The sequence below is a fragment of the Maribacter sp. C-4077 genome, assembly GCF_055378385.1.
On sequence record NZ_AP038807.1, the window covers coordinates 57,672 to 173,014 of the forward strand.

The 115,343-nt window shown below is 42.6% G+C and carries 96 protein-coding genes (2 of these 96 cut by a window edge); 60 read left to right on the forward strand and 36 right to left on the reverse strand.

From position 1 onward, the window contains the following. From ACZ41C_RS00295 to ACZ41C_RS00315, 5 genes are all read left to right on the forward strand, one after another. Window positions 1-497, forward strand: partial view of a FecCD family ABC transporter permease gene (locus ACZ41C_RS00295; protein ID WP_138258953.1) — the end only. Its footprint begins 535 nt before the window's first position; the window shows 497 of its 1,032 coding nt (coding positions 536-1,032); the start codon falls outside the window, past its left edge; its stop codon occupies window positions 495-497. A gap of 81 nt (window positions 498-578) precedes the next feature. After that, complete coding sequence (locus ACZ41C_RS00300; RefSeq protein WP_246160885.1) at window positions 579-1,295, forward strand: ABC transporter ATP-binding protein; 717 nt, start codon at window positions 579-581, stop codon at window positions 1,293-1,295. A gap of 30 nt (window positions 1,296-1,325) precedes the next feature. After that, window positions 1,326-2,678, forward strand: a complete 1,353-nt coding sequence (locus tag ACZ41C_RS00305; protein WP_138258955.1) for a DNA recombination protein RmuC — start codon at window positions 1,326-1,328, stop codon at window positions 2,676-2,678. Window positions 2,679-2,682: 4 nt separating this feature from the next. Continuing rightward, window positions 2,683-3,048, forward strand: a complete 366-nt coding sequence (locus tag ACZ41C_RS00310; protein ID WP_138258956.1) for a 6-phosphogluconate dehydrogenase — start codon at window positions 2,683-2,685, stop codon at window positions 3,046-3,048. Further along, entirely contained in the window at window positions 3,048-3,596 is a 549-nt protein-coding gene (locus ACZ41C_RS00315; protein ID WP_464563469.1) for an acyl-CoA thioesterase, read from the forward strand. Before ACZ41C_RS00310 ends, ACZ41C_RS00315 begins: the two co-directional genes overlap by 1 nt. Here ACZ41C_RS00315 and pgl read toward each other — a convergent pair. Continuing rightward, window positions 3,593-4,306: a 6-phosphogluconolactonase gene (pgl, locus tag ACZ41C_RS00320; RefSeq protein WP_464563471.1), complete on the reverse strand. Its 714-nt coding sequence runs from the start codon at window positions 4,304-4,306 to the stop codon at window positions 3,593-3,595. The two genes, ACZ41C_RS00315 and pgl, sit on opposite strands and share 4 nt — an antisense overlap. Before the next feature lie 11 nt (window positions 4,307-4,317). Continuing rightward, window positions 4,318-5,853: a glucose-6-phosphate dehydrogenase gene (zwf, locus tag ACZ41C_RS00325; RefSeq protein ID WP_464563473.1), complete on the reverse strand. Its 1,536-nt coding sequence runs from the start codon at window positions 5,851-5,853 to the stop codon at window positions 4,318-4,320. 249 nt (window positions 5,854-6,102) lie between these two features. Here zwf and gndA point away from each other — a divergent pair, with 249 nt between their 5' ends. The 4 genes from gndA to ACZ41C_RS00345 all read left to right on the forward strand — a co-directional run bounded on the left by gndA (window position 6,103) and on the right by ACZ41C_RS00345 (window position 11,276). Beyond that, the gene (gene gndA / locus ACZ41C_RS00330) at window positions 6,103-7,509 is read left to right on the forward strand and encodes an NADP-dependent phosphogluconate dehydrogenase (RefSeq protein WP_464563475.1); all 1,407 of its coding nucleotides are present in this window, start codon (window positions 6,103-6,105) and stop codon (window positions 7,507-7,509) included. Between the two features lie 15 nt (window positions 7,510-7,524). After that, window positions 7,525-7,866: a ribose-5-phosphate isomerase gene (locus tag ACZ41C_RS00335; protein ID WP_138258961.1), complete on the forward strand. Its 342-nt coding sequence runs from the start codon at window positions 7,525-7,527 to the stop codon at window positions 7,864-7,866. A 174-nt stretch (window positions 7,867-8,040) separates the two neighbouring features. Beyond that, window positions 8,041-9,570, forward strand: a complete 1,530-nt coding sequence (locus ACZ41C_RS00340; RefSeq protein ID WP_464563477.1) for a M20/M25/M40 family metallo-hydrolase — start codon at window positions 8,041-8,043, stop codon at window positions 9,568-9,570. Between the two features lie 191 nt (window positions 9,571-9,761). After that, a complete protein-coding gene (locus ACZ41C_RS00345; RefSeq protein ID WP_138258963.1) occupies window positions 9,762-11,276 on the forward strand; it encodes an NADP-dependent isocitrate dehydrogenase in 1,515 nt (504 codons plus the stop codon). A gap of 69 nt (window positions 11,277-11,345) precedes the next feature. Here ACZ41C_RS00345 and carB read toward each other — a convergent pair whose 3' ends face one another. Together carB and rpmH are read right to left on the reverse strand one after the other, a co-directional pair. Beyond that, entirely contained in the window at window positions 11,346-14,198 is a 2,853-nt protein-coding gene (gene carB / locus ACZ41C_RS00350; protein WP_138258964.1) for a carbamoyl-phosphate synthase large subunit, read from the reverse strand. Window positions 14,199-14,301: 103 nt separating this feature from the next. Beyond that, window positions 14,302-14,463, reverse strand: a complete 162-nt coding sequence (gene rpmH / locus ACZ41C_RS00355; RefSeq protein ID WP_084696363.1) for a 50S ribosomal protein L34 — start codon at window positions 14,461-14,463, stop codon at window positions 14,302-14,304. A 245-nt stretch (window positions 14,464-14,708) separates the two neighbouring features. Here rpmH and ACZ41C_RS00360 point away from each other — a divergent pair, with 245 nt between their 5' ends. Continuing rightward, window positions 14,709-15,224, forward strand: coding sequence for a DUF2892 domain-containing protein (locus tag ACZ41C_RS00360; protein ID WP_138258965.1), 516 nt, complete (start codon window positions 14,709-14,711; stop codon window positions 15,222-15,224). A 13-nt stretch (window positions 15,225-15,237) separates the two neighbouring features. On the opposite strand, the gene ACZ41C_RS00365 is transcribed toward ACZ41C_RS00360, so the two are convergent. Next, a complete protein-coding gene (locus ACZ41C_RS00365; protein ID WP_138258966.1) occupies window positions 15,238-16,197 on the reverse strand; it encodes a lytic transglycosylase domain-containing protein in 960 nt (319 codons plus the stop codon). A gap of 46 nt (window positions 16,198-16,243) precedes the next feature. Beyond that, a complete protein-coding gene (locus ACZ41C_RS00370) occupies window positions 16,244-16,906 on the reverse strand; it encodes an alpha/beta hydrolase (protein ID WP_464563481.1) in 663 nt (220 codons plus the stop codon). Window positions 16,907-17,070: 164 nt separating this feature from the next. On the opposite strand from ACZ41C_RS00370, the gene ACZ41C_RS00375 reads away from it, so the two are divergent. Next, a complete protein-coding gene (locus ACZ41C_RS00375; RefSeq protein ID WP_138258968.1) occupies window positions 17,071-17,364 on the forward strand; it encodes a GNAT family N-acetyltransferase in 294 nt (97 codons plus the stop codon). A gap of 27 nt (window positions 17,365-17,391) precedes the next feature. Here the strand turns inward: ACZ41C_RS00375 and mtaB are convergent, their stop codons facing one another. The 3 genes from mtaB to ACZ41C_RS00390 form a co-directional block, all read right to left on the reverse strand. Further along, window positions 17,392-18,720, reverse strand: a complete 1,329-nt coding sequence (gene mtaB / locus ACZ41C_RS00380) for a tRNA (N(6)-L-threonylcarbamoyladenosine(37)-C(2))-methylthiotransferase MtaB (protein ID WP_464563483.1) — start codon at window positions 18,718-18,720, stop codon at window positions 17,392-17,394. 16 nt (window positions 18,721-18,736) lie between these two features. After that, on the reverse strand, window positions 18,737-19,912 hold the full coding sequence (locus ACZ41C_RS00385) for a GlmU family protein (protein ID WP_464563485.1): 1,176 nt from the start codon (window positions 19,910-19,912) through the stop codon (window positions 18,737-18,739). A gap of 140 nt (window positions 19,913-20,052) precedes the next feature. Then, the gene (locus ACZ41C_RS00390; protein ID WP_154918921.1) at window positions 20,053-20,325 is read right to left on the reverse strand and encodes a type B 50S ribosomal protein L31; all 273 of its coding nucleotides are present in this window, start codon (window positions 20,323-20,325) and stop codon (window positions 20,053-20,055) included. Between the two features lie 180 nt (window positions 20,326-20,505). Between ACZ41C_RS00390 and ACZ41C_RS00395 the strand changes: the two genes are divergently transcribed. The 7 genes from ACZ41C_RS00395 to ACZ41C_RS00425 all read left to right on the forward strand — a co-directional run bounded on the left by ACZ41C_RS00395 (window position 20,506) and on the right by ACZ41C_RS00425 (window position 27,474). Next, on the forward strand, window positions 20,506-21,024 hold the full coding sequence (locus ACZ41C_RS00395) for a DUF4199 domain-containing protein (protein WP_138258972.1): 519 nt from the start codon (window positions 20,506-20,508) through the stop codon (window positions 21,022-21,024). Window positions 21,025-21,064: 40 nt separating this feature from the next. After that, window positions 21,065-22,039 carry a glycosyltransferase family 2 protein gene (locus tag ACZ41C_RS00400; RefSeq protein ID WP_138258973.1) on the forward strand — a complete coding sequence of 325 codons (975 nt, stop codon included), beginning with the start codon at window positions 21,065-21,067 and terminating at the stop codon, window positions 22,037-22,039. Between the two features lie 30 nt (window positions 22,040-22,069). After that, complete coding sequence (locus ACZ41C_RS00405; RefSeq protein WP_464563488.1) at window positions 22,070-23,779, forward strand: phospho-sugar mutase; 1,710 nt, start codon at window positions 22,070-22,072, stop codon at window positions 23,777-23,779. Beyond that, window positions 23,779-25,602, forward strand: coding sequence for an ABC transporter ATP-binding protein (locus ACZ41C_RS00410; RefSeq protein ID WP_464563490.1), 1,824 nt, complete (start codon window positions 23,779-23,781; stop codon window positions 25,600-25,602). The genes ACZ41C_RS00405 and ACZ41C_RS00410 overlap by 1 nt, the downstream gene beginning before the upstream one ends. Window positions 25,603-25,949: 347 nt before the next feature. Beyond that, on the forward strand, window positions 25,950-26,492 hold the full coding sequence (locus ACZ41C_RS00415; RefSeq protein WP_464563492.1) for an RNA polymerase sigma factor: 543 nt from the start codon (window positions 25,950-25,952) through the stop codon (window positions 26,490-26,492). Between the two features lie 33 nt (window positions 26,493-26,525). Continuing rightward, window positions 26,526-27,047, forward strand: coding sequence for a hypothetical protein (locus tag ACZ41C_RS00420; RefSeq protein ID WP_464563494.1), 522 nt, complete (start codon window positions 26,526-26,528; stop codon window positions 27,045-27,047). Further along, entirely contained in the window at window positions 27,040-27,474 is a 435-nt protein-coding gene (locus tag ACZ41C_RS00425; RefSeq protein WP_464563496.1) for a hypothetical protein, read from the forward strand. The genes ACZ41C_RS00420 and ACZ41C_RS00425 overlap by 8 nt, the downstream gene beginning before the upstream one ends. Window positions 27,475-27,576: 102 nt before the next feature. Here ACZ41C_RS00425 and ACZ41C_RS00430 read toward each other — a convergent pair whose 3' ends face one another. After that, window positions 27,577-28,611 carry a WD40/YVTN/BNR-like repeat-containing protein gene (locus tag ACZ41C_RS00430; RefSeq protein WP_464563498.1) on the reverse strand — a complete coding sequence of 345 codons (1,035 nt, stop codon included), beginning with the start codon at window positions 28,609-28,611 and terminating at the stop codon, window positions 27,577-27,579. A gap of 71 nt (window positions 28,612-28,682) precedes the next feature. Between ACZ41C_RS00430 and ACZ41C_RS00435 the strand changes: the two genes are divergently transcribed. Further along, the gene (locus ACZ41C_RS00435) at window positions 28,683-29,903 is read left to right on the forward strand and encodes an RsmB/NOP family class I SAM-dependent RNA methyltransferase (RefSeq protein ID WP_138258980.1); all 1,221 of its coding nucleotides are present in this window, start codon (window positions 28,683-28,685) and stop codon (window positions 29,901-29,903) included. On the opposite strand, the gene ACZ41C_RS00440 is transcribed toward ACZ41C_RS00435, so the two are convergent. Together ACZ41C_RS00440 and ACZ41C_RS00445 are read right to left on the reverse strand one after the other, a co-directional pair. Then, window positions 29,900-30,268, reverse strand: coding sequence for a winged helix-turn-helix transcriptional regulator (locus tag ACZ41C_RS00440; protein WP_205123421.1), 369 nt, complete (start codon window positions 30,266-30,268; stop codon window positions 29,900-29,902). The two genes, ACZ41C_RS00435 and ACZ41C_RS00440, sit on opposite strands and share 4 nt — an antisense overlap. Window positions 30,269-30,371: 103 nt before the next feature. Then, window positions 30,372-31,958, reverse strand: a complete 1,587-nt coding sequence (locus ACZ41C_RS00445; RefSeq protein ID WP_464563501.1) for an amidohydrolase — start codon at window positions 31,956-31,958, stop codon at window positions 30,372-30,374. 167 nt (window positions 31,959-32,125) lie between these two features. Here ACZ41C_RS00445 and ACZ41C_RS00450 point away from each other — a divergent pair, with 167 nt between their 5' ends. The 9 genes from ACZ41C_RS00450 (at window position 32,126) to ACZ41C_RS00490 (ending at window position 46,472) form a co-directional block, all read left to right on the forward strand. Then, window positions 32,126-32,494 carry a hypothetical protein gene (locus ACZ41C_RS00450; protein ID WP_464563503.1) on the forward strand — a complete coding sequence of 123 codons (369 nt, stop codon included), beginning with the start codon at window positions 32,126-32,128 and terminating at the stop codon, window positions 32,492-32,494. A 113-nt stretch (window positions 32,495-32,607) separates the two neighbouring features. Further along, on the forward strand, window positions 32,608-36,300 hold the full coding sequence (gene purL / locus ACZ41C_RS00455) for a phosphoribosylformylglycinamidine synthase (RefSeq protein WP_464563505.1): 3,693 nt from the start codon (window positions 32,608-32,610) through the stop codon (window positions 36,298-36,300). Window positions 36,301-36,562: 262 nt separating this feature from the next. Continuing rightward, window positions 36,563-38,335 carry an AMP-dependent synthetase/ligase gene (locus ACZ41C_RS00460; RefSeq protein WP_464563507.1) on the forward strand — a complete coding sequence of 591 codons (1,773 nt, stop codon included), beginning with the start codon at window positions 36,563-36,565 and terminating at the stop codon, window positions 38,333-38,335. 145 nt (window positions 38,336-38,480) lie between these two features. Beyond that, window positions 38,481-38,933: a MarR family winged helix-turn-helix transcriptional regulator gene (locus ACZ41C_RS00465; protein ID WP_464563509.1), complete on the forward strand. Its 453-nt coding sequence runs from the start codon at window positions 38,481-38,483 to the stop codon at window positions 38,931-38,933. Between the two features lie 15 nt (window positions 38,934-38,948). Continuing rightward, a complete protein-coding gene (locus tag ACZ41C_RS00470) occupies window positions 38,949-41,354 on the forward strand; it encodes a 3-hydroxyacyl-CoA dehydrogenase/enoyl-CoA hydratase family protein (RefSeq protein ID WP_464563511.1) in 2,406 nt (801 codons plus the stop codon). Between the two features lie 122 nt (window positions 41,355-41,476). After that, the gene (locus ACZ41C_RS00475) at window positions 41,477-42,667 is read left to right on the forward strand and encodes an acetyl-CoA C-acyltransferase (RefSeq protein ID WP_464565682.1); all 1,191 of its coding nucleotides are present in this window, start codon (window positions 41,477-41,479) and stop codon (window positions 42,665-42,667) included. A gap of 63 nt (window positions 42,668-42,730) precedes the next feature. Beyond that, a complete protein-coding gene (locus ACZ41C_RS00480; protein ID WP_464565684.1) occupies window positions 42,731-43,060 on the forward strand; it encodes a four helix bundle protein in 330 nt (109 codons plus the stop codon). Window positions 43,061-43,109: 49 nt separating this feature from the next. Beyond that, the gene (locus tag ACZ41C_RS00485) at window positions 43,110-44,918 is read left to right on the forward strand and encodes an acyl-CoA dehydrogenase family protein (protein WP_464563513.1); all 1,809 of its coding nucleotides are present in this window, start codon (window positions 43,110-43,112) and stop codon (window positions 44,916-44,918) included. Window positions 44,919-45,020: 102 nt separating this feature from the next. Then, window positions 45,021-46,472: a pyridoxal phosphate-dependent decarboxylase family protein gene (locus ACZ41C_RS00490; RefSeq protein ID WP_464563515.1), complete on the forward strand. Its 1,452-nt coding sequence runs from the start codon at window positions 45,021-45,023 to the stop codon at window positions 46,470-46,472. Here the strand turns inward: ACZ41C_RS00490 and ACZ41C_RS00495 are convergent. Beyond that, window positions 46,459-48,264 carry a glycoside hydrolase family 15 protein gene (locus tag ACZ41C_RS00495; protein WP_464563517.1) on the reverse strand — a complete coding sequence of 602 codons (1,806 nt, stop codon included), beginning with the start codon at window positions 48,262-48,264 and terminating at the stop codon, window positions 46,459-46,461. The genes ACZ41C_RS00490 and ACZ41C_RS00495 overlap by 14 nt on opposite strands. Window positions 48,265-48,366: 102 nt before the next feature. On the opposite strand from ACZ41C_RS00495, the gene ACZ41C_RS00500 reads away from it, so the two are divergent. The 6 genes from ACZ41C_RS00500 to ACZ41C_RS00525 all read left to right on the forward strand — a co-directional run bounded on the left by ACZ41C_RS00500 (window position 48,367) and on the right by ACZ41C_RS00525 (window position 57,016). After that, window positions 48,367-50,580: a bifunctional alpha,alpha-trehalose-phosphate synthase (UDP-forming)/trehalose-phosphatase gene (locus tag ACZ41C_RS00500; RefSeq protein WP_138258991.1), complete on the forward strand. Its 2,214-nt coding sequence runs from the start codon at window positions 48,367-48,369 to the stop codon at window positions 50,578-50,580. Between the two features lie 22 nt (window positions 50,581-50,602). Further along, window positions 50,603-52,126: a nuclear transport factor 2 family protein gene (locus ACZ41C_RS00505; protein ID WP_464563519.1), complete on the forward strand. Its 1,524-nt coding sequence runs from the start codon at window positions 50,603-50,605 to the stop codon at window positions 52,124-52,126. Between the two features lie 8 nt (window positions 52,127-52,134). Beyond that, a complete protein-coding gene (locus ACZ41C_RS00510; RefSeq protein ID WP_464563521.1) occupies window positions 52,135-53,301 on the forward strand; it encodes an MFS transporter in 1,167 nt (388 codons plus the stop codon). Between the two features lie 39 nt (window positions 53,302-53,340). Further along, window positions 53,341-54,672, forward strand: a complete 1,332-nt coding sequence (locus tag ACZ41C_RS00515) for a M28 family peptidase (protein WP_464563523.1) — start codon at window positions 53,341-53,343, stop codon at window positions 54,670-54,672. Window positions 54,673-54,822: 150 nt separating this feature from the next. Then, entirely contained in the window at window positions 54,823-56,427 is a 1,605-nt protein-coding gene (locus tag ACZ41C_RS00520; protein ID WP_464563525.1) for a M1 family metallopeptidase, read from the forward strand. Window positions 56,428-56,554: 127 nt separating this feature from the next. Next, window positions 56,555-57,016, forward strand: coding sequence for a GAF domain-containing protein (locus tag ACZ41C_RS00525; protein ID WP_464563527.1), 462 nt, complete (start codon window positions 56,555-56,557; stop codon window positions 57,014-57,016). 82 nt (window positions 57,017-57,098) lie between these two features. On the opposite strand, the gene ACZ41C_RS00530 is transcribed toward ACZ41C_RS00525, so the two are convergent. Beyond that, a complete protein-coding gene (locus ACZ41C_RS00530; RefSeq protein WP_464563529.1) occupies window positions 57,099-60,491 on the reverse strand; it encodes a ThuA domain-containing protein in 3,393 nt (1,130 codons plus the stop codon). Window positions 60,492-60,614: 123 nt separating this feature from the next. Between ACZ41C_RS00530 and ACZ41C_RS00535 the strand changes: the two genes are divergently transcribed. The 5 genes from ACZ41C_RS00535 (at window position 60,615) to ACZ41C_RS00555 (ending at window position 65,938) form a co-directional block, all read left to right on the forward strand. Then, window positions 60,615-61,208, forward strand: coding sequence for a YdeI/OmpD-associated family protein (locus ACZ41C_RS00535; protein ID WP_464563531.1), 594 nt, complete (start codon window positions 60,615-60,617; stop codon window positions 61,206-61,208). A gap of 79 nt (window positions 61,209-61,287) precedes the next feature. Further along, window positions 61,288-62,691, forward strand: coding sequence for an amidohydrolase family protein (locus tag ACZ41C_RS00540; protein ID WP_464563533.1), 1,404 nt, complete (start codon window positions 61,288-61,290; stop codon window positions 62,689-62,691). After that, window positions 62,688-63,974, forward strand: coding sequence for a metal-dependent hydrolase family protein (locus tag ACZ41C_RS00545; protein ID WP_464563535.1), 1,287 nt, complete (start codon window positions 62,688-62,690; stop codon window positions 63,972-63,974). Before ACZ41C_RS00540 ends, ACZ41C_RS00545 begins: the two co-directional genes overlap by 4 nt. Window positions 63,975-64,235: 261 nt before the next feature. After that, complete coding sequence (locus ACZ41C_RS00550) at window positions 64,236-64,898, forward strand: methyltransferase domain-containing protein (RefSeq protein WP_464563537.1); 663 nt, start codon at window positions 64,236-64,238, stop codon at window positions 64,896-64,898. 107 nt (window positions 64,899-65,005) lie between these two features. Further along, window positions 65,006-65,938 (forward strand): hypothetical protein, encoded by a 933-nt coding sequence (locus tag ACZ41C_RS00555; RefSeq protein ID WP_464563539.1) that lies wholly within the window; start codon window positions 65,006-65,008, stop codon window positions 65,936-65,938. A gap of 178 nt (window positions 65,939-66,116) precedes the next feature. On the opposite strand, the gene ACZ41C_RS00560 is transcribed toward ACZ41C_RS00555, so the two are convergent. The 5 genes from ACZ41C_RS00560 to ACZ41C_RS00580 all read right to left on the reverse strand — a co-directional run bounded on the left by ACZ41C_RS00560 (window position 66,117) and on the right by ACZ41C_RS00580 (window position 72,817). Continuing rightward, window positions 66,117-67,385: an AbiH family protein gene (locus ACZ41C_RS00560; RefSeq protein ID WP_464563541.1), complete on the reverse strand. Its 1,269-nt coding sequence runs from the start codon at window positions 67,383-67,385 to the stop codon at window positions 66,117-66,119. 97 nt (window positions 67,386-67,482) lie between these two features. Continuing rightward, window positions 67,483-68,247 (reverse strand): hypothetical protein, encoded by a 765-nt coding sequence (locus ACZ41C_RS00565; protein WP_464563543.1) that lies wholly within the window; start codon window positions 68,245-68,247, stop codon window positions 67,483-67,485. A gap of 58 nt (window positions 68,248-68,305) precedes the next feature. Continuing rightward, the gene (locus tag ACZ41C_RS00570; protein ID WP_464563545.1) at window positions 68,306-68,596 is read right to left on the reverse strand and encodes a hypothetical protein; all 291 of its coding nucleotides are present in this window, start codon (window positions 68,594-68,596) and stop codon (window positions 68,306-68,308) included. Between the two features lie 192 nt (window positions 68,597-68,788). Further along, the gene (gene arsN2, locus ACZ41C_RS00575; RefSeq protein WP_464563547.1) at window positions 68,789-69,205 is read right to left on the reverse strand and encodes an arsenic resistance N-acetyltransferase ArsN2; all 417 of its coding nucleotides are present in this window, start codon (window positions 69,203-69,205) and stop codon (window positions 68,789-68,791) included. A 375-nt stretch (window positions 69,206-69,580) separates the two neighbouring features. Next, on the reverse strand, window positions 69,581-72,817 hold the full coding sequence (locus ACZ41C_RS00580; protein WP_464563549.1) for a S41 family peptidase: 3,237 nt from the start codon (window positions 72,815-72,817) through the stop codon (window positions 69,581-69,583). Between the two features lie 135 nt (window positions 72,818-72,952). Here ACZ41C_RS00580 and ACZ41C_RS00585 point away from each other — a divergent pair, with 135 nt between their 5' ends. The 7 genes from ACZ41C_RS00585 to ACZ41C_RS00615 all read left to right on the forward strand — a co-directional run bounded on the left by ACZ41C_RS00585 (window position 72,953) and on the right by ACZ41C_RS00615 (window position 78,862). After that, window positions 72,953-73,543 carry a methyltransferase domain-containing protein gene (locus tag ACZ41C_RS00585; protein WP_138259726.1) on the forward strand — a complete coding sequence of 197 codons (591 nt, stop codon included), beginning with the start codon at window positions 72,953-72,955 and terminating at the stop codon, window positions 73,541-73,543. Between the two features lie 128 nt (window positions 73,544-73,671). Further along, complete coding sequence (locus ACZ41C_RS00590) at window positions 73,672-75,648, forward strand: S9 family peptidase (RefSeq protein WP_464563551.1); 1,977 nt, start codon at window positions 73,672-73,674, stop codon at window positions 75,646-75,648. Between the two features lie 53 nt (window positions 75,649-75,701). Then, a complete protein-coding gene (locus ACZ41C_RS00595; protein WP_138259728.1) occupies window positions 75,702-76,406 on the forward strand; it encodes a DUF2490 domain-containing protein in 705 nt (234 codons plus the stop codon). 220 nt (window positions 76,407-76,626) lie between these two features. Then, window positions 76,627-77,220 (forward strand): superoxide dismutase family protein, encoded by a 594-nt coding sequence (locus ACZ41C_RS00600; protein ID WP_138259729.1) that lies wholly within the window; start codon window positions 76,627-76,629, stop codon window positions 77,218-77,220. Window positions 77,221-77,293: 73 nt separating this feature from the next. Continuing rightward, window positions 77,294-77,830, forward strand: coding sequence for an RNA polymerase sigma factor (locus ACZ41C_RS00605; RefSeq protein WP_464563554.1), 537 nt, complete (start codon window positions 77,294-77,296; stop codon window positions 77,828-77,830). Beyond that, complete coding sequence (locus ACZ41C_RS00610) at window positions 77,831-78,628, forward strand: anti-sigma factor (RefSeq protein WP_464563556.1); 798 nt, start codon at window positions 77,831-77,833, stop codon at window positions 78,626-78,628. Window positions 78,629-78,682: 54 nt separating this feature from the next. Next, a complete protein-coding gene (locus tag ACZ41C_RS00615) occupies window positions 78,683-78,862 on the forward strand; it encodes a hypothetical protein (protein ID WP_138259732.1) in 180 nt (59 codons plus the stop codon). Window positions 78,863-78,876: 14 nt separating this feature from the next. On the opposite strand, the gene ACZ41C_RS00620 is transcribed toward ACZ41C_RS00615, so the two are convergent. Together ACZ41C_RS00620 and ACZ41C_RS00625 are read right to left on the reverse strand one after the other, a co-directional pair. Next, complete coding sequence (locus ACZ41C_RS00620) at window positions 78,877-79,968, reverse strand: VOC family protein (RefSeq protein ID WP_464563558.1); 1,092 nt, start codon at window positions 79,966-79,968, stop codon at window positions 78,877-78,879. Then, window positions 79,934-80,635, reverse strand: a complete 702-nt coding sequence (locus ACZ41C_RS00625; protein ID WP_464563560.1) for a glycosyltransferase — start codon at window positions 80,633-80,635, stop codon at window positions 79,934-79,936. The genes ACZ41C_RS00620 and ACZ41C_RS00625 overlap by 35 nt, the downstream gene beginning before the upstream one ends. Window positions 80,636-80,895: 260 nt before the next feature. Between ACZ41C_RS00625 and ACZ41C_RS00630 the strand changes: the two genes are divergently transcribed. Together ACZ41C_RS00630 and ACZ41C_RS00635 are read left to right on the forward strand one after the other, a co-directional pair. After that, on the forward strand, window positions 80,896-81,780 hold the full coding sequence (locus ACZ41C_RS00630) for a DUF547 domain-containing protein (RefSeq protein ID WP_464563562.1): 885 nt from the start codon (window positions 80,896-80,898) through the stop codon (window positions 81,778-81,780). Window positions 81,781-81,795: 15 nt separating this feature from the next. Then, a complete protein-coding gene (locus tag ACZ41C_RS00635; RefSeq protein WP_464563564.1) occupies window positions 81,796-84,045 on the forward strand; it encodes an efflux RND transporter permease subunit in 2,250 nt (749 codons plus the stop codon). 352 nt (window positions 84,046-84,397) lie between these two features. Here ACZ41C_RS00635 and ACZ41C_RS00640 read toward each other — a convergent pair whose 3' ends face one another. The 3 genes from ACZ41C_RS00640 to ACZ41C_RS00650 form a co-directional block, all read right to left on the reverse strand. After that, window positions 84,398-85,678, reverse strand: a complete 1,281-nt coding sequence (locus ACZ41C_RS00640) for a tetratricopeptide repeat protein (protein WP_464563566.1) — start codon at window positions 85,676-85,678, stop codon at window positions 84,398-84,400. Window positions 85,679-85,762: 84 nt separating this feature from the next. Further along, window positions 85,763-86,533, reverse strand: coding sequence for a DUF4331 family protein (locus tag ACZ41C_RS00645; RefSeq protein ID WP_464563568.1), 771 nt, complete (start codon window positions 86,531-86,533; stop codon window positions 85,763-85,765). 25 nt (window positions 86,534-86,558) lie between these two features. Continuing rightward, window positions 86,559-87,269 carry a DUF4331 family protein gene (locus ACZ41C_RS00650; protein ID WP_464563570.1) on the reverse strand — a complete coding sequence of 237 codons (711 nt, stop codon included), beginning with the start codon at window positions 87,267-87,269 and terminating at the stop codon, window positions 86,559-86,561. A 231-nt stretch (window positions 87,270-87,500) separates the two neighbouring features. On the opposite strand from ACZ41C_RS00650, the gene ACZ41C_RS00655 reads away from it, so the two are divergent. After that, complete coding sequence (locus tag ACZ41C_RS00655; protein ID WP_138259739.1) at window positions 87,501-88,694, forward strand: LETM1-related biofilm-associated protein; 1,194 nt, start codon at window positions 87,501-87,503, stop codon at window positions 88,692-88,694. Window positions 88,695-88,906: 212 nt separating this feature from the next. Here ACZ41C_RS00655 and ACZ41C_RS00660 read toward each other — a convergent pair whose 3' ends face one another. From ACZ41C_RS00660 to ACZ41C_RS00715, 12 genes are all read right to left on the reverse strand, one after another. Further along, window positions 88,907-89,662 (reverse strand): LytR/AlgR family response regulator transcription factor, encoded by a 756-nt coding sequence (locus ACZ41C_RS00660; protein ID WP_138259740.1) that lies wholly within the window; start codon window positions 89,660-89,662, stop codon window positions 88,907-88,909. 42 nt (window positions 89,663-89,704) lie between these two features. After that, window positions 89,705-90,085 (reverse strand): 2TM domain-containing protein, encoded by a 381-nt coding sequence (locus tag ACZ41C_RS00665; protein WP_138259741.1) that lies wholly within the window; start codon window positions 90,083-90,085, stop codon window positions 89,705-89,707. Next, the gene (locus ACZ41C_RS00670) at window positions 90,075-90,410 is read right to left on the reverse strand and encodes a 2TM domain-containing protein (protein ID WP_240042786.1); all 336 of its coding nucleotides are present in this window, start codon (window positions 90,408-90,410) and stop codon (window positions 90,075-90,077) included. The genes ACZ41C_RS00665 and ACZ41C_RS00670 overlap by 11 nt, the downstream gene beginning before the upstream one ends. Next, a complete protein-coding gene (locus ACZ41C_RS00675) occupies window positions 90,410-90,712 on the reverse strand; it encodes a 2TM domain-containing protein (RefSeq protein WP_138259743.1) in 303 nt (100 codons plus the stop codon). Before ACZ41C_RS00675 ends, ACZ41C_RS00670 begins: the two co-directional genes overlap by 1 nt. 48 nt (window positions 90,713-90,760) lie before the next feature. Then, window positions 90,761-91,039: a 2TM domain-containing protein gene (locus ACZ41C_RS00680; RefSeq protein WP_138259744.1), complete on the reverse strand. Its 279-nt coding sequence runs from the start codon at window positions 91,037-91,039 to the stop codon at window positions 90,761-90,763. 206 nt (window positions 91,040-91,245) lie between these two features. Further along, window positions 91,246-92,610, reverse strand: a complete 1,365-nt coding sequence (locus tag ACZ41C_RS00685; protein ID WP_464563575.1) for a 2TM domain-containing protein — start codon at window positions 92,608-92,610, stop codon at window positions 91,246-91,248. A 9-nt stretch (window positions 92,611-92,619) separates the two neighbouring features. Continuing rightward, complete coding sequence (locus ACZ41C_RS00690) at window positions 92,620-93,243, reverse strand: tetratricopeptide repeat protein (RefSeq protein ID WP_138259746.1); 624 nt, start codon at window positions 93,241-93,243, stop codon at window positions 92,620-92,622. A 12-nt stretch (window positions 93,244-93,255) separates the two neighbouring features. Beyond that, on the reverse strand, window positions 93,256-93,675 hold the full coding sequence (locus ACZ41C_RS00695; protein WP_138259747.1) for a DUF2141 domain-containing protein: 420 nt from the start codon (window positions 93,673-93,675) through the stop codon (window positions 93,256-93,258). Window positions 93,676-93,887: 212 nt separating this feature from the next. Further along, the gene (locus tag ACZ41C_RS00700) at window positions 93,888-96,437 is read right to left on the reverse strand and encodes a C-type lectin domain-containing protein (protein WP_464563578.1); all 2,550 of its coding nucleotides are present in this window, start codon (window positions 96,435-96,437) and stop codon (window positions 93,888-93,890) included. Between the two features lie 191 nt (window positions 96,438-96,628). After that, window positions 96,629-97,756 carry a Gfo/Idh/MocA family oxidoreductase gene (locus ACZ41C_RS00705; RefSeq protein ID WP_138259749.1) on the reverse strand — a complete coding sequence of 376 codons (1,128 nt, stop codon included), beginning with the start codon at window positions 97,754-97,756 and terminating at the stop codon, window positions 96,629-96,631. Between the two features lie 11 nt (window positions 97,757-97,767). Beyond that, window positions 97,768-98,625 (reverse strand): sugar phosphate isomerase/epimerase family protein, encoded by an 858-nt coding sequence (locus ACZ41C_RS00710; protein WP_464563580.1) that lies wholly within the window; start codon window positions 98,623-98,625, stop codon window positions 97,768-97,770. Between the two features lie 24 nt (window positions 98,626-98,649). Then, complete coding sequence (locus tag ACZ41C_RS00715) at window positions 98,650-102,156, reverse strand: PVC-type heme-binding CxxCH protein (RefSeq protein ID WP_464563582.1); 3,507 nt, start codon at window positions 102,154-102,156, stop codon at window positions 98,650-98,652. A gap of 174 nt (window positions 102,157-102,330) precedes the next feature. Here ACZ41C_RS00715 and ACZ41C_RS00720 point away from each other — a divergent pair, with 174 nt between their 5' ends. The 11 genes from ACZ41C_RS00720 to ACZ41C_RS00770 all read left to right on the forward strand — a co-directional run. Continuing rightward, window positions 102,331-103,200, forward strand: a complete 870-nt coding sequence (locus tag ACZ41C_RS00720; protein WP_464563584.1) for an AraC family transcriptional regulator — start codon at window positions 102,331-102,333, stop codon at window positions 103,198-103,200. A 31-nt stretch (window positions 103,201-103,231) separates the two neighbouring features. Next, on the forward strand, window positions 103,232-104,785 hold the full coding sequence (locus tag ACZ41C_RS00725) for an NAD(P)/FAD-dependent oxidoreductase (protein ID WP_464563586.1): 1,554 nt from the start codon (window positions 103,232-103,234) through the stop codon (window positions 104,783-104,785). Between the two features lie 195 nt (window positions 104,786-104,980). Beyond that, the gene (locus ACZ41C_RS00730; protein ID WP_464563588.1) at window positions 104,981-106,297 is read left to right on the forward strand and encodes a DEAD/DEAH box helicase; all 1,317 of its coding nucleotides are present in this window, start codon (window positions 104,981-104,983) and stop codon (window positions 106,295-106,297) included. 156 nt (window positions 106,298-106,453) lie between these two features. Continuing rightward, the gene (locus tag ACZ41C_RS00735) at window positions 106,454-107,146 is read left to right on the forward strand and encodes a Type 1 glutamine amidotransferase-like domain-containing protein (RefSeq protein WP_138259754.1); all 693 of its coding nucleotides are present in this window, start codon (window positions 106,454-106,456) and stop codon (window positions 107,144-107,146) included. A 145-nt stretch (window positions 107,147-107,291) separates the two neighbouring features. Then, entirely contained in the window at window positions 107,292-108,980 is a 1,689-nt protein-coding gene (locus ACZ41C_RS00740; protein ID WP_240042787.1) for an N-acyl-D-amino-acid deacylase family protein, read from the forward strand. A gap of 17 nt (window positions 108,981-108,997) precedes the next feature. Next, complete coding sequence (locus ACZ41C_RS00745) at window positions 108,998-110,497, forward strand: serine hydrolase (RefSeq protein WP_464563591.1); 1,500 nt, start codon at window positions 108,998-109,000, stop codon at window positions 110,495-110,497. 34 nt (window positions 110,498-110,531) lie between these two features. Beyond that, complete coding sequence (locus tag ACZ41C_RS00750) at window positions 110,532-112,028, forward strand: M28 family peptidase (RefSeq protein WP_464563593.1); 1,497 nt, start codon at window positions 110,532-110,534, stop codon at window positions 112,026-112,028. Window positions 112,029-112,051: 23 nt separating this feature from the next. Next, window positions 112,052-113,050 (forward strand): metallophosphoesterase family protein, encoded by a 999-nt coding sequence (locus ACZ41C_RS00755; RefSeq protein ID WP_138259757.1) that lies wholly within the window; start codon window positions 112,052-112,054, stop codon window positions 113,048-113,050. Between the two features lie 7 nt (window positions 113,051-113,057). Next, window positions 113,058-113,807, forward strand: coding sequence for a DUF6090 family protein (locus tag ACZ41C_RS00760; RefSeq protein ID WP_138259758.1), 750 nt, complete (start codon window positions 113,058-113,060; stop codon window positions 113,805-113,807). Next, a complete protein-coding gene (locus ACZ41C_RS00765) occupies window positions 113,804-114,544 on the forward strand; it encodes a DUF6090 family protein (RefSeq protein WP_464563596.1) in 741 nt (246 codons plus the stop codon). Before ACZ41C_RS00760 ends, ACZ41C_RS00765 begins: the two co-directional genes overlap by 4 nt. Next, window positions 114,541-115,343, forward strand: the 5' portion of a protein-coding gene (locus ACZ41C_RS00770; protein ID WP_464563598.1) for a DUF6090 family protein. 1 nt of this gene lie beyond the right edge of the window; 803 of the gene's 804 nt are visible here — the first part of the coding sequence; it begins with the start codon at window positions 114,541-114,543; only part of the stop codon is in view: it crosses the right edge, with 2 bases visible at window positions 115,342-115,343. Before ACZ41C_RS00765 ends, ACZ41C_RS00770 begins: the two co-directional genes overlap by 4 nt.

Consider the following 115,343-nt stretch of genomic DNA (forward strand, 5'->3'; position numbering starts at 1 on the left):
CGGATTCGGAAAAACTACAACAGTATGTTTTTTGGACTTTTGGGAGTGTGGGTGGCCTTTCATGGCCGCAATTGGGTATTTTAAGTGCGATGATCCTTGTGGGAATCCTATTGAGCATAGGAAGCATTAAATCCTTGAACGGATATTTATTGGGGGAAAATTATGCCCAAAGTCTAGGTGTGAACCTTAGAACATCCCGCTATTTGATTATCATAGCAACCGGAATATTGGCAGGAAGTATTACGGCATTCGCAGGTCCCATTGCCTTCATCGGTCTGGCCGTGCCCCATTTGACCCGGCAAATTTTTGACACTACGGACCATAAAATATTGGTTCCAGCGGTACTGATCTACGGTAGTTGCATTTTATTACTTTGTGACATAATCGCGCAGTTGCCCGGTCAGGCAGCCGTGTTGCCCATAAATGCCATAACCAGCATCATAGGTGCGCCGGTAGTCATTTGGCTTTTAGTACGAAAAAGAAAGATGATTTTTTAAGTAAGGAAGGATATCAAAAAGACAAAGGAAACAAACAGCGTTTTAGAAGTCAGGGATGTATCGGTGGGGTATCCCAATAAATTGGTATGCAAAAATATTAGCTTTTCGGTCGGTATTGGTAAATGCACGGCCATTGTTGGGGTAAATGGTATTGGGAAGTCGACCTTATTGAGAACCCTAGGAAAATTGCAACCACTCTTGGGAGGGAGCATTTGTATCGATGGCACTTCCATTGGGGAGATGAAGCCCCATCAATTCGCAAAAAGAACCAGTGTCGTCCTAACGGAACCGGTGGCCTCCAAAAACCTGACCGTACAGGAATTGGTCGCCTTGGGTAGGCAACCCTACACAAATTGGCTCGGTAATTTGACCCCTTACGATAGGAAAAAAGTGGGTGAGGCCTTGGATGTTTTGGAACTGAACGATCTGGGGGATAAAAAATGCTTTGAATTGAGCGACGGACAATTACAGCGTGTCCTTATAGCCAGGGCCTTGGCCCAGGACACCGATATTATCTTGCTGGACGAACCCACCACGCATTTGGACCTATTTCATAAGGTCAAAATTCTAAAACTGCTGAAATCTATTGCACATCATACCAATAAAACGCTTGTGTTTACGACACATGAAATTGAGATGGCCATACAGCTTTGTGATACGATGTTGATTTTGGACGGAAACGAAAATCGGTTTGACCAACCTTGCAAACTAATTGAAAATAAGGCGTTTGAACGATTGTTTCCTACAGAAACCGTTCAATTTGATGCAGCTACGGGCACTTTTCGAATTCAGAAGTAACCTGTATCTTTACTCGAGTATTCAATAACGATGAACGAGACATTACTTTATATCATCATAGCAATCCTTTCCTTGGGAATTGGCTTTTTTTTGGGGCACTATATCCAAAATTTAAAGACCAAGTCCAGCCATAGTAAACTGGAAGAAGAAAACAGGCAATTGGAGCTTGCAAGGACCCAAATCGAAAATAAGAACCTGACCCTAGAGAACGAGCGTGAGGAACTCCGGTCAGAAAAAGAGCGGTTGGGCAATCAGATTGTGCGCTACCAGGCAGATTTGGAAAACCTCCAATTGAAGAATCAGGAGCAGAAAGAGGAAGTCGAAAAACTTCAGGAGAAATTCACCAAGGAGTTCGAGAATTTGGCCAATAAAATCTTGGAGGAGAAAAGCCTAAAGTTCACGGAGCGCAACGAAAAGAATATCCGGAACATTCTTCTTCCGCTAAACGAAAAAATACAACTGTTCGAAAAAAAGGTGGAGGAAAGTCAGAAGGAAAATATCAGTATCCATTCGGCTTTAAAAGAGCAATTACTGAACCTGCAGACCCAAAACCTGAAAATCACCCAAGAAGCGGAAAACCTTACCAAAGCCCTTAAAGGGGACAGTAAAATGCAGGGGAACTGGGGCGAATTGGTATTGGAGCGCGTACTGGAGAAATCCGGTTTGGAAAAGGACCGGGAATACAGTGTACAGCAGAGTTTTACACGCGAAGACGGATCCAGGGTAATGCCCGATGTTATCATCAACCTCCCGGATGGTAAAAAAATGATCGTGGATTCCAAGGTATCCCTGACCGATTATGAGCGTTATATCAATGCCGAGGAGGAATTTCAGGAAAAATTTCTGAAGGATCATATCAATTCGCTCCGTAGGCATGTGGACCAGTTGTCCGCCAAGAAATATGAGGATCTCTATGAAATGGAGAGTCCGGATTTCGTCCTTATGTTCGTGCCCATTGAACCGGCCTTCGCCATTGCCATAAACAACGACAACACTTTGTACAACAAGGCTTTTGAACAAAATATCGTCATTGTGACACCATCGACCCTGTTGGCAACCCTACGCACCATAGACAGCATGTGGAACAACGAAAAGCAACAAAGAAATGCGATAGAGATTGCCAAACAGGCAGGCGCCTTATATGATAAATTCGAGGGATTTGTGTCCGATCTTACGAAAGTGGGCAAAAAGATGGACGAGGCAAAAACGGAATACAAGGGCGCCATGAACAAATTGTTCGAGGGTCGCGGTAATATCATTACGAGTATTGAGAAATTGAAAAAAATGGGCGCCAAGGCCAAAAAATCGCTTCCTGAACCCATTCTCAAAAGGGCCAAAGAAGATGATTTTGAGGAAGAACAGGAACCTAGGTTAAATCTATAATTATATGAAGCGAATATTATTCCTCTTTCTTGGCGGTTGTGCGGTGCTGCTTGCCTTGATCTATGCCTTTATCTACTTCGTTCCCTACAGTGAGGGCGTGCGCTCTGGGGAACTTATAAAAATCAGTAATAAGGGTGTTTTGGTAAAAACTTGGGAGGGTGAAATAAGCCAAGGGATTTCCGGGGCGCAGATTTTTGCTTTTTCCGTATTGGATAAGGACAAGGAGGTCATTGAAAAACTGAAGGAATACCAAGGTCAGTACGTAAAAGTCAACTACACGGAGCGCTATGCTACCTTCTTTTGGTTGGGCGATACCAAATACTTTATAACCCAGGTCGAACAGGAGCAATCCCCACATTTTAGAAACTAATGCAAGAATTTAAAACTGTAAAGAATTCCCAAGTTTCGATTACGGAGCTCATGCTGCCATCCCACTCCAATTTTGGCGGAAAAGTACATGGTGGCCACATACTGAACTTAATGGATCAAATTGCCTTTGCCTGCGCGTCCAAACATTCACAACGCTATTGCGTGACGGCTTCGGTAAATCGGGTGGATTTTTTGAATCCTATAGAGGTTGGGGAATTGGTTACTCTTAGGGCATCTATCAATTATACGGGGAGAACCTCAATGGTGGTGGGCGTTCGGGTAGATTCCGAAAATATCACCACGGGAAAGAAACGGCATTGCAATTCCTCCTATTTTACCATGGTGGCCAAGGATGAAAATGGGAATAGTGTTCCCGTACCTGGTTTGATCGTGACGGACAAGCAAGGTGTCCGACGATTCGCCCGAAGCAAATACCGCAAACTGGAGGCCAAGGAACGGGATACCAAGTTTGAATCCTATAATTTTAAGGCCGACCCATATTTAGCGGAACTACAAAACGAAAACTGCAAATTGGAACTAGGTTCCTAAGAAATTTCCGAAGCTGCATCTTCGTCTAAAAACCATACCAATTCATTAGAACTTGGGTTTACCAAGGATGCTGGATATGCTTCGTATCCCGATTCCCGTTGGGTAATTATCCTCACTTTTTCAGATTTTCCAGCCCCGGTTACCAAAAAAGCCACTGTTTTTGCGTGGTTGATGATTTTTCCGGTAATGGTTACCCTACGCTGCCCGGAATCCGGATGAATCGCGACTTCACAATTCATATCGGAATCCCATAATTGGATTTCATGGGGAAAAATGGAGGCCGTATGTCCGTCATCACCCATACCCAAAATGACCAAATCAAATTGAGGTATGCCGTCAACATGAGGAAGTTTCGCATCGAGTAATTTCGAATAGCGTAGTGCTTCTTCCTTAGGATCATCCTCGCCCTTGATGCGGTGGATATTTGCTTCCGGTAGTTCTATTTTGGACAATAAATACTCAAACGTCATCTTATAATTACTTTCAGCATCCGTTGGAGGTACACAACGCTCATCGCCCCAATAGAAGTGAACCTTTGCCCAATCGATTTTATCCTTAAAGGAAGAAACCAAGACATCGAACACTATTTTGGGCGTACTTCCTCCGGATAAGGCGATATGGACTACATCCCGTCCTTCCATAAAATTGGCCAAGAATTTCGAGAATTCAAGGGCTACTTTCGTTTTATCGGTATATATTTTTATATCCATAGTCTACAATATTAGCAAAGAACGCAATAGTTCTCATCATCCGTAAGATGTGCCCCTGGGTTTCTCCAATAACCATTCCCCTCTATCAAATCATCCGAATTTCTTGGACCCCAAGTACCGGATGGATAGCCATACATCCGCACGTCCTTTCCATTTTGCCAATAGTCCAAAATGGGATCAACGAATTCCCATGCGGCCTCCACCTCGTCCGCTCTGGCATACAGGGTAGCATCACCTTGCATGGCATCCAAAAGCAGACGCTCATACGCTTCCATAACATGTGTCTCCTTTAAACTGGAATAATAAAAATCCAAGTTGGCACGCTCTACCTTAAAGCCCTGTCCCGGTACCTTGACACCAAATTTTATTAGGATACCCTCATCAGGTTGTATTCTGATTATCAGCTTATTGTCCTTGTTATGGATACCTGATTCTTTGAATATCTGATGGTGCGGCGTCTTAAAATGTATGACCACTTCGGTTACTTTTGTGGGCATACGTTTGGCCGTCCGCACGTAAAATGGAACGTCCTTCCAGCGCCAATTGTCCACATAAAATTTAATGGCGGCAAAAGTCTCCGTCGTGGAATCCGGGTCAACGTCCTCTTCCTCCCTGTAGCCCTTTACCATTTTTCCTTGAATATCTGATGCCATATATTGGGCACGGATGGTATTATCATGCAAAGTCTTTTCATCGCGCATAGTCCTTAGGGATTTCAATGCCTTTACCTTTTCGTCCCTAATTTCCTCGGGCTTATCCCCTATGGGCGGCTCCATGACAATTAGGGATACGATTTGAAGTAAATGGTTTTGGAACATATCCCTAAGTGCCCCCGATTTATCGTAATATCCGCCGCGCTTTTCAACGCCAACACTTTCAGCGTTCGTTATCTCTACATGTTTTATATAGTTCCTGTTCCATAAAGGTTCAAAAATACTATTGGCGAAACGGGTCACTAATAGGTTTTGCACCGTTTCCTTTCCCAAATAATGGTCAATACGATAGATCTGGGATTCCTTAAAATGTTCCTGAAGCCCTTCGTTCAAAGCTTTGGCGGTCTCCAGACTATAGCCAAAAGGCTTCTCAACGATCAAACGTTTCCATCCATTGTTTTGAGTGCTGAGGCCGGCACTTGCAAGATTTTTCGCAATGGTCTCATAGAGTCTGGGAGGTGTGGAAAGGTAATACATAATGTTTCCCTTGGTGCCCTTTTCATCCTTTAGTGCTACCACTCGTTTCTTCAAAGGCTCATAATCCACATCATAGGACGCACCAAGGTCATGATAAAAAAACATTTCCGCGAACCTCTTGATTTTGGCTTCGTCAGAATTTTTCAGGGTTCCCTTTAAATAGTTACTTTCCAGTACGACTTGGTTTCGAAAATCCGTATCAGTCATATCACTTCTGCTCGTTCCCAACACAACAAAATGCTCGGGCAATTGGCCTTCAACGTACAGGCTGTACAATGCAGGCACCAACTTTCTTGCGGTCAGGTCCCCCGAAGCACCAAAAATGACCAACATTTGATTTTCCGTTTTCCTCTTCATCAATTTTATATTTGAAGCTTAAAAGTATCGAAAACCATTGCCAATACCAATGGGATGATGATTATTAGGGAAGAATTATAGATTATTTGGCTTACTTTTGAAATAAACGAGATGCCAGGAAATAGCATTTAAGGATATGAATTGAGCCATAACAAGTCTTGATACCAACAAAGAGGCTTATTGGCAAATCTCAACCCTGTGCTGAGCGTAGCCGAGGTATGACTTATGAAAAACAATAAAAAAAAAGAGATGAAATATGATTTTGGCATGGTGGGGCTTGGTGTAATGGGCCGTAATTTTATTTTGAACGTATCGGACAACGGATTTACGGCTTATGGCAATGATTTGGACCCGGAGAAGGTAAATGCCCTTATTAAGGAAGGTGGGGATACAAGCAAGGTAAATGCGTCAACCGATAGCAAAACCTTCTTGGAAGCACTTTCTACCCCTAGAAAAATTATGCTGCTGGTGCCTGCAGGTAAAATCGTAGATATGGTCATTGAATCCCTTCTACCCAATTTGGATGAGGGCGATTTGATCATTGATGGAGGAAACTCCTTTTACACCGATACAGATCGACGGGAAGCTTACCTAGCCAAAAAAGGCATCAATTTCTTTGGTGCCGGCGTTTCTGGTGGCGCCAAGGGAGCCCGTAAAGGTCCAAGCATCATGCCAGGTGGAAACAGGGAAGCCTATCAGCATGTAAAACCGATTTTTGAGGCAGTTGCGGCAAAATATCAAGGGGAACCTTGCGTAGCGTATTTGGGACCCAAATCGGCCGGGAACTATGTGAAAATGGTGCATAATGGTATAGAATATGGCCTGATGCAGTTAACTTCGGAAATCTATGATATACTAAAAAAGGGAGCTGATTACAACAATGATGAACTTCACAAAACCTTTGATGCTTGGAACAAAGGTCGATTGCAGTCCTTTTTAGTGGAGATTACCTCAGAAATCTTTGAGCAGGAGGACGATTTGGCCGAAGGACGTTTGGTCGATCAAATCCTGGACAAGGCGAAGCAAAAAGGAACGGGCAAATGGACCAGCCAGAACGCAATGGATTTGGGTATACCCGTTCCATCCATAGATATTGCTGTAAGTATGCGCGAAATTTCGGCTCTAAAGGACGAGCGTATCGAAGCCGATAGGCTGTACGACCGACCCAAGCTGAAAAAAATGGATAAGGCCACCATGGAAAAATTGGCGGAAGAATCCCTGTACTTTTCCTTTATTATCACCTATGCCCAGGGATTACATCAATTGGCAGATGCGTCCAAAGAGTACGGTTACGATTTGAATATTGCAGAAATTGCCAAAATATGGCGTGCCGGATGTATCATAAGGGCCGGACTTTTGGCGGATATTTCGGAAGCTTTTGAAGCGAACCCCTCGTTGCCAAATCTGCTAATGTCTCCAACTTTCGTCGAAAAGGTACAGGTCACGGTAGATTCTGCTAGGGAACTGGTCGCTTACGGAGCCAAAAATGGGATTCCATTACCCGGACTTTCCAATTCCCTAACTTATTTTGATGCCTACACATCTAGTAGACTGCCCTTGAACCTGATACAGGCACAGCGGGATTATTTTGGTTCACATACCTATGAGCGATTGGACAGGGAGGGTATTTATCATACGGAATGGGAAAAGGAGTAATGCGCATTGTTGTATATGCCCTATAGTATCTATGTAGTAGAACTTCATAAAAAGGTTTTTACGGAACATAGAAAGTTTCGGGAAGCAAACCCTCAGTTCAATGGGGTCCTGGAATGTCTGTATGTAGGAATGACCAGTAAAACACCCAAGGAGCGCTTTGAACAACATAAAAATGGTGTTTTAAGTAAAAAGGGCGTAAATATTTCTTCCAATATCGTAAAAAAATATGGCCTATATCTACGTGGGAGCCTTTATAACCACATAAAACCTATAGCGACAAAGGAAGAGGCACTAAAAATGGAACGTATGCTGGCCTTGCAATTGCGACGGAAAAGGTATGCGGTTTGGTTCAATTGAATTGGCCAACTTTCAATGACATGTTTGGCTGATTTTCACATTCATTGGTAAGCCGTTTTCCCGTCCTATTCGAAAAAGCTTTTTTAATTTGGCTTCTATTTGTTGATATATAGACTCCAAGCCAATCCGTACATAAGAACTACATTTTACGTATTTTTCGTAAAAAATCACCAAATGTTCAAGTCAGCTCGTATCACCGCACTTTTTATTCTAGTTTTTTTCCTAATCCCAAAGAAGCAATTCGGTCAAAAACTGCAAAAGGACCAAATTAAGGAACTGGCCCATCAATATACTATAGCTTCCTTTCCAATGTTAAAAGAGCTTTTGAGTATTCCCAACGATGCATTTTTCAAGGAAGACATAGAAAAAAACGTACAATGGTGTGAGAAAGCTTTCGGTAATAGAGGTTTTTCAACACAAAGATTGGAGACCACAACTGTTCCCTTATTACTTGCCGAAAGGAAATATAAAAATGCCAAAAAAACCGTTCTTATCTACTTACAGGTTGACGGACAACCTGTGGATTCCACAAAATGGTTTCAGCAGAGTCCATATATTCCAACACTAAAAAAATTGAACAATTCAGGAGATTGGGTTCCCATTTCTTGGGAATCTGTCAAGGATTATCATGATGATTGGCGCGTGTTCGCGCGTTCTGCGAGTGATGCAAAAGGTCCGGTTTCCATGTTCTTAACGGCAATGGATGCTACCAGTGAAAATGAAATTACCCCCAACTACAATATTAAGGTCATTATGGATTTTGAGGAAGAGCTGGGTTCCCCGCAGCTTCCAGATGCTGTAATCCGGAACAAAGACCTACTTTCTGCGGATATGCTAATTATTTTCGATGGCCCAAGACATATCACCAATAGACCTACCTTGACATTTGGGGCCAGGGGAATTGCCACCCTGCAACTAACCACATACGGTCCGGTTGTCCCCCAGCATAGTGGGCATTTTGGAAATTATGCGCCGAATCCGGCACTACGACTTTCCAGATTGCTGGCATCCATGAAAGATGAGGAAGGGCGAGTAACAATCGATGGGTTTTATGAGGGTATCCATATCGATGATGCAACGGAAAAGATATTAAGGGCCGTACCCGATAACGAAGAACAAATTATGGAAAGGCTTCAAATAGCGGAGACGGATAAAGTGGGAACCTATTATCAGAAGGCTATTCAGTATCCATCATTGAATATTAGAGGGATGCAATCTGGATGGGTCTATGAGAAAGTTAGAACAATTGTTCCGGATCGCGCGGTAGCGGAATTGGATGTAAGACTGGTATTGGAGTCGGACCCAGAACGATTGATTACATTGATCAAAGATCATATTAAATCCCAAGGATATGTGGTCATTGATCGGGAACCGACCAAGGAAGAACGGTTGGAACATCCAAAAATCGCTACCCTAACCCATGAAATTTCATACCAATCCTTTCGAACCGATTTTGATTCCGAAGTAGGCCTATGGCTTACGCGTGCACTTGAAAATGCCTTTGGAGAAACACCCATACGAATACGTATGAGCGGGGGATCCATTCCTATCTCGCCCTTCGTCAACACTTTGGGCATTCCTGCAGTTACAGTCCCTACCGTAAACAGGGACAACAATCAGCACAGCCCTAATGAAAACCTAAGATTGGGAAATTACCGGGAGGGAATACAAACGATGATAGCCATCCTAAATGAAAGGTTATAAATGGACTTCAGATAGTATCAGGCATACTTCCTATTAAAAACAAACCTTTGGGTAGTCAGAATTCTAAATACCAAGGAGGCTATAAAGTATCATTTTTTATTTATAAAATATTTTAATGTTTATTATATTAAATATAAATAAAAATTTATGATTTAGTTTTAAGATCTTTGTTGGAAACAAAATCGACAAAGATGAGAAACAGTCCAGCAGTAGCGCCCGAGAAAAAAATACAACAAAGCCAAACGACCAAAATAGTCATCGCAGAAGGTGATGGAATTGGCCCGGAAATCATGAAGGCCGTTTTGAGAATTTTAAAGGCTGCGAAAGCAAACATAGAAACGGAATCCATCGAAATTGGCGAACAAGTCTATCTGTCCGGCAACAGTGCTGGAATAGACGAAAAGGCATGGGAAGCCATTTCCAAAAATAGTGTCATACTCAAAGCGCCCATTACCACGCCTCAGGGCAAAGGCTATAAAAGTTTGAACGTTACGTTGCGAAAGTCATTAGGACTTTTTGCCAATGTTAGGCCCGTGAGTGCACTACATCCCTATGTAAAGACCCATTTTCCAAATATGGACATTGTGGTTATTCGAGAAAACGAAGAGGACCTTTATGCAGGCATAGAACACAAACAAACGGATGATGTTGTGCAGTGCCTAAAACTGATTACTAGGCCAGGCTGTGAGAAAATCGTACGGTATGCCTTTGAATATGCGAAAGCATACAACAGAAAAAAGGTGACCTGTATGGTCAAGGACAATATCATGAAACTCACCGACGGACTGTTTCATACCGTTTTTAAGGAAATTGCCGCGGAATATCCTGAAATTGAAAGCAATTCCCAAATTATCGATATAGGATCTGCAAAATTAGCTACCGTACCAGAGGAATACGATGTCATTGTTACCTCTAACCTTTACGGGGATATCATTTCGGATATTGTGGCCGAAACTGCTGGCTCCGTTGGGATGGCGGGTTCTGCAAATATTGGAGGAAAAGTAGCGATGTTCGAAGCGATTCATGGATCTGCCCCCGATATTGCCGGTCTAAAGATTGCCAATCCATCCGGATTATTGAATGCCGCGATTCTGATGTTGGCCCATATCGGGCAGACCGAAGTGGCCGATACAATCAAAAATGCTTGGTTGACCACCTTAGAGGACGGGATTCATACGGCCGACATATTCCAGGGCAACATCAGCAAAAAGAAGGTGGGTACCGAAGCCTTCGCGGATGCCGTCATAGAACGCCTTGGAAAAACTCCCAAAAACCTGCCCGTTAGCACGTTGGCCAAAGGTACGGGCAAAATAGAGATCCCCAATTTCAAAAGAAAAGAAACAACAAAACAACTTGTGGGTGTTGATGTTTTTATCGATTGGAAAGGAGAAGACCCAGAAATGATTGGAGGGGGACTTATGAGGGTCAAATCACACAATCTAAAGCTAAAAATGATTACCAATAGAGGCGTCAAAGTGTTCCCCGAGGGATTGAAAGAAACGTATTGCACGGATCACTGGAGGTGTCGCTTCGTCTCAAATTCCTCTACTATTGAAACCAAGGAACCTCAATATATTGCCGTGGAATATGAACAGGTTATTGCCCTCTTGTCCAAATTGTATCAAAATGGATATGACGTAATAAAAACGGAAAACCTGTATGAATTTGATGGACAACGCGGTTTCTCCTTGGGACAAGGTGAGTAAATGGTTGTACTAAAGAAAAACCCATACCTTTTCGGATATGGGTTTTTGTATTTTGGCTTTTAACGTATTTTATTTGCTCAAATACATCTTCCTTCTCGCATACAAGTTATAGAACTCGTCATCTTTTAAGCTATCAATGAACAGGATGCTTTCGCCGGTACTCTTCATTTCGGGCCCTAAGTTTTTATTCACATTCGGGAACTTGTTGAATGAGAACACAGGTTGCTTGATGGCATACCCTTCCAGATGCGGTTTAAAATCAAAATCCTTTATTTTCTTTTCGCCCAACATCACCTTGGTCGCATAGTTCACATACGGTTCCTTGTAAGCTTTTGCGATAAACGGCACCGTTCTGGAAGCCCGTGGATTCGCCTCAATGATATACACGATATCGTCCTTGATCGCAAATTGTATATTAATAAGACCGACCGTATTTAAGGCCAAAGCAATCTTTTTGGTATGGTCCTTAATCTGTTGCATTACAAACTCCCCAAGGTTAAACGGTGGCAAGGTCGCATTGGAATCGCCCGAGTGAATCCCACAAGGTTCAATATGTTCCATAATACCGATGATGTAAACATCCTTGCCATCACAAATGGCATCTGCCTCCGCTTCAATGGCTCCATCCAGATAATGGTCCAGTAACAGTTTGTTGTTCGGGATTTTCCGAAGCAGGTCCACCACATGGGCTTCCAATTCTTCCTTATTAATGACGATTTTCATGCCTTGTCCACCCAACACGTAGGAAGGGCGTACCAACAAGGGAAAATCCAGTTCATCTGCAAGTGTCAACGCTTCCTCGGCCGTTTCCGCTACCCCAAACCTAGGATATGGAATATCGTTCTTTTTTAAAAGATCTGAAAAGCTTCCCCTGTCCTCGGCCAAATCCAGGGATTCAAAACTCGTGCCTATAATTTTTATACCGTACTTGGAAAGCTTTTCGGCCAGTTTCAATGCTGTCTGGCCACCCAACTGCACAATTACCCCTTCCGGATTTTCATGGCGGATGATATCATAGATATGTTCCCAGAAAACAGGTTCAAAATAGAGTTTATCGGCCGTATCGAAATCGGTGGAAACGGTTTCCGGATTACAATTGATCATAATGGTCTCGTAACCACATTCCGCCGCCGCTAAAACCCCGTGCACACAGCAATAATCGAACTCTATCCCCTGCCCTATCCGGTTGGGACCCGAGCCGAGAACCACAATTTTCTTTCTATCGGTCACTACGCTATCGTTCTCCACGTACCGTGTACCATCCGGCTTTTCGATCTCCTCCTCAAAGGTGGAATAGTAATACGGCGTCATCGCCTTGAACTCGGCCGCACAGGTATCCACCAATTTGTAAACCCTCTTTACGTTCAGTTCGGTACGTTTGTTGTAGACCTCACTTTCGTAGCAATCCAGCATATGGGCAATCTGCCTGTCGGCAAAACCTTTTTGCTTGGCTTCCAATAAAAGTTCTTTGGATAGGGTCGCAATGGTGTATTTTGATATTTCCTTTTCCAGTTGATATAACTCCTCATACTGCTTCAGGAACCACATATCTATTTTGGTTATATCATGGATCCTACTCAGCGGAATCCCCATCTGAATCGCATCATAGATGACGAATACCCGGTCCCAACTAGGGATGGTGAGCTTGCTAATTATCTGGTCATAATCCTTATATCCTTTTCCATCGGCACCTAGGCCATTTCGCTTAATTTCAAGGGATTGCGTGGCTTTATGTAAAGCCTCTTGGAAAGAACGCCCAATTCCCATTACCTCTCCTACGGATTTCATTTGAAGTCCCAAGGTACGGTCAGACCCCTCGAATTTATCAAAATTCCAACGGGGTATCTTTACGATCACATAATCCAAGGTAGGTTCGAACAAGGCCGATGTGGATTTGGTAATCTGATTCTCCAATTCGTCCAAGCTATAGCCAATGGCCAGTTTTGTGGCGACCTTTGCAATGGGATACCCGGTTGCTTTTGAAGCCAAGGCCGATGATCTCGAAACCCTAGGGTTAATTTCAATGGCTATGATATCTTCCTTTTCATCCGGACTCACGGCAAACTGAACATTACAACCGCCCTCGAAATCGCCGATACTGCGCATCATTTTAATCGCCATATCCCGCATTCTTTGGAAGGTCCTATCGGATAAGGTCATAGCGGGTGCTACGGTGATGGAATCACCTGTATGGATTCCCATGGGATCCATATTTTCAATGGTACAGATGATGACCACATTATCGTTCTTGTCCCGCAACAGCTCCAATTCATATTCCTTCCAGCCCATTAAGGCCTTGTCTATCATTACCTCATGTATAGGGGAAATTTCCAATCCGTGGCTCAACAAAGCGTCAAAATCCTCCGGCCTGTAAACGATGGAAGCTCCAGCCCCGCCCAAGGTATAGGAAGCCCTTATAACCAAGGGAAAACCGAATTCCTGAGCGATTTCCTTTCCCTTTAAGAAAGAAGTGGCGGTAGCCTGAGGCGCCATCCCAACACCGATTTTCAACATAAGTTCGCGGAACTTTTCGCGATCCTCCGTAATGTTAATGGCATCGATATCCACCCCAATGAGCTCTACGCCAAAATCTTCCCAGATACCTTTTTTATCGGCCTCTATACAAAGGTTTAGTGCAGTCTGACCTCCCATGGTGGGCAGTACGGCATCGATTTGTGGATGTGCCTTTAAGATTTCAACAATCGATTTTGTGGTCAAGGGTTTCAAGTAGACATGATCCGCCATGGAAGGGTCGGTCATAATAGTGGCCGGGTTACTATTGATCAAAATTGTCTCTATACCGTCCTCCCTTAGGGAACGAAGGGACTGACTTCCCGCATAATCGAACTCACAAGCCTGACCAATAATAATTGGCCCGGAACCAATAATCAAAATTGAATTTAAATCTTTTCTTTTAGGCATTCCAATACTAGTTTCTCGTTATCTAAATTTTCAAAATTAGGTCAAAAAAAAGGTGCTGAACTTAAAGAAGCAGCACCTTTTTTTAAAAGTTATCTACAAAACATTACTTTTTGTGTCGTGGCTCAGAGGATACGGTTAGTTTTTTTCTACCTTTTGCCCTTCTTCTGGCAAGAACCTTTCTTCCATTGACCGACGCCATACGCTCACGGAATCCGTGCTTATTTTTTCTCTTTCTCTTAGATGGTTGAAATGTTCTCTTACTCATCGCCTATACTTTTAATCGCTGAATGTTATCGTTTGAAGTCCTACCAATGGATAGGTAAAACCGGGTGCAAATATACAAAGAGTTTTGTCTTTGGCAAGAGGTATCGAAAAAAATATTTTAATAAATCCATTCTTTCAAAAAGCTAGGTTTTCCCTAATTTTGCCCGAATCAAATTCCATGGGTTTATCGTTCTTTATCAATTCTATTTTAAAGGCAAACCCAACGTATTTTAATCATAACTAACGATGTTCAATAAAAACATAAAACTTGTCATTGCCGGGCTTATCATTGCGTATGCCATATACCAATTTATAGAAGGAAATATAGGTAACGGAATTTTCTTGATACTTCTGTCGCTCATTTTCATCTTCCTGTATTTTAGGAACGAAATCATCCTATTGGCCTTTTTAAGGATGCGGAAACAAGATCTTGCGGGAACCGAAAAATGGCTTTCCAAAATAAAAAATCCAGAAAGTGCCTTAATAACAAAACAGCAGGGCTACTATAACTATCTTCATGGGATTATCCACTCCCAAACCAACTTGACCCAGGCCGAAAAATATTTTAGAAGAGCTCTAAAACTAGGTCTCACAATGGATTATGACGTGGCAATGGCAAAACTGAGCCTTGCCGGAATCTCCATGCAAAAACGCAGAAAAAGGGAAGCTACCACCTTGTTGAACGAGGCAAAAAAATTGGACAAGAACAATATGCTCACCGAACAGATCCGAATGATGCAGCAACAAATGAAGAAAATCTAAAAGCGTTCCTTAATTACTTTGTTTCCTTATAATATCCCTTATTTGGGATTTCAATAGCGTACTTTTTACGTGAACTATTATTAAGATGTGGTTCCCGTAGCCAAGGATTATGTCTTTTTAAAATTTTGTAGTTGATTTCATATTGCTGGGCAAAATCGGCAAAGCTGGCAACGGGTTCGTCGATTTCCACGGTAAAAGTGGGTACTGCGGTATAATAGTCGTCTTTTTCCAAATGAAATCCATATTTTTCGGGATTGGAAAGTATTTCCTTAATGGCAAGGATTCTAAATACGTACCTTCCTGTTTCATCGCCCAATAATAAATCCCAGTAGTTATCAACTTGCTGGATTCCCATATACTTATTGATAGAACCTGGACCTGCATTGTAGGCCGCCGCTGTCAAGGACCAACTGCCATATTTATCCTTCCATCTGTTTAAATATTTGCAGGCTACTTCGGTGGATTTTTCTAAATGGTACCTTTCGTCTACGTTGGAATTGATTTCCAGCCCATATTCCCTTCCTGTCTCCCGCATGATCTGCCAAAAACCGGTAGCTCCGGCAGGCGAAACGACATTGGTGAGTCCGCTTTCGGCAACGGCCAAATACTTAAAATCGTCAGGGATGCCATTTTTGGCCAGAATGGGTTCGATAACAGGAAAATATTTATGGGCACGCTTCATCAATAATAGCGCGTTCGATTGCCAATAAGTATTCACCAAAAATTCACGATCTATACGCTCCATAATCTCCGGATCTTCCTGGGGAACAATTTCGCCCGCGAAATTTAAATCTTGGGGGATATCAATAGATGAAATGCGGTACTCAGACGCAACGTTCTTTTCAATAGAATCATTGGCAACCACTTTTTTCGGGTCGTTATTTGAAAACTCGGTGGATTTCGTTGCAAAGACCAAGGTGCCAACAATAAAAAACACACCGCAAAACATGAGAATATTTTTTAAAACTTTCATAGCCATAGAGGGTTTAGAGATACTCAAAGGTATTAATAGAACTATCTTAATCCAAAATAATTGTGGGCAGGTGCTCATTAAACCATTTTGCTCTGTGAATGATCATGGTATGGGTGGCGTTTTTGACTACCGTACAATTGTCAATGTTCGAGATTGGAAAAACGGCATCCTTATCACCGTGTATATGGACAAGGTTCTTTGGGTATTCCATTTGGCTCCAGTTTACGGTTTGATGAATGCACCAGTCTATGTAGCGCTTATCCCGTATGGAAAGATATTTTTCATACAGTTCCAATCGCTTTACCACGGTTTCACCAAAGGCGTATTTTGCCAAAAGTTCCACATTGTTCACCAATCCCGTGGGCAGTAATTTATGGACCTGTGTGTAACGCGCAAATAACATCCGTTTGGGCAATTCGCTTTTCAGCTTTACACTTGAAACGATGATGATTTTTTTAACCGATATATGTTTTGCCATTTCCTGAACCAAGATACCCCCCAAAGAAACGCCTAATAGTATAGGGTTTGGGTGTACAATACGCTTGGTCATCTCTTTGGCGTATGCCCCTAGGGACTGACCTTTTTCAGGGACAAACCAGTCCAAAAAATGCATTTGAAAATTTTCTTCAGGAAGCTTTATATATTCGAAAATGGTATGGCTTGCTGCCATTCCTGGCATAAAATAGACATGTTTTTTTTTATCCACCATAGAGGCAAATGTCATAAAAACTAGGAATGTAGGGAAATTTTTGCTAGTTTTGAACATAATTATGTTGATAACTTTTATAAATCAGCAGGTTTCTGTTAAAAGAATTGAATTGCGATTTGGGAACATCGTATTTTTTGTCTAAACCAAACACTTAAATCAACTATATGAATAATGTAATTATTAAGGACAACGCTTTCTTGCGCCAATTTGAAACGACAATTAACGGCCATCTCGCTAAAATTGAGTACTCCTCCCAAGAAAGAAAAGTCTTTTTAACAAAGCTGGTAGTTCCTGAGGAGGTAGATCAAGAAGGCTTCAAAGAAGATTTTATTAAATCCGTTCTCAATCACATCCAAGAACAAAATTTAAGAGTGGTTCCCACGAGTCCTCAAATAGCGGGATTCCTTAGAAAGAATAGACAATATAAGGAGATGTTGCCGGTGGGCATTAGAATCTAATTTAAAAGCTCCAAAATGGAGCTTTTTTTATGCGATAACTTCTGCATTTACAAAATCAATAGTTACGATTCCGTCCTCCGCGATTTCCTTCAATCGTATGTTGTGGAGTGTATTTACCAGTTCAGGATTCCAAGGGGTTTTTACCTTTACATAGTTTTCCGTGAATCCATGAATATAGCCTTCCTTGTTCTCCCCTTCGAAAAGCACCTCCAACTCCGCACCCAACTGACTTTCGTAAAAGGCCCTTCTTTTTTTAACCGATAAGGCCCTCAGCATTTTGCTGCGTTTATTCCTGATTTTTTTGGGCACCACGCCCTCCATGGTCGCTGCCTCCGTATTGTCCCTTTCCGAATACGTAAAAACGTGCAGATAGGAAATATCCAGATCCTTTAAAAAATTATAGGTCTCCAGAAAATGTGCATCGGTCTCGCCCGGAAAACCAACGATAACATCCACGCCAATGCAACAATTTGGTATCACCTCCTTAATTTTCTTCACACGATCAACGTATAAATCTGTTAAATACCGACGCTTCATAAGCTTCAAGAGCGCATCACTGCCACTTTGTAAGGGTATATGGAAATGGGGCACAAACCGATCGCTTTGGGCTACAAAATCGATTGTTTCATTTTTTAAAAGGTTGGGTTCTATGGACGATATCCGTAACCTTTGGATACCATCTACATATTCCAAGGCCCTAACCAAATCCAGAAAAGTATGTTCGTGTCTTTTATTTCCGAATTCACCCTTGCCGTAATCCCCGATATTCACGCCCGTCAACACAATTTCCTTAATACCTTGTTCGGCAATTTCCTGAGCGTTCTTGAGTACATTTTCCAAGGAATCGCTCCTGGAAATTCCCCGCGCCAGCGGAATGGTACAGTACGTACATTTATAGTCGCACCCATCTTGGACCTTTAAGAAAGCCCGGGTTCGATCACCAATGGCGTAGCTTCCCACATAAAAATCGGCTTCCTGGATTTCGCAGGAATGCACTTCTCCCATATCGTTTTTGGAAAGATCGTTGACATAATCCGCAATGTTGAATTTCTCAGTGGCTCCGAGAACCAAATCCACACCATCGACTGCGATAAGTTCCTCAGGCTTTAACTGGGCATAGCAACCAATGGCCGCAATAAAGGCCTGTGGATTTGATTTTTGGGCCTGTTTTACAATGGTCTTGAACTTTTTGTCCGCATTTTCAGTCACGGAACAGGTATTTATGACATACATGTCCGCCTTTTCGTCAAAACCCACCCTGTCAAAGCCCTCTTTTACCAAACTTCGGGCAATGGTAGAAGTTTCGGAAAAATTTAGCTTGCAGCCTAAGGTGTAAAATGCGACTTTTTTGTTCATAACATTCGTGTTCGATTTAGTAATTACGCCATTTTTTGGTGATTTCAAAAACATGGTTCAAAATATCGGCATCGGCATCTGTAAATTCCACACCTCTTCTGGCCATCATAACCTTTGCGGCCTCAAAGGCCTTGTTGGGCATGTAGGTACTAAACCCAGAGGCCCCGCCCCAGCTAAAACTCGGCACAAAATTCCTAGGAAACCCGGGGACGTAAATATTTGAATTTACGCCGATTACCGTTCCCGTATTGAACATGGTGTTGATGGCAGTTTTGCTGTGGTCGCCCATCATCAATCCACAAAATTGTAGTCCGGTCTGTTCGAATTTTTCGGTTGCATAATTCCATAACCGCACCTTGGCATAGTTGTTCTTAAGGTTGGAGTTGTTGGAATCCGCCCCAATATTACACCATTCGCCCAATACGGCATTTCCCAAGTAGCCTTCATGGCCTTTACTCGAGTATCCAAAAATAACCGAATTGCTGACCTCGCCACAAACCTTGGAATACGGCCCAATGGTAGTAGCGCCATATAATTTCCCTCCCATTTTTACAATGGCATGGTCGCAGAGCGCCAGTCCACCGCGGATAAGGCTTCCCTCCCAAATTTCAGCGTTCTTGCCAACGTATATAGGTCCATCGGTAGCATTCAAAATACTATATTCTACCTTAGCCCCTTCTTCCAAAAAAATTCGTTCCGGACAGATGAGACTATTGGTTTTTGATATGGGCCGACTTTCCCTGCCCTTGGTTAAAAAATCAAAATCCTCCTGTAGGGCTCTTTCATTGAGCGAAAAAATGTCCCAGGTATTTTTGACCTGGAACAAATCAAAATCATAAACAATTTCTTTGTACCCGCTCCAATCACCCTCGCTATGGACATTAGCAGACCTATATGCGATTATGATGTCGTCTTTTTTTAACACTTCCCGTTCCTTCAAACCTTTGACATTCTGAAGTAAGTCGGCACTGGGCAGTATAGTTCCGTTAAGAAAAATATTATCCGATTGTAAAACCATCGGGAATTTAGCCTGTAGATACGCTTCCGTTTGGTAGCTACATGAGGTACTTAAATATGCCTCCCATTTTTCCTTGATGGTCATGATTCCAATACGAACATCGGCCACCGGCCTTGTAAAAGTAAAGGGTAAAAGATGTTCCCGCTCCGGACCATCAAAAAGAATATAGTTCATGGATATTTTTTTTCAAAATTAATCATTAGACCAGGACTACCTATCCCATTCCAGTCTAAATGCCTAAAAATTAGATGCCATCCAATAAAAAACGCCTCCAAAATGTGGAGGCGTTGATTATCTTAAGAATAAAATAAGTCCTATTCCTCTTCTTTCGTTTCGGGTTTAGAAAATTTCTTGTATTTATTTTTAAACTTGTCAATCCTACCTGCGGTATCCAAAAACTTGGCCTTACCAGTATAGAACGGATGTGAAGTTCTTGAAATTTCTAATTTAACCAACGGATATTCAACACCGTCAACTTCTAAAGTCTCTTTTGTATCCGCTGTAGATTTGGTGATAAAAACGTCTTCATTAGACATGTCCTTGAAGGCTACCAATCTATAATTTTCTGGGTGTATTCCTTTTTTCATGTTAAAATCATTAACGCACCCATTCCAACGGGCACTTATTTTAAGGCTGCAAATTTAGTCAAATAATTAGAATTGCCAATTTATTAAAAGGAAAAAACATAAAATAAAATGATGCTATTTTGTAACTTTTTTACTTAGGCCTATACAAATTAGATAATCAACTTATAAAACTTAAAAACAATGGAAGAAAATAAACCAAAAACAGGTAAGTATGCTTTGAACTATGGCCTTTTACTGGGAGGCGTAGGAATAATTTTCGCGTTCATGTTGTATACGGCCGATATGCATTACCAAGGAGGAATCGCGGTGATGTTGATAAGTCTTGCGCTTACTATAGCGGGTATCGTTTTGGCGATGATACAATTTAGAAAGGCCAACGGTGGCTTCATGTCATTTTCCCAAGCCCTTAAGGTGGGCGTTGGGGTGAGCTTGATTGCTGGAATCATTGGAATTATTTTTAATCAAATTATGGCCAATGTCATTGATCCCGATATGATGGCCAAAGCCATGGAAATGCAGAGAAATCAACTTATGGAGACTACCTCAATGACTCCAGAACAAATCGATGCGCAAATGGAAATGGGTAAAAAATTCTCCACTCCAACGATGCAGGTAGTTTTTGGACTTGTATTTAGCCTATTCATTGGATTCGTTATTTCACTAATCTCTGGACTGATTCTAAAAAAACAGGAAGAATAGAACTAATTTGTATTTTTGAAGGGAATTCCTAAAGTAAACAATGCAGTTATCCATAGTCATTCCCTTACTGAACGAGGAAGAATCGCTCAAAGAACTTCATGATTGGATTGTATCCGTGATGCAATCCAATCATTTTTCTTATGAAATACTGTTCGTGGACGATGGTAGTACTGACGGTTCCTGGAGTATCATTTCTCAGTTATCCGAGCTAAATCCCTATGTAAAAGGAATTCGGTTTCTAAAGAATTTTGGGAAATCCCAGGCATTGCACGCTGGATTCAATTTGGCCAAAGGCGACGTTATTATCACGATGGATGCGGACCTACAGGACAATCCCGAAGAAATTCCAGAATTATATAATCTTATCCAATCCAAGGAATATGATTTAATTTCCGGTTGGAAAAAGAAGCGATACGACTCCCTTATATTCAAAAACCTACCCTCCAAACTTTTTAATTGGGCGGCCAAAAAAACATCAGGTGTAAAATTGCACGATTTCAATTGTGGTCTAAAGGCCTATAACAAGTCGGTCGTAAAAAGCATAGAAGTATCCGGAGAAATGCACCGATACATTCCGGTACTGGCGAAGAATGCCGGTTTCAACAAAATAGGTGAAAAGGTCGTAAAACATCAGGCCAGGAAATATGGGCATACCAAATTTGGAATGGAACGCTTTATCAACGGTTTTTTGGATTTGATAACCATTTGGTTCGTTTCCAGATTTGGAAAAAGACCTATGCATTTATTTGGCGCTTTGGGCGTTTTGATGTTCATTATAGGTTTCGGTTTCGCACTATATTTAGGAATAGATAAACTTTTCTTAAACCCATTTGGTCGTTTGATTACGGATAGACCTGAATTTTATATCTCCTTGATTTCCATGGTAATCGGTACGCAGTTATTTCTAGCCGGATTCATCGGTGAAATAATAACCAGATCGAAGCGAAACGAACCCCGTTATCATATTTCCGAAGAATTAAATTTGAACTCGGAACAAACACAATATTCTTTGTAAATTTAAATATCACTTAAAACCGAAAATTACATGGATACCATTCTGGAAACCGCCAAAAGCTGGCTTACCGATTTTTTTGACCCAAAAGTAAAGGAAGAAATACAGCACCTTATTGATAACGACACCGAAGAACTTAAGGACCGCTTCTATAAAAATATGGAATTTGGTACCGGTGGTATGCGTGGTGTTATGGGGGTTGGAACCAACAGAATCAACAAATACACATTGGGTAAAAGTACCCAAGGACTCAGCAACTACCTCCAAAAAGTTTATGCCGGCGAAGATATTAAAGTGGTCATAGCATTTGACTGCCGCCACAACAGCGACACCTTGGCAAGAACGGTCGCAGAGGTATTTTCGGCCAATGGCATCCAAGTGTATTTATTTTCAGAATTACGAACTACGCCAGAATTGTCCTTTGCCGTAAGACACTTGAACTGCCATGCCGGAATCGTGCTTACCGCATCGCATAACCCACCGGAATACAATGGTTACAAGGTTTATTGGACGGACGGAGGACAAATTGTACCTCCCCAGGACGGTGAAATAATAGCCGAAATAAACAGTCTAGGTTTTGAGGATATCAATTTCAAGGCCGATGAAAGCTTGATTACCGTAATCGATACCGATGTGGACGAAGCATTTATTGAGGCATCGGTCAAGAACGGTAACTTCAATGCAGCCGGAAAGGACGATTTTAAGATCGTGTTCACTTCCTTGCACGGAACTTCGATTACCGCCATCCCCGAAGTATTAAAAAGAGCAGGGTATGAAAACGTGACCATAATTGAGGAACAAGCAAAACCCGATGGTTCCTTCCCCACGGTAAAATCCCCCAATCCAGAGGAATCCGAAGCCTTGTCCATGGCGGTTAAAAAGGCAGAGGAAATTGGAGCCGATATGGTTGTGGGTACCGACCCCGATAGTGATAGACTGGGAATCGCGGTCCGTAATTTGGAAGGCAAGATGCAAATTGTCAACGGAAACCAGGCCATGGTACTGATGACCAAATTTTTATTGGAAAAAAGAAAAGAAAAAGGATTCAAAGGCAATGAATTTATAGCCACGACCATCGTTTCCACACCCATGATGGAGGTGATGGCCAAGGCGTATGGCGTGGAATTCAAAACCGCATTGACCGGATTTAAATGGATCGGAAAGATGATAAAAGATTTCCCCCAATCGGATTTTATTGGAGGCGGTGAGGAAAGTTTTGGTTATATGGTTGGCGACTTTGTGCGTGATAAGGACGCTGTCACTTCTACCCTATTGGCCTGTGAAATCGCCGCCCAGGCAAAGGCGAATGGCAGTTCCTTTTACAAAGATCTTATTGATTGTTATGTTGATTATGGATTCTATAAGGAACATTTGATTTCCCTTACCAAGAAAGGGATGAGCGGTGCAGAGGAAATCAAACAAATGCTAAAAGATTTTAAGGAAAACCCTGTTGAATCCGTAGCAGGTTCCAAAGTAAAATGGATCGAGGACTACAATACGTCCACGGCCAAAAACGTGCTGACAGGGGAAGAAAAACCCATCGATATCCCAAAATCCAACGTGTTGATATACGAAACCGAAGATGGCACACGAATCGCTGCAAGACCCAGTGGCACGGAGCCCAAGGTGAAATTTTATATCAGCACCAACACAAAATTGGACAAGGCAGCGGACTTTACTAAAGTATCCGCACAGTTGGATGCAAAAATCAAAAGCATCGTTAGCGAGCTCAATCTAGGTTAATGGATTATTTTAAGAAGATTCTGCTTTTTGCGAAACCCTATCGCAAATATGGATATCTGAACATCTTTTTCAACATTTTATATGCGCTTTTCAGCGCGTTATCCTTCGCGGCCCTTATACCCATGTTGGATGTTCTGTTCGATAAAACAAAACAGGTATATCGGGCACCCCAATATCAGGATTTGGGACATTTGAAGGATTACCTACAAGAATACATAAATTACAGGGTCACTGCGTATTCCGGAAACGATGAGATGAAGGGCTTGATTCTAGTAATTGGGTTGGTTCTAGTATTATTCCTTCTTAAGAACTTGTTCAACTACTTGGCCATGTTCTTTATTACCTTTTTACGAAATGGCGTCTTAAAGGATATCCGAAATAGGATGTACGAAAAGGTGGTGGAGCTACCAATTTCCTATTATTCCGAAAAAAGAAAAGGGGATGTAATCGCAAGGATAACCTCGGATGTATTAGAGATTCAACATTCCTTTCTTTCAATTCTGGAACTTATTGTACGTGAACCTCTTACAATTTTGTTTACAATATTGATAATGTTCGGGATAAGCTTTAAACTGACCCTCTTTGTATTCATTTTTATTCCCATTGCAGGTATGATTATATCAAAGATTGGAAAATCCCTTAAAAAGCAATCGGATAACGTACAACGGGAACAAGGCGAATTTTTATCGATTATAGAAGAAACTCTGGGTGGACTGAGAGTCATCAAGGCGTTCAATTCAGAATCCAAATTTTACAAAACTTTTTCAAGTTCTACGGAACGGTTCTTCAATTTTAGCAATACGCTATTGAATCGTCAAAATTTGGCCTCTCCTACAGGTGAGTTTTTGGGCATCCTGGTCATTGGTGTATTACTGTGGTTCGGTGGAAAAATGGTATTGATCGACAAAACTTTAGATGCATCCTCCTTCATTGCCTATATGGGTTTGGCCTACAATATCCTAACCCCCGCCAAAGCCATCAGTAAAGCTTCCTATGGCGTTAAAAAAGGGAATGCCGCGGCCGAACGTGTTCTGGAAATTTTGGAAACCGAAAACCCAATCTCTGAAATTGAGAACCCGGTTGTTAAATCCGACTTCCTCCAACAAATTGTGCTTAAAAATATCTCCTTTAAGTATGAAGATGAATACGTGCTGAAAAACTTCAATTTAACGGTTCCAAAAGGGGCCACAGTTGCTTTGGTAGGTCAATCCGGTAGCGGAAAAAGTACCATTGCCAATTTGGTGACCAGATTCTATGATGTGAATGAAGGGGAAGTTACCATTGATGGCACCAACATTAAGCATTTTTCAAAAAAGTCCTTGCGAAGTCTGCTCGGCTTGGTGACACAAGACTCCATTTTGTTCAATGATTCCGTGAAAAACAACATCCGATTAGGCAAGGAAAATGCCACCGACGCGGATATTATAGAAGCGGCCAAAATAGCGAATGCCCACGATTTTATAATGGAACTTTCAAACGGGTATGATACCAATATTGGGGACGGCGGCAATAAATTGAGCGGCGGACAAAAACAGCGTCTTTCCATAGCACGGGCCGTTCTGAAAAATCCCCCGATCATGATTTTGGACGAGGCCACTTCCGCCTTGGATACGGAAAGTGAACGCTTGGTACAGGACGCCCTCGAAAAAATGATGCGAAATAGGACTTCTATAGTCATTGCGCATCGCTTGTCAACCATCCAAAATGCAGATACCATTGTAGTTCTGAACAAAGGCGAAATAGTGGAACAAGGAAGCCATAACGAGCTTTTAAGCCAAAACGGTACCTACAGGAAATTGGTGGAAATGCAGTCTTTGGGATAATGGTTGTTGGTTGTTGGCTGTTTAAAATGCATGGCACTATTCGCATTACACTAGGCGCTTTGCATACTATTGTTCATTGTTAATTGATTAATCCGTAATAGAAATTGTTCAATACTGACTGTAAACCGAATTCTGCTAAGGACTACTGGACTACTGCCATTAACTTATGACTTTTAACTTTTCGCGGTCGGCGTTTGGCTGTTAGCTGTTAGCAAGATAACTTTTAACTTTTCATTCTTCACTTTTCATTTTTCACTTTTCATTAAATCACTATCTCACTATTTCACTTAACCACTAAAAACTAAACCTTTTCGTACTTTAGTAGTCATAGTACAAAAAGCTTTCGGTTGATTGCAGAGGAAACCTTAGTCCAGGAATTAAAATCAAAGGAGACACAGTCCAAGGCCTTTGAGCAACTGGTTGCGAATTATAAGGAACGTTTATACTGGCATATCCGCAGAATTGTACTGAATCATGATGATGCTGATGATGTGCTTCAGAATACCTTTATTAAGGTGTATCGGAATATTGACGGCTTTAAAGGAGAAAGTAAACTGTTCTCATGGATGTACAGAATCGCGACCAACGAATCGTTGAGCTTTTTAAAACAACAACGAACTAAACTTGGAGTGACCGATGATGAATACCAAGACAAAATGATAAAAAACTTAGAGGCCGATGTTTATTTTGAAGGCGATGAGATTCAATTGAAACTGCAAAAGGCAATCGCTACCCTGCCTGAAAAACAGAAATTGATTTTCAACATGAAGTATTATGAGGATTTAAAATATGAAGAGATCTCCGAGATTTTGGATACCACCGTTGGGGGACTAAAAGCCTCTTATCATTTAGCCGTAAAAAAAATAGAGGGTTTCATCAAAGGCGATTAAACCTTTTAATGAATTGAGAGTCATAGTAATAAGATGAACGAGAAGAACACAAATAAAAATCCTTTCAGCACACCAAAAGGCTATTTCGATAGCTTTGAGGAAAGTCTTAGGGATAGGTTGGCAAAGGAAAGCTCATCTATTCCCCAGCAAGAGGGTTTTAGGGTCCCTTCATCTTATTTTGAGGATTTTCAGTCCAAGCTTACCGCCAGACTAGAAGAGGAGAAGACCGTTCCAAAAGTCATACAGTTTACACCATTCAGGAAATTTATGACCATTGCGGCGTCCATTGCGGCAGTAACCTTCTTGGCCATTGGAATAAATTGGGGTAATAGCGAAGAGCTTAGTTTTACCGATTTGGCAAATTCCGAAATCGAAGCCTATTTTGACGATAATGGGCTGGATCTTTCCTCCGATGAAATCGCGGAGGTACTTCCTGTCGATACCTATGAAATTAACGATTTCGTACAACCACAATTAAACGAGGACAATCTGTTGGATTATCTCAATGAAAATGTGGAGTATTTTGAAGAATTAAATTTAGAAAACAATGATTAGACTATTTATAGCCATATTGATGTTGTTTACGACCCTGTCTTTTGCCCAAGATAAGTCCAGGGAAAAGATTAAGGCTCTCAAGGTGGCCTACTTGACCGAGCATCTGGAACTTTCTAGCAAAGAGGCACAGGAATTTTGGCCAGTTTACAACGAATATGAAGAAAAAAGACATGAGTTGAGACACAAGCAATGGGTGGAGATAAAAAGCAAACTTAAAGACGTAGGGAGCTTGAACGAGGAGGAGGCTCAATCCCTCTTGTCCGCTTATCTTAAAATTGAGGAAGAGGAGGAAGAATTGGAAAAAGATTTCCTTAACAAGGTAAGTAGGGTAATTTCGGCGAAGAAAACCTTGGTCCTAATGCGTTCTGAAGAAGATTTTAAACGGCAGTTGATAAAGCAGTACCGCCATAATAAAGGCGGACGCTAGCATGTTCAAAAAAGAGATTTTAGACCTGACAGGTTTTGGAAACCTGTCAGGTCTTTTTTTAGTATCATTTTTCAGGGAAAGTTGCCTGAAGGCAAACTTTGGTCATCTAAAAATCAGCTTGGAAATCCGATGCTTTCCAGCGGCATAGGCCACGGAATCCGATAAAAATCGGATGGTATAAAAACCTTCCTTGCTAAGCTGTGTCCATGCATCTCCCCCATCCGAAGAATAGGAAATGCCATGAAAACCGACTGCCACGATCGCTTTTCCATCGCGATTCGGCACAAATTGAATACAGCTCCTATAACCGGGATACTGACCATCGGCAATAAGCTTCCATGTTTTACCTCCGTCTTCCGTTTTCATCTTGTTTTGGGTAGTTACCTCCGGCTGGGTGTAATCCCCTCCTATGGCAATTCCTAAATTTTGATCGTAAAAGTCGATGGAATAGATACCTTGTGTGGCAACTTCATTTTCCATAGGGGTCCCAATTCTATTCCAAGTAGCTCCCGTATCCATCGTATGATAGATGCTACCGGTGGTCGTGGCTATCCAAGCCTGATTTCCCATAACTTCAATATTGGTGTTGCTCGCTGCAAAGGCTCCTTCGCCTTCCGTTCCCTCAGGAAGTTCATCACAAGGGATCTTTCTCCAAGTCGCTCCGCCATCCCTGGTTATTATAACACTCAAACATCCGTCCACGGTATCCCCAACGGCCAGGCCTTCCAAATCGTTCCAAAACACCATGGAATCATAAAAAACGGTTTCGCCAACTTCGGTATATACCAATTCCATTTGCCCGTTGTCACCTGTTTTATAAAGCAATGCCGGACTCCCAACGGAAAGCATGAAAAAATCGGAATTCGTATGAGCAACGGCCCTAAAGGAGGGTACAATGCTATCGTATTTTATAGTATTGGACCGGATGTTTCCAGTAGCAACATCTACAGTACCGTACACGCCGTCACTACCTGCAAAGGCCAAGGTATTTTGATCTAAAAATTCGATGGCCCGTATGCTGACGGAATCCACAAAAACATCCTCCACTTCCACGGTTGTAAAAATCTTGATATTTTCTTTTTTGGAACACGAGATAAAAACAAGAAGGAAAAATCCGAAGAAGGCTAAGGGGCGCATGTGTACAAAGTTTCTCAAAAATAAATGGAATCCACTCTAAAACAATACCTTTGCACCCTTAATTTTTTCTCATGAAGTTGCATAGAAACTTGGTATTCGCGGTAATAGATGCTTTGAACCTGATTTTTAACGAAGGCGAGTATGCGGATAAGGTTGTCCAAAAAGTGTTGAAGTTCGATAAACGCTGGGGAGCACGGGACCGAGGGTTCATTGCGGAAACCACCTATGAAATGGTACGTTATAAAAGACTTTATGCCGAAATTGCCGAAGTAAAAGCCCCTTTCAGTAGGCCTGACCTTTTTAGAATGTGGGCGGTATGGGCCGTATTAAGTGGGATTAAGTTGCCAGATTGGAAACAAATTGAACCTACCCCAGAAAGAAGGATCAAGGGTCGGTTTGACGAACTTTCCAAAATTCGAAAATACAGAGAGGCAATCCCTGATTGGATCGATGAATTGTGTGCCAAAGCCTTGGGGGAGGAACTTTGGACGGCCGAAATCGCAAAATTAAACGAGCCTGCCGAAGTCATCCTTAGAACGAATACCCTTAAAACCACTAAAGAAAAACTTCGAAAAAAACTTTTGGACGAAGGCATCGTTACCGAACCCATTAAAGGATATCCCCTCGCCCTTAAGCTTCCGGAACGGGCCAACGTATTCGTAACCCAAAGTTTTAAGGATGGACTTTTTGAGGTACAGGATGCCTCTAGTCAATTGGTAGCGGAACTTTTGGACGTAAAACCAGGGCAACGCGTTGTGGATACCTGTGCCGGTGCGGGAGGAAAATCCCTGCATTTGGCCGCACTGATGGAAAACAAAGGACAGCTAATTTCCATGGATATTTACGGCAGCAAGCTCAAGGAACTTAAAAGACGTGCCAGAAGAAATGGAGCGCATAATATAGAACCTAGGGAGATTACGTCTACCAAGGTCTTCAAAAAGTTGTACGATAGCGCGGACAGGGTCTTGATCGATGCTCCCTGTACTGGTCTTGGGGTACTTCGTAGAAACCCCGATACCAAATGGAAACTACAACCCGAGTTTCTGGAAGAGATTACCAAGACCCAACAGGAAATCTTGAGGAGTTACAGCAAGATCGTAAAAGCGGGTGGTAAGATGGTCTATGCTACGTGTTCCATATTGCCACAAGAAAACTCGGAGCAGGTGAAGATCTTTTTGACATCTGAGGAAGGGAGCAAATTTACACTGGTGACCGAAAAGAAAATATTCGCCTCCAAAAGCGGCTTTGACGGCTTTTACATGGCCTTATTACAAAAAGAAACAGCCAATTAACCGAACAATGGCAATTGTTGGTCCCCTTGGGTAGCGGTTTTTTTGCCGGATGGTTTCTCCGCAGGTTTTTGTCCCCACTTTTTCATGGCTTGAACTAACGGCATGAGGGTTTTGCCTTTGGCCGTGATGGTATACTCGACACGCGGTGGAATTTCCGCATACATCTTGCGTTCCAGGATTTGTGATTTTTCCAATTCCTTTAATTGCTTGCTCAACATTTGCTTGTTGATACCTTCTATGTTCTTTAGAAGCGTTGAGAACCGGTTGATACCCATGGAAACCCTATAAAGAATAATCGGCTTCCATTTGCTACCTATTTCCTCCATACAGGCGGTTACGGGACAATATTCGGATGGTTTGTTCAAAACTGTAGAATTTAAAATGTAGGTAATACTTTGATACACCCCAAATATAAAACATCGGTCTAAATTATAGACCGATGTTCGTTACTATTTTTTACTTAAAAAGTTATTCTTTGACAGTGGGATATTCCACGCCTAATTGTTCCAAATAACTGTCGTATTTGGTTTCGTCATAGTAATATTTTTGAAGCTCCTCCCTAAACTGGCCCTGCTTATCCGTATTCAAATAAATCGGTGGCATATCGGTTTCGGCGATCATTGGTTTATAGGTAGTTTCCTTTTGTTGTACGTTTTTAAAATAGTCCCAGGCCCCTTCTAGAAGTTCCGGCTTCGTTAAAAAATCCAGAATGGTCATGGCTTCCGCCTTGGCCCCGGCAACTACGCCTTTATGGGCAATGGGCGTGGCCATGGCGATTGCATTACTCCAATGGTGTCCCTGCAAGCCGGGAATATTGGACGGAAACCGCATGGTCACGGTGGGTACTTTCCATGAAATATCGCCAATATCGTCAGAACCGCCACTTACCGGCTCTTCCACCGGAAGTCCAAGGGGATCCAATTCCATTGGCAAACCTTCAATTTTTTCGGAACCGACCTCTGTCTGTACGGCCTTGGCCAAGGTTTGGTCGGCCTCTGACCATTGCGGAAGTCCCACCTGCTTGATATTGTCATACATGGTTTCCGCAATGACCTTGTTATAATGTCTTGGCCACGCAGTTCCAAGTACTTTGGAGCTCATGGTGGTACCTGTCATCAAGGCAGCTCCCTTGGCCATATCATTGGCAAGGGCATACATTTCCATAATTCCTTCATACTTTATGTCCCTAAAATAAAACCAGATAGCGGCCTTGGATGGCACTACATTGGGCTGATCTCCGGCATCGGTAAAAATGGAGTGTGATCTTTTTAAGGGATGTAAATGCTCCCTTTTGTAGTTCCAGGCTATGTTCATCAGTTCGGCAGCATCCAAAGCACTTCTTCCGCGCCAGGGCGAACCGGCGGAATGTGCCGCCTCTCCTTCAAAGGAATACTCCACGGATATCAATCCGGTACCCCTGGTGGGTCCGTAGGAGACTCCTAAATTGTTCCCCACATGGGTAAAAATACACATATCGATATCATCGAAAAGACCATCGCGCACATACCAAGCTTTGGCGGCTACCAGTTCCTCGGCGATACCCGGCCAAAGTATCAAGGTTCCCCCAATGTTCTCCTTTTCCATAATTTCCTTTACGGCGAGGGCCGACATGATATTCAGGGGAATACCGGCATTGTGTCCTTCACCATGCCCGGGGGCGCCATCCACAATAGGTTTGTGATACGCAACCCCAGGATACTGCGACGCCTTGGGAATACAATCCACATCACTTCCCAAAGCGATAACAGGGCCTTCCCCGTTGCTCCATTTCGCGAACCAGGAGGTTGGAATCCCCGAGAGCGAATTTTCGATTTCAAAACCATTTTCCTTCAAAATCCCCGTAAGGTATTTGGAGGATTCCACTTCCTGAAAGCCAAGCTCGGCAAAACTAAAGATCTTGTCCACCATCACCTGGGCCATCTTTTTATCGCTTTCGATCAAGGCATTGGCTTCCGTTTTAAATTTCTCGATCTGTTTCTTGGAATACTTTTTTTGGGCGAAGGTCAGCATGGCACAGGAAAGGCACATGATGAACGTGCATAGTCTTTTAGTCATTTTGGTCGATTATTGAATTAGTTTGTAAAAGGTACTAAAATATTGGATTGCAGGTATTCCCAAATTAAATAATTACCATATTTCAATTTAGGGGCTTCCTAATTTTAATTTTAAAGGTTTTGAACTAAAAAAAATCAAATAACTTTAATGCTAATGGAAACGATACAATGAAAAATGTTCCAATAGCCTTACTATTCATTTCGTTGAGTTCTTGCTATTTATTTCGTGGGAACGGCATCGACATAAATATTATCAATACTACTGAACAAAACATTTCCAATATCGTTGTAAAAACTTCGGAGAATAAGGATAGTCTGGTTATCGAACTATTGGGCCCAAAGGAATCCAAATCCGGATTTCTAAAAATGGTGAATGCCAAGACCGATGGAAGCTATGTAGTGTTATATAACAAAGCGGATGGAGAAACAATTGAAACCGTGGGAGGATATTATAGTAACGGTATTTCCTTTTTGGAATTGATGCGTATTGAAATACAACAGGATACAGCCTTGATTCACTTTACAGAAAAACCTTAGGAATGGTTTTTATATCAACAAAATTGGTTGAAAACTGTCTACCGCACACTAGGAAAAATAAGGGTTAAAATCGTAATTTTGCATTTTCCAATTTGCAAAAGAAACGTACCGATATGATTCACTTCTTTGGAAACCCGGCAGCCAAAATTTTTGCCGTCCAAACCACCCAGGAAATCACGCTGGAAAATGAACAGAAATTGACATGGTTGTTCGGCAACCAACCTAAAATACATGTGGCGTCGCTGGACGCCTTTTTTGTTGGGCCACGTGCCGCCATGATAACCCCATGGAGTACGAATGCCGTTGAAATCACCCAAAATATGGGGATTACGGGCATTCTAAGGATTGAGGAATTCAACGCCGTATCTGAGGATTTTTCCGATTTTGACCCCATGCTTTCACAAAAGTATAAGGGCATCGGTCAGACTATCTATGATATCAACATACTTCCGGAACCCATTTTGGAAATAGCCGATATTGCCGGTTATAACCAAAAGGAAGGTTTGGCCTTGAGCGATGAGGAAGTCGCCTATTTGGAAGGTCTTTCCAAGAAAATGGGAAGGAAATTGACGGATTCAGAGGTATTCGGTTTCAGTCAGGTAAACTCGGAACATTGTCGGCATAAAATTTTCAATGGCACATTTATAATCGATGGCAAGGAAATGCCATCGAGTCTTTTCAAGCTCATAAAAAAGACGAGTCAGGAAAACCCCAACGATATCGTATCGGCCTACAAGGACAACGTGGCCTTTTTAAAAGGGCCCAAAGCCATACAATTCGCCCCAAAATCGGCCGACAAACCCGACTTTTACGAAGAGAAGGAGTTTGATTCCGTGTTGTCATTAAAAGCCGAAACCCACAATTTCCCTACCACGGTTGAGCCCTTCAACGGGGCCGCAACAGGTTCCGGCGGGGAAATTAGGGACCGCTTGGCAGGTGGCAAGGGATCATTGCCCTTGGCAGGTACGGCGGTGTACATGACTTCATTTTCAAGGCTTGAAAAAGATAGGGAATGGGAACAGGCCATGCCAGAACGAAAATGGCTCTACCAGACCCCTATGGATATCTTGATTAAAGCCTCCAATGGGGCATCGGACTTTGGGAACAAGTTCGGGCAGCCGTTAATTGCAGGTTCCGTCCTTACATTCGAGCACGATGAAAAAGACTCGGTTCTTGGAGCGGAAGCCAGAAGATTGGGCTATGACAAGGTAATCATGCAAGCGGGTGGAATCGGTTATGGAAAAGCGGAACAGGCTTTGAAGGACACTCCGAAAAAAGGGGATAAAATTGTCATTCTTGGTGGCGACAATTACAGGATAGGCATGGGCGGTGCCGCTGTTTCCAGCGCGGATACGGGTGAATTTAGTTCCGCCATCGAATTGAATGCCGTACAACGTTCCAATCCAGAAATGCAAAAACGTGCCGCCAACGCAATCAGAGGTATGGTCGAAAGTGAAAACAATAGTATTGTTTCCATTCACGATCACGGCGCCGGAGGCCATTTGAATTGCCTATCGGAATTGGTGGAAGAAACCGGGGGCAAGATAGATTTGGACAAATTGCCCGTGGGCGACCCTACACTCTCTGCCAAGGAACTCATTGGAAACGAATCCCAGGAACGCATGGGACTCGTCATCGGACAAGAAAATGCGGCACTTTTAAAAAGGATTGCCGATCGTGAACGTTCGCCTATGTACGAGGTGGGCGATGTAACCGGGGACGACCGATTTACCTTTGAATCCAAAACGACGGGTGCAAAACCTATGGACGTGCAATTGGGGGATATTTTTGGAAGTTCCCCAAAAACGACAATGAGCGATGTTTCCGTCAAAAGGTCCTACAAGGAACCTGAATATGGATTGGAACACTTTCACGAATATTTGGACCAAGTCCTGCAATTGGAAGCCGTAGCCTGCAAGGATTGGTTAACAAATAAGGTGGACCGTTGCGTTGGGGGGCGTGTGGCAAAACAACAATGCGCCGGGCCCTTGCAACTTCCGTTGAACAATGTTGCGGTCATGGCCTTGGACTTTAAGGGAACCGAGGGCATAGCTACGAGTATTGGCCACTCCCCTATTTCCGGGTTGATCGACCCAGCCGCAGGTAGTAAAAACAGTATTGCCGAAGCTTTGACCAACATCATTTGGGCCCCGTTGAAAGACGGATTGAAGTCGGTTTCCCTATCCGCCAACTGGATGTGGCCCTGTAAAAACGAAGGCGAGGATGCACGGTTGTATCAGGCTGTCCAAGCGGTCTCGGATTTTTCCATCGCCCTTGGCATCAACGTTCCAACGGGAAAAGATTCCCTTTCCATGAAGCAGAAGTACCCGGATGGGGATGTAATCGCACCGGGCACCGTAGTGATATCGGCAGCGGCAAGTTGCAACGATATCAAAAAGGTAGTGGAGCCTGTATTGCAAAAAAATGGGGGTTCCATTTACTACATCAACCTTTCCAGGGACGCTTTTAAACTAGGTGGTTCTTCGTTTGCCCAAGTACGCAATTCCATTGGTTCTGAAGCTCCTACCATTCAGAACGACGATTATTTTAAATCGGTTTTCGACTTGATCCAGACCTTGATTCAAAACGAGCAAATCCTCGCAGGCCATGATGTTGCGTCTGGCGGACTTATAACTACCTTGTTGGAAATGTGTTTTGCCGATACCCATTTGGGAGCTGAATTGGACCTAACCGATTTGGGAGAATCAGATACTATTAAATTGTTATTTTCCGAGAATGCGGGTATCGTATTCCAGCTTCGGGATAACCTGGTCGAAAAATTATTGGTCGATGCCAATATCGACGTAAAGAAAATAGGAACGGTGACCGATACTCCAGAACTGACCATTAAAAATGGCGGTATGGAAATGGGATTGAACATTGCGTCGTTACGTGATACTTGGTTCAAGACTTCCTATTTATTGGACAACAAACAAACGGCCAACGGACTTGCCAAGGACCGGTATGAAAATTATAAGCACCAATCCTTAAACTATACATTTCCGAATTCAGGGCCCATCAAACTTCCTAGCCGAAACCTTGCCGAAGGACAGACCAGGCCCAAAGCGGCGATTCTTCGTGAAAAAGGAAGCAACTCCGAGCGGGAAATGGCCAATGCCATGTATCTGGCCGGATTCGATGTGAAGGACGTTCATATGACCGATTTAATTTCGGGCAGGGAAACCTTGGAGGACATCCAATTTTTAGGTGCTGTAGGAGGCTTTTCAAATTCCGACGTTCTAGGAAGTGCCAAAGGCTGGGCGGGAGCGATCAAATACAATGAAAAGGCCAATAAGGTCATCAAGGACTTTTTTGCCAGGCCCGATACCTTATCCATTGGAATCTGCAATGGATGCCAATTGTTCATGGAATTGGATTTGATAAATCCGGAGCACGATATACATGGAAAAATGACCTACAACGACTCCCACAAACATGAAAGCAACTTCACTTCGGTGAAGATACTGGAGAACAACTCGGTCATGCTCTCCACATTGGCGGGCAGTACTTTGGGCGTTTGGATTTCACATGGTGAAGGCAAGTTCAAATTACCCAAAAACGAAAGCGAGTATGGCATTGTAGCAAAATATGGGTATGAAGGCTATCCAGCAAACCCAAATGGCAGCGATTTCAATACAGCCATGCTTTGTGATAAATCGGGCAGGCACTTGGTGACCATGCCGCATATTGAGCGATCCACATTTCCCTGGAATTGGACCTATTATCCATCGGACAGAAACGATGAAGCTTCTCCATGGTTGGAGGCCTTTGTGAATGCCAGGGAGTGGGTTATATCAAACAAATAAAGGAATTATTTATAACGGTTAATTTGATGCTATTAAGACCTGTCAGGTTTTAAAAACCAGACAGGTCTTGTCCCCAAAAACAGCTACTAAACATTGGTATTGCCATATAAGGGAACGGCCACGGGAATACGTTAAGAAAAACAACCAATTGCATTTCATTTTCATTTACCATATTCATAATTATTAACAGGTAATTTTAATAGTACCTATTTAGAATCCCAAGTTCTTTCATTATTTTGCAAAAAAGTTTTACAAACCGACTATGCAAAAAGTTACCCGCCTCTTCGATTTTCCTTATTATCAATTGGAAAACCACCCATTGCAGAAAGCACTGGTCACCAAATACGATGCAAAATGGATTTCCACATCCACCCAAGAATATATTGATAAAGCAAATGCGATTAGCCGTGGACTATTGCGACTTGGGGTAAAACCCAACGATAAAATCGCCATCATCTCCATGACCAACCGTACGGAATGGAACATTATGGATATTGGGGTTTTACAGTTGGGTGCACAAACGGTACCCATTTACCCTACCATTTCGGAAGAGGATTATGAATACGTTTTAAACCACTCAGAGGCTACGTATTGCTTTGTTTCCTGTGCCGAAGTGCTTGCGAAAGTCAATGCCATCAAATCGCAATTAAAACATGTTAAGGGAGTTTACAGTTTTGAAACCTTGAACGATTGTGATAATTGGCAGGCCGTACTTGACTTGGGCAAGGACGATTCCAATCAGGCCGAAGTGGATAAACTAAAAGAACAGGTCAAGGCAAATGATCTGGCCACGTTGATTTATACCTCTGGTACCACCGGAAGGCCCAAGGGGGTTATGCTTTCCCATAATAACATTGTATCCAATGTCATTGCAAGCGAACAACGGGTACCTTTTAACGCCGGTGCGAGTGCCCTGAGCTTTTTACCGGTGTGCCACATTTTTGAACGAATGATTTTATATCTGTATCAATACTGCAGTATTGAAATCCACTTTGCGGAAGGCCTGGACAAAATCAGTGATAACATCAAGGAGGTAAAACCCAATGTAATGACGGTCGTACCCCGACTTTTGGAGAAGGTTTATGACGCCATCATCGCCAAAGGAAGTGCTCTGACGGGTATCAAGAAAAAGCTCTTTTTCTGGGCAGTATCCGTAGGACTTAAATTTGAACCTTATGGTGCCAATGGATGGTGGTACGAGCAGCAATTGAAACTGGCCCGTAAATTAATTTTTAGCAAATGGCAAGAAGGTCTTGGGGGCAACCTAACAACGATGGTTTCAGGAAGTGCCGCCCTTCAACCAAGGTTGAGCCGAGTGTTTGGAGCGGCAGGAATTCCTGTAATGGAAGGCTACGGACTTACGGAAACCTCGCCGGTAATTTCGGTCAACCAGGAAAAAGGAGGTGGATGGAAAATTGGTTCCGTAGGTAAAATCATCGATAAGGTAGAAGTGAAAATCGCGGACGACGGCGAAATCCTTTGCAAAGGTCCCAATGTAATGTTGGGCTATTATAAGGAACCTGAAAAAACCGCTGAAGTATTGAAAGATGGCTACTTCCATACTGGTGACATTGGTGAAATAGATGCCGACGGATTTCTACGGATTACGGACCGAAAAAAGGAAATGTTCAAAACCTCTGGGGGCAAGTATGTAGCACCACAATTATTGGAAAACCGATTCAAACAATCCCGCTTCATTGAACAGATCATGGTCGTAGGCGAAGGTGAGAAAATGCCCGCCGCCTTGATACAACCAGATTTCGCTTTCCTGCATGATTGGGCGACCAAAAAAGGGCTAACAATCCCAGAGAATTCTGATATTATACTAAATCCCGTGGTGTTGGAACAATACCAGACCGAGGTCGATTTGGCAAACGAGCAATTCGCGAAATGGGAAAAAGTGAAGCAGTTTAGGCTCACGCCAGATGTTTGGAGCATTGAAGGTGGTCACCTAACCCCTACCATGAAACTACGGAGGAAAATCGTTAAGGAAAAGTACATAGACCTGTACAACGATATCTATGGGCATGGATAAATCTAAATGAAATCCGTCCCAGTCTAAAATCGTGGCCAGAAAGTAATTCTGCTTCGCAAATCAAATAGGGAATTTCAAAATTTCATAAATTTATTATGCATGCATAATAAATTTTTATATATTTGGTAACCAACTAAAAAACCTTATGAAGGAAGTTACCATTGACTACGCCCTACGTGCTACATGGCAGGCAGTAGCAAGAATGTACAATGAGGAAGCAAAGAACTTTGAGACTACAATGGCTATCGGTTTTACTTTATTGAGCATTGACCCTAAGACGGGCACGCCTTCCACTTCATTGGGGCCAAAAATGGGAATGGAGGCGACCAGCTTGTCCAGAATCTTAAAAAGTATGGAAGAAAAGGGACTGATCGAAAGAAAACCGAATCCAGCGGATGGCCGTGGAGTTTTGATTCATCTTACAGATTTTGGACTGGAAAAACGAAAGGATTCCAAGGATGTGGTACTTCAGTTTAATGAAGTGGTAAAAAACCATGTATCCGAAGAAAAATTAAAAAACTTCTTTGAAGTGACGGAGGTCATTAACAAACTTATTGTTGATAAAAAGATTTACACAAAAAACGCAACAACTAAATAATACAGCTTTATTCAAATGAACAAGCATATTAAAAAAGTAGCAGTAATTGGCTCTGGTATCATGGGTAGTGGCATCGCTTGCCATTTTGCGAATATTGGAGTAGAAGTTCTCCTGCTTGATATCGTACCAAGGGAACTTAATGACGAAGAAAAGGCAAGAGGTCTTACCTTGGAGGACAAAGCGGTTAGAAACCGCTTGGTGAACGATTCCCTGGCATCGGCATTAAAATCGAAACCTTCTCCTATCTACCACCAAAAGTTCGCCGATAGAATTACCACCGGAAATTTGGAGGACGATATTTCCAAGGTCAGTAAAGTCGATTGGATCATTGAGGTGGTCGTAGAACGGTTGGACATCAAAAAACAGGTTTTTGAAAATCTGGAAAAACACAGAACACCCGGAACCCTTATTACCTCCAATACTTCTGGGATTCCCATAAAATTTATGAGCGAAGGAAGAAGTGAGGATTTCCAAAAGCACTTTTGTGGTACCCACTTTTTCAATCCAGCTCGATATTTAAAACTATTCGAAATTATCCCGGGCCCAATGACGCTTCCAGAAGTATTGGAATTTCTAAATGGTTATGGGGAAAAGTTCTTGGGTAAAACATCCGTAGTTGCAAAGGACACACCTGCTTTTATAGGTAACAGGGTCGGCATTTTCAGTATTCAAAGTTTGTTCCATACGGTCAAGGAATTGAACATGACCGTGGAGGAAGTAGATAAATTGACGGGGCCTGTTATTGGCCGACCAAAATCCGCCACTTTTAGAACCGTGGATGTGGTTGGCTTGGACACGTTGGTACATGTTGCAAACGGAATTTCTGAAAATTGCAAGGACGACGAGCGACACGAACTTTTTGCCCTGCCGGATTTCATCAAGACCATGATGGAAAATAAGTGGTTGGGCAGCAAAACGGGCCAAGGTTTTTATAAAAAAATACAGGACGATAAAGGCAAGAGCGAAATTTTGACCTTGGATTTGGACACGATGGAATATCGGTCCAAGAAAAGTGCCAAATTCGGAACTTTAGAATTGACAAAGACCATTGACAAGGTGGTGGATAGGTTCCCCGTTTTGGTCGATGGAAAAGATAAGGCAGGAGAATTTTACCGAAAGAGTTTCGGTCAGTTGTTCGCCTATGTTTCGCATCGGATTCCAGAGATATCGGATGAATTATATAAAATAGACGATGCCATGAAAGCCGGATTCGGTTGGGAACACGGACCTTTCCAGATTTGGGATGCCGTAGGTTTGGAAAAAGGGTTGGAATTTATTAAAGCGGAAGACCAAACAGCCGCATCTTGGGTTGCCGACATGAAAGAGGCGGGTATTTCTTCCTTTTACAGTGTGAAAGACGGCAACACCTATTTTTATGATATCCCTAAAAAGGAAATGGTTAAGGTTCCGGGTCAGGATGCCTTTATCATTTTGGACAATATTCGTAAAACCAAAGAGGTCTTTAAAAATAGCGGGGTTGTCGTTGAGGATTTGGGAGACGGGATCCTTAATTGCGAGTTCCAGTCCAAAATGAACACGATTGGCGGCGATGTTTTGGCAGGATTGAACAAGGCCATAGACCTGGCCGAAAAGGATTTCCAAGGATTGGTCGTAGGAAACCAAGCCGCGAACTTCTCCGTGGGGGCGAATATCGGAATGATTTTTATGATGGCGGTCGAGCAGGAATATGACGAGCTCAACATGGCCATTAAAATGTTCCAGGACACGATGATGCGTATGCGCTATTCGGCCATACCCACCATTTCGGCACCACATGGGATGACCTTAGGCGGTGGTTGTGAATTATCGCTACACGCGGATAAGGTGGTAGCAGCTGCGGAGACCTATATCGGTCTTGTGGAGTTCGGTGTCGGTGTTATTCCAGGCGGTGGCGGTTCCAAGGAATTTGCCATGAGGGCATCGGATTCCTTTAAAAAGGGAGATGTGGAATTGAACGTCCTGCAGGAATATTTCCTGACCATTGGAATGGCCAAGGTATCGACCTCTGCCTATGAAGCCTACGATTTGGGCATCCTACAGCATGGAAAGGATATCGTGGTGGTGAACAAAGACCGACAAATTGCGACGGCCAAGGAATATGCCAAGTTAATGGCAGAATCCGGATACACCCAACCGCCAAAGAGAAAAGACGTAAAAGTATTGGGCAAACAAGCTTTGGGCATGTTCCTAGTGGGAACGGATTCTATGGAGGCTAGCCACTACATCAGCGAACACGATAAGAAAATCGCCAACAAGCTGGCCTATGTTATGGCGGGTGGCGATTTATCAGAACCAACCATGGTATCGGAACAATACTTATTGGATTTGGAACGTGAAGCCTTCCTTTCCCTTTGTACAGAAAGAAAAACCTTGGAACGTATTCAACACATGTTAAAAACGGGTAAACCGTTAAGAAATTAAAATCCCCTCTAAATCTCCCCAAAGGGGAGACTTATGAAAGCGGACTAACTATGAAAATTAATAACTACTAAATAATGCCCCATTTTACTCCCTCTCCTTTGGAGAGGGCTGGGGAGAGGCTTATGAAAACAGCATATATAGTAAAAGGATACAGAACTGCCGTGGGAAAGGCGCCCAAAGGTGTATTCCGATTCAAAAGAACGGACGAACTGGCCGCGGAAACCATCGAACATATGATGAAGGAATTGCCGGGACTTGACAAAAAAAGAATCGATGATGTCATTGTTGGCAATGCAATGCCCGAAGGTTCCCAAGGTCTTAATATGGCTAGGTTGATTTCCTTGATGGGCCTGAACATTGTGGATGTACCAGGGGTTACGGTAAACCGTTTTTGTTCCTCGGGTATTGAAACCATCGGGATCGCCACGGCCAAAATCCAATCGGGAATGGCAGATTGTATCATTGCCGGGGGAGCCGAAAGTATGAGCGCGGTTCCCATGACGGGTTATAAAACCGAACTCAACTACGATTTGGTAAAATCCGGACATGAGGATTACTACTGGGGGATGGGAAATACCGCCGAAGCTGTTGCCAAGGAATTCAATGTTTCCAGGGAAGACCAGGACGAGTTTGCCTATTATTCCCACATGAAGGCATTAAAGGCACAAGCGGAAGACCGATTCCAAGACCAAATCGTTCCCATTGAAGTCGAGCAAACCTATGTGGATGAAAATGGAAAAAAAGCCACTAAAAAATATACGGTAACCAAGGATGAAGGTCCCCGTAAAGGTACATCCCTGGAGGCCTTGGCAAAATTGCGTCCCGTGTTTGCAGCCGATGGCAGTGTTACAGCTGGAAACTCCTCACAAATGAGTGACGGTGCGGCATTCGTAATGGTCATGAGTGAGGAAATGGTCAAGGAGCTCAACCTTGAACCGATAGCCCGTTTGGTCAATTATGCGGCCGCTGGCGTACCTCCCAGGATTATGGGAATTGGACCTGTAGCCGCCGTACCCAAAGCCTTGAAACAGGCCGGTTTAAAACAGGAGGATGTAGAATTAATTGAATTGAACGAGGCCTTTGCCTCCCAATCGTTGGCTGTCATCCGTGAATTAAAATTGAACCCGGATATTGTTAACGTCAATGGCGGTGCAATAGCCTTGGGTCATCCCTTGGGATGCACTGGGGCAAAACTATCGGTTCAGCTTTTTGATGAAATGCGCAAAAGGAACATGCAAGGGAAATATGGAATGGTCACCATGTGCGTAGGTACCGGGCAAGGTGCCGCAGGCATTTATGAGTTTCTTTCTTAAGAAAAGAGATAAAAGAATAAAGAAAAAAGACCGAAGTTGGGAACTAGACATAATTATAATAATTTGAAGATTTGGCAATTAGGTCTTGAAATTGTTAATGACATATCGGACATTTTGGTGGATTTCCCCAAACACGAAAGGTATGGCTTGAGTTCTCAAATTAGTAGGTGTTCGGTATCAATGCCCAGTAATATTGCCGAGGGATCAGCTAAAACCTATAAAGGTTTCAAAAACTTTATAGACTATTCTTTAGGCTCTTCATTTGAGCTTGGTACACAGCTTTTGGTAGCACATCACAGAAAGTATATTGACAATGGAACATTGAAAAAATTGGAAGATAAAATAGCGGAGTGGCAAAGCATGACCATGGGTTTTCAAAACGGATTGGATTAAGAAGTCCATTTTCTCTATTCTATCCTCTCTATTCTAAACATTAAAAATCATGAGCACAGAAACAAAACAGGAAATCCTTCGAGGAGGTCAATTTTTAGTAAAAGAGACTAATTGTGAAGACATTTTTACCTTAGAGGACCTCAACGAAGAGCAAAAAATGATGCGGGAGAGCACCAAGGAATTCGTGGACCGAAAACTTTGGGCCCATTGGGAACGATTTGAAAAGAAAGATTACGCCTATACGGAAGAGTGTATGCGCGAGGCGGGTGAATTGGGTCTTTTAAGCATCGCAGTTCCAGAAAAATATGATGGGATGGGAATGGGCTTCGTATCCACCATGCTGGTCTGTGATTATATTTCGGGGGCTACGGGTTCCTTCAGCACGGCGTTTGGTGCCCACACAGGAATCGGTACCATGCCGATTACCTTGTATGGAACGGAGGAACAAAAACAAAAATATGTGCCCAAATTGGCTACCGGTGAGTGGTTTGGGGCATATTGCTTGACCGAACCGGGTGCCGGATCGGATGCCAACTCGGGTAAAACCAAGGCCGTACTTTCAGAAGATGGCAAGTATTACAGCATTACGGGTCAGAAGATGTGGATTTCCAATGCCGGTTTCTGCAACCTGTTCATTGTCTTTGCAAGAATCGAGGACGATAAAAACATCACAGGTTTTATAGTCGAGAACGACCCGAGCAACGGGATTACCTTAGGGGACGAAGAGAAGAAATTGGGCATCCACTCCTCCTCTACCCGGCAGGTATTTTTCAATGAGACAAAGGTACCCGTTGAAAACATGCTATCGGAGCGCGGAAACGGCTTTAAAATTGCCATGAACGCCCTGAACGTAGGTAGAATAAAATTGGCTGCAGCCTGTTTGGAAGCGCAAAGAAGGGTGATAAACGAGGCCACAAAATACGCCAATGAACGCATTCAGTTCAAAGTGCCGATCATGAGTTTCGGTGCCATCAAGGCGAAAATTGCGGATATGGCCACCAACGCATACGTGGATGAAGCGGCCTGCTACCGTGCCGCCAAGAATATCGAGGACCGAATCGCGATACGGGAGGCCGACGGTAATTCCCATCAGGAGGCCGAGTTGAAGGGTGTGGAAGAGTATGCCATTGAGTGCTCCATTCTGAAAGTGGCGGTTTCGGAACATGTACAGCAAACCACGGATGAAGGAATACAGATTTTTGGCGGTATGGGCTTTAGTGCCGATACCCCAATGGAATCGGCATGGCGGGACGCACGGATAGCCCGAATTTACGAGGGAACCAACGAAATCAACCGGATGCTTTCTGTTGGAATGCTGATTAAAAAAGCCATGAAAGGCCATGTAGATCTTTTAGGACCCGCAACCGCTGTTGGTGAGGAACTGATGGGCATACCTTCTTTTGAAACGCCAGATTTCTCGGAATTGTTCGCCGAGGAAAAGGACCTATTGAAACGGTTGAAAAAAGTGTTCTTGATGGTTGCAGGTAGTGCCGTACAGAAATTTGGACCTCAATTGGAAGAACATCAGCAATTGTTAATGGCTGCATCGGATATACTGATTCAGGTATATCTTGCGGAATCGGCATTATTACGTACCGAGAAAAATGCCAAGCGTTTTGGTGAAGATGCACAGGCCATACAAATTGCCATGTCCAAGCTCTATTTATATCGAGCGACGGAAATCATCATTCAGAAAGGGAAGGAAGCCATCGTTTCCTTCGCCGAAGGCGATGAGCAACGCATGATGCTTATGGGACTCAAACGCTTTACAAAATATACCAATAACCCAAATGTGGTGGCATTACGTACCCAAATTGCGGATAAAGTCGCGGCAGACCAGGGTTACACCTTTGACTAATTCAGATTGCCCTTTTGTTTTGTTAGACAGAAGCAAAAACCGCCCCTATTTGGAGCGGTTTTTTTATTTGTACAAATTGTGCGAAGCATCTAATTTTGATGCATGCAGAACACTCTATTACACAAGGTCTATTCCACCGAGCTCTTTGAGGAAAACGGCCATAGGGCCATAGAAATGTTGACACAACATTTGGCCGATAAACTTCAGGAGAAAACGGGCAAGGCCATCCATTGGAACGACCCGGAAACCGAATTGGAATTTTGGAAGGATTTTTTGGAACATGGCAAACCTGAGGAGTTGTTCAAATCGATTACGGAACGTACCACCTACGTACATCACCCGCATTACATTGGGCATCAGGTGAGTCCGGCGGCACCTATAACGGCACTTACCGGCATGATCAGTTCCTTATTGAACAATGGGATGGCGGTCTACGAAATGGGTATGTCGCCGAGCGCCATTGAGCGCGTAGTAACCAATGTCCTATGCGAGAAAATTGGATGGAAAGCGGATGCCCGGGGATTTCTGACCTCCGGCGGGACCTTAGCGAATCTCACGGCGCTTTTAACGGCGCGAAAAGCTATATTAAAAGAAGATGTTTGGAATGCAGGAACGAGCAGTGCCCTAGGTATTATGGTGAGCGAGGAAGCCCATTACTGTGTAGACCGGGCAGCCAGAATTATGGGACTTGGAGAGAAAGGAATCATTAAAATACCTTGTACGGAATCCTACCAGATGGACACATCTGTCTTGGAAGAAAAATATCAAGAAGCGAAAGCAAAGGGCATTACCATCTTTGCCATTGTGGGAAGTGCTCCTTCCACGGCAACGGGTATGTTCGATAATCTGGAAGCCATAGGTAATTTTGCGGAACAAAAGGGACTATGGTTCCATGTGGACGGTGCCCATGGCGGTGCGGGTGTATTTTCCAAAAAATACAAACACATGTTAAAAGGTATAGAAAAAGCCGATTCCGTTGTCATTGACGGACATAAAATGATGATGCTGCCAACGATTACTACGGCCCTGGTTCTAAAAAACGGAATGTATGCCAATGCGACATTCAGCCAAAAAGCAGACTATCTTCTAACGGATTCGGACCATGAGGATTGGTACAATTCGGGCAAAAGAACCTTTGAGTGTACCAAGACCATGATGAGCATCCATTGGTATACGATGCTCAAATTCTATGGTGAGGAAGTCTTTGAAGCCTATGTGACCCAATTGTATGACATGGGTGCAGCCTTCGGGGAAATGATTGAAAAACATCCCAATTTTGCATTGGCAGTTACGCCAATGTCCAATATTGTTTGCTTTCGATATACCCATGCAAACCTATCCCAGAATCAGTTAAACAAATTAAATGCCAAGGTACGTCAGCAACTTTTGGAAGACGGCGAGTTCTATATCGTTCAAACGAAGTTACGGGGCTGGCACTATTTAAGGGTCACCGTTATGAATCCCTTTACAACCAAGGTTCATTTTCAAAACCTTTTGGACAAAATCGTTCTGTTGGCCCAAAATTTAGTTTCCTCTGAAACTACAATTTGTTAATGGACGCCAATACCTGCTCCTCGCTTTCCTGTCTGGAAAAGTTGATGGCACACTCTATCAATGCCAAATGCGAATAGGCCTGCGGAAAGTTTCCGAGTAATCTTTTGGTCTTAAAATCAATATCTTCGCTAAAGAGACCTAAATGATTGCTATAGGATAACAGCGTATCGAAATGTTTCATAGCCTTTTCCTTTTCCCCAATCTTGAACAGGCTGTTAATGAACCAAAAAGTACAAATGGTAAAGGAAGAGGAAGGCAAGCCAAAATCATCCTCGTTTTTATATCGGTATAAAAGACCATCGTTGCTCAATTCCCGTTCTATGGCATGAACGGTACTTACGAATTTAGGGTCTTTGGCATGGATAAACCCATAGGATTCCATAAGCAAGACCGATGCATCCATATCGGGAGAGCCATAGGATTGGGTAAAGGCATTCACCTCTGGATTCCATGCGTTGGCATGAATATCGTTTTTGATTTCCTGCTCCAATTGGGTCCACTTTTCTAATTTGTGGGTTTTTCGGAACAATCGGGCCACTTTAATGGCTCTATCAATGGCAACCCAGCACAAAACCTTTGAGAAGGTAAAGTGTCTATCTTCGGTCCTAAATTCCCATATACCCTTATCCGCCTCCTTCCAGTGGTGCGATACAATCCAAACGATGCCCTTTGTTATTCCCCATAAATCCTCTCCATTTTCAGTGTCATTACTGTATTTGGACAATTGTTCGTAGATGACATCCATTAGAATTCCATAGATATCATTTTGTCGTTGCTTGTAGGCCGCATTCCCAATTCGTACAGGTTTTGAGCCTTTGTAGCCGCTCAAATGGTCCAAGGTACGTTCCGTCAATTTTTTCTCCTTATTGATACCGTACATGATTTGGAGTTTCTCGTCCTTATCCGGAATAAGGTCCACGATGAACTGTAAATACCGTTTGGCAACGTTTCTATGGCCCAATTCGCCTATGACCTTGATGGCCATGGAAGCGTCCCGTATCCAGCAGAAGCGATAATCCCAATTTCGGACTTCCCCAATGGTTTCGGGCAAAGAGGTAGTCGCGGCGGCCAATACGGCGCCGGACTTGTCATAGGTCAACAATTTAAGTGTAATAGCACTCCTGCTTATTTGTGAATTATACTTTTTATAGTTTGGAGTCTTACTGCTCCAATTGAGCCAATAAACTTTTGTTCTTTCAAGTTCAGTATACATTTTCCGTACGGAGGGCTGGAACAACTTCTCATTATAACCCAAAAGAAAATATCCATCTTCCGTAATCTCCAACTCTCTTCCTTCCACTACTGCATTTTTATTAAATGAGGTGTACAAGAAGCAAGTATCGAATTTCTCACCGTGGGTCAAGCTTACAATAAAGTTCTTCTTTACATATGTTTCAGTTTTTCCAAAGGCATATTCCAACTTTGGGTCGTATTTGACACTGAATTTTGGTTTTCCACTAATATGTTTTATGTACCTTATAACTTCCGGTGGTGAATTATAACCACCTTCGGCTTTTCTATAACGTGGCATGAAATCACGAATTTCAAATACGCCCTCCCCAGAAGTAAATTTGGTAATCAATACAGCCGTATGTTTTTTGTAACGTTGTTTAATAACATAGGAGTCATTGACCAAAACCTCAAAGCTACCCCCCTTTTCTTCGTCCAACAACTTTGCGAACAGCGATGAGGAATCAAATTCTGGAAGACAGCACCAATCTACGGAGCCTCTATTTGATACCAAGGCAGCACTTCTGCAATTCCCTATTATTCCGTAATCCAAATTATTCATTCAATAAAAATCTTGATTCATTTGGGCATACAATTGCTATTGCCCTTCTTTTTCCCGAAATTGAGGGAAAATAAATTTATTTCAAAGCAAAAATTGCGATTTATGGCCAAAACTATCATAATCTCAAATAGACTCCCCGTACAATTACAAATCAGCAATGGAACTATTTCGGCAATACCCAGTGTTGGCGGACTGGCTACAGGAATGAAATCTGTCCATTCCGGTGGCGACAGCCTTTGGATCGGTTGGAGCGGTCTCACGGACGAAGAGACGCCAGAGGAGCTAGAGTCCCAAATAGACGATGCCTTGGCGGAGCATGGCTCATCCAAGGTGAAACTTACCCAAAAAGAGGTGGACGGATTTTACTATGGTTTTAGTAACCGAACCGTTTGGCCCCTATTCCATTACTTTTTGGAGTATTCCGAGTTTGAATGGGAAAGTTGGGAAATTTACAAGAGCGTAAACCAAAAATTTGCAGATGCCATCTTGGACAAAGCCGATAATGATGACGTTATTTGGGTCCATGACTATCAATTAATGCTTGTGCCCCAAATGGTGCGTGAGAAACGGCCCAATGTCTCCATTGGTTTCTTCCTCCATATTCCCTTTCCATCTTTTGAAATATTCAGGACCTTGCCGTGGCGAAAAGAGATACTGTCCGGGCTTTTGGGCTCCGATCTCATAGGTTTTCACACTTATGATTATGAAAGGCACTTTTTAAGTTCGGTACGTCGGCTTTTGGGGCTTGAAGTGAGCTTTAATGATATTTATTTGGACGATAGGGTCATCAAGGTAGACTCCTTCCCCATGGGTATCGATTATAAGAAGTTTAATGAAGCGGCTAGGGAGCATGCACAGCGTGATGAATCCCAAAAATCCGAGCTTCAAAAAAGATTGGATACGCATAAGGAATCTACTCCCGATGCAAAATTCTTCCTTTCCATAGACCGTTTGGACTATACCAAGGGAATCGCGAAGCGGTTGAACGCCTTTGAATACTTCTTGAACAAATATCCGCAATACAAGGAGAAAGTTCGATTGATAATTTTGGCGGTACCCTCACGCTCCAATGTACCGCAATACCAACTATTGAAAAAGGAAATCGACGAATTGGTAGGTCGAATCAATGGGGAACTTTCCACCGTAAGCTGGACACCCATTTGGTATTTCTACAGATCGATGCCCTTTGATAACCTCATCGATTTGTACACAACGTGCGATATCGCCTGGCTTACCCCCATTAGAGATGGTATGAACCTTGTTGCCAAAGAATACATCGCCACAAGAACGGACAAGACCGGCGTGCTGATTTTAAGCGAAATGGCAGGTTCTGCAAATGAAATGAACGAATCCCTGTTGATTAACCCCAATAATTTTGAGCAAATTGCCGATACCTTGGATAGGGCCATCAACATGCCCAAGGAAGAGCAACAACAACGTAATTCCGTACTCCAAAAACGCTTGGAACGATATAATGTGGAGAAATGGGCGAACGATTTCATGAACTCATTGCTTAACCAAAAGGAAAAGGACCGTACGTATATTTCAAGAAGACTTTCGGTAGATCTGATGAATACGGTCATGAAGAAATATGTCTCGTCAAAAAAACGGCTCGTATTCCTAGACTATGACGGTACTTTGGCAGGCTTCCACAAAGATCCCCAAATGGCAAAGCCAGATGAGCAACTTTATAAATTGTTGGATGAAATTGCCGCCCAGGAAAATACGGACATGTATTTGATCAGCGGAAGGGACAAAGAGACTTTTACCAAGTGGTTCATGCACAAGGGATATAATATGATTGTGGAACACGGGGTGTGGATTTCCCAGAATGGGGAGGATTTTAGGATGCTTGAGAAAGTTAAAAAGGATTGGATGGAAAAAATACATCCAGTCTTGGATTCCTTTGTGGACAGAACACCCGGAAGTTTTATCGAGGAGAAAAACTACTCCCTGGCATGGCACTACAGAAACACGGATCCCGACTTCGGCCAAAAACGTGCCGTGGAACTGAATACAGTATTGACCAGTTTGATTGCCAATGATGACCTCAGCGTTTTGAATGGAAATAAGGTAATGGAAATCAAAAGCAGCAACGTGAATAAGGGAAGGGCCTCCATGCGGGTATTTTCTGAACATGATTACGATTTTGTGTTTGCTATTGGGGACGATTGGACCGATGAATTTATGTTCCAAGAATTGCCCGAAGATGCCATTACGGTTAAAGTTGGAAGACAAAAGACCCACGCCAAATACTTTGTTGACAACACAAAAAATGTTAGGGATATTTTAGGCCGATTTGCCGACATGCATTAAATTGGAACCTTATGAAATACAAATGAGTCGGTTACCAATCTTTTCGCTACTCGCTTTATTTTTTTGTTTACAATGCTATTCTCAGTCGAGCACGGAAGTATTTCTGGCCGATTTGGAATGGAATGAGGGAACCCTCAAAATTGGGGAACCCAAGAATATTTCCAACAATGAAGGCTATGACAATCAACCTTCCTTTTACGATGATAACCGAATTCTTTTTGCTTCCACCCGAAACGGACAGACAGATATAGCCCTTTACAATATTGATTCCGATTCAAAATCGTGGATCAACGACACTCCAAATGGGGGTGAATATTCCCCTTTGAGGATGCAGGGCACGGAGGATATTTCTGCAATACGATTGGACGATGATGGCCTACAAAGATTGTATAAGTATGACTTTAAGACTGGAAATCACAAAGAACTTATTGCCGATTTAAAAGTTGGGTACCATGTATGGTACAACTACCATATTATTGTATGTACGGTCTTGATTGAAAACCGTATGGATTTGGTGGTGGTAAACCTTCAGGACAATACCCGCTACACCCTACAAAAAAATGTGGGCAGGTCGCTGCACAGGATTCCCCAAACGGAGTTGATCAGTTACATTTCAAAGGAAAACGACACGACCATGGTTAAATCCATGCACCCCATTTCAGGGGCTACCTCCAATATTGTTGGCCTTTTCGGTTCAGCAGAAGACGTAGTTTGGACCCATAACGGTATGGTATTGGCAGGCTATAGGAATAGTCTGTTGGGATTTGATTATGAGGACGGGCAATCTTGGACACTTTTACATTCCTTTGACGAAAAGGAAATTCCGTCCCTATCCCGACTCGCGATAAGTCCCAATGGAAAAAGAATGGCATTCGTAACCGAAGACCCCAAATACAAAATCGTTCAAAAACAGGTGGAATCCTATAATTCGGGCGATTTGGATGCTTTTGTCAATTGTTATATGGAAAACGTATTGGTTCAAAATTTTCCGGCAGATACCCTTTATATCGGGCATCAAAAAATGCGGGAGAACTATCGGAACCTTTCCCCAGATAACAAGAAATATGATGTGGAGGTTGCAAATCGGATTACCGTGGGCAATTTTGTCATCGACCATGAAAAAGTTACGGGAGACGAAAGTATTTCTAAGCAAGTGGCGATATATGAAGTGGCCGACCGGATTTCGAGTATGTCATTTATTTTTGAAAATGGGTCGGAATCCAATCCAGAAAATATCGTCCAAAAGCAGTTGGAGGCCTATAATGAAAGGGATATCGATGCATTTATGGCAACCTATACGGACGATGTCAAACTTTATAACTTCCCTAAAAACCTAACTACGGATGGCATTTTGGAAATGCGAAAGGGCTATACCGAATTTTTTACATCCACCCCAGACCTACAATGCGAAATCAAAAACAGGATTGTCATTGGCAACAAAGTGATAGACGAGGAGCAGGTAACGGCCAATGGCAATACTTTTTACGCCGTAGCTATCTACGAAGTTGAACATGGAAAAATATCTAAAGTCACTTTCCTAAGGTAAATCAGGGGTTGAGGCAAAAACCACACATTCTTCCAACGATTATAACTGCACAGTTTGCTTGTACATCACCATGGTTTGCCGGCAATACCATAGTGGATGAATTGATCCTAAAAACGGGCTTGGGCCACGAAATTATAGGCTGGGTGATATCATCGGTCCAGTTGGGTTTTATTGCAGGAACGTTACTTTTCACCCTCCTAATGGTTGCCGATAGGTTCTCGCCTTCAAAGGTGTTTATGGTCTGTGCCTTTTTGGCCGCGCTTTGCAATCTCTACTTAATAACGGACCAAATGACCAAGTGGAGCTTGCTCCTGGCCCGTTTTGGCACAGGATTTTTCTTGGCGGGCATTTACCCGGTAGGAATGAAGATTGCAGCGGACTACTATGAAAAAGGATTGGGAATGGCATTGGGTTTTTTGGTGGGTGCCCTTGTTCTGGGTACCGGTTTTCCCTATCTGATAAACAGTACGGCATGGGGAAGTGATCCTTATAGAATTATAGTGGCGACCTCTGCCTTCACTTGTTTGGGAGGGGCATTGATGTACTTTTTGGTTCCGGATGGACCTTTTCTGAAAAAAAGCTTAAAAGTCAATCTCTATGCAGGTCCAAGGCTATTCAAAATCAATACATTCCGTAAGGCGGCATTTGGATATTTTGGGCATATGTGGGAACTATATGCCTTTTGGGCCTTCACCCCATTGGCTCTTTCATTTTACAATACGCTTCACGGAAGGGAAATTTTAGTGCCTTTATGGACAGGTATCATCATCGGCATCGGTAGTATTTCATGCGGTTTAGGAGGTATAATATCCGAAAAAATAGGAAGTAGAAAAGTAGCTATAACAGCACTCATCATATCCGGAATATGCTGTTTAATATCACCTATCCTGTTCGTGCTCCCTCCTGTTCTATTTTTAATGGTTTGGTCCTTATGGGGTTTTGCTGTGACTGCAGATTCACCCCAATTATCCAAATTAGTAGCAGCATCTGCCTCGGCCGATATAAAAGGTACGGCTCTTACCCTGGCCACTTGCATAGGTTTTGGCATTACCATCGTTAGCATTCAACTGCTTAGCTATTTACAGGACAGAATCGGCATTAACTATTTGTTTTTAGTATTGGCAATAGGTCCAGTGCTGGGAGTTTGGTATCTTTTAAAACTTAAAAACGTTTAATTTTTAATACTTTTAAGGACACTTCAAATGAAACCAAAAATGAAAAAATTGCTACTTCTAGGTCTTTTGACAATTTCGCTAACTTTAACGGCCCAGACGGACCAACGAATTTATGATATCATCGATGCCGTCTCTGCAGAACGTATAGAAAACGATGTTACCAAACTGGCCAATTTTGGCACACGGCATACCCTGAGCGATACCGTTTCCCAAACCCGCGGTATTGGGGCCGCGAGGCGGTGGATCAAATCGGAATTTGAAAAAACTTCCCAGGCCTGTAATGGCTGTTTGAATGTATTTTACCAAAAGGATTTGGTGAAAAAAGGGGCCAATCAACGTATTGTCCACGATGTGGAGATTGTTAATGTCCTGGCCATTCAAAAAGGCACCAAATATCCCAACAGATATATCATTATGAGCGGGGACATTGATTCGCGCGTAAGCGACCCAACCAATTTTACGGACGATTCCCCCGGAGCCAACGACAATGCCAGTGGTATGGCCGGAACCTTGGAAGCTGCGCGGGTGCTTTCTAAATATACCTTTGAAAACAGCATCATCTACATGGGGCTTTCCGGTGAGGAACAGGGCTTGTTCGGCGGTGGCGGTGTAGCCCAATATGCCAAGGACCAAGGCTGGGAGATTATCGGGATTTTTAATAACGATATGATCGGTAACATCAAAGGGGTCGATGGCATTGTCAGTAATACCGATTTCCGAATCTTTTCAGAACCCGTACCGCCCAATGAAACCGAGGAACAAAGACGCGCCAGAAGATTCTACGGAGGGGAGGTGGATGGTATCTCGAGACAATTGGCACGCTACGTGCATAAAACCGTAAAAACCTATATGCCAGAAATGAACCCCATGATGATCTATCGTTTGGACCGATTCGGGCGCGGTGGGCACCACAGGCCCTTTAATGACGCCGGTTTTGCAGGAATCCGTATCATGGAGGCGCATGAAAACTACACCCAACAACATCAGGATATTCGGGTAGAAGACGGCATCGCCTATGGGGATGTGCTGGAGCACGTGAACTTCGAATACGCGGCCAAGCTCACTGCGGTAAACGCAATCAATTTGGCTTCCCTGGCATGGGCACCACCGGCCCCAAAAGAAGTTAAGATCGGGGGGATTGTAGAACCCTCGGCGAAATTTCAATGGAGCAAGGTGGATGGGGCCAAAGGATATAAAATCTATTGGCGGGACACTACCTCCCCTACCTGGGATAATAGCCGATACGTAGGGGATGTCACGGAGTTCACCCTAGAAGGCATCGTCATCGATAACTATTTCTTTGGCGTATCGGCGGTTGGTGAAAACGGATTTGAAAGTCCGGTCGTGTTTCCCAATGGAATTTTTAGGTAAACGTGAGACCTGTCAGGTTTTAAAAACCTGACAGGTCTATTCAAAAGCATATTTAATTGATATGAAATGAGCTATAACAAGTCTTGATACCTATTGAGCTGGTTACTGGCGAATTGCATCTGACCTATTAAAAGCAATAAAAATAAACAGATGAAAAACATAGTGTTGTATGTTGCCTTCTTGACGTACAGTCTTGGCTTCTCCCAAACCTTTACAGAACAGGATACGCTTAGAGGCAGCATTACCCCGGAAAGGGCTTGGTGGGACCTTACTTACTATCATTTGGATATTTCCGTAGATCCCGATGAGAAATTTATTTCCGGTACGAATACCATCCATTATAAGGTATTGGATAGAAATCAGGTGCTTCAGGTCGACCTTCAGCCTCCTTTGGTTATCGAAAAAATTACCCAAGATGGAAAAAACCTGCCTTTCGAAAGCAATGGAAATGCCCATTTTGTTACACTCGAAAAAACTCAAAATGTGGGAGAATTTAACGAAATCGTGGTGCATTATTCCGGGCATCCCAAAGAAGCGGTGCGCGCCCCTTGGGACGGTGGTTTTTCATGGAAAAAAGATGAAAATGGGAAACACTTTGTTGCTACTTCCTGTCAGGGTCTTGGCGCCAGTGTCTGGTGGCCCAATAAGGACCATATGTACGACGAGGTGGACAGTATGTTGATCAGTGTACAGGCCCCTAAAGGACTCATAAACGTTTCCAACGGTCGGTTACGAAAAGTGGACAATGAAACCAATACATACCATTGGTTTGTATCCAGCCCCATTAACAATTATGGGGTCAATGTGAACATTGGGGATTACGTGCATTTTGGGGAAACCTATGATGGCGAAAAAGGCATGTTGGACATGGATTACTACGTTTTACGGGATAATCTGGAAAAAGCCAAGGAGCAGTTCAAACAAGCTCCCAAAATGATGGAAGCCTTTGAGCATTGGTTCGGCCCCTACCCTTTTTATGAGGACTCCTTTAAATTGGTAGAAGTCCCTTATTTGGGCATGGAACACCAAAGTTCCGTTACCTATGGCAATCAGTATGGGAATGGCTATTTAGGTCGGGATCTTTCGGGCACCGGATGGGGATTAAAGTTCGATTATATCATCATCCATGAGGCTGGACATGAATGGTTCGCCAATAATATTACCTATAAGGATATTGCCGATATGTGGGTCCACGAAGGATTTACGATGTACTCCGAAAGCCTGTTCATTGAATATTACTATGGCAAGGAAGCGGCAGCGGAATATTTACTCGGCATACGAAAGAATATCCGAAACGACCGACCTTTAATTGGGCCCTACAATGTCAATAAAGCCGGGTCTGGCGATATGTACAACAAGGGAGCCAACATCCTTCACACGTTCAGGCAAATCATGGACGATGATGAAAAGTGGCGGGCCACCCTCCGCGGACTTAATGAGGAATTCTATCATCAAACGGTAACAACCAAACAGATTGAAAAGTATTTGGATGATCAAGTAGAAGGTGATTTTGAACCATTCTTTGAACAGTATCTCAGAACGGCCAACATCCCTGTTTTTGAATATGAAATTCAGGATGGTATTTTTAAGTATCGATATACCAACGTAATAGATGGTTTTAAAATGCCCTTAAAGATTCAGATAGATGGAAAAACCGATTGGTTTGCCCCTACTACCGAGTGGCAGCAAAAATCACTTAAAGGGAACGACATACAAGTGGACCCAAACTTTTACGTGGACGTCAAAAAAGGATAGCGGATAAAATCTAAGACAATATCACGGGTAGCTGACAAATATCATATTCCCCAAACTGACAATAACCTTAAATTGCCCATCGTTAAAGGAAATAACAAATCATTGTATTAAAAACCTACTGATCAAAATGAATGACATCCCTGAAAAAATATCGGCACAACTAGAAAAAAATCCCATCGATTGGCAAAACGTTTTGGAAGAGACCATCAGCCATTTTGATTGTTCCACCGGAACGTTGCACTTTTTAAAGCCCGGGAATTCTATTTTGGAATTACAGGCGCAAAAAGGCATTCCCGATTTTTTGATGCCGAAGGTGTCCACAATTCCCATAGGCAAAGGTATGGCGGGCATCGCCGCGGAACGCATGAAGCCCGTAGAGATGTGCAATCTACAGACCGATGCATCCGGCGTAGCGAGACCGGCAGCCAAGGAAACCAAAGTGGAAGGTTCCCTTGCCGCCCCATTGATTCACCAAGGAAAATTGTATGGCACCATCGGTATTGCCAAACCTGTTTCCTATGATTTTACCGAGGAAGAGATTTCATCCTTGATGGAGATCGGTGATCTCATTTGTCAAAAAATAAACTAAAGCTTCCTGAATTCTTTTAGTAACCATAAAATAAAAAAGCCCGCTTCAATGCGGGCTTTTTCCTGTACTATATGATTATCTGTTACCTGAACATGGCTCCCGTCAAGGCGACCATGGATACTTCCTTGCCTTCTTCGGCCTTGTAGGTTACATAATAAGGTCCATTGCCGGAAATAGTCCCGGTAATGGGAACGCTCACCTGTGTACCCTGACCTCCCGTCTGTGCCGGCATGGTTCCTTCACCAACAACAGGACCATCTGGTGTGTTCTCACGGATCTGGAAGGTAAAACTCAAATTCGGCGGACTCTGCCAACCAGCATTAAGTACTAGGGCATTCACACCTTTTAAAGAGGTATCTTTTAACTCCAACCATCCGGACGCACTGTTCAACAACATCAAATCCATACCACCAAATTTCATGGCCTGCATATTGCTTGTTTTCAAATCTTCCGTCAGTAATATGGTGCTACTGGGAATGGCCACCGCCTTGGAGCCGGTTAATGGAATGGTTCCTTCGGCACCACCATCGGTATAACTGGCCGTCAAGACCAACATATTTCCGGGCGCTGAGGCTTCTGCCGTAATGGTACCATTTGTAGGCAATGATTTTTCTTCCTCTTTGTCCCCTGCCAAAGAAAGGATGTATAGTCCGATCTGTCTTGTTTCGTCTGAGGTAATATTTGGATGTGCAGGCATGGTTACTTCGCCCCATACACCGCTACCTCCGGTTTTGATCCTAGACTGTAAATATTCCAGGGCATCCCTTCTATCCTTATATTTTTGGGCAACATCCATATAATTGGGTCCTATGGATGCTTCGGCTTCTTTATGGCACGTCTTGCAATCCATGGATTGTGCCAGAGCCTTTCCGGTTACCGCTGCAGATACCTGCTGATGACCAAGATTCATGGCTACCCTGTCCATTCCTTCCAAATAATCGACGCTCACGAAAATATTGCCCTGATCAATGGGGCTACCGTCCGGATCGCTAACGTTTACTTCATAATCGATTTTCTGACCAGGAAGATAAAAGGCAGGGGTCCCACCTTTTAAATTGATGGTAATTTCAGGTCTTGAATTTCCGGCAACTATATTGGTGCTTGAACTTATGGTAGCTTCACCCTTTTCGTCGGTCACCGTAACGTTCAAATTATACGATCCTGCATCTGCATAGGAATAACTTACCGTAGGTTCCGTAGTTTTCTTGGTTTCTCCGTTACCGAAATCCCAAGTGTAGGAAACACCATCATTCTCTCGGTCATGGGCCTCCACTGTTGCGGTGATAGCCAAAGGTGTCTGACCCGATGTGGTCTCCACAATCATATTATCGATTACAGGAGGCCTGTTTCCACCATTGTATTCAATATAGGCCAATCCAGAATTGGCATTTTGGGAGAACCAACCACTACCATATTCCAAGAGATATACCCTTCCATTGGGTCCCATCTCCATATCGATAAGATTGTTCAGTTTTACCTCAGGGGCAAAAGGTTCCATTCGGTTAAAACTTCCATCCTCCTTCAAGTGAACGGCAAACATCCAACCACGCATCCAGTCATAGATCAATACCTTACCGTCATAATAGCTAGGTAATTTTTCGTCCCCGGGATACAAATCTGAATAATAGGTAGGTCCCGCCATGGCATTTCTACCTCCAGTTCCCGTCTGTGGGAAATCACTGGATTCAACATAGGGATAGTACACGTAGGCCGGGGTTGCGGGTGGCAACTCAGTCAAACCCGTATTGTTCCTAGACGTATTCATTGGTTTTTCAGGGTCAAAAGCTTCTCCTGACTCTCCAGTTTCATAATTGTATTCATGGTAGGCAAAATTGTCACCAATGAACATTGGCCATCCAAAGTTTCCCGGTTTGCGTGCCTGGTTCATTTCATCATAGCCCCTAGGACCTCTGGTTTCCAAACTATCGGCGCGGGCATCTGGGCCAACGTCGCCCCAATAAACATACCCTCTTTTTACATCGACTGAAATTCTATAAGGGTTTCTGTGTCCCATGGTATAAATTTCTGGTCGGGTTTTTTCAGTACCTACAGGGAACAAATTTCCTTCTGGAATATCATAGCTTCCGTCCTCGTTCACCTTGATTCTCAAAATTTTACCCCTAAGATCGTTTGTGTTTCCTGAACTCCTTCTAGCATCGAACTGCTCATGGCCGGGCGTGTCGTTCAAGGGTGCAAAACCATTGTTTACATATTTTTCCCCTCTTTCATTAAACGGCGTAGAGTTGTCCCCAGTTGATAGATATAAGAGATTATCCGGTCCAAAGGCAATGGAACCACCGGTGTGACAGCAAATTTCCCGTTGGGAATCCACTTCCAAAATAATCTGCTCCGAAGCTAGGTCGAAATTTCCATCCATATATTTGAATCGGGATAAGCGATTTACCCATTTATCGCCCGTTGGAGCATAGTACAAATAAATCCAATGGTTGTTGGCATAATCAGGATCTTTCTGCAATCCCATTAACCCTTCTTCGGCATTTACGCCAGGCGTTTCCAATGTTTTAAAATATACATCCAACTTGGCAACTTCCTTGAGTTCCTGAGTCTCATTATTGAACAAAACTACCTCTCCCCTACGTTGTGCAATTAAAACGTCATTGTTAGGTAAGACGGCCATTTCTGTGGGTTCAAAAAACTGTCCTTCGGAAAGAACCACTTTGGAGAAACGGTCATTGTCTGGAGGTATTTGGGTGGTAACCTTGGAATAGTCCAATAGTTCGTTATCACCAATAGCGTATTTGATTCCTCCCAATACATGCTTCAAGAATAGATCTTCAGAATAGCTTTCGTCTGTATGTCCGCCTCCGGTATAAAAGGCACGGCCACCGTCAAAATCATGGTACCAGGCAATGGGATGAAAATCACCGTTGGCACCACCTTCGTAGGTGGATTCATCCAAGGTCATCAAGACGTTCACATCTGGATTTATCTTTTTATAATTGTACAATTCGTCGTCCCTGTTCCAAACGCTGTCCGTAAAAAATTCCGTAGCAATGAAGTTCTTGTCCTTTATTATGAAGTCAGCGTTTGGCGTACCCCTAGGATGGCTTAAAAACTGGGCTCCGGCCAAATCGTTGTACCAGCCCCAATCATATTCGGTATCGGCAGCGGCATGTATTCCCACGTACCCTCCACCTGCTTGAATGTAGCGTTCAAAGGCAGCTTCCTGAAATTGGTCCAAGACATTTCCTGTGGTACTCAAGAAAACAACGGCCGAATAATTCTGCAGATTTTCATCCGTGAACATTTCGGCATTTTTGGTGGTATCCACTACAAAGCCGTTCTCTTGACCAAGTTTTTGTAAGGCGGCGATGCCCGCAGGAATAGATGCGTGTTTAAACGCTGCTGTTTTAGAGAAAACCAATACCTTGGGTTCCCCGTCACGTTTATTGCCACCACATGAGACAATAATAAGCGCAAAGCCCAAGAGCAGCGCATTGAAAACTTTTTTCATACGTAAATTTTGATGTTTGTCGGTTTAATATAGCTTCAAAAATAGAATTAGATAGCATAGAAACCAATTGTTTGTCAGCTAAAATTGTATTTTACGTAGAATTTAACACGGAAAAAAGCCGATATGCCAAAAATACCGGAACTCTATTTTAAAAATGATACGGAATTTAGGGAATGGCTACATAGTAACCATACCCAGTATGAGGGTATCCATTTGATCTTTTACAAAGTAGAACACGAGAACGACAGTATGCGCTGGGAAGAGGCCGTTAAAGTAGCCTTGTGCTATGGATGGATAGATAGTACGGTAAAAAGTCTGGGCAACGGCAAACGCAAACAATATTTTTGCCCAAGGAAACCGAAAAGCGTTTGGAGCAAAGTGAATAAGGACTATATCAACGATTTAAAGTCTAATGGGCTTATGCACGAAGCCGGCCTGGAGGCAGTAAAAATAGCCAAGGAGAACGGCTCTTGGTCTTCTTTGGACGACGTGGAGGCCGGAATCCTACCAGATGATTTACAGGCCGCATTCGACACCAACGAAAAGGCTTTCGAAAATTTTCAAAACTTCACCAGGGGACAACGTAAGAGTTATCTGTATTGGCTGAACCAGGCAAAACGGGAAGAGACCCGGCAAAAGAGAATCGAGGAAATTCTTGCATGCTCAGAGGCCAACATTAAATATAGGACCAATGGTGGCTGGGAGACCAAAGGCTGATGTTCGTTATTAACAAACGGACAAGGCCAACAAATCAGGATTTCTTTATACCTTTCTGCATCCACCAAACGTAGAGACCATGACCAAGCTTTCTTCCCTATTTCTTATGTCCACGCTGTTTTTTATTGTAGGCTGTAAGACCGAAAACAAAATAACCTATGATATGGTTTTAAAGGATGGAAATCTAATCGACTTGGAAAATGGTGCCATCAATAAAGCGGATATTTTTATTACGGATGGAAGAATCGTAGCTGTAACGACGGACACTTTATTGCTAAACTATACCGCGAAACATAGCGTTGATGCATCCGGTAAATATATTCTACCGGGTTTTTGGGACAACCACGTACATTTTCGTGGGGGCGATTCCCTAATTGAGGCCAACAAACGTTTTTTAGGACTCTTCATCGCCAATGGAATTACCACGGTGCGTGATGCAGGGGGCGATCTGACCACGGCCGTCATGCAATGGAAAAAGGCTATTGAAAACGATGGTATGATTGGACCCACCATTTTTACATCAGGTCCTAAAATAGATGGTCCTGGGGCCACTTGGGCCGGTTCTTTGGAAGTTGAAAATCAAGAGGATATCAATAAGGCGTTGGATTCGCTGCAAGCCATCCCAACCGATTTCGTCAAAATTTATGATAGTAGAGTTTCCGGGGAAAACTACCTCAATACGATTCGGGCTGCGGAAAAAAGAGGATTGATTACTTCCGGACACATGCCCTTTACCGTTACCTTACAGGAAACCTTGGACGCCGGAATCGACGCCGTGGAACATCTCTACTACATCATGAAAGGTTGCTCCACAGAGGAGGACGTAGTTACCCAACAACTTCAAGTCAACAAGATAGGTTTTTGGGATGCCATGCCCATACTGCAATCTACTTATAATGACTCAGTGGCCAAGCAAACATTTGAGCACCTAAAACAAAAAAATGTGTTTGTAGTGCCAACTCTTCATATTGGACATACCCTGAGTTACTTGGACGAGGTGGACCATAGTGAGGACGCCTATTTGAAATATATGTCCCCCGGTATTCAAAAAACCTATCAAGGTCGTATCCAAAGGGCGCAAAATGCATCGGAAAAGGCGGTACAGGACAGAAAGGAACTGGACACCTTTTTCAAAAAATTGGCATTGACCCTCAACCAAAACGACGTTTCCTTATTGGCGGGTTCTGATAGTGGTGCCTTTAATAGCTATACCTATCCCGGAATATCCATCCACAAGGAAATGGAGGCCATGGTAGACGCCGGCATATCTCCATTGGATGCCTTAAAGGCTTCGGCCTACAATGGGGCCAAATTCTTAAAAAAGGATAGCGACTACGGCAGTTTGCAAACCGGTAAACTAGCGGATATTGTCATCCTTAATCAAAATCCCTTGGAAAACATCCAAAATACCCGGGATATTTTTATGGTGCTAAAGAATGGAAACAGCTATAGCCAAGAAGATTTAAACAAATTACTACAATGAAATTGATTATCGATTTAAACTTAGGGAGACTTACACTGGTGGCCCTGTTGGTATGTCTAGGCATATCGGTCCAAATACAAGCTCAGACTTTATTGAAACCGGACCGTGTATTTGATGGAACCGAAATGCATGAAAATTGGTTGGTATTGGTGGAAGGTAATAAAATAACGTACGTCGGTAAACTTGAAGGACGTACATTCCCGAAAGCAACAACGGAAATGGACCTACCCGGCACCACCTTGATGCCAGGTATCATCGAGGGACATTCCCACTTGTTGTTACATCCATACAACGAAACCGACTGGAATGACCAGGTATTGAAGGAATCGCCCGTGGAGCGGGCCATCCGTGGCACCGTACATGCCAAAAACTCCCTGATGGCCGGAATAACTACCATGCGCGATCTGGGCGCCGAGGGTGCCGGGTATACGGATGTCTATCTAAAAAAGACCATTGAGCAAGGCATCATCCCCGGACCCCGATTATTGGTCGCAGGTCCTGCAATTGTCGCCACGGGTGCCTACGGTCCAAAAGGTTTTCACGATGGGGTCACCGTTCCTTTGGGGGCGGAACCCGTAAGCGGAAAGGAAGAGGCCATACGGACCGTACGCACACAGATGGGGAATGGGGCCGACCTGATTAAAATCTATGCCGATTACCGCTGGACGCCCGGAGCGGAATCGCAACCCACCTTCTTACAGGAGGAAATCGATGCCATGGTCGCGACCGCCAAAAGTGCGGGGAAATATGTGGTAGCCCATGCGAGCACGCCCGAAGGTATGAAAAGGGCCATTTTGGGAGGCGTGGAAACCATTGAGCATGGAGACGGCGGCACACTTGAAATTTTTAACATGATGAAGGAAAAAGGCATCGGCTTGTGCCCTACGTTGGCTGCGGGGGATGCCATTACCCAATATCAAGGGTGGAAAAAGGGAACTGATCCAGAACCGCAGCGCATTACCAACAAGAAAAAATCATTTAAGCTAGCCCTTGAATCGGGCGTACAGATCGTATTTGGTGGAGATGTAGGTGTGTTTACCCATGGGGAAAATTATAGGGAAATGGAGTTGATGGTAGCGTATGGCATGAAACCCTTGGACGTATTGATTTCCGCTACAAGCGCAAACGCCAAAATGTTCCATCTAGACCAATTGGGAAACCTAAAGGAAGGCTTTTTAGCCGATATCATCGCGGTCAAAGGAAATCCTTTAAAAGACATTAAAGCGATGCGCGAACCTGTATTTGTGATGAAGGATGGGTACGTTGTTTTGAATGCAGAATGAAGAGTGAAGAATGAAGAATTATGAGTGAAAAGTGAAAAGTGAAAAATGGAAAACTAAAGGTGAATAGCTGTTAGTTTCTGGCTTTTAGCGTTTAGCGTTTAGCGGAAAGTGAAGAATGAAGAGTGAAGAATGAAGAGTGAAGAGTGAAGAGTGAAAAGTTAGATTTGAGACGTTAGACTTAAAAACAACTAATTCACTGTCTCACTATCTCACTATTACACTATTTCACTAACTCACTAGAAATCTAACAACCAACCTCCCATGCCCATCAAAAAAACTAAAAAACCATGGCCCACCAAAGCCGTCATGGAGCAGATTTACGAGCAAAACCTTTGGGGCGGGAATCCTGGCGAATTTTACAGTGGTGATGGATCGCACGATCCAGCAGTGGTGGAACCGTATCTCAAAGCGGTTACCCATTTTTTACGCTCCTTCCATCCTCCATTAACGGTTTGCGATTTGGGATGTGGGGATTTTATTATTGGTAAACGACTTGTACCGTACACCCGGGAATATATTGCCGTAGATATTGTGGAGGACCTCATCGGATGGCATAAAAAGAACAATGCATTGGAGCAGGTGAGCTTTCACTGTTTGGACATTGCCAAGGATCGCCTTCCCCAAGCCGACTGCATCACCCTTCGGCAGGTTTTGCAACACCTTTCCAATGAGGAAATAAAGGCGATAGTCGAAAAACTATCAAACTACACGTACGTACTGGTAACAGAACACCTCCCCGAAGATGATTTTGAACCCAACATTGATATAATCTCCGGACAGGGCATCCGACTCAAAAAGCAGAGCGGTGTAGATTTGTTGGCACCACCCTTTCTTTTAAAGGTTAAGGAAGCCAAGGAGTTAGTTGCTATTCCTTCAACCTCAGGAAAAGGGGTGGTTAGTACCAATTTATATACTATTATGTAGGAAAATATCTCAAAATCAATACAATACATCCAAAAAAAGGTCTTTTTACGGAAATCCGTATCCAATTGGTTTTCTATTTTATATTTTAACCGAAACTATAAGAAAAAATGAAAAAACCAGCCTACCTCCTACTTCTTTTTTTAGCTTTTATTTTTATTCAGTGTGATTCGGATACGGATACTCCCAATCCTAATATGCTTGAAAACCCTTCTGAAGATAATTCTAGTAACAATGACGAAGATGAAGAATCCAGCAATGACGATTCCAGCAGCGATGAGGAAAGTAGCGATGATACAACGGGGGAAACAGTGGGAGATGAGGGCACCGAAGAAGGCAACACAAATTCCGGCGAGGAAGAAAATGGCATGGGGGATGACGATACCAACAACGGAGATATAAATCCGAATCCTACGGAACCATGTGAGAACGAGGACGCTGTTTTTGACGATACAGGAGATAGTGAATCTTCCAACGAATGTTCTCAGCAACTGAATAACGGTACCATAACTTGTACTATCAATGGGGTATCATTTGAATCCACTGGAATACTGGCAGGTGCTGTATATGAAGAAAACGACGATGCATTCACCCTCGGAATCATTGGTGGGGATGGTCCCGACCCCGATACTCCAATTGATCAACGAAACCAGAGGGGGATAGCCATAACCATTTCATCTAGCAATTTAAGGTTTGACGATCTTCAAACCAATATGGAATACAATGGAACCAACGGGGTGAATATTCTAACTGGAGGATTCGAGGTATTTGGTGCCTATGTAAGGATAGTTGACTGTGAAAACCAAGAAGGTGGTGGTGATTTTTCGCCAACGGCCAAAATTCAATTCTCAAAAATTGATAGGACTAACCAATTATTGTCAGGAACTTTTGAGTTAGTAGCTGTTGATGAGGAAACAGGCAACAGTTATGTTGTTTCACAAGGTATTTTCATAGACCTCTGGTTTTGCAATCAAGCATCAGGTTCAGGCAAATCACTTTCGTTTATAAACAAACAAAAAGAGCGCCTGTTATCTCAGAATTAAGGGCAATACTCATTATCATTGTAGTTTGTGCGTTTTTCTAGGTTATAATGAAGCCTTGAATTTCGGACCACAACTTCTGAGCATAAAAGTAAAAAGCCCCGTAAAAGGGCTTATATCGACCTATTCAATGGTCGGTCAGGGACTTGTGCAACGGTTACCGGTGTTGGCAACTGGCTTTTTAATTTAATGGTTCACAATATGTTTTATTAACAACTCTATCTCTCATTTTTGCTTTGTCATTAAAATTCCGTGAAATGTTTCTTTTTATATCGCTGTAATTGTCAATTTCGTTCCCCTTTTGATGGTAAAACATTTTAATTGAAGCACAATTATCGTGCTCAAACATTGTATTTAAAAGTGTTCGGTCAGAAATTCCGCAAGAATGTCCTAATATGAATATTTGAAAATTACCACTATTAATAAATTCCAATAGTTTCTTGTAATTATCCGATTCTAAATAGTTTATGGATTTGATGTTTTCTAAATATCTATTGTCATTCAGTTCTTCAATTGAATTGTAATCTTTGTCTATCTCGTCTCCAAATCCAAAAATTATTGGATTTTTATCCATTCTGTCTGTTGTTCCGTGAATATGGTTAAATTTTACTGATGTATATTTTTCTTCTAAAGGATTATAAAATCTTTTTGGGTCTTCATATAATAATTCAGTAGATGTGTAATTGAAATTCAAAAACAAGGTCTGGTCAGGTATGAGGTCGAAATAGTTAATGGCAGAATCAGACAAGAGCATTTTTTTTATTTGATTTAAATGGTCTTTTTTGCCAAGTCTTTTGATAATGTTTCTTTGATATTCATTTACTTCATCTATTGAAATATGATTTGCTTGAACGGCAATTATACTTTCTTTTAAAGCGTTGTATTCAATTTCTGCTCGTTGATTAACTGAGGTTTCAGAAAAGTCTTTTAATTTGAAAGGTGAATATATTTTATTCCCAATTGTAGTTTTAATCCTCAAAATATTTGAACCAATATTAGAATCAAATTCCTTTTCTATTCGAGTCAAATATTGTTGTAGTAAATCTTTAATTCTTTTAAAATCCGAGTTTAAATTTGAAATATCGTAATCTTTGGAATTTTTTGAGTCTTGAAATGATTTTTTTAGCAGAAAATAGTATTCATTTTCTACATCTACCCAATTATTTAGATAAGTCTTATCTGTTATTTCTTTTAAGAATATATTTTTAAATTCTAGAGTTGCTTTGTGGTCATTTAAGCCTCTTTCTAAATCTTTTACAGTTGTACCTGTTATAAATCGAGAAGGTGAATTGTCAATTTTGATTTCATCATTCTCAAAAGGTCTTCCTAAAGCTGTTTCTTGAATTGCTGTAATTGTATTAGTCCAATAATCATCAATAAATGATTTATAACTCGTTTTCATTTCGTGAGCTAAATCAAATCCATTTCCGATGAGTATTATTCTATTCATTATGTTTTTTCAGCTTGTTGCAACGCTCCGGGTAAGATGTCGTAAGCGACGTTAGGAGCTTATGCATTTTACCCATTGTTAGCCTTTCGTTGTTCTTTTAATTTTTCTTCTTCTGTACACTTTCACCGAACGAAGTCTCCAAATATTTCTCGATGTTCTTCTGTACGTTTATTATTTCGTCCTTAAGACTTTCTGATTTTTCCTTCATAATTTCTGCTTGCAACTTACTGGTTTGTAAAAGGGAAATGAACTCGCTTTCCTGTAACAATGAATTGTAGTTAATAGGTATTCTTTTTTTACCATAAAGTTTGTCGTAATTTTCGATGTAGAAGTTCTTTGCCCAATAGGGCTGAATGATGGACTCCATGATAGCGAATCTTTCCTCTGCATAGTTGCCATAATATGGGATGTCCCATTCGTAAAGATGCGTAATTAACATCCTTAAGGCGTCATCAGATATTACTTCTATGCCTTTAGATTCCAATAACTTATACCCACTCTTAAATGGAACACTATGAGGGCTTAATTGGGCTATGTGGATGTGAGCTCCAATTGTATCGTTGTAAGGGTGCCTAGATTGAAAATGGTGAATAAGAATAGAGTCCGATTCAATCAGAATCTGAAATCCATTGATGTCATCTTCTAACTCAAGGATGTCAATATTTAGGTTTTCATGAATTTCTAAAAGTATCTTTTTTTCAAGCTCACTCCTTTGTCTATTCTGATTCCATGTGTTCACTTGTAACGCAATTAAAATCCCGAGAACGACCAATAGAATTTCACCAAAAGCGTAGGCAAAATATTTACTGAATTTATTCTCAACGAGTAGCTTTTGACGGATTTTCCTGAAAAACTTTATCATTTAATTCTCTTTTCGAATGAAGGCTAACAATTATATATAGTAACAAGTACCTATATTTCTATTTTAGGGGGATTACCCTAAAAATCCTACAAAAAATTGGTTTCGGCAAGAGAAAGGGGAAATATGTAGCGTTTCGTTTGTACGGAACTGTCAGCGCCGGTTTTTTCTTTCCGATACTTTTTCCATCGCCGAAAAAGTATCCAAAAAGGCTAGGCTGATTTTGGGATACTTGAAATCCAATCAGTCCCTGTGCCGCATCGCCCAGGCCGTTTCCGATTGCATCGGAATACTTTTTGGGCGATTTCCTGTTGCCAATTCCAAGGACTCCCAGATTTGCTACGCATCCCAAAATAGGCCGGTTTACTCCTTAAAATTCATTTAAGTTACCTGCTGCGTTTAAAACCTAAAAAAGCTCCCCTCCCTGGTTAGGGAGGGGTGTTTCGCCTTGGCGGAACGGGGAGGGTCGGTCAATAAAGAGATGCTTCTTCCTCGCTACGCTTGTCATCAGTATGACAAGAAAATGGGAGGAATAGGAATAGAATTACAGTTCCTTCACCATATACACGGAACTGGAAGGACAAATTTCAGAGAATTCGGTAGTTCCAAGGATAGCCGTAGGAGCGGTGGACCGTTCCGCTACAGCAAAACCATAACGTGTAAAATAGGCATCGGCCGTAGTGGTAAAAAGATGCAATCGTTGTATACCTTTTTGCCTACTGGTTTCACAAAGTTCGTCCAATAACTCCTTACCCACTCCTCTTCCTTTATGGGCGTCGTCCACCGCCAAGGAACGCAGCAAACCATCCATACCGTATGTTTCGATGCCAATACATCCAATAAGTTCGCCGTTTTTATCCTTGGTCAAAAAGGCCACTTTGGATGCAACCAAATCTTCAAAGGGCAGGTCGTTCGCCTTCAACAGTTGCTGAACGGACTTTAAATCGGTTTCTGGGTTCATAGTAGTGATTTTAAATGGAAAGTTCGTAGTTATTCATTCATTATGGCACCAAACCCAAGGCTTGGTGGTATTTTAATAGATTCTTTCTTGCTACGCGCGTCATCAGAAAGACATTCTAGTATATTAAACCGTTGTACACTTTAAAAATTATATATATAGATGTCAGTTCGAGTGCTTGATTTTTGATTTTTTCCATCGAAAATCAAGTGTAATGAGAACCCATCGCCTTCGCTCAGGGCAGGCTCCTTTTGGAGCCTTAAAAAGATTCTCGATACAATTTTTCTTCATTGCATTGCGAAAAATCACTCGAACTGACCCTTTGGTCACGATGACAGTTTCAAAATCCACAACGGTTTTTGTTACACGGCCACCAGCCTACTTCACCTGCCCGATCAAAACCTCAATGGATTTTTCCAATTGCTGATCACGGCCTTTGGCGATGACCTCAGGTTGGTTTTTGACAAGGATATCTGGGTCGGTTTCATTATTTTCCATCCACTCCCCTGCCTTGTTCTTGGCACTTACGGGCACCACGCCCCAAACGCCTCCGTTGGGCAAACGCTCCCACCCGGCAAAGCTACAGGTTCCTGGAACCGGCATCCCCACCGTAGTCCCTATTTTCAATTCGGTATAGCCGCTGGCAAAGCAGGAACCGTCACTGTACATGGACTCGTTGTATAGGGCCAACGTTGGTTTGGTCCAGCGCGAAGTGGGCTCCCCTCCTACCACCCGATCTTCTGTCTCGTAGGATAAAAAGGCCTCACCGGTAAAGAACATGGCCAGATCGGCCACCAGGTCGCCCCCACCATTAAATCGGGTATCCACAATGACCCCTTTTTTGTCGAAAAACTTGCCCATCATTTCCTCGTAAATGGAGCGGTAGGGTCCGTCGCTCATTCCCGGAATATGAACGTATCCCAGGGTACCTTTACTTTTTTCAAGTACTTCCTTTTCATTGATCTCCACCCACCGATTATATAACAAATCGCCCTCAGCATCCAAGGAAATGGGCTTAACGGTAATTTGCTTTTGGGTTTTGTTCTCACCTGTTATATCCAACAACAAAAATTCGCCTTCCTTGCGGTTCAAATAACTGGCTACATCACGATCGGACAGTAGGGTTTCCCCGTTTATTTTTTCGATGATCATCCCCGGCTTTAAATTGAAGCCGGCCTTGTCCAAAGGTCCCCCTTTGATGACCTCTGCGATTTTTATCCCGTTTCCTGTATGGGCATAATCCATAAAAATTCCCAAGGATGCAGTTTCGTCGCCATTATCGATAGTGTCGTTGTACCTGCCTCCGGCATGTGAAACATTCAACTCACCTAATAGTTCCGATATCATTTCCGCAAACTCGTAATTATTCCCAATGAAGGGCAGGTATTTTTCGTATTCGGTACGCATAGCGGTCCAATCGATACCGTGAAAGTTGCTGTGATAGAAAATACCATTGGTTCGCAACCAAATATGGTCGAACATATACTGGCGTTCGGCATCGGCATCCAAGACCATTTCCGAATTCAATTTTACAGGTTCCTTCTTCCCGGCCTTTACATCGATTTTGGATATGCTGCCATCAGCCAACAAAAAGAGGTTTTCCTGCTTTTTATCCCATTGCAAACCTCCTGATTTTGCGCCTAGGGACAGTAATTTTTTGGTTTCCTTGGTACGGATTTCCGTTTCCCAAAGGTCCAGATCCTCCTCAAAACGCGTGAGATAATACAGTTTTTCACCGTCCTTGGACAACACGGCATCGCTCAATTTTGAGGAGTGGATGGTGAGTCGGCTTTTCCTATCCTCGGTGCCCTCCAAATCGAACTTCAGGGGTTTTACGGGTTCCTCCTTAGTGTCTTCGTCCTTCTTCTTTTTATCGTCCTTATTTTCTTCCTTGTCCTCTTCCTTTTTATCGCCTTCCTCGATCAACTTCATCAAATCATACTCATCCTTGGACAGATTGAACTTGTCCCAGCCATCCTGGGTAAGGAACATGGTGTAGACATCAAATTCTGACTGCCCACTGGTGGCATAGCTTTTTAAGCCGTGTCTGTTGGAGAACCAAATGATTTGGTTGCCTTCCCCTATCCACTTGGGCTGCATGTCATAGTAGCCACTTTCGGTAAGGTTCTTACGGGTCTTGCCATCGGCAGAAATCAAAAGGATTTCATTATTGCTCAAAGTAACGCCCCAATCCACCAACAACCATTTACTATCCGGGCTCCATTGATAGTATTGATCCCCATCGGAGAAATGGTACAAATCCTTTGGCGTCAGTAAGGTAACGGTCTCCTTTGTTTTTAAATTTTTGACTTTCAACGTCCTACGACCTTCAATATAAGCGACTAGATTACCGTCGGGCGAGAATTCGGGCAAATAGACATCGGTACTATCGGTTACCAAGGTATCCTCCCTTACCAAGGTGGAAGCAAAAAAATAGGGTTCCTCGGTACGTTGTTTTACGGTCTTGAAAATAGACCATTTACCGTTTCGCTCACTGGAATAGGCGATGGACTTTCCATCGGGCATAAATTTTAAAAAGCGCTCCTGCTCCGGCGTATTGGTCAAACGCTTCGTCATAGTGCCATCTACCGAAGTGGTAAATACCTCACCCCGACTAATAAAGGCGATTTCCTTCCCATTGGGCGAAATGTCCATTTCCCTGACTCCGCCATTGACGGAAACGTACTCCACCGCATTGGAGGCCGATTGTGTGCGGATGATCACATCCACCTTCTGTGGTTCGCCACCTTCCTCAAAAGTATAGAGTTCCCCATCATAACTGAAGGCCATAATCCCGTTCCCGATGCTTAAAAACCGAACGGGATGGGTCTTAAAGGAGGTCAATTGCTCCTTATTTTCGGGATTTTCCAGATTCAATGTATGGACGTTGAAAGACCCGCTTTCCTCACTGAGGTAGTAGAGGGAATTACCATTGGCACTGAAGACGGGATTACGGTCCTCCCCGTTAAAACTGGTCAGCTTGGTATGTGTGCCGGTCGCTACATCATATTTCCAAATATCGCGCGTAATGGCAGATGTATGGTGTTTTCTGAACGTATTTTCATAACCTTTTTTATCGTGATAGGCCATCAAAGTGCCCTCGGAATTTACCTGTACATCTTCCGCAGGGACGGTCAATACCTGGTTAACCCGACCACCAATGACGGGAACACTATACAGCTCCGGTTGTTGTCCCATGGGATACTGCCGATGTTTCACATCATCCTGACGTGCAGCTCCAAAAATGACGCTCGTATCGTCCGCCGAAAACGAATAGGGCGTCTCATCGTTGCTGTGGAAGGTCAATCGGGTCGCTTCGCCCCCTTTGGCGTTCATTACGTAGATATCAAAATTCCCGAATCGGTTGGAGACAAAGGCCAGCGAGTCCCCATCCTTGCTCCACACGGCCTGATAATCGTGCGCCTTATGGAAGGTCAATTGCTGTGCAACACCCCCTTCTTTGGGAACCCTGTAAATATCTCCCTTGTAGGTAAAGGCGATGGTGGAACCATTAGGGGAGATAGCCGGATACCGAAGCCATTTGGGGTCTTCCTGGGAAAATACACTATTAAAAAGAACGATGGAAAAGAAAAACAAATACAGGTAATTTCTCATGTTTGGTCCGCTTGATTTTAATCCGCCGAAGATAGGTAAATTGTGTATAAATGGACACCGAATTTGTATGATCTGCACCCATAGCGGCATGGCTATCAAAAATGTCCTTATTTTCGTCTTTCTAAGCACGCCGCTATGGACGACAAAACCTATTGGACCCAACGATACGAGGCCGGTACCACGGGCTGGAACATTGGCTACCCTTCCACCCCCATCAAGGAATACGCGGACCAATTAACGGACAAAAACCTAAAAATCCTGATACCCGGTGCCGGGAATGGGTATGAGGCCGAATATCTTTTTGACATCGGCTTTAAAAATGTGCACGTACTGGATGTTGCCGAAATTCCGTTGACCGAGTTCAAAAAACGCAACCCGCATTTTCCCGAAGCCAAAGTGATGCATGCCGATTTCTTTGCGCATGAAGGAAGCTACGACCTAATTCTGGAGCAGACCTTTTTCTGTTCCATAGTACCTACGGATGCCAATAGGAGCGCGTACTTTAAGCAGATGCGCCGGTTGCTCAAGCCTGATGGCATCCTTGCAGGGCTCTGGTTCGATTTTCCCCTGACGGACGATATGGAAAAACGGCCCTTTGGCGGCAACAAGGAACTATATTTGGGCTATCTGGACCCCTATTTTACCGTACGTACCTTTGCTCGATGTTACAACTCCATCCCGCCCAGAAAGGGAAACGAACTGTTCGGGATTTTTGAGCGGAAATAACGAAGTGCCCCAAAACTTGGGGCCTTAAAAACTTAAGGGACTTTTAAATGGGCCTTACATTCCATTTACCGTATCTTTAGGCATATTGGTTTTATGCCGATACGTTCACATTCAAAAAAATCAATCCAATGAAACGAACACTATCAAAATGTATTCCTGTAAAAGGTTTAGCCCTGATTGCTTCCGTTACCATGATTGCATGGAGCTGCAAGGAAACTCCCAAAGAAAACCCGGATGCAGCCGTCACTAAAACGGTAAAATCCTATACCATTGAGCAGATGATGGACAACGAGGCCATTGGCGGTGGTAGTTTTTCGCCGGATAATAGTAAACTCTTGATTTCAAGTAATCGGTCCGGTATCTACAATATGTACACAATTTCAACAGAAGGTGGTGAGATGATGCCCGTAACGGAATCGGACAGTTCCTCGGTCTTTGCCATTTCCTATTTTCCCAAGGACGAGCGTATGCTCTTTAGGATGGACGGAAACGGCGACGAAATCTACCATATCTATATCAGGAACCTCAATGGCAGCATTACGGATTTGACCCCTGAGGAAGGCGCAAGGGCAAGTTTCCATGCGTGGGCAGCCGATAAAAAGAGCTTCTTTTTCACCTCCAATAAACGGGATGCCCGCTATATGGACCTCTATCAAATGGATTTCTTAGATTACAGACCCCAACTCATATATCATAACGATGAAGGTTATGACATTGGGCCTTTAAGCAAGGACCAAAAATACCTGGCCCTCTCCAAATCCCTGAATACGAACGATGCCAATCTCTTCCTTCAGAATTTGGAAACGGGTGAAAAGACACAGATCAACGAAGCGCAGAGCGCCAATAGCGGTCAGGATTTTACACCCGATAGCAGTGCGTTGTATTATACGACCGATTTGGGTAGCGAATTTTCCTATGTAATGAAATACGATATACAATCTGGCGAACGCAGCAAGGTCATGGAGCGCGATTGGGATATTATGGGCAGTTATTTCACCGAGAACGGCACCTATCAGGTAACCTATATAAACGAGGACGCAAAGAACGTCATTGCCGTTACGGAGACCGCAACGGGAACGAATATCGACCTTCCCTCCCTCCCCAATATGGACATAACCAATGTAGGTTTTTCGGATGACGAAAAACTGATGAGTCTCTACGCAGGCGGGTCGCAAACACCTAGTAACCTATATGTGTATGATTTGGAGACCAAAGAGCTGAAACAGCTTACCAATGTACTGAACCCGGAAATAGAACCAAGCGATTTGGTCTCGGCGGAGGTAATCCGGTTCAAATCCTTTGACGGATTGGAAATTCCTGCCATTTATTACAAACCTCATCAAGCTTCCGAAACCAACAAGGTGCCCGCTTTGGTTTGGGTACACGGTGGTCCAGGCGGACAATCCAGGCAGAATTTCAGTTCCTTCATTCAATACTTGGTAAACCATAAGTATGCCGTGTTGGCGGTGAACAACCGCGGAAGCAGCGGTTATGGGAAGTCGTTCTACAAAATGGACGACCTCAACCATGGTGACAAGGATTTGAAGGATTGTGTGGAGGGCAAGAATTGGTTGGCCAACCAACCAGAAATCGATGGAGACAAAATCGGGATTATTGGAGGTTCCTACGGAGGATATATGACCATGGCGGCCTTGACCTATACACCCGAAGAGTTTGCCGTGGGCGTAAATTTATTTGGGGTAACGAACTGGATCAGGACCTTACGAAGTATTCCACCTTGGTGGGAATCCTTTAAGGATGCCCTGTATTTAGAGCTGGGTGACCCCAACAGTGCGGATTCCGTTCGGCTTAAGGCTATTTCCCCTCTTTTTCATACAGATAAGGTTACCAAACCCCTAATCGTGCTGCAAGGTTCCAAAGATCCCAGGGTGCTTCAGGTGGAATCGGATGAAATCGTGGCCGGCGTCAAGAAAAATGGCGTTCCCGTGGAATACGTGCTCTTTGAGGATGAAGGCCATGGATTTGTAAAAAAGGAAAACCAGATCGAGGCCTACAGCAGGGTACTACAATTTTTGGATGTCTATCTCAAAGGAGACGCGGGCACGCCCATTGAGGACGGCGAATCCATGGAAAGCGATATTTAATCAAAGGTCTAATTTCAAGACTTTAATTTTTGAATAGAGAATCAGGCATATTTATGAGGAGATTACTAGTTGTTGTATTGGGTATTGTTGTGACTTCGGCCTTGGGCCAAGACAATGGGGAAGACAAACTGGGAAGCTGGCACATGTATTTTGGCACCAATCAGATTGCGGAGAAGTGGAGCATCCATACAGAAGCACAACTTCGATATTTTGAACAGGCAAAAAACTTCAATCAATTGTTACTTAGGACAGGACTCAATTATCACATTGATGACAATGCCATTGCTACTATGGGATATGCCTATATACTTACCGACCCCACTTTTGAGGGCAACGAGAATTTGGTGAACAAAATATCTGAAAACAGAATATTTCAGCAATTTATCCTTAAAAACAAGGTTTGGGAATTTTTATTCGAACATCGGTATCGATTGGAACAACGTTTTATAACCTTTGAAAATGAAAATAGTCCTTTTTTTGATGAAAGAATTGAACACCGTGCCCGCTATCGGTTACAGATGACCGTTCCCCTAACGGACATTTTCTTTTTGAATTTCTACGATGAAATTTTTATCAACCTCCAGAACGAGGCATTTGACCAAAACCGGTTGTACGCGGCGGTGGGACTTAATGTGACCCATAATCTAAGCGTCCAGGCCGGGTATCTTAAAAACCATTTCAGAACCGTGAATTATGACAGACTACAGGTGGCCGTTTTCTATAACCCGGATTTACGTGGACTTTTCAATAAAAAATAGGATTGCCGGTATTTTCTTTCGCAATTCCATCAAATTTCCCAATCCTGTTAAAATGATTGGGATATGAGTTCATATAGCGCACGAAATTTCGTAATTTTAACAAAGTTAATTTTTAAAACCATAAAAATTAAACCCTCATCGAGGAAATTGTTATGGTGAGTTAAATACCTCTACAAAAGGAAATGTTTAAGAATCAAGCTATTAATCTAATTTTAAACGTATGAAAAAAGTAATAAAATTACCATTGGCCGCATTGGCCCTTTTTGCGGTCTTTAGTTGTAAAGAAGTGAAAAAGGAAACCAACGATGCCGCAAATGAAGTGGAAGAAACCATGGAAGAAATGACCATGGAAGAGGAAGAAGTGGAATCCGTTAAATTTATGATGGAGCCTAAAAGCGATAGTGATGTTCAGGGCGAGGTCACCTTTACAGAAGAAAACGGGGAAGTAAAAATGATGGCGTCCTTCACTGGACTCTCCGAAGGGGAGCATGCCATTCACATACATGAAAAGGCAGATTGCTCCGCGGATGATGGAACTTCTACGGGAGGCCATTGGAACCCTACCAACGAACCCCATGGAAAATGGGGCGCCAGTGAAGGTTATCACAAAGGGGATATTGGCAACTTTATAGCCGATGCAGACGGTAACGGTATGGTAGAATTTTCAACGTCTGAGTGGTGTATTGGTTGTGACGACCCAAATAAAAATATTGTGGGCAAGGCCGTAATCGTACACCAAGGTACGGATGACTTTACAAGTCAGCCCAGTGGTGCTGCCGGTGCTAGGGTAAGTTGTACGGGAATTATCCAATAGGATTAAAAAATAAAATGATAAAAGCCACCTACAGGGGTGGCTTTTTCTATTTTTAATAGCTAAATTCAGCCCTATGCAATTGGAACAACTGGTTGAGAGATTCCGGAAGAAAGATGTTTCCGCCTTCGAGACACTTTATGGCATGTATGCCGAAAATATCTGCGGGGTAATCAACACCATTGTCAAAAACGAAGGGCGCTCCCAAGAAATCTGTCAGGATGTATTTGTCAAAATATGGGACAATGCGGACAGTTATAATGCATCCAAAGGCCGATTTTTTACCTGGATCTTGAACATTGCGAGAAATGCGGCCATCGATGAAATACGTAGTAAGTCGTATAAAAATGAAAAAAAGAACCTTTCCGCAGATTACTTCGTACGTATTTTGGAAAGTAAGGAAGAGGAAGTTGTTGCTACAGTAGAAACCGAAGGACTCTTTAAGTTAGTCCGGAGTCTAAAGAAAAAGTGTATACAACTAATTGAAATGCTTTACTTTAGAGGGTATACACAAAAGGAAGCGGCCGAAGAACTGGCCATTCCCGTTGGAACCGTTAAAACTAGAAATAGAAGCTGTATTTCCAAGCTCAGGGAAAACATGGAGATAAAATAAATGGATGTGCAAGAATACATAGCGTCTGGAATTTTGGAACTGTACGTCGCAGGGGTCCTTTCGGAGAAAGAAAACCTGGAAATACATAGATATGCACAGGAATATCCAGAAATCAAGGCAGAAATTGTTGCCATTGAGGCGGCCATCCTAGAGATTTCACAAAAAGCGAATACCGTAACGCCTGTCGGTTTTGAAACCCTAAGATCACAATTGGACGCTAGAGATACATCGAAGGTCGTTCCACTGACCAAAGAATCAAGGCCTTGGACCCAATACCTAGGTTGGGCGGCTTCCATACTTTTGGCCATTGGACTTTTTTGGGTCTATAATCAAAATAAGGAATTGAAATCCCAGTTGGAATTGGTAGAAAGTCAAAACCAACAGTTAGAACAGCAAATAGCCGAGTCTAATTCCTCCTTGGAAAAATCGCGGGAGCTCCTCAATACGCTGAGGGACCAAAATATTTTGGTAATCCCTTTAGGAGGGCAACAAGTTTCTCCAGATGCCTATGCAAAGGCGTATTGGAACAAACAAGAGGAAAAAGTGTTTATAGACGCGAAGGGTCTACCAGCACCACCGGATGGTTTTGTTTATCAAGTTTGGTCCTTAAAATTATCGCCCTTAACCCCTACGAGCATGGGTCTTTTAGAAGATTTTACCGAGGATGAAAACAAGGTGTTTGCGCTGAACAATCCAAATAATTCCGAAGCCTTTGGGATAACTTTGGAACCTGCCGGAGGTAGTGAGACACCCACATTGGAGCAACTCTATGCACTTGGAGCGGTTGCATCCTCCTAAATTATTTGAATCCCACTATAGATTGCTTACTGGAAAAATTAGTATTTTTCGACCATGGATATAAAGAAACTCTTTGGTACCATTCTCACCCTGTTAGGAATTGGGGGGTTGGTCTACGCCGCCATATTATTTGGCAATAGTACAGGAACAACAAAGGCCTTGATCGTATATTCCGTTCTGGGCGGTATATTTTTCTTCTCGGGAATCGGGCTTTTGAGAACAACAAAAAGTTAAATGATCTACTGGATTTAGATATCCTTGGAGACCTTATGAAATCGCAATGTGCGTACCATCCATTTAGGTAATGGTTTATGCGGATTTCGTTTTTTTAAATCAAGGTAGATACCCAATGGTTTTAAAATAGGTACTTTATGGGTTTCCACGAATTCTATTAAGGTTCCATCTGGGTCTTCCACATAACTAAAATGGCCCGCCGCATCGCCCATATCAAAACTTTGGGAGCTATCTACGGTAAATGGATAGTTTAAGGAAGCGGCACGGTTCCTTAACTTTTCCATTCCTTGTACATCAAAACATACGTGGATATATCCTAAATCACCCCATAACCTATCCTCGAATATTCTATTTGGTTTTCTATCCAATGCTTGCAGTAATTCTATTTGGGTTGGTCCCAACAACTCCCCAAAACCACCAAAATTAGGTCGGGAATGCGCTAGTACCACTTTCCTGAATAAACCAAAATGTGTATCAGGTGTGTTGTTAAGGGGCAATTCTATAGTTTCGTCCGATACCAAAATACTATAGCCCAACAAATCACTGTAGAACCGTATCGATTCCGATATTTGTGAAACCCCTATCACGACTCCCAACACGCCACCCGTGCTCAAATGTGTCCTGCTAAAAAAGTATCTATCCTGTACAACTTCGACCAGATTGTCCCAGGGGTCCTGAAAATAGAAAGAAATTCCATTCTTCCCAGTTTTATTTATACCTGTCAAATATTTTAATTTCAGCCCCCTCAACGATTCATAACTCTTCTGAATATCGTTGCTCCGTATTTTCATAGCATTTATCCCTAAATCACCAAGAATTATTGGGAATTTGGGTTTTTGGGGAGTTCTGCTCAAAAACTGCCAGATTTCCAAACCACCCCCTCCCAGCATATTTAAGGACAAATAAGCATTTCTATGGCATATCTCACCACTTGTATACCTTTTCATGAGTGCTGCCGGCGCTTCGTCCTTGAAAACAAGAATATCAAAACCCAAGTGTTTTCTATACCAATTAAAAACTTCCTTGGTGTCCGATACTCCTATACCTACTTGTTGTATGCCATTTATGATGTCAGGTGTTGTAGGGCGTTCTGATGAGTTTGTCATGAATCGTTTTTAGTTTTTTACTTGGATATCCCAACCTAAACAGGATTACAAGCAAGAGGTTGGAAAGGTTCACCCGTAGATAGGAGTTGGCTTCGTACTTTCTAGCAGATACTATCAAATCGTTTTTTATGATCTTGTAGCGTATCCCATTCTTTTTCATGCGCTCAAAAAACTCGAAGTCCTCCATCAAAACCTGGGTTTCCTTAAAACAGCCCAAGGTTTCAAAAACTTGTCTTATTATAAACAAGCATTGATCACCACCACCTGTAAATATGCCGTCCTTAGCCGTGAAATAGGAGTTAATTTTTAATGGCAAACTTTCCCTATCGAACCTGTATGAAAAGAATCCAGCGTCAAATCCGTCATTAATTGTCTTCTGTATGTCTTGTAAAAATGATTCCGGTGGTTTTACATCGGCGTGCAAAAAAGCCAAGACCTCCCCTTTAGCCAATTTGGCCGCTTCGTTCATCTGGCATGCCCTACCCTTCTTAGTGCACCTTATAATATCGGCCTTATCCAGGGTTTCCCTTTTAAAATCCATTTCGCTCTCCGGTGAAAGTGCCACTAGTATTTCAAAGGGAACTTGCGAGGAAAAGCTTGACAACCTACCGACCAATAGGTCGATATTTACGGTTTCTTTATGTGATGGAATTATAATACTGATCATAGCAACAAATAGGTCGTTCCCCAAGTCCGTAACTTTAATTTTCCGGGGATTTTCTAAATCTACGGAATTAGCACCGTAAGGGTTTTAAAATCGTCACTATAATTCTTTAGATTCTACTGAAAGTTCAAAAAAGAATTTACGACAAAGATTGAAAAAGCAAAGGATATACTGTGATAATCCCAACAATAATTAAAGTAGTCTATAGGTTATCAAAATAAAACCATTTACGGATTCGTACGTAGGTACTAAAAACAAAAAACATGATGCGTTCAAAATATATAGCAGACTACTTTGGGGCAAGCCCACGGTGCATTCACCAGAAACAATCCTTTAATTTAAAGGCAGGCCTGCGAGAATTCTACCACTTGGCGGTGACAATCAACTTACTTTTTATCCTATTGATAGGCACTTGGAACGGTTTTGGCCAAAGCACATCCAAGTCCGAAACTATTGACTTCAACAAGCTTTCGGTAGAATTCCTGGTCAAAATCAAGAACCAAGAAAATACCCAAAAAATCCAGGATACCTTTTCGAATGTCACCATTAAGGAATTGGAAGATGCCCTGGACACGAACCAAAAGAAATTGGCTTTTTGGGTCAATATTTACAATGCCTATATCCAGGTAATACTGAGGAACAACCCAGATTTGTATAAGGATCGAAGCAAGTTTTTTAAGGCGGACCAGATTTCTTTTGCCGGGGAAATGATTTCCTTTGAATTGATTGAGCATGGCATCATTAGGGGGTCTCAATGGGAATATGGTTTGGGGTTTATCGGTAAACTATTTCCAGGGGAATTCGAAAAAAGATTACGGGTGGAGGAGCCCGACTATCGAATCCATTTTGTCCTCAATTGTGGCGCAAAGGACTGTCCGCCCGTAGCCATTTACGAGTGGAAAAGGTTGGATGAACAGTTCGCCAAAAGTACCAGCAATTACCTGAAGCGGACCACGGAGTACGATGCCGTCAAAAAAGAGGCAAGGGTAACAACCTTGTTCAGTTGGTTCAGGGGAGACTTTGGCGGTACGGACGGTATAAAGGAGATATTGAAGAAGGAAGGCCTGATTCCGACTACCAAGGGCATTAATCTTGAGTACAAAAATTATGATTGGACCTTAGAATTGGATAATTTTGCGACCCTTTAATGGAAGAGTCGCAAAATGAACTACCTTTCCCAAGTAAAAAAAATCTGTATATTTCTATTTGTACTACTGGCTATATACTCGGCTACCTTACTTCCCAATCTTAGATTTTCATTTGATTTTAGTCAGTTTTTTCCCGAAGAAGATCCAGATCTGGAGTTTTATCAAGATTTTGTGGCCGAATTTGGTACCGATGATAATTTTCTGCTCATCGCCGTTGAAAACGAACCTACCGTTTTCAATCAAGAATTTTTGAAGCGATTCAATGCTTTTTCGGAAGACAGCAAGGACTTTGATTTTGTTGAGGAGCGCTCATCATTAACGACATTATCCTATCCACTTAAAACTAGCTTTGGTTATACCCAGTTGCCCATAATCCATTTGGATGACCCTTCGGCCTATGAAAAGGACTGGGAAAAAATTAAGCAGGACAAGCTTTTTACCAATTTCCTAATAGATCAAAAAGCTACCTCTACGGTAGTTGCCCTACGCACCCAGGACGATATCGATTACCAACAGGCGGAGATTTTACTTTCCCAGGTACGGTCGTCCTTAAAGAAACATCAATTGGATGAATACCATATCTTGGGGAGGGCCTTCTTTTTGGAAGCCATTGTGGACATGCAAAAAAGCGAAGTCTTAAAGACCAGCATCATAGCCGCTATTTTAGTCCTGATTATTTTATTATTGGTGTACCGAAGCCTGCCCTTGGTCCTTATTTCAATGTTGTCCATAAGTGTTTCCCTTTTACTTTTTTTAGGCATTTTGGCACTTTGGGGAAAAGAACTGAACGCGATGGCAGCTTTTTACCCTGTTTTGATGCTCATTGTTGGTACTTCGGATGTGATACACGTAACGGACAGTTTTATACGTAAAATCCAGTCGGGAATTCCTAGATACAAAGCCATCCGTTCCTCGCTTCGCGAAGTGGGACTCACTACCTTACTGACCTCGGTCACCACGGCGGTGGGCTTTATGACGCTGTTGTCCTCCAGGTTGGCCAGCATTCAGGAATTTGGAATAAACGCAGCTATTGGGGTCATGGTGGCGTACATCACCGTTATCTTCTTTACCGGATCGCTGTTGATTAGTCTTCCCGAAAAGATGCTGTTGGGAAGAAAAAGTGTCTCAAAGAAATGGGTGGACCTACTGCAAGGTGTCAATACATTCACAAAAGACCATCCAAGGTCAATTTTAGCAGGTACGGCAGTGTTCACTATTTTATGCCTATGGGGTATCAGTCTGATAAGTACCAATTATGAGTTTAAAAGAACGTTGCCCAATAGAAGTGAAATAGCGGCCGATTTCGAGTTTTTCCAAAAGCACTATGCCGGCTTCCGGCCTTTGGAAATCGCGGTGATGTCCAAAAACGACTATTCGGTCTTGGACTACTCCGTCGCATTGGAAATTGAAAAATTGATGGATTATTTGGTCGAAATTCCTTCCATAGGCAACCTTCAATCCTCCAATTTACCATTCCAAGTGCTGCACAAGGCACATAATCTAAATAAATCCGAATTTCTGACCTTACCCGATGATGCGGCCACTTTTGAAAAATACAAGAAGGATATCCAAAAATTGGGAAGGCAGCAATTGGAACGGTTCGTAAACAAGGATGCCTCCATGGCACGTATCAATGGAAGATTACAGGATATAGGCACGGATAGCTTAAAACTGGTATATGAGAAGATTGAAAATTATGCTGACACTAAACTGGATACCACAAAAATAAAGGTCAAGGTAACCGGAAAAAGCATGCTTTTGGATAAAAATTCGGAATACATTCGAAGCAGTCTGCTAGAAGGGCTGTTCTTTGGCCTGCTACTCATTGGCGTCATAATGGTCTTGGTTTTCAGAAACCTAAAACTATTTGTCATTTCACTGATTCCCAACATGTTGCCGATTCTTTTTGCCGGTAGCGTACTGGGCTATTTGAATATCCCATTGGAAGCTTCCCTTTCGGTGGTATTTGCCATTGTATTTGGTATAGCCGTGGATGATACCATACATTTTTTAGGGAAATACAAACTTGGTATCACGCAAGGACTCACTCAGGAACAGGCCCTGGAAAAGACATTTGCACATACAGGAAGGGCGTTGGTAATTACGACCGTTATCCTCTTTTTTGGGTTTTTGGTGCTCTTGTTTTCAATACACCAACCCAGCATTACGATAGGCATCATAATTAGCGTAACCCTAGTAACCGCTTTGATTTTGGATATACTATTGATGCCCGTGTTAATCCGTAAAATGATAAAGGAAGCGTAATTTATTTTCTATCCAAAAGTTTTTTTAGTGAACGATGGGCCAGAATTGTTTTTCCTAACAATAGTACCATAAGAGCAATCCACAAAGAAAAGAGTAGGTATTCCATAACACGTGAATTTTAAAGTTTCGGTTTGGTTAAATTCATATCCTATTTAAAAGTTTTGGGGCTTATAAATAGATTTAAATATGCATTTCACCGATAAATATATGTATTTCATCCTGTCCATTATTAAAAATCGGTAACTTTTCGATGAAATGCATCCTGATAAAACGCCATGACCAAAAGGTCATGGCGCAAACAACAAAACAATCCAACCTAAAACAAACCGGTAATGAAAAAATAGTACTCCAATTACAGTTCTTGAATTTGCCTTTCCATTAACGGGCCCAATTCATACACTGCACCAATAAGTTCCTTTTTCAAATCCTTTACTTTTTCCGCATCGTTATTGGCCTTATAGACTTCGGCAGCTTGGTACAAAAGGGCAGGTTCAAACGTTTTATGAAGTACATAATTATCCATCAATTCCTTGGCCTTTTCCAAATTACCCATCTTTAGGTGGCTATACGCCAACCAGCTATAGGACTCTGGCGTAGGTCTGTTGAAAACCTCCTTCTTTGCCAGTTCCAATGCCTTTTCATACTGCGCGGTTTCATCAATAAACAATCCTACATTGTAGGCGTTGTACATATCGCCATAGGATGGGTTATCCACTTTTTGGAAATATTCGTTTAAGTTTTTGAGGCGTATTAGGTCATTGTCCATGTAATCGGCTATTTCCGCCTTAAGCAAATAGTAATCGGGAGCTTGATAGTTCTTTGTTACAGAATCCAGTATTCTAAGGGCCTCCTCCGGATTTTTATCATTGGAAAACACAATCCAGGCAATGCCCTTTTTCGCATAGGCATAATTGGAATCCAGTTCCAAAGCCATTAAGTAGTGGGCATAGGAATCCTGTAGTCTTCCCGCATGACCATAATAATCGGCCAAATTGGTGATACTCCACAAGATTAGTGCCTCGTTTTTGGAAGAAATAGCAATAGCCTTGGCCTTCTCCATAAAGTTGATGGTCGTATCCAAATCGCCCTTGTAGTCGTTCCATTTTGCCAACCGGATCAAGTATCCAAAGTCCTTCATATTCTTTATGCTGTCCAAATACTTTTCTGCAGTATCGTAGTTTCCCAACTCCATATGAACATCAAAAAGTAGGTACCGATTTTCCCTGGGATCCGAACCAATTTCCAGTGCCTCTTCCGCTAAGACCAAAGCTTCCTTGAATCTATGTTGTGATATGTAGTTTCTGGCCAAGGACCTTCTATAACCTGCCCTGCCTACGGCAGCTATTTTTACGGCCCTTTGCAGACTTTTTTCCGCTTTTATTAGATAGTCAATATCACCTGTCTCCTTAAAAAAACGATTGTACTCACCCCCTACTATTCCAAAACTAGTCAGTTGCATACTGTCTGCCCTGATCTTGGAATTCCATAGTTCAAAATATTTGGAGGTTTTTTTTGGGGTCTCTACCGTTAAATATTTATTGTAATCATTTGCATTGGCCACCTCGTACTGTTTCTTTTCTGAACAAGAAAGTAGTACGATAATTAGTGCCAAAAAGTATAAATAGCGTTTCATAATCTGTTTATTTGGATTGTCATTTAGAATTTTAAAATAAGGGGGAGGTTTTAAACTCCCCCTCGCTCCTCTTTTTCATAGTCTTTATTCAGGAGCTCCCAAATAAGGGAATGTTGTAGCTATGTCCGCGGTTAGGCCAACCCCGTCCGAGGTCAATCTTGGCAAATCTGGTGTTCCGTCCATATCAATGTCCTGACCACTAAAGCGATCGCCTTCCATACCACCGAACAATAAAATCAGGGAAACATCGATTACATCATCCTGAGGCCTTCTACCGGTCAATGCAACTTCGTCACCATCGGGCACCAAAATTCTTCCATCCATATCATTATCGGTTCCTGGATCAAAGTAGGTCGTTGGCAGATCTGGAGCTACTTCCAACACATCGGCAGCCAAATATCCGGTAAGCGTGGCCGCATCCAAACCAAGGATATTGGGTTCATAGTTAACATCATCTGGGTTAGCTCCCAAAAGATTGGCGTACACGTCATGATAGGCTTCCAATCTAGCCTCAAAACCAGCTTGGAACATGGCGCCCATTTGAGAAGGTATGGCCATGTTGTGCGCATTTTTTGTTTCGTCATCAGCGCTCAACACCGTATTAATCCCCGGCCTTCCCATAAAGTCTATCTGCACGTAGGTTCCTGAGAAATCTGGCATCATAGGACCCATTCCATCTTCGCAAGGTGTGCAGGAACCCCCGCAATCGACAGCCGTTTCATCTCCGTTCATGATACCATCATCGCACGTTGCATTGGCCATTGGAGGAGTAAAATCATCATCGTTGTTACAGGCTACCAGTGTTAAAACGGTACAGGCCGTAAGAAACAAGAACTTTATTTTATTTAGTTTCATCTTTTTATTTTTTTAGCGTTCGTTATTATTGTTTTGCATTGGTAGTCACCCAAGTCTTGTAAACCGTTAAGCCCAAGGCATTTGTTGCCGTTGTTTCCCCCAACATGGTGTTGGGAATTTCTACTACGATAGACATGGTATTGGCCCCATCAAAGGTATCGACCGCTGTAGTGTCATCATCTGCTGTTGAATTGGGGTCTCCAGCAGGCTTAAAACCTTCCGGGGCCATTCCGCCTATGACCGCATTGAATTGAAAAAAGTCAAAAAAGAAGGCATCCTGCCTTGGCCCTGCAAATAGGGAAACACCACTGGAAGTCGTTTCCACAATGGCCGTATCAGCAGAAATATCAACAGAACCCAATGGACTATCGACCATTACCTGACCGCTAGTTCCTGTGGTAGTTGGGACAACAGGACCAAAGAAATACATTTTTCCATCCCTAGGAATCGCTTGTATAACCAAGTCTTCAACTAAATCCCCATTAGTATCGATATTGATTTCGGTCAACACATTTTCATCGAAGGTGCCATAGGCCAAATCTGGCAGTACATTTGACTGAAGGTCTACGGCAAACACCGTGTTGTCCGAGCCCAAGGATGGCTCAAAAGCGTAATAATCGGCAATATCAGCACTGGTTCCCATAGAATCCGGAGCATCGATGTGGTCCGCAGCTACTAAGAGAGCCGCAATGAGGGACAATACCCCAAGACCGGTAATAAGGTTTTTGTTTTTCATAATTAAAGTTTTTAGATTAAATCAACCTTACCTACGGAACTGAATATTAGAAGTTTGCTTTTAAATGTTAAAGTATTCTTAATATATTCCCGATATCAATCTCTTAAAAGGAACAGAAGCAATTTGATTTATTATTTTCTGGGTTAGCCAATAGAACAAATTGTGTAACAATTTTGACCAAGGAACAGAATTGGTAATTAGCTAACTTTGCCACCTCGCAATAAAAACAAAATGAACCCATCGGCAAATGGCTGGATAGATAAGTTTGGCTCTCTGGTAAAATACCACGATGGGAGATACACCAGTTTTGATATTTTATTCGAGGACCTAAACAGTTGGGGCTTTGTCTACGGCATTAATACGGGTTTCCCAGATTTCATTACCCCGGAGCATGAGTTTTCAGAGGATGAAAAGGCCAAGATCAATTTGTTGACCGCGCTCTATTTCACCTTAAAAATTGCACAGCCCCAAACCGATTTTCAAGATTTTCTTGAAAAGATATTTCAGTTTTACGAGACCTTGGAAGTCAATAAAGTTTCTTTTTTGGGAAAACTCTTCTCCGGAAGCAAAACCTCCTCAAAGCTTGAGAAAATTCTGGATTCAAGGGTTTATCTTGAGGATAATATTATCAGCAAAACCTTCAATAGTTCCATTACGAATTCCCTCCTATTCATTGATGTGCTGCTATTTAAAAGGTATCTAATGCATGCAAAGGGTATTAAAAAACATGCACAACGGCTGGAATATCTTGCCATCAACATTACTTATCATGCCTTGAATTCCAAGCGTAAGAACAAAAAGGATAAAAAGCTGGCGCAATTATTGGCCTCATCATTGACCTTTATCGATGGTGATTCACAAAAGTTTGATAACTCTTATAGAAACCAGTTGCTTACAAATGATGATCTATGGGAAAAAAGGTATCTTTTGAAACTGGCATGTTTAACGGTTTGGGAAGATGGATCCCTGGAATTTATGGAGTCCGAGTTCATACAGATACTAGGAAAGGACCTCCAATTAGATGCCCACACCATAAAAAATTCCTTGGCGCATGTTTCCAATTTTATAAATTCCAACAAGGAAACCATTCCCTTTTTGCAGGACCAGAATATGGCCATAAAGTTCTACGACAGTATGTCCAGACTGGTCAACCGTTTAATTCTAAGGAACAAAAAGCGATTACTCAAGGAACTTTCCGGAAGTGCCGAGTTGGTGTCCTTGCTTTCAAAATCCACCGTAAGGGACCTTACGAAAGAGGAAAAGAAAAAGGTGCAAACCCAATTGCTGGATATTTTTAAGAGTATACCGTCCCTGGCCATCTTCCTGCTTCCTGGGGGCGCTATCCTTTTACCTATTTTTATTAAGCTGATTCCTACCCTATTACCCTCTGCCTTTGATGAGAACAGGGTGGAGAATGAGGAGTAGCAGTGAACGACAGTTAACAGTTAACAGTGAACAATAAGCAGTAAAAGTAGGCAGTAACAGTTAGCAGCTAGCAGTGACAGTAAGCGGTAACAGAAAGCAGTAACAGTGAACAGTAGACAGTGAGCGTTAAGCGTCAAGCGTTAAGTGTTAAGCGTTAAGCGTTAAGCAACAAAACACTTTCCACTTTTAACTTTCAGCTTTTAACTTTTAACTCACTCCAACCACAATTTAAAATCCTTTACGCGTTCCCTGCTCACAATGATTTCCTGCTCCGAAAAGGAATTTAGTTTGATCTGCAAGCGCGAATTGGTGTAGGAAATAATATCCTTTATATAGTTTATGTTCACGTAAAATTTGCGGCTCACCCTAAAGAAAGTATCGGGTTTGAGTTCCTCCTCCAAATTTTCCAACGTGGTGTCCAATAAATAGTTCCTGCCATCAGAGGTAGCGGCATATGTACCTTTATTCTCACTGTAGAAGCATTCCACTTCGTCGGCATTTATTATTTTTAAATGTTGACCGACCCTGACGGTAAACCGCTTTTTATACTCGCGCTCCAACGGATTTACAAGCAGTTTTTTAATATCCTCAAAATCCAAACCCAGTTTTTTGGTTTCGGGTTTTAAGTGTCGGTATTTTTTTACGGCGCTCTCCAGTTCCTCATCGTCAATGGGCTTTAGCAAGTAATCTATACTATTGAGCTTAAAGGCCTGAAGGGCGTATTCATCGTAGGCCGTTGTAAAGATGATGGCACTTTTTACATCCACTGCATCAAAAATTTCAAAGGAAAGACCATCGGACAATTGAATATCCAAAAAAATAAGATCGGGATGCTCGTTTTCTTGAAACCAAGCAATGGATTCCTCCACCGAATGTAACATTGTGGAAACGGCCACATCCAGCTCCCCTAGTAACCGGCCAAGTCTTCTGGCAGCCGGTTTTTCGTCCTCGATAATAATTACGTTCATACGAGTGTTAATTCAAAAATTTATAGTTCAAAAAAATAACTCTTACTCTCTCATTGAACCTTTCTCTTCCTCTTCTCTCAAAAATTTTTCCATTTGCCTTTTCTCCCAATTCTTGATGAATGTAGGCTTTAGTTCCTCCCATGATTTCGATTTAAACCTAAAAACATAGAGTGCGTGGGCCAATAAACCTATTCCCCAGAGTATGGGAGTTCCTATAACGTTCCAACTTACCCAACCACTAAAGTTTGGGTCCTGCATCCAATCATATTCACCTTTGAACCAATTGAATAGGTTCAATTTAACGATTATCAAAAGAGCATTTATAATAATATACACTCTTAGATGACTGTAGAATTTTTTGATCTGCTGCACCTGTCGTTGCGCCTTTTTATATTTCTCCGATTGTTTTAGACTACCTTCCATGCCTACCGAATTTTTCAGCTTCACGCTTATCCTCTTCCATAAATTTCTGAATCTGTCGTTTCTCCCATTCCTTTGAAAATAGCGGGTTATAGGAAAACACTTTCATCCCATGGAAAAATAGGCCTATGCCCCAAAAAAACCAGATAGAAAAACTTCCAAAATCCAGGACATCCCAAAAATCCGCCCCGCTTCCCATCCTACCAATGATGGTGGAAATGGTAATAAATGTGTTCACTCCAATATATGCGGCCAAATGCCAGTAGAAACCCTTTAGTTCCTTAAGCCGTTCTTTGGCCCTTTCCATTTTGTTTTGATCTCTTTCCATTACTTCCATTTTGTTTGTTCCTCCTCCTCCTGCATCAGTTCGTTAATTTTACGTTCTTCCCAATTCTTTCCTAGAATTGGGTTAAATCCAAAAGCTTTTACTCCTTGGAAAACCAGCCCTATGCCCCACCCGAAAGCGGCCCACAAAAACCACGGATAATTCCATTCGTTCAGCCAATAATTTAGTCCGGCCAAAAAGCCAATGAAGATTACATAGGACAGTGCACTTGTATAAAACTTTTTTATGTTTTCAACCCGTTCCTTGGCCCTAAAGTATTTTGATTCTTGATCTCTGTTATTCATGACGTTACGTTTGTTGATTCTTCGGTTACCTTAAAGATACCGTTTTCCTTAAAGTTCGTCGTTCTTCATAAACTCTTCCAATTTTCTTCGTTCCCAGTCCTTTCCAAAAAATGGGTTATAGTCAAAGGCATTGGCCGCATGGCCCAACAAACCCAAGCCCCAACCAAAAGCGGGAAAGAAGGCCCAGGGAAAACTGGTAGTTTGATAGTTGATCCATATCAAAAACGGAATGACGAGGCAATACGCCAATAAATTGCCATAAAAACCTTTGATTTCGGCCACTTTTTCCTTGGCCCTTCGGTATCTATAATCGCTTTTATTTCTCATGATTTTTTCTTTTAAGGAAGGTAATCCTTCCGGTTATTTTTTATTGATATATCAAATTTCAGGGATTATCAAGGGTTTTGAAAAAGTGGTTTACCCAATTGTACAATTTGAAGGATAAACTGTCATCCGGAACGGTAGGGATGGAAAACGATGTCTTTAAAAAAGAATTTTCCATGAAAGTATGAAGGTATCCATCAAGGAAAGAATCAGAATTCATCCTTGTCCATAAGCTCCTTGAGCTTGCGCTCCTCCCAACGTTTCCCCCAAATAGGGTGATAGCCAAAAGCCTCCATACCGTGGGTCAACAGACCAAAACCCCATCCAAGCACCGGAAATATCACCCAAGGAAAGCTTGTGGTCTTATGGTTCAAATAGACCATAAATGGAATAACGATACAATAGGCTATAAGGTTCCCGTAGAAGCCTTTGATATTTTCCACTTTCTCCTTTGCCTTCTGATAGCGCTTGTCCTCGATGAATTCCTCCTGGGTCTCCACAACGGAAACTTTTTGGGTCAACATGGGAAGTTCTACGGTGAAATTACCGTTGGTTTTATGGATTTCCATTTTTCGGTGGCTCAAAAGTTCATAGCGCTGCTGAATATTCTGTAGGCCAACACCACTGCTTTTCTTGACCACCTGTTTTTCCTGAAGGTTATTTGTTACCTTTAAATTCCCGTCTTCCTCGAAAATCCTTATATGCAAAGGTTTTGAAGCGTTTACTATGTTGTGCTTTACTGCATTTTCAAGTAATAGTTGCAGGGAGAGCGGAACAATCTTAGCCTCTGGATTGGAGGCATTTTCCGGAATATCCAGAACGATACTGTCCTCGAAACGCATTTTCAATAGCTTAACATAAGTTTTGGCGAACTGTAACTCCTCATCCACGGAAACCAAATCCTTGTTTTTTTGTTCCAATACATATCGATAGACCTTGGAAAGCGACGTGGTGAACTTTTGGGCCTGGTCCGGGTCCTCCTCGATCAAACTTGTTAGTACGTTCAAACTATTGAATAGAAAATGGGGATCTAACTGGTTTTTCAAGGCATCGAACTTCGCCGATGCCGTTCCTGCTATAACCTTTTGCTCCTTAACCTTACTGTCCTGTAAGGCCTTATAAAAATAAAAGGCATGCAATATCGCCGATACCAAAATAGCAATGAGTAAGGTATAGAAATAGGTTGCAAAGTCTTCGTTCCTCAAAAATTCCTGAAAACTATTCCCAAAATAACCTACTTCTACAAAGATTCTGGCCAGGCCATAGGAAAGCACCGTAAGGAGTATAGATCCCACAGCTCCAAACCATAGCCGTTTTTGCGTTTGGGTTTCCCAACTGAATTTTTGGGAGAGGAAATCGTTATAAAAGATATTGCATGCGGTAATTGTGAAGGCATATACGAAGGTAATCGCCACATCCTGCAGTTCATGTTTCCATACAATACCATTCTGCAGGGCGAAAATGATATTGATCGCAGAAATACCTAGCGTAATGTACAAGCTTATCCTTAATACTTTACTGATGGTTTCAAAGGAAAACTTACTCTCCTGTCCCAAATCTTTTGATGCTTCCATAGCACGACATTATCCATTACAACTTTCATGGGTTTGCTTCGCCCTGTCCTCTCCCCAATTGGGATAAAAAGGACCTTTAGGCTTAAAGTTAGCAAAAAGTTCCAAGGACCTTTCCACATCCTTACAAAATGGGGCGGTATCCTGACCGAAATAAGCTGCGGATCCCATGTCCCACTCCGCCTTTGAAAACACCACCCTAGGGTTATCAGGTGCAATGCGTAAAGCTTCATTGTATAGGGAGACAACCTTGGCGGAATGGGTCATTCCATAGGTAGCCCCATCAAAGGCGATCCATGCCGTATAAAGCATGGCCTGTTGGACCATAATCTCTGGGTTATTGGGCGAAATCCGCTTGGCGATGTCCAAAAACTGTTGGGCCTTTTCCAATTGCTGTTTCAATTTACTTTCGTCCTTTTCGCCAAAGGAGTTGATGGTATTGATTTGTGCTACATAATAATAGGGCAGCCAATTATCTTGCTCCGCATTGCTTATTCTTTCAAAAAGATTGGAAGCTTCCATGGACTTGCCCTCGCCCCAAAGTGTAAAGGCCTTTTCCATTCCTTTGGTAAATTGATCTTGGGACCAGGCACTAGTAGTAAGCACTACTAGCAGCAGTGTGATAATTTTTTTCATTTTGAACAGCTTTTAGTGAATTTGAATTGAATGTTTCAATGTTCCGCCCAATAGCTGAAATTTTGCGTCCCGCCATCTTGGGGGACCAAATCTTGAAGGTGCGTTGTTGGAAGCTCCAAAACGTTCAGTAGGCAGTCCAAAAAGCCGGTTTAGCTTTCCGTCGTTGTCCTTGTCGTGAAACACGGAAATGGCATAAACCCCTTCTGGAATATCCCTAAAAATAACTGTGGTGACCCCATTAGCTATTTTTCCGAAAGCTCCCTTAAATGGCTTTAGCAACCAACCCTCCTCAGAATTGTAAAGTCCCACCAACATCTGCCCTTCGTCGTTTTCCATCCCAGTAATTTCCAGTTCTATGGTGCCCATGGTGGCGGTTTGCGCCATCCCTAAGCTCAACCAAAAAATACAGATGATGGTAATAAGACATTTCATTGGGTAAACATTAATTTGCTGTTCAAATTTCCATGAACGATACTGCAATTTATAAAAAGAATTACCCAATTGTAGATTTTGGAAGACGGATTGTATTTTTTTTAACCAGTAGTGTTTGAGAAAAAATGGTGCTTTAGTTTTGAAACCTTTCCTTGTAGTTTTCCAACCACTTCAGGGATTAACCAAATAATGCAATTTTAAAATTGGGGTATCTAGTTCTTATTGACTCGATGGGTAATACGTCTGTTTGTAATAATCGAACGAACCCCAATAGTGAATAAAGCTGGCAGGGATGCTACTGCCGGACATGAAGCAGCCGAATTCGATAGCAACACACGGTAACGATAACCATTCTTTTGCAAGTCAACTGCATTAGCCTGAATTTGCAAGTTGGACGTTTGTACCCCGCTATATCCACTACCATTAAGGAGGTTGCTAAATGACACTCCCCCATTCGTGCTTACTTGCCACTGGTATTGGTCCACATTGTTCGCCGTAACCGAAAAAACCACTGTAGTACCTGCAGTGGTATTGACATCCATTGGTTGGGAAAGAATTTCCGATTGATAAACGGAAATTATCTGGAAAACGTTTGTTGTATTCCCAGCAGCATCTGTAATTGAATAGGTCCTTGTAATCGTTTCAGGATTATAGCCTCCATCCGTACTATCGCCCACATGGGTTACGGTCAAGGGGCCTACGCAGTTATCGGCTTCATCCAAGACTAGGGAAGTATCAGGGACTGGTACATCGGCACTACAATAAACACTTATAGCGCCCGGATTACTAGCTGTTGGCGCTGTGGTATCTTGTACTGTAATGGTCTTAGTAAAGGGAACGCTAATATTTCCACTGCTATCCGTTGCAATATAGGTAATTACCCTTGTAAAATCATTTTCGGAATTGAAAGTTGTTATTTGATCCGATATAATCGAAATGTTCGCGACCGAACAATCATCCGTGGCCACTGGGGGTGCAAAGGGTATCGATCCACAAAAAACCGAAATTCCATCGGAAGTGGGATCAAAGCCAAAATTGACACCAGACCATTGAATATTGCCTCCAGGGATACCTCCATACGGCGCAATAGGGCCCGTTCCGGCAAGTGTTAGGTCGAAAGTGCCGTCCCCATTGTCCAATTGGGAATAGGTAAACGCTCCTTGATTGCTTAATTGGGAAACATTCAACTGGTAGTCGGCATTAGGAATTTGCACTTCCCAAGCATCGATCTGTGAGCCTGTATTATTTTGAAGACCAAAACCCCAAGAATACTGAGCCTCGTTAAAAAAAGTAACACTTAAAGAGCCACAAACCGACAAAGAAGGAACATCTGATGCACATTGGTAAGATTCGTCCAATGATCCACTGGCACTTACCCAGGTAGGCGCAGTGTCATCCATGGTTAAACTTGTGGTGGCACTAATATTGAGTACAGGGTCCCCTGGCATACCACCGTACTCCACCACATAACCTTTTGGAGCATATGCACCACTTCCTCCTCCATTGGGCAGGTCGTTCCAAGAACCCAACGGAGCTCCACCCCTTACTACCGATGGATCTGTGATATGGGCATAGTCTTCATTACCCGATTGGTTAGGCTCCCCTCCGTTCCAATTCGCAAAATTGGTGGGTGGTAACGTACTCCCATCAGCGCGACCACTCCAAAATGGGGTCCCAGCTTCTGGACCGGTAACCCAAAACCATTCTCCTTCCGTGGCCGCATCACTTGCTCCGATCCATCCAACACCTTGTGCTTGCGAACCGGAAAAATCAGCCTCCTCTTGGGTCGTCAATGTAGCCAGATAGCCTTGTAATCCAAAATATGTTCGGTTGCTGGCGGCTACTTCAGCATCCGTCCAAGAAATTCCAACGTCCGCCACGTATTCATAATAATGGCCGGTAGCTGGCAAAAAGTTCGCCTCGCCTACCGTGATGGAAAACTGCCTACTTCCTGTAGGATTTGGAGAACTAGTACTATAATGAACGTCCAAAATCGCATTTTCAAAAGCTGAATAGGTTGCAGGTCCTTGTAAGGTGAGTTTTCCTTCTACGGCATCCCAAGTTGACGTAATTCCTGGATGACTGCCTGTGAGGGTCAAAAGATCTTCCCCAGCTATATAACCATTTGAAATTTGCACATAAACTGCCGTAGTAGAAGTATCGTCCGGATCTGTAATACTGATAGTTTGGGCAATAGGTGTGTTACCACCATTACAATGTATTTGATTTCCTGTTGCAATCAATACCGGTGGGTCGTCAGGAAATACTACCGTAAACAGTACATTATCAACATATAAGGTTTCGGAATTGCTCCAATTACCACTACCTGAAATAAACCGGATACCTGCATTGGCGTTCATTTGATTGGCATTCAAACTATAGTTGAACGAACCAGATCCATCTAAATTTCCTACTGTAGAATATGTGCTACCATCATATAGTTGAACCGTAACAATTTCGTCCCCGTTGGTCCGTTGAAAATCGAAAGTAAGTGTTGCCGTTAGGGCATTTGCCAAGTTCAGGTTTCTAGTAATGTAATTATTGTCCAAATTTTGAAATCGGAGACGTTGTCCATCAATTTGTATTCTTCCGGAACCTGGGTCGTTTGCTTCACCAGTTTCAGACCACCCCCCAGCAAAGGACATGCTTCCCTCGTTGCCGCTATAGGAAAAAGCTGAAAATGTATCCAAATAGGTTTCTTGGCCATACATGGAATGTATGCCAATAACGGTAAAAACTAATAAAACAATAAGGTATTTCAAATCAATTTCCTCTAGCCATTTGACGCTAAAGTAACCAACAAAGAAGCCTTTCTCTATTTATTGTTGTGTGCTACCCGTTTTGCGTTGCAAATGAACACTAAGGCAGAGTGAAAATTCTAAAGATTTTACATTTTGCGTACACAAACATTAAACCTTAATGGATACTTCTCATAATAAAGGTCATTTTCCATCTAAGAAAGCGTAAAATCGGGCAATTTGATAATAGCCCCGCCTTTTTGTGCCGACTCATGGGCCAAAATCCCCACACAAGTAATGTTGGCCGATTGCTTGGCATTTGGATAGGGCGACCTATCTTGAATCAGAGCCTCGACAAATTCATGCACCAAATGCGGATGTGACCCCCCGTGGCCTGCGCCTTGGGTAAAGGATAGATGTTCATTCTCCTCGGAATCGTAAACTCCTTGGGTGGTAAAATGTTGGATTTCCTTGGGCAATAGCTTGGCATAATCCGGACTTTCAACCTCTTCCGGAATTTCTGGTTCCGGTTTTTTTGCGGTATGCACGACCAAGGGTTTTCCCTCTATCAAGGGCCATTCCACAGATTTTTTGGAACCATAGACTTCAAAACTTTCCCGATACTGCCTAGCTACATCGAATAACGACCGATACACTTGTGCACTTAAATCGGAATCCTTGAATTTAATATGGGTGGTTTCCACGGCATAGGGCGAATTGTATTCTTTAATCAATTCCTCCCTTATAGTACCAGAGCCGAAGCAGGAAACATATTCAGCCTCACCTTGGGTCAAAGCCAATACAGGTCCCACACAATGCGTTGCATAGTGCATAGGTGGCAATCCAGGCCAGTAATTAGGCCATCCATCCATATCCTGTTGGTGACTTGCCTTTAAAAATTGAACCTTGCCCAACTCCCCATTTTCATAAAGTTCTTTCATATATAAAAATTCCCGGGCATAGACCACCGTTTCCATCATCATGTAGGTAAGTCCCGTTGCTTGTGTCAATTTTACGATCTCTTCGCATTCCTCAACCGTGGTGGCCATGGGTACCGTACAGGCCACATGTTTACCGGCTTTTAAGGCCTTAATGGATTGCTCCCCATGATTGGGTATGGGTGTATTGATATGCACGGCATCAATTTCCGGATCTTTCAGCAGCTCCTCATATGAGGTATATCTTTTGTCGATGCCGAAGGCGTCCGCCAATTCGTTCAACTTGGCCTCGTTTCGTTGGCAGAGGGCCACTAAATTCGCATTGGGATGCTTTTGATATATGGGAATAAATTCTGCACCAAAACCTAAACCGATAATGGCTACGTTCACTTTCTTTGTACTCATATTTTTCAATTTTACTTAAACGTATTCTTTAAAAATTTCAATCCTTTTTTTGCAAACTCATCTTGGTCGTTCGCCAGCTTTTTCCAAATATTTACGGCTGCGGCCAATTCGGGAATTTCTGGAGTGAAGCTTTCAATTACTATGGCCCCAGAATAATTCACGTCCTGTAATCCTTTTGCAAATTCGGCCCAAGGTGTCAAACCCGTACCGGGAATCCCCCGGTGGTTTTCCGAAACCTGAACATGGATCAATCTATCACCGGCCAAATTAATGGCTTTACGAATATCCTGTTCTTCTATGGTCATGTGGAATCCGTCCAGAATAATTTTCATGTTATCCTTGTCGATTTCATCCAATAAGCGGACTACATCCGAAGTCGTATTGATCAAATCGGATTCAAACCTATTCAAGGGTTCCAATGCAATATCCAAACCGTATACCGTAGCAATGTCTGACAGAACCCTTAAGTTCTTAACGGACCTCTTCCATTCTTTGTTCTTAACATCATCGGGTGCCAAACGGGCCTTTCCTACAGCGGCATAGAGTGGTCCGGCGACAAAACTTACACCAAGCGAGGAAGCTAGGGAAAAACATTTTTCCACATGTTCAAAACAATTTTTATGTAAGGTTTCATCTTCTGAAGTCAAATCCTTATCATCGCCAAAAACAATGCAAATCGTTGGTTGTAGTCCATGGACATCCAATGCTTCCTTTAAAACTTTAACATCAATTAAAGCTGGGTCTTCTACGGGAATTTCCACAACGTCAAAACCCATGGCCTTGATTTTTGGAAAAAGCTTTATTGTTTCCGTTGTAAAGGGCGATTGCCAAAGCCAAGTGCTTACACCAAAATTTATCTTGTTCTTCATGCCTCTCTTCCTAAATTTTGGATATTATTTTACGACCATTACCCCTTGCATAATTCTCCAGTGACCAGGGAAGGTACATATAAATGGGTATTCACCGGGGGTTGTTGGTGCCGTGAATTTCAATGAATAGCTGTCGTTCGGATTTAATAACGGAGTTGCAAATAATACATCATCAGTCTGCGGAATATAAAAGAGTTCCGCCGCATCTGGGTCCGCTGCCATTTTATCCGCCGCGGCACCTACCGCTTCCTTTTTACCAGGTTTGGTAATAATGAGGTTATGCTGCATAAAATCAGGGTTTTCCAATATCAATTCTACCTGTTCTCCAGCTTTCACTTCAAAGTTGGTAACATCATATTTCATCTCATTCGTTATTGTTTTTATAACGATCTTTTTCGCATTGGAATAATCTTCATCAGTCATATCCGAAGAGACACCATCTTCATTGCCATAATTCTTTATAAGCAGTACGGCAAAATCCGCTTCTGTATATGTTTTTGCAATTTTATCAGTATAATTCTTTTCCACTTTATACTTCCATGGTCCGGCCAATGAGTATCTTTCCTCACCCACCCTGATGTTCATGGACCAACTTCTACCATAAATTCCGCCTTCACCCCCCGTATCATCAACACGTACGGTAATTACATTTTTCCCTGCTCTTAGAACACCTTTTGGAATATCATATCTTCGCATGGATTTATAGCTGGCCGCCATGCTTCCAACTTCGATTCCATTGATATATGTTACATCGGAATCATCAACGGGTCCCAAGGAAATTGTACCTACTTTATCCGAGGCCGATGAAGGTAAAGAGATTTCCTTCCTAAACCAGATAACTCCGTCTATATCCAATCCTGCGTCCTCTATATACTGTGGTAATTCCATACTCTCCCAATCCGCATCATTGTATCCCATGGCCGCCATATCATTGGCAGTTGCCTCGGGCATTTTGTAATTAGGGTTTTGCTGTTTAAAGGCGTTTAAAAACCCATCACTATGTTGAGCGGATGCAGCATATATTCCTTTGAACATCCACTCGTCGTTTAAAACAGCTTCGTTCTTACCCAAATCATAAAGCAAAGAACCTATCTTTTGTGAGGAGGGCCTTTCTGAAAAATAAAGCAGTGCCTCCAGTTGTACATTCGGATCACGATCGTTAAGGGTATTCGCCTTGAACAAGGCATTGTCAGAATCGTCATTTCGAGGCAATAACTGAATGGCCGCTTTACGAACGCCTACAGCCTTATGGTATAACGCTCCTTTCACCACCCCAAGGGCATTAGAATCTGATTCCAAAGCACCAAGGCCGTCAATCGTCCAAAGTGCATGTAATGCTGCATTATTCAAACCTTCGCTATCAACTTCCTTTTTATTCGCCAATTTATATAGGTCATTTAAAACATCGGTCTCTCCTCGTTCCACCAAAAGACGTTGAGCGGTCAATCTCCAAAATTGATTGTCGTTGCTCAAGGCATCTACCAATTTATCCGGATCATCCTTAGACAGTGTTATGGGTTCGTAGGAATAGTCATATTTTGGAACTATTCTATAAATCCTGCCGTGGGACTTATCACGTAAGGGATTCACATAGGCATTTCCATCCCCGTTTTCTGCATCATATCCGCCCCTATCCTTATTTGGGGTGGGATTGTGCTGTACGATAAAATTATACCAGTCCGCGACCCAGACTACACCATCCGGACCCACTTTGGCTTCCACTGGGGAAGACCATTCATCGGCTGACGCAAAAAGATTACCGGCATCTTCCTCTACATATCCTGCGCCATCCTTTACGATTCTTGCTTGGTGGACTAAGCCACCTGTAGGCTCGCAGACAAATGCAATCTTGTTCCAATACTTTTCCGGGTAAGCCCTAGCGGTATAGAAATGATGTCCTGCAGCGGCCGTAAAGCCACCAAAAACATCAACTTGTCTGTAATTTGGTGTAATAGGTTGCATCTCATAGTGACCGTCTATTTTGGCACTTCCATCCGTTCCAATTCCTTTTACATGGGTGAAATTGGCATTGGGTATACCTACAAAAACGCTGTGCGTGTTGTTTGCAGTGGATGCGAAGATTGAATTATCCTCTGTCAATCCCAATCCCCATGTATTATTGGAGGTGTTAGTCACTACTTCAAAGGTGCTTTTCTTAGGATTGAACCGGTATACGTTTTGGTTAAACTTAAAATCCTCTCCAAAAATCTGGCCCTCGAATCCGGAGTAGCCAACTACACCATATAGTTGATTATCTATACCATATTGCAAATTGGAAGGACCTGCATGCGTGTCAAAGGTACCCCAGCCTTCAATCAGGGTCTCCCGAACGTCTGCCTTGTCATCACCGTCCGTATCCTTTAAAAAGATGAATTCCGGTGCTTGGGAGACTACGATACCGCCATCGTAAAAAGCAAAACTGGTAGGGATATTCAATTTATCCGCAAATACAGTCACCTTATCGGCCTTGCCATCACCATCGGTATCTTCTAAAATTTTTACTTTATCATCACCTATACTATCATCATTTCTCACGGTATTGGGATAATCCACCGTTTCAATCACCCAAAGACGGCCTTTTTCATCCCAGTTCATCGCGATAGGATTTATGATATCCGGTTCAGAAGCAAATAATTGGGCTTCAAAGCCTGCCGGCACCTGAATGAACTTCTGGGATTCTTCGGGGGATAAAGGTAATTGATACTTTGGGGCGGGATCCCTTTGCTCGTAATTAGGAATATTATCCCTATCCTCATATTTCAAGGTAGGAATATCGGTAGTGAAAGCCAACCAATTCTCTTTTGCCTTTTCTGGAACGGCCCAAAGAATTCCCTCCTTGACCAAATTTTGGAAACCAGGGTTGTTCCAAGTGCGCTCATCGTGTCCGTATGCCGTGTAGAACACTTTTCCTTCCCCATAATTCTTAACCCAGGTCCATGGCTCCCTATGATCACCCTCCACACGTTCCATTAAAACGTGAATATCATCTGCAATTTTATCATGTACGTAGGTTTCGTCCCATGTTTCAAAAGGTTTTAAATCCTTTGTGATCGGATGCTCCTTATCTACAACTTCAGCCGTGAAGGTACTGTTCTCGTGACTCATGAACTGCGCCCCTACCAAGTCTATATATTCGGGTGAATTTTTAAAACAAAAACTAGCCGAATGAATAGGAATAAACCCATGGCCTTCACGAACATAATCCAACAAGGCTTTTTCCTGCGCGTCCGTTATTTCTTCGTGATTGGCATAAACTATAAGTCCGTCATACAACGAAAGGTTTTCTGGATTTAGGTCATCCACATCCTCCGTATACGTAATGTTTATACCGTCCTTTGTTAAGGCCGTGGCCAATATGGGAAAGTACTCCCCAGAATTGTGGTGCTCAATGGAGTGCCCTAAGAACAGAAGTTCTATGCGGCGAGGAGCATCATCTTTCCAAGTGGTTTCATTTTTTTGTTCCGACTTACAGCCTGAAAATAGAAGGAAAGCACTAAAAACGACTGCAGATATCCTATAAAAAGTCTTCATAAAATGACAGATGTTGATTCAAGTACCAATTTTAATTATAAATTGACAATAAAAATCCCTGTGATTTATCCTATCCTGACTGTATTTTACCATATATCAGATTAAATTGTTAAATTTAAAGGCAAATAAGTGTTTTATTCTTGGCGGATCATTGATTATTAAAAATTCCCAATATTGAAATTAGCCTTAGAAAAATCCCCGATACCTAAGTCCCATGCCTTGGTTACCAAGGCTCTAAAACAGCCCATCTTCGACCCAAATTGGCATTTCCATCCAGAGTATCAATTGTTCATGGTATTAAAAGGAAGGGGCACACAGTTTATTGGAGATAGCATTAGACCCTACAAGGAAGGGGAGATTACGTTTACGGGACCTAATCTACCCCATCTCTGGCGGAGCGATATTGAAGCAGGAAAAACCACAAAAGAAAAATTCTCGAAGGGTATCGTGGTATACTTCAATCAAAATATGTTGGGTGAAAACCTGTTGCAGAAAGAGGAAGGCCTAAAACTAAAACATCTGCTAAAAAGAAGTCTCAGGGGTCTATTAGTTACGGGTGTGACGGCCGAAAAAGTCAAAACGCTGATGCAAAACCTAGTACATCAGGAGGGATTGGAGAAAGTGGTTGGCCTCTTGGAAATTTTGCATTTATTAAGCCAGACCGATGACTTGGAAGTTCTTGCCAGTCCTGGATATATCAATTCCCTAAAACAAGGGGATACAGAGCGCATGAACATTGTATATGCCTACGTAATGCAAAATTTCAGAAGTAAGATAGGATTGGAGGAATTGGCCGAGCTCACCAATATGACCCCTACATCGTTCAGCCGTTATTTTAAGGTCCACGCCAACAAGACCTTTTCAGAATTTGTAAGCGAAATACGGATTGGGCATGCATGCAAGTTGCTTCTGGAAGAAAAAATGAACGCTTCCCAGGCCTGTTATTCAAGCGGTTTCCAAACCCTTTCCAATTTCAACAAGCAATTTAAGGCCATCACCCGTAGAACACCATCGGCCTATAAAAAGGAGTTTGGCCCACTTTAAGTATCCGTTTCTTTAAAGTAATTTTACCATCATGATGAGAAACATTCAGTTGCGGGTTAGTTTGGAGGAGGCTGGGGATGAAAATATACTGGAACTAAAAATAGCCCGCCACTTGGGGGTATCCACCGGTGAATTTACCTTTAAGGTCCTTCGAAAATCCATTGACGCCCGTAAGCCCACCATCTACTTTAATTATAAGTTGGCGGTATATACCAAGGGTGAAACCTTGGATAAAACCGAATATACATTTGAGTATAAAGATGTTTCAAAGGCCAAGCCTATTCACATCATAGGATTTGGTCCCGCAGGAATGTGGGCGGGCTTGAGATGTCTTGAACTTGGGTATAAGCCGATTGTTTTTGAACGTGGTAAAAATGTACAGGACCGCAGGCGTGACCTTAAGGCCATTAATCAGGAACATATCGTAGGTGAGGATTCCAATTACTGCTTTGGTGAAGGTGGAGCGGGGACCTATTCGGACGGAAAGCTCTACACCCGTAGCTTAAAACGCGGCGATGTAAGACGTATATTCGAAAGTCTAGTCCATCACGGTGCGAAGGAAGATATCCTCATTGATGCCCATCCGCATATCGGTACGAACAAATTGCCCAAAATCGTACAGAACATGCGGGAAACTATTCTGAAATATGGTGGTGAAGTACATTTTAATACTAGGGTGACCGACTTTAACATTGAGGACAACAGATTAAAGTCCATCGTATTACAAAACGAAAGTGAAGTAACGGTGGAACGGGTCATACTGGCCACCGGGCATTCGGCTCGAGATATTTTTGAACTACTACACAAAAAGAAAGTTGCTTTGGAGGCTAAGAGCTATGCGATGGGTGTACGGGTGGAACATCCCCAAGAAATCATCGACAGTATTCAATACCACTGTTCCGGTCAAAGAAATGTGTTGCTACCAGCTGCTTCCTACAGTTTGGTGGAACAGGTGAAAGGCCGTGGGGTGTATTCATTCTGTATGTGTCCCGGTGGCTTCATAGTACCGGCTGCAACCGCCCCGGGTGAAGTTGTGGTGAATGGAATGTCCCCCTCAAAACGTAACAACCTCTTTGCGAATTCGGGCATTGTGGTGGAAATCAATGTGGACGAGGACATTCCCAAGTACGAACACTTGGGGGCATTAAAAGGACTTGAGTATCAAAAAGATTTTGAGCGTTTAGCTTTTACTTCAGGAGGAAGGTCGCAAACAGCTCCTGCACAACGATTAACGGATTTCGTAGAATGTCGGCTTTCCGCCGACTTAAACCCAACTTCCTACCAGCCTGGTTTGAAATCGGCCCCCTTGCATTCACTACTACCCAAACTCATTGGGAGTCGCCTACGAACGGGGTTCAAGGCCTTCGGTGAAAAAATGCATGGCTATTATACCGTTGAGGCAAATATCGTGGGTGTTGAATCCAGAACTTCTTCCCCGGTCACCATTCCAAGAAACAAAACCTTGGAACATGTTCAAATAAAGGGTCTATTTCCATGTGGAGAGGGCGGTGGTTTTGCAGGGGGGATCGTTTCAGCGGCCATGGACGGAGAACGTTGCGCCGAAGCAGCTGTTGTGGGGCTTTGAAGGAAAGTTCAAGTTCGGAGTACAAAGTCCAACCGCTAGTTCAAACTCAAGTTAAAGTTCAGAATTTAAATTAAATTGTTTGAATCCCCCAAACCAACATCAATCAACGAGCAATTAATAACGAACAACCAATAACGAACAACCAGCCATCACACTAACACAAATAACCCTACCTTTGCCTCTTATTTAAAATAAATGACATTTAAAGAACTTGGCCTTGCAGAACCTATTTTGGAGGCCTTACAAAAAGAAGGGTATACACACCCTACTCCCATTCAAGAACAAGCCATTCCCATTTTACTTAAAAAGAAAGACTTACTAGGGGTTGCCCAAACCGGTACCGGGAAGACGGCAGCCTTTAGTATTCCCATTTTGCATCATCTTTACGAGGGTATAAGCCTACGGGACAACCGGAGAAAGGTCAAGGCCTTGATCGTGACCCCAACACGGGAATTGGCTATACAGATTGGGGAAAGCATTACGGCCTACGGCAAATACACCGGACTCAAAAACACCGTGATTTTTGGTGGTGTCAAACAAGGTAAACAAGTAAATGCGCTAAAAAGTGGCGTGGACATCCTGGTTGCCACACCAGGTAGGCTATTGGATTTAATGAACCAGGGCTATATCACATTTAAGGACCTTGAGTTTGTGGTGTTGGACGAAGCGGACCAGATGCTGGATATGGGCTTCATCCATGATGTAAAAAAGATCATCGCCAAATTGCCCCCAAAAAGGCAATCACTATTCTTTTCTGCGACGATGCCCCAGGATATAGTAGAACTATCCAAGGCCATGTTAGGCGATTTTGAACGCGTAACCATTAAACCTCAACAGGCCACAGCTGAAAAGGTGGATCAAGGTGTCTATTTTGTGAGTAAAAAGAATAAGCCAAAACTGTTGATACATCTGCTCCAGGAACGCCCTAAAGATTCGGTATTGGTATTTTCCAGGACAAAGCATGGTGCCAATAAAATTGTAAAAAAATTATCGCAGGCCGGTATCAAATCGGCGGCCATACATGGGAACAAATCCCAGACCGCAAGGCAGAAGGCCTTGGGGGATTTTAAGGACGGTAAATTAATGGTTTTGATTGCTACCGATATTGCGGCAAGGGGCATTGATGTGGACGAACTTTCATTGGTCATAAATTATGACCTTCCCAATGTTTCCGAAACCTACGTACACAGAATAGGAAGAACCGGAAGGGCCAGTGCCAGCGGAATTGCATTGTCGTTTTGTGACAAGGAGGAACGTCCTTATCTTCGAGATATAGAAAAACTGATCAAACAGCCCGTTCCGCGTATGCCGGAGCATCAGTTTGTGGATGATGATTCCGAAACCGAAGAGGACGTACAGCCTAAGCCTCAGAAACCGAACAAAACTTCGCATCCCAATCAGAATAAAAATAGAAACCGAAATAGAAACCGGAACAAGAACAGGAATAGCTCCGGTACAAATAAGTTTCGGGGGAGTAAACCCAAAGGACAGAGAAATTCGGATTCCCAGTAAACCACCTCGGAGTAAGCCCATGAGGCATTGAATATAACATTTATATTATGTTTCCACGCAAGGGTCGGAGCATTTAAATCTTGATTATCGAGTAAAACTGTCGGTTTTTACAGTTTGTAAATCATCTGTGTATCTTTGAAATTATAAACGCTCCAAATGAAAAGACAGTTACTCGTTTATGGTAGTGGAAGGCATACGGTTCCCTTTTTGGACTATATGGCCAAGGCTACCGGTAAGGAAACCCCTAATCTTTGTTTTATTCCCACGGCCAGTGGAGAAGATCCCGAGTATATAAAATCTTTTCATGAGGTCTGTTCCCAAATTGATGTAGTACCACATGTAATGAGCGTTTGGATCAATTCCTACGACCAGAAAGAAAGCTTTGAGGAAATCATCCAAAGAATGGATGCCATTGTTGTAGGTGGGGGCAACACTTTGAACATGTTGGCCATTTGGAAGGCCCAAGGTATAGACATAGCCCTCAAAAAGGCCTATGATACTGGGGTGGTCATGGGTGGTGGCAGTGCGGGCTCACTCTGTTGGTTCAATGCGGGTACTACGGATTCGAGACCTAAGGAACTTAGTATAGTAAACGGGATGTCTTTCATTGACAAAAGCCATTGTCCGCATTACAATTCTGAAACTTCAAGACGTCCTTTGTATCACAATAATATTCGCTCGGGTAAGCTTAACGACGGCTACGCCTGTGACGACCGCTCTGCCATTCATTTTATCAACGAAGAAGTGTATACTTCCGTTTCTTTGGATGAGCGGAATCATAGCTATTATGTCTATTCAAAAAATGGTTCGATCAAGGAAGAGCGATTGGAATCCAAGGTAATCGGATAAAAAACTACTGCGCTCCTGTATTATCAAATCAATAAAAAAAGCTTCAGGTTTAAAGTTTTTGGCTTTTCTGCTTTCTTACAGATCAATTTAATAAATTGACCACCAATTTATTTCTTACATTTAGGGAGAACCAAACCAACCAACTGTGAAAATCCTTTCAAACCTTCTTCCCTATGTACTATTGATTTTCTGCATGATTGGATGTTCCAATCAAGAAACCTTTGATATCCTCATCAAAAATGGTCAAATCGCAGATGGTACTGGTCAGCCCATATTCATGGGCGACATCGGCATTAATGCAGATACTATTGCCACAATCGGAAACCTGGAAAATGCCAAAGGCCTACAAGAGATAGATGCCACCGGATTAACCGTTGCCCCTGGCTTCATCAACATGCTTAGCTGGGCTACCGAATCTCTTATTGTTGATGGAAAATCAGAAAGTGATATTCGTCAAGGAGTCACTTTAGAGGTTATGGGTGAAGGTTGGTCTATGGGTCCGTTAAGCGATAAAATGCGCCAACAAGAGCAAAGTAGCCAAAAGGATGTCAAATATCCTATAGAATGGACAACGCTTGGGGAATATTTAGAATTTTTAGAAAAACGAGGCATTGCTCCCAATGTGGCTTCCTTCGTAGGTGCTACCACTTTACGTGTTCATGAACTAGGGGAAGCTAACCGCCCTCCCACCCCTGCCGAATTGGAAAATATGAAAGCCTTGGCGAAAACAGCCATGGAAGAGGGAGCTATGGGTATTGGTTCTTCATTGATTTATGCTCCTGCTTTTTATGCGGATATCGAAGAGCTGATTGAATTGTGCAAGGTCGCATCAGCCTATGATGGTATGTATATATCACATATGCGCAGTGAAGGCGACTATTGGTTGGAAGCAATTGATGAATTGATACTAATTGCAAAAGAAGCGAATATTCCTGCGGAAATCTATCATTTAAAAGCTGGCGGAAAAGACAATTGGGAGAAATGGGAATCTGCAATTGCCAAAATAGACTCAGCTCGTTCTACCGGACTGAAAATTACTACGGATATGTATACTTATACAGCAGGAGCCACCGGTTTAGACGCTTCTATGCCTCCTTGGGTTCAGGAAGGTGGTTATGGAAAATGGGCCGAACGCTTGCAAGACCCGGCTATCCGTAAAAAAGTAATTGAAGAAATGAAGGCTAAAGGGGATGGTTGGGAGAACCTTTATTTTGCTGCCGGTAGTCCTGAAAAACTTATTTTAAATGATTTTAGAAATGATAGTCTTAGGTACCTTACGGGCAAAACCTTGGGAGAGGTTGCGGAAATACGGGGTACAAGTCCGGAAGAAACCGCTATTGACCTGGTCGTACAGGACAGTAGCCGTGTAGGTACGGTCTATTTTCTAATGTCCGAAGAGAATGTGAAAAAACAGATAGCCCTGCCCTACATGAGTTTTGGATCGGACGCAGCAAGTATTGCACCAGTAGAACCGTTCACCAATTACAGCCCTCACCCTAGAGCCTACGGCAATGTGGCTAGACTCCTGGGCAAATACGTGAGGGAGGAAAAAGTAATTCCCTTGGAAGAGGCCATTTATAAGCTAAGCGGCCTCCCGGCCACCAATTTAAAGCTCAAAAAACGGGGCTTTTTGCAAGTGGGCCATTTTGCGGATTTGGCCATTTTTGATTCCAAAACCATTATCGACAAATCTACATTTGATGAACCCCACCAATTTGCCGAAGGTATGGTACATGTGTTCGTGAATGGTGAACAAGTTTTGAAAGATGGCGAACACACGGGCGCGACTCCCGGCAGGGTGGTTCGTGGACCTGGGTGGAAAAACCAAAACTAAATTCAAAAACCGACCAAATGAAAAAACTATTACTATTGTTCTTAATTGGATGCTTTTCACAATCAGTACTTGGACAACAAAAATCCTCCCATAAAAAGCTGGATGCCATGATTGTCAAGGGAATGAAAGATTGGAAGATTCCCGGAATGGCCACTATTGTAGTGAAAGATGGTGAAGTGGTATTTCAAAAAAGCTATGGGGTCAAAAATTTGGAGACTAACGAGTCGGTCGATGAAAATACCCTTTTTAACATGGGCTCAACATCCAAAGCCGTTGTCGCCATTGCTATGGGTATGTTGGTCGATGATGGAAAACTGGCTTGGGACGATAAAGTAACCGATTATGTCCCTTATTTTAAACTATCCGATTCTTATACTACCGCAGATGCCCGGGTGAAAGATTTGTTGACCCACAATTTAGGTATTGGTAATGCAGACGCCCTTTGGATACTGGACAGCGTTACCACAAAAGAAACGATTGAACGGTTTCAGTTTGCAAAAAAAACCTACCCCTTACGCGGAGGGTTTACCTATCAAAATATCATGTATGCGGTGGCGGGCGAGGTCATTGCAGCAGCCAGCGGCCAACCTTGGGACGAATTTGTTCAGGAACGCATTTTTGATCCTTTGGAGATGACCCGTACACAGGCCATCGCCGCAAATATCTTTAAAACGGGCAACTACGTAACACCTTATTTGAACGATTATGAGGACGGCATGGTTGAGGTAGATTACGGTTTCTCGGACCAAATTGGTCCGGCCGGGATGATATGTTCCACGGCTCATGATATCTCCAATTACTTAACATTTTTAGTGAATGATGGTGTGTATAAGTCGGACACGCTTGTTCAACCCAAAACCTTTAAAAAACTGTTCGAGCCCCATTCCTTCTTGGGAACCACGGGAATCTACCCTACCAATGCCCTCACCAAACCTAATTGGAATACCTATGGTCTGGGATGGTTTCAACAGGACTATAAAGGACATAAGTTGGATTTTCATACCGGGAGTCTCTTCGGTTTGGTGGCCATTGCTGGAATCATGCACGATAAAAATACGGCCGTCTATGTGTTTGCCAATCTAGACCATGCGGAATTACGACATGCCATTCTTTATAAGGCGTTGGACCTCTATGCCTTTGACGATGACAGCCACGATTGGCATACCGAGGTTTTCAATTTGTATGAAGGTTTTAAGGAGAAACGAATTGAGAATTTCAAGAGAGACAAAGACGAACGGGTAAAAAATACCCAACCAAGTTTGCCTTTGGCAGAGTACGAAGGCACGTACACGAACAACATGTTGGGCAACGCCCAAGTGACCATGCTCAAAGGCCAGCTGCAGATGAACTTTAATGACTTTATAACCTACAGCTTAGAACATTGGCACTATGATACTTTTATCACCAATAAGGACTCCCGGTTTTACGAGAAATCAAAAGTGAATTTTGACATCAACGAGGCAGGTAAAATCAGTCAGTTTCACATTATGGGGGAAAAATTTACAAAAGAGAAATAAATTTAAAATATCAGTCGATACAAAAAACAACGAAATGAAAAACTATACACTACTAATTGCGCTTGTCTTCTCAAGTGTATTGTCCGCTCAAACAGATGCTGAAATCGCCGAGCAAACCGTTGATAAAAACGAAATTGAAGGTCATATCTATTTTCTGGCCGACGATGTCCTTAAAGGGCGCGCCACGGGCTCTCCAGAACTAAAGATCGCAGCATCCTATTTGGCAAATACCTTACGTGGTTACGGAGTAAAACCTCATCCCGCCAATGGCAATTCCTATTATCAAACATTTAGCCTATTACAAACAGCACCACCGGACATGCTCAAGGTTTCTATTAATGGGTCGGATTATCCACATACTATTGCAGTGAACGCCAAGGCCACCTCACTTTCCGGGGAGGCCGTATTTCTAGGATTTGGTCAGGCCGAAGATTACAAGGGCAAAGATGTTACAGGAAAACTCATAATTGTTAGGGCTGGAACTGCGGAAGCCTATGATGCTAGGGCGACCTATATGGCCCATAAGCAGAAGCAGGAATTGGCCATTGCCAATGGGGCTATCGGACTAATAGAAATGACCTTGCTTGAAGAAGATTGGTGGTCACGTATTTCACATTTTATGGGAGAAAGCGTAAAGATTCCCGACCCGGAAGACCCTGAAAATCCTACGAACGAATTTTTACATCTCTGGGTGAATACCTCGGCGGAACAATTGGATGCATTGATGAAATCCAAAGGTTCCTATTCCATTGAAACCGATGGTATTAAAGAGACGACCCTTATTACGCAAAATGTTGTAGGCTTTATGGAAGGTACTGACCCAAAACTAAAGGACGAATACATCATGTACTCGGCGCACTATGACCATGTGGGCATCGGTACGCCAAATACAGAAGGAGATAGTATTTACAATGGCGCACGTGATAACGCTATTGGAACCACCGCTGTCTTAAGCATGGCAGAAAATATTGGAAAGTATCCTACAAAACGCTCTGCCTTTTTTATATTTTTTACCGGGGAAGAAAAAGGCCTTTTGGGCAGTCAGTACTATGTACAAAACCCCATATTTCCCTTAGAGCAAATCGTTTATGGTTTTAATACCGACGGTGGTGGGTACAACAATACTAGTTTGGCAACCGTAATTGGACTGGAAAGAACAACCGCTAAAAAACACATTGTTGACGGTGCTGCCACCTTTGGGCTAAAGGCTATTGATGATCCTGCGCCTGAACAAGGCCTTTTTGACCGAAGTGATAATGTAAGTTTTGCTAAAGTAGGGATTCCCGCCCCCACCTACTCCACTGGTTTTGATGCCTTTGATGATGAGATCAACAAATACTACCACCAAGCCATGGATGAGGCTGATAGTATTGATTATGATTATTTGTTGAAGTTCTACCAAGGGTATATCCTTTCAGGACGGTCCATTGCCAACGACCCGGAAAGGCCTTATTGGATAAAGGGGGACAAATATGAAGCCGATGCGAATGTATTGTACGGTAAAGTTCCTGAGGCCCCTTTAAAAAACTAAATTGTTTCCACAACCGCATTTTTATGAAAAGCTATCTGATTCGGACAATTGTTATGCTCCTTGTACTTTCCAGTTGCAAGAAGCACAACGCAAAAACAGATAAATCCATTTTTGAGCACACCATTGTCGAAGGACCTACTCCATGGACCAGTGCTATTTTTGAACCGACCGAGGAGGATTTTACCTTTGCTATCATTTCCGACTTGAACGGGGGCGAACGCGAAGGGGTCTACAGTGCAGCTGTGGAGCAATTGAACCGCCTAGATCCTACCTTTGTCCTGAGTGTGGGAGACCTAATAGACGGGGGAACGGAAGATTCCCTGCAATTGGCGACCGAATGGAACTCCTTTGAAAACAGGACGTCAAAATTAAAAATGCCCTTCTTCCATCTGGGTGGCAACCATGACCTTACCAACCCCACGATGCGTAGCATTTGGAAGCAACGTTTTGGTCCCAGATACTATCATTTTCTGTACGATAATGTGCTCTTCCTCATGATGGATTCCGAGGATTATGAGGAAAAACGGATGATGGAAATCTACGAGGCACGTGCAAAAGCCCTCAAAGTCATCGCCGGGGAAATAAAAGGCGTGTATGAGGAGACGGAATATTATAGCATGCAGGAGCGTCAACTAGGGGGTATGGGTTTGGAACAATTTGAATATTTCAAAAAGGTTCTGGAAGAAAATCCTGATGTTAAATGGACTTTTGTAATTATGCACAAACCGCTATGGCAACGGGAAGATGAAAAGGGTTTGAGTCCCTTAGAAAATCTTTTGGCCGATAGACCCTATACCGTAATCAATGGCCATATCCATTCCTTTTCGCACCGAATTCGGAAGAATCGCGATTATATTATTTTGGGCACCACGGGCGGCGGACAGAACGCCCAAGATTCAATGTCCTTTGATCATATTTCCTTGGTTCGAATGGCTAATGAACCAAAAATAACCCATTTGAAAATGGATGGAATCCTGAACAAGAAAGGGGAATTGCCAAAAAGCGGTGCGCTGATACATTAGGTAAAACATGATTAAATTCTTCCGTAAAATTCGTCAACAACTGGTAAAAGAAAACAGGTTTTCCAAATACCTACTCTATGCCGTTGGCGAGATTGTACTAGTGGTCATCGGTATTTTGATTGCCTTACAGATCAATAATTGGAACCAGGACCGAATCAACAATATCGAAAAAAAAGCTTTACTTTCTAAACTACATGTAGAGTTCAAAACCAATAAAAAACTGGTAGAGAATTTTAGGCTTGAAGAACAAAGGGCCATAAAATCTTCCAGTAAATTGATTGGTTTGATCGGTGCCACAAAAGAAGAGCTTGCAAAAAAAAATTTAGACAGCCTATTGTTTGAATCCTTTCCCTCTAACGAACTGGCATTTGCCAACAATTCGGTAAACAATATCGTGCAAAACGGACGTCTTAACCTTTTTGAAAACGATTCCATCACCTCACTTTTATACCACTGGAATTCACTATCGGAAATCAGACAAACCCGTTTTGATAAATTGGATGCCTGGAACAATGAACATCTTTTGCCCTTTTTGCTACCTTATATCTCATTTAGGGAAATGGACAGCAACGCCCATTATCCATGGTCTGGGAAATCCAAGGTGAAACCGGACTACTATCCCTTGTTTCAGAAAGTGGAATTTGAAAATTTGTTGGATAATTCCTTATGGCTACATCAAAATATAATGGATAGGTTGGATGAAACTGAAATGTTGATTGAAGAAATTCTTCAGGAAACCAAACCTGCAATAAAATGATAAAATTTTTTAGAAAAATCCGCCAGCAACTGCTCAAGGAAAACAGGTTTACCAAATACTTGCTCTACGCCATTGGGGAAATAATCCTGGTAGTCATCGGCATACTAATCGCCCTTCAAATAAATAATTGGAATGAAAACCGGATAAACTCCAAAAAGGAAACTATTGTTTTGGCCAATATTCACAAAGAGTTCGTACAAAACAAAAAGCAATTAGACTCAGTGGTGGGTCAACACAAAGTTGTCTTCAAAAACTGCGCAGGTGTAATTAGTCTCTTTCCCCTTACGTCAAAACCAGAACAGGAAGTATTGGATTCACTGGCCACCATGCTTTGGTGGACATATGGAGGAATTACCTTCAATCCCACCCAAACAAGTATTAAAGCCCTTGCTAGCACCTCTTCTTTCGATATTATAAAAAACGAAACGCTGCGCGACTTATTAATTTCTTGGAATGACTTAGTTACAGATTATCAAGAAGAGGAATTGGCCTCCAGAAATCATATTTGGAGTCAATATGACCCTTATTTGTCAAAACACTTTGATTGGAACCTTAATTTTAAAGACGAGCGAAACGATTTTGACGCACTCCAAACGTTGGAGTTTGAATATATGGTTAGGAGCAGGTATGACTTGGTAGATCAAATATTGAATACAAGCGGGGAGCTACAAAAAGTACAACTCACTTTAGATAAAATAATTGAACTTTCAAAACCATCAGGTAACCAAAATCCATGATTAAATTCTTCCGTAAAATTCGTCAAAACCTTTTAGAAGAGGGCAAAACCAGTAAATACTTGAAATATGCTACTGGCGAGATTATACTCGTGGTCATCGGTATTTTGATTGCCTTGCAGATTAATAATTGGAACCAAGATCGTCTCAACAAGGATTTAGAATTTCAATACTATGAGCGTCTTTTAGATGATGTTGGGGAAGAAAAATTAATTATTGAAGCCACTTTAAACTATTCCAAACAGGTTAGTGAACATGCCAAATCTGCTGTCGCCGTTTTTGAAAATTCTTCCAATGCTAACCCCGATCCTGTGGCCAATCTTGTTGATATGTATCAGGCTAGCCAGCTTCTAGACCCTTATTCTGCGTCATCAACCTATCAGGAGTTAATTGCTTCGGGTCAAATCAACCTCATCCAAAACGATAGTATAAAGACCGCATTAATTAGATATTATGATATTGAGTGGTCAGAATCTGGCGTTGCTGTACTTGAAAACACCTATAGAAAGAATCTAAGAGGAAAAATGCCTGATGACGTTCAGGCAAAGATTAGATCAGCCTGTGGAGATACTTATGTGAAAACCGGAAATAGTTACTTCCCCAAGCTACCAGAGAAATGTGATATACAACTGGACCATAATTACGCCAAATCGGTTGTTGAAGCATTGCTTAAAGATGAAAGTTTAAAAAATGACTTGCGCTATTTAATTGGTAATGAAGAAGGTAAACAAAATGATTTAATGTACACAATGGTACAACTTGAGAATCTAAATATGTTATTAGAAGGAATAAACAATGATTA

Excerpts from the sequence above, each read along its gene's own strand:
- ACZ41C_RS00305 (WP_138258955.1), top strand. The coding sequence starts at position 1,326 with ATGAACGAGACATTACTTTATATCATCATAGCAATCCTTTCCTTGGGA.
- ACZ41C_RS00310 (WP_138258956.1), top strand. The coding sequence starts at position 2,683 with ATGAAGCGAATATTATTCCTCTTTCTTGGCGGTTGTGCGGTGCTGCTT.
- ACZ41C_RS00315 (WP_464563469.1), top strand. The coding sequence starts at position 3,048 with ATGCAAGAATTTAAAACTGTAAAGAATTCCCAAGTTTCGATTACGGAG.
- pgl (WP_464563471.1), bottom strand. The coding sequence starts at position 4,306 with ATGGATATAAAAATATATACCGATAAAACGAAAGTAGCCCTTGAATTC.
- zwf (WP_464563473.1), bottom strand. The coding sequence starts at position 5,853 with ATGAAGAGGAAAACGGAAAATCAAATGTTGGTCATTTTTGGTGCTTCG.
- gndA (WP_464563475.1), top strand. The coding sequence starts at position 6,103 with ATGAAATATGATTTTGGCATGGTGGGGCTTGGTGTAATGGGCCGTAAT.
- ACZ41C_RS00335 (WP_138258961.1), top strand. The coding sequence starts at position 7,525 with ATGCCCTATAGTATCTATGTAGTAGAACTTCATAAAAAGGTTTTTACG.
- ACZ41C_RS00340 (WP_464563477.1), top strand. The coding sequence starts at position 8,041 with ATGTTCAAGTCAGCTCGTATCACCGCACTTTTTATTCTAGTTTTTTTC.
- ACZ41C_RS00345 (WP_138258963.1), top strand. The coding sequence starts at position 9,762 with ATGAGAAACAGTCCAGCAGTAGCGCCCGAGAAAAAAATACAACAAAGC.
- carB (WP_138258964.1), bottom strand. The coding sequence starts at position 14,198 with ATGCCTAAAAGAAAAGATTTAAATTCAATTTTGATTATTGGTTCCGGG.
- rpmH (WP_084696363.1), bottom strand. The coding sequence starts at position 14,463 with ATGAGTAAGAGAACATTTCAACCATCTAAGAGAAAGAGAAAAAATAAG.
- ACZ41C_RS00360 (WP_138258965.1), top strand. The coding sequence starts at position 14,709 with ATGTTCAATAAAAACATAAAACTTGTCATTGCCGGGCTTATCATTGCG.
- ACZ41C_RS00365 (WP_138258966.1), bottom strand. The coding sequence starts at position 16,197 with ATGAAAGTTTTAAAAAATATTCTCATGTTTTGCGGTGTGTTTTTTATT.
- ACZ41C_RS00370 (WP_464563481.1), bottom strand. The coding sequence starts at position 16,906 with ATGGTGGATAAAAAAAAACATGTCTATTTTATGCCAGGAATGGCAGCA.
- ACZ41C_RS00375 (WP_138258968.1), top strand. The coding sequence starts at position 17,071 with ATGAATAATGTAATTATTAAGGACAACGCTTTCTTGCGCCAATTTGAA.
- mtaB (WP_464563483.1), bottom strand. The coding sequence starts at position 18,720 with ATGAACAAAAAAGTCGCATTTTACACCTTAGGCTGCAAGCTAAATTTT.
- ACZ41C_RS00385 (WP_464563485.1), bottom strand. The coding sequence starts at position 19,912 with ATGAACTATATTCTTTTTGATGGTCCGGAGCGGGAACATCTTTTACCC.
- ACZ41C_RS00390 (WP_154918921.1), bottom strand. The coding sequence starts at position 20,325 with ATGAAAAAAGGAATACACCCAGAAAATTATAGATTGGTAGCCTTCAAG.
- ACZ41C_RS00395 (WP_138258972.1), top strand. The coding sequence starts at position 20,506 with ATGGAAGAAAATAAACCAAAAACAGGTAAGTATGCTTTGAACTATGGC.
- ACZ41C_RS00400 (WP_138258973.1), top strand. The coding sequence starts at position 21,065 with ATGCAGTTATCCATAGTCATTCCCTTACTGAACGAGGAAGAATCGCTC.
- ACZ41C_RS00405 (WP_464563488.1), top strand. The coding sequence starts at position 22,070 with ATGGATACCATTCTGGAAACCGCCAAAAGCTGGCTTACCGATTTTTTT.
- ACZ41C_RS00410 (WP_464563490.1), top strand. The coding sequence starts at position 23,779 with ATGGATTATTTTAAGAAGATTCTGCTTTTTGCGAAACCCTATCGCAAA.
- ACZ41C_RS00420 (WP_464563494.1), top strand. The coding sequence starts at position 26,526 with ATGAACGAGAAGAACACAAATAAAAATCCTTTCAGCACACCAAAAGGC.
- ACZ41C_RS00425 (WP_464563496.1), top strand. The coding sequence starts at position 27,040 with ATGATTAGACTATTTATAGCCATATTGATGTTGTTTACGACCCTGTCT.
- ACZ41C_RS00430 (WP_464563498.1), bottom strand. The coding sequence starts at position 28,611 with ATGCGCCCCTTAGCCTTCTTCGGATTTTTCCTTCTTGTTTTTATCTCG.
- ACZ41C_RS00435 (WP_138258980.1), top strand. The coding sequence starts at position 28,683 with ATGAAGTTGCATAGAAACTTGGTATTCGCGGTAATAGATGCTTTGAAC.
- ACZ41C_RS00445 (WP_464563501.1), bottom strand. The coding sequence starts at position 31,958 with ATGACTAAAAGACTATGCACGTTCATCATGTGCCTTTCCTGTGCCATG.
- ACZ41C_RS00450 (WP_464563503.1), top strand. The coding sequence starts at position 32,126 with ATGAAAAATGTTCCAATAGCCTTACTATTCATTTCGTTGAGTTCTTGC.
- purL (WP_464563505.1), top strand. The coding sequence starts at position 32,608 with ATGATTCACTTCTTTGGAAACCCGGCAGCCAAAATTTTTGCCGTCCAA.
- ACZ41C_RS00460 (WP_464563507.1), top strand. The coding sequence starts at position 36,563 with ATGCAAAAAGTTACCCGCCTCTTCGATTTTCCTTATTATCAATTGGAA.
- ACZ41C_RS00465 (WP_464563509.1), top strand. The coding sequence starts at position 38,481 with ATGAAGGAAGTTACCATTGACTACGCCCTACGTGCTACATGGCAGGCA.
- ACZ41C_RS00470 (WP_464563511.1), top strand. The coding sequence starts at position 38,949 with ATGAACAAGCATATTAAAAAAGTAGCAGTAATTGGCTCTGGTATCATG.
- ACZ41C_RS00475 (WP_464565682.1), top strand. The coding sequence starts at position 41,477 with ATGAAAACAGCATATATAGTAAAAGGATACAGAACTGCCGTGGGAAAG.
- ACZ41C_RS00485 (WP_464563513.1), top strand. The coding sequence starts at position 43,110 with ATGAGCACAGAAACAAAACAGGAAATCCTTCGAGGAGGTCAATTTTTA.
- ACZ41C_RS00490 (WP_464563515.1), top strand. The coding sequence starts at position 45,021 with ATGCAGAACACTCTATTACACAAGGTCTATTCCACCGAGCTCTTTGAG.
- ACZ41C_RS00495 (WP_464563517.1), bottom strand. The coding sequence starts at position 48,264 with ATGAATAATTTGGATTACGGAATAATAGGGAATTGCAGAAGTGCTGCC.
- ACZ41C_RS00500 (WP_138258991.1), top strand. The coding sequence starts at position 48,367 with ATGGCCAAAACTATCATAATCTCAAATAGACTCCCCGTACAATTACAA.
- ACZ41C_RS00505 (WP_464563519.1), top strand. The coding sequence starts at position 50,603 with ATGAGTCGGTTACCAATCTTTTCGCTACTCGCTTTATTTTTTTGTTTA.
- ACZ41C_RS00515 (WP_464563523.1), top strand. The coding sequence starts at position 53,341 with ATGAAAAAATTGCTACTTCTAGGTCTTTTGACAATTTCGCTAACTTTA.
- ACZ41C_RS00520 (WP_464563525.1), top strand. The coding sequence starts at position 54,823 with ATGAAAAACATAGTGTTGTATGTTGCCTTCTTGACGTACAGTCTTGGC.
- ACZ41C_RS00525 (WP_464563527.1), top strand. The coding sequence starts at position 56,555 with ATGAATGACATCCCTGAAAAAATATCGGCACAACTAGAAAAAAATCCC.
- ACZ41C_RS00530 (WP_464563529.1), bottom strand. The coding sequence starts at position 60,491 with ATGAAAAAAGTTTTCAATGCGCTGCTCTTGGGCTTTGCGCTTATTATT.
- ACZ41C_RS00535 (WP_464563531.1), top strand. The coding sequence starts at position 60,615 with ATGCCAAAAATACCGGAACTCTATTTTAAAAATGATACGGAATTTAGG.
- ACZ41C_RS00540 (WP_464563533.1), top strand. The coding sequence starts at position 61,288 with ATGACCAAGCTTTCTTCCCTATTTCTTATGTCCACGCTGTTTTTTATT.
- ACZ41C_RS00545 (WP_464563535.1), top strand. The coding sequence starts at position 62,688 with ATGAAATTGATTATCGATTTAAACTTAGGGAGACTTACACTGGTGGCC.
- ACZ41C_RS00550 (WP_464563537.1), top strand. The coding sequence starts at position 64,236 with ATGCCCATCAAAAAAACTAAAAAACCATGGCCCACCAAAGCCGTCATG.
- ACZ41C_RS00555 (WP_464563539.1), top strand. The coding sequence starts at position 65,006 with ATGAAAAAACCAGCCTACCTCCTACTTCTTTTTTTAGCTTTTATTTTT.
- ACZ41C_RS00560 (WP_464563541.1), bottom strand. The coding sequence starts at position 67,385 with ATGAATAGAATAATACTCATCGGAAATGGATTTGATTTAGCTCACGAA.
- ACZ41C_RS00565 (WP_464563543.1), bottom strand. The coding sequence starts at position 68,247 with ATGATAAAGTTTTTCAGGAAAATCCGTCAAAAGCTACTCGTTGAGAAT.
- arsN2 (WP_464563547.1), bottom strand. The coding sequence starts at position 69,205 with ATGAACCCAGAAACCGATTTAAAGTCCGTTCAGCAACTGTTGAAGGCG.
- ACZ41C_RS00580 (WP_464563549.1), bottom strand. The coding sequence starts at position 72,817 with ATGAGAAATTACCTGTATTTGTTTTTCTTTTCCATCGTTCTTTTTAAT.
- ACZ41C_RS00585 (WP_138259726.1), top strand. The coding sequence starts at position 72,953 with ATGGACGACAAAACCTATTGGACCCAACGATACGAGGCCGGTACCACG.
- ACZ41C_RS00590 (WP_464563551.1), top strand. The coding sequence starts at position 73,672 with ATGAAACGAACACTATCAAAATGTATTCCTGTAAAAGGTTTAGCCCTG.
- ACZ41C_RS00595 (WP_138259728.1), top strand. The coding sequence starts at position 75,702 with ATGAGGAGATTACTAGTTGTTGTATTGGGTATTGTTGTGACTTCGGCC.
- ACZ41C_RS00600 (WP_138259729.1), top strand. The coding sequence starts at position 76,627 with ATGAAAAAAGTAATAAAATTACCATTGGCCGCATTGGCCCTTTTTGCG.
- ACZ41C_RS00605 (WP_464563554.1), top strand. The coding sequence starts at position 77,294 with ATGCAATTGGAACAACTGGTTGAGAGATTCCGGAAGAAAGATGTTTCC.
- ACZ41C_RS00610 (WP_464563556.1), top strand. The coding sequence starts at position 77,831 with ATGGATGTGCAAGAATACATAGCGTCTGGAATTTTGGAACTGTACGTC.
- ACZ41C_RS00615 (WP_138259732.1), top strand. The coding sequence starts at position 78,683 with ATGGATATAAAGAAACTCTTTGGTACCATTCTCACCCTGTTAGGAATT.
- ACZ41C_RS00620 (WP_464563558.1), bottom strand. The coding sequence starts at position 79,968 with ATGACAAACTCATCAGAACGCCCTACAACACCTGACATCATAAATGGC.
- ACZ41C_RS00625 (WP_464563560.1), bottom strand. The coding sequence starts at position 80,635 with ATGATCAGTATTATAATTCCATCACATAAAGAAACCGTAAATATCGAC.
- ACZ41C_RS00630 (WP_464563562.1), top strand. The coding sequence starts at position 80,896 with ATGATGCGTTCAAAATATATAGCAGACTACTTTGGGGCAAGCCCACGG.
- ACZ41C_RS00635 (WP_464563564.1), top strand. The coding sequence starts at position 81,796 with ATGAACTACCTTTCCCAAGTAAAAAAAATCTGTATATTTCTATTTGTA.
- ACZ41C_RS00640 (WP_464563566.1), bottom strand. The coding sequence starts at position 85,678 with ATGAAACGCTATTTATACTTTTTGGCACTAATTATCGTACTACTTTCT.
- ACZ41C_RS00645 (WP_464563568.1), bottom strand. The coding sequence starts at position 86,533 with ATGAAACTAAATAAAATAAAGTTCTTGTTTCTTACGGCCTGTACCGTT.
- ACZ41C_RS00650 (WP_464563570.1), bottom strand. The coding sequence starts at position 87,269 with ATGAAAAACAAAAACCTTATTACCGGTCTTGGGGTATTGTCCCTCATT.
- ACZ41C_RS00655 (WP_138259739.1), top strand. The coding sequence starts at position 87,501 with ATGAACCCATCGGCAAATGGCTGGATAGATAAGTTTGGCTCTCTGGTA.
- ACZ41C_RS00660 (WP_138259740.1), bottom strand. The coding sequence starts at position 89,662 with ATGAACGTAATTATTATCGAGGACGAAAAACCGGCTGCCAGAAGACTT.
- ACZ41C_RS00665 (WP_138259741.1), bottom strand. The coding sequence starts at position 90,085 with ATGGAAGGTAGTCTAAAACAATCGGAGAAATATAAAAAGGCGCAACGA.
- ACZ41C_RS00670 (WP_240042786.1), bottom strand. The coding sequence starts at position 90,410 with ATGGAAAGAGATCAAAACAAAATGGAAAGGGCCAAAGAACGGCTTAAG.
- ACZ41C_RS00675 (WP_138259743.1), bottom strand. The coding sequence starts at position 90,712 with ATGAATAACAGAGATCAAGAATCAAAATACTTTAGGGCCAAGGAACGG.
- ACZ41C_RS00680 (WP_138259744.1), bottom strand. The coding sequence starts at position 91,039 with ATGAGAAATAAAAGCGATTATAGATACCGAAGGGCCAAGGAAAAAGTG.
- ACZ41C_RS00685 (WP_464563575.1), bottom strand. The coding sequence starts at position 92,610 with ATGGAAGCATCAAAAGATTTGGGACAGGAGAGTAAGTTTTCCTTTGAA.
- ACZ41C_RS00690 (WP_138259746.1), bottom strand. The coding sequence starts at position 93,243 with ATGAAAAAAATTATCACACTGCTGCTAGTAGTGCTTACTACTAGTGCC.
- ACZ41C_RS00695 (WP_138259747.1), bottom strand. The coding sequence starts at position 93,675 with ATGAAATGTCTTATTACCATCATCTGTATTTTTTGGTTGAGCTTAGGG.
- ACZ41C_RS00705 (WP_138259749.1), bottom strand. The coding sequence starts at position 97,756 with ATGAGTACAAAGAAAGTGAACGTAGCCATTATCGGTTTAGGTTTTGGT.
- ACZ41C_RS00710 (WP_464563580.1), bottom strand. The coding sequence starts at position 98,625 with ATGAAGAACAAGATAAATTTTGGTGTAAGCACTTGGCTTTGGCAATCG.
- ACZ41C_RS00715 (WP_464563582.1), bottom strand. The coding sequence starts at position 102,156 with ATGAAGACTTTTTATAGGATATCTGCAGTCGTTTTTAGTGCTTTCCTT.
- ACZ41C_RS00725 (WP_464563586.1), top strand. The coding sequence starts at position 103,232 with ATGATGAGAAACATTCAGTTGCGGGTTAGTTTGGAGGAGGCTGGGGAT.
- ACZ41C_RS00730 (WP_464563588.1), top strand. The coding sequence starts at position 104,981 with ATGACATTTAAAGAACTTGGCCTTGCAGAACCTATTTTGGAGGCCTTA.
- ACZ41C_RS00735 (WP_138259754.1), top strand. The coding sequence starts at position 106,454 with ATGAAAAGACAGTTACTCGTTTATGGTAGTGGAAGGCATACGGTTCCC.
- ACZ41C_RS00745 (WP_464563591.1), top strand. The coding sequence starts at position 108,998 with ATGAAAAAACTATTACTATTGTTCTTAATTGGATGCTTTTCACAATCA.
- ACZ41C_RS00750 (WP_464563593.1), top strand. The coding sequence starts at position 110,532 with ATGAAAAACTATACACTACTAATTGCGCTTGTCTTCTCAAGTGTATTG.
- ACZ41C_RS00755 (WP_138259757.1), top strand. The coding sequence starts at position 112,052 with ATGAAAAGCTATCTGATTCGGACAATTGTTATGCTCCTTGTACTTTCC.
- ACZ41C_RS00760 (WP_138259758.1), top strand. The coding sequence starts at position 113,058 with ATGATTAAATTCTTCCGTAAAATTCGTCAACAACTGGTAAAAGAAAAC.
- ACZ41C_RS00765 (WP_464563596.1), top strand. The coding sequence starts at position 113,804 with ATGATAAAATTTTTTAGAAAAATCCGCCAGCAACTGCTCAAGGAAAAC.